This is a genomic window from Pseudomonas sp. Sample_23 (assembly GCF_004307595.1).
In the GTDB taxonomy this organism is placed as follows: Bacteria; Pseudomonadota; Gammaproteobacteria; order Pseudomonadales; family Pseudomonadaceae; genus Aquipseudomonas; species Aquipseudomonas atacamensis.
On record NZ_RCNX01000048.1, the window covers coordinates 119,400 to 234,742 of the forward strand.

Here is a 115,343-nt window from a genome sequence, read left to right on the forward strand (position 1 = left end):
AGCAAATACAAGGAAACCGCCCGCGGCGGCCTGGCGGTCAACATTATCGAATGCTAATTAGCCCCCTCTCCCTGCGGGAGAGGATTGGTATGAATCAAGGAGTCCCGCATGACCACCGAACACCTGTCGAAAACCCCGCTGCACGCACTGCACCTCGAACTCGGCGCGCGCATGGTGCCGTTCGCCGGCTACGACATGCCCGTGCAATACCCGCTCGGCGTGATGAAAGAACACCAGCACACCCGTGAGCAAGCCGGGTTGTTCGACGTCTCGCACATGGGCCAGATTCGCCTGACCGGCGCCAATGCGGCCAAAGCCCTGGAAACCCTGGTGCCGGTGGACATCGTCGACCTGCCGGTGGGCATGCAGCGTTATGCGATGTTCACCAACGAAAGCGGTGGCATCCTCGACGACCTGATGGTCGCGAATCTGGGCAATGACGAGCTGTTCCTGGTGGTCAACGCCGCGTGCAAGGATCAGGATCTCGCGCATCTGCAAAAACATATGGGCGATCAGTGCACCATTACGGCGCTGTTCGAAGAGCGCGCACTGCTCGCCTTGCAAGGTCCGGCAGCCGTCACGGTGCTGGCGCGTCTTGCGCCGGACGTGGCGAAGATGACGTTCATGCAGTTCAACCGTGTGTCGTTGCTGGGCGTTGAGTGCTTTGTCAGCCGTTCGGGCTACACCGGTGAAGACGGTTTCGAAATCTCGGTACCGGCCGCTGAAGCGGAGAAACTCGCCCGCGCCCTGCTCGCCGAACCAGAGGTCCAGGCCATCGGCCTTGGCGCCCGCGACTCGCTGCGTCTGGAAGCCGGCCTGTGCCTGTACGGCCATGACATGAACACCGAGACCACACCGATCGAAGCCAGCCTGCTCTGGGCGATCTCCAAGCCCCGCCGCGCCGATGGAGCGCGGGCCGGCGGTTTCCCGGGCGCCGAGCAGATCTTCGCGCAGCAACAGAACGGCGTCGCACGCAAACGTGTCGGCCTGCTGCCACAGGAGCGTACCCCGGTGCGTGAAGGCGCAGAGATCGTCAACGAGGCCGGCGAGATCATCGGCAGCGTCTGCAGCGGTGGCTTTGGTCCGACCTTGGGCGGGCCATTGGCGATGGGTTACCTCGACAGCGCTTACGTCGCACTCGATACACCCGTGTGGGCCATCGTCCGTGGGAAAAAGGTGCAAATGCTTGTAAGCAAAATGCCATTTGTTCCACAACGCTACTATCGCGGTTGATCGACTGTTTCTATAAGTAACGCGATTGCGTTATACGTGCACTAATGTGTAACGCAATCGCCATAAAACAGTGCGTTTTTTTAACATCCGTTTCGAATATGAACGTTGCTTATAACGTTTGCTGAAAATAGAACCAGACAATCGTCCAAGACGGAACTAGTTTGCTGACGAACTGCCATGAAGAGCAATAAAACCGGGGCCTTCGCAGGGCTTGTTTTTTCTCCCGTAGTTGGCGTAGAGTTTGTCCACTGTGTTTGCATGGGTCAGCTTGGAATCGTGACCTGGGCAGTAGCCTACAAGTTAGCTACATCCCGCTCGACGTCTTCTTACTCCTTGCAACCAGCTCCAGTACTCTTTCATGTGAAAGGGGCTGTCATCAATTTATGCGTCAAAGGAAATAAGAAATGTCCACACGTCAGAGCGGTACCGTCAAGTGGTTTAACGACGAGAAAGGTTTTGGTTTTATCACTCCAGAAAGCGGTCCGGATCTGTTCGTACATTTCCGCGCCATTCAGGGCAACGGCTTCAAAAGCCTGAAAGAAGGCCAGAAAGTGACTTTCGTTGCTGTGCAAGGCCAGAAAGGCATGCAGGCTGACGAAGTACAAGCAGAAGCCTGATCTTCTGATACGAAAAAGCCCCTGATATTGATATCAGGGGCTTTTTTGTGCGCGCTAATCCGTAAAATGGCGCTTCCATTCGCGTTCCGAGGCTGCCATGTCGAAACACCTGCTCACGCCGCAAGGGGACTTTCCTCCCGTTGCTCTCGGTCGTCGTCTGGCGGCGATGTTCTACGACTTCCTGCTGTGCACCGCCCTGATGATCGTCACCGGATTCATCTACAAGCTGATCCAGGCCGCAATCATTGGCGAAGAACGTTTGCGGGTGATGACCGATGCCGGCCAGCTCGATGGTGATCCACTGTATTCCACGGTGCTGCTGTTGGTATTGTTCGGCTTCTTCGCCAAGTTCTGGACCCATGGCGGGCAGACACTGGGCATGCAGGTGTGGGGCATCCGCGTGCAGAACGCCAACGGCACAGCGATCAGCCTGTGGCAGGCGCTGCTGCGCTTTATGGTGGCGATCGCGTCGTGGCTGTGTGTCGGGCTGGGTTTCTTCTGGTCGCTGTTCGACAAGCAGAAGCGCACCTGGCATGACATCTATTCGGATACCCGTGTGGTGCGAATCCCGAAGAAGAGCAAATAATTTCCATACTCAGGAGTCCCCCCTGTGGGGAGGGGATTTATCCCCGTCCGGCTGCGTAGCAGCCGTAAAGGAGCCCACGCGGTATCCCTGATATGCCGCGGTGTTTGATTTAGGGCGGCTTCGCCACCCAACGGGGATAAATCCCCTCACCACAGGGCTCACTCCTACAAGGGGTTCAATCAGGCGTTACCGGCCAGCTTCATCCGCGCTGCCTGAGTGAAGTCGAGCATGCGCTTCAACGGGCGAATCGCCTGGGGAATCAGCGCCGGATCGACAAAGATCTCGTTGGTGCCTTCCTTCAAGCTCTTGAGCGTGCGCTCAAGGGTATTCATGGCCATCCACGGGCAATGTGCGCAACTGCGGCAAGCCGCGCCGTTACCGGCGGTAGGCGCTTCGATGAAGACCTTGTCCGGGCACAGCTGCTGCATCTTGTAGAAGATGCCACGGTCGGTGGCGACGATCAGGGTCTTGTTTGGCAGGCTTTGCGCGGCGGCGATCAACTGGCTGGTGGAACCGACGGCGTCCGCCAGCTCGATCACCGAAGTCGGCGACTCGGGATGCACCAGAATCGCTGCGTCCGGGTACAGCGCCTTCATGTCTTCGAGCTGCTTGGACTTGAACTCTTCGTGAACGATGCAGGCACCATCCCAAAGCAGCATGTCGGCGCCGGTCTTGCGCTGAATGTAAGTGCCCAAGTGCTTGTCCGGGCCCCAGATGATCGTCTCGCCGTTGTCCATCAGGCTTTCGACGATTTCCAGTGCGCAGCTCGAAGTCACCACCCAGTCAGCCCGAGCCTTCACGGCGGCGGAAGTGTTGGCATACACCACCACGGTACGTTCCGGGTGCTGATCGCAGAACGCCGAGAACTCGTCGACCGGGCAGCCCAGGTCCAGCGAGCAGGTCGCCTCCAGAGTCGGCATCAGCACGCGTTTTTCCGGATTAAGAATTTTTGCCGTCTCGCCCATGAACTTGACGCCGGCGACCACCACGGTCTTGGCCGGATGGGCGTTGCCGAAGCGGGCCATTTCCAGGGAGTCGGAAACACAGCCGCCGGTTTCTTCGGCCAGGGCCTGAATCACCGGATCGCAATAAAAGTGGGCCACGAGCACCGCGTCCTGAGCCTTGAGCTCGGCGGCGATGGCGGAACGGTAATAAGCCTCCTCTTCTGCCGTCAGCGGTTTCGGCTGTTTGGCGTCGAGGTGGGCTTGAACCAGAAGGCGTTCGGAAATCTGCGTCATGTTCGCAAGACCTGCAGGCGCATTCGCGCGAAAGTCGAGTATACACCCGGCTCCGGACCACTAGAGGGTACCGCCGGGAGAGTGAGTATCATCAGGCACGGGACAGCGTTGAAGCTGCGCAAGGCTACAGAATATCCCGTTGATACAAAAGATGATTCTGACCTGCGTCAGGTGTGGCCGCGCTGAAACATCGAACGCCCGAATTGCAGGCAAAAAAAAACCCGGAAATCCTCACTTTCGTGGGCCTTCCGGATTTTCTAAACCGCCAAATATGGTGGGTCGTGTGGGATTCGAACCTACGACCAATTGGTTAAAAGCCAACTGCTCTACCAACTGAGCTAACGACCCGCTGTGTGGTGGCGCGTATAATACTGATTTTTAAGGACTATTCAACACCTTTTTTGAAAAAATCAAAAATAAGGGGTTGGATCGTCCACACCAGCCGCCGCGAAGCCTTCTGCACGCAGGCGGCAGCTGTCGCATTTGCCGCAGGCGCGGCCGTCATCGTCTGCCTGATAGCAGGAAACCGTCAGACCGTAATCAACGCCAAGCTTCACGCCGGCCTGAACGATCTGCGCTTTGCTCAGGTTCTGCAGCGGCGCCTGGATGCGGAAGCCGTTGCCTTCCACGCCGGCCTTGGTCGCCAGATTGGCCATGCGCTCGAACGACTCGATGAACTCGGGACGGCAGTCCGGGTAGCCGGAATAATCCACTGCATTGACGCCGATGAAGATGTCGCGGGCGCCGAGCACTTCGGCCCAACCCAATGCCAACGACAGGAAAACCGTGTTGCGCGCCGGCACGTAAGTCACCGGAATGCCTTCGCCCAGCTCTTCCGGAATGTCGATGCTGGTGTCGGTCAGCGCCGAGCCGCCCATGCCATTGAGGTTCAGTCCGATGACCTTGTGCTCGACCACACCCAAATCGCGAGCAACGCGGGCGGCGGCATGCAATTCGGCATGCGAGCGCTGACCGTAATCGAAACTCATGGTGTAGCAGGCGTAGCCTTCGGCGCGTGCCATCGCCACGACGGTGGCCGAGTCGAGGCCGCCGGACAGCAAAATGACTGCACGTTTTTCAGTGGTGTTCAGTTGTTCAGTCATCTCAGCGCCCCGGCTCGTCGTTCCAAAGATATTTATGCAGCTGCAATTGCAGGCGTACCGGCAGGTTGTCCGCCACTACCCAGTCCGCCAGTTCCCGAGCATTCAGGTCGTGGTGACTCGGCGAAAACAGTACTTCGCCGGCGCGCTGGTCGAGACCGTACTGGATCAGCTTGGAGACCGCCCAGTCGTAGTCTTCCCGCGAGCAGATGACAAACTTCACCTGATCGTTGCGGGTCAGCAGTTCGATGTTCTCGTAACGGTTGCGATGGGCTTCTTTCGAGCCCGGTGTTTTCAGATCGACGACGCGACTGACACGCGGATCGACAGCGGATACGTCAAGGGCGCCGCTGGTTTCCAGCGACACCTCGTAGCCGGTATCACACAACCGCTCAAGCAAAGGAATGGCGTTCGGCTGAGCCAACGGCTCACCGCCGGTGACACAAACGTAGCGCGGACGATATCCGGCCACTTGCTCAAGGATGTCGTCGAGGGTGCGGACGGTGCCGCCGCTGAACGCGTAAGCGCTATCGCAGTACTGGCAACGCAACGGGCAACCGGTCAGGCGCACGAAAACCGTGGGCAGCCCGGCAGTCCGAGTTTCACCCTGCAACGAGTAGAAAACTTCGGTGATTCTCAATGTGTCTTGCATAGTCGCCACGGGCGTAACAGCTAAACAGGCTGTCCGCCTCCGTCAGGCACTTCAGGCAATCCCGCCAACGCGTAGACCACAAGAAGCGTGTTTCAGAAAAAGGGCGTGAATTCTAACGAAAAAACCCGCGACAAGCGCGGGTTTCTTCAAAACACGGATGAACAGGCTTACATGCGCTGTAAATCACGCTGGGCCAGCTGCGCGGCGGAAGTGCCCGGATATTGGGACACCACCTGCTGCAGAATGCCTTTGACCTTGTCGGTGTGACCGAGGCGGCGCTCTACGTCAGCCAGCTTGTACAGCGAGTCCGGCACTTTGTTGTGCTTGGGATACAGCTGCGAAACCTTGGCAAAGGCCTGACCTGCACCTTGCAGATCACCCTTGGCCAGGTTCACTTCGCCCAACCAGTACTGGGCGTTGCCCGCGTATTGGCTGTTGGGGTATTTGCGCAGGAAAGCGGCGAAGGCCTGGCTGGCCTTGTCGAAATCTTTGGCTTTGATCAGGTCGAAAGCGGCATCGTAATACAGCTTTTCCTTGGCCGGATCAGCCGGTTCGCTACCCGCGGCAGGTGCCTGGGCTGCCGCAGCAGCACCCGCGCCTGCGGCAGCACCGGCGGCAGCACTTGCATCGCCACCGGCAGAAGAATTCTCGGGAGTCGCGGCTGGTGCAACGCCGGATCCTATGCGCCGATCAAGATCCTGGTATCGCTCCAGGGATTCCTGCTTCATGCGCGAAACCTGATTCTGCAGTTCTTCGATCACGCCCTGTTGGCGCGAGATCTGATCCTGCATCTGTTGCAATTGGTTGAACAGCATGCCTTGTGCCGAGGCAGGGGCCGAAGCCGCTCCCCCGGCATAGGCGCCGTTCGTACCGTAACCCGCAGGCGGATAACTGCTCCCGCTATTGTTATAACCGGAGTTGTCATCGACCACAGGAACCGCAGCCCACGCCGCAAGCGGCGCGAGGCTGAGAGCCAGAACAGTTACAGCACGACGGCACGTTCGCATATCGAATTACTTACGCAGTTCGACGCGACGGTTCTGGGCCCAGGACTGCTCGTCGTTGCCGGTAGCAACTGGACGCTCTTCGCCGTAGGAAACCAGTTCCAGCTGAGCTGGGGAAACACCTTGCAGTACCAGGTAGCGCTGAACGGCTTTCGCACGACGCTCGCCCAGTGCCATGTTGTACTCACGAGTACCACGTTCGTCGGTGTTGCCTTCCAGAACAACGCGAGCGCCGTTTGCTTTCAGGTCTTTGGCGTGAACGTCCAGAGCGCGCATGGCTTCTGGCTTCAGGTCCGAGCTGTCGTATTCGAAGTAGAAGGTGGTGATTGCGCGCAGAGCAGCTTCTTCGCTCAGGGAACCGTCAACGGCACCAGTGTTTGCGCCGTAACCAGCGTTTGGATCAACAGCGCCTTCACCGGCGTTGTCGCCGCCTTTGGACGAGCAACCTACAGCTACAGCCATGGCCAGAGCCAGCGCAGCAAATTTACCAAACTTCAGCATTTCCATCGTGAAACTCCTAATGAACCCCAGTGTGTTAAGTAAAACGTGTAGCGCCCGCTCACTTCAGGTAAGGGGACCAGGACGGTTCTCTGACTTCGCCTTGAGCGGTAGGAAGCGGGAGCCTCACGCGCCCATTAATGGACACGAGCATCAAGACTCCCCGGCCCTGTTGGCGGGTGGCGTAGATTACCATGGTGCCGTTGGGCGCAACAGTAGGTGACTCGTCCAGAGTGCTATCAGTGAGGATCTTTACACTACCGCGCTGCAGATCCTGAGCTGCCACCTTGAAATTGGTGAAGCCATCCTGACGATGGATCATCACCAAAGTCTTTTCATCAGCCGAAAGTTTCGGGTTGGCGTTGTAGTTGCCCACGAACGTCACACGCTCGGCACCACCGCCACCGACGCTGGTTTTATAGATTTGCGGCTTGCCGCCACGGTCCGAGGTGAAATAGATGGTCGAGCCATCCTTGCCCCAGAACGGTTCGGTATTGATGCCCTGGCCATTGGTTACGCGGCTGATCTGACGCGAACCGAGGTTCATTACGTAGATGTCCGGGTTACCGTCTTTCGACAGCACGAACGCCAGGCGATTGCCGTCCGGCGACCAGGCTGGCGCGCCGTTGAGGCCTTCGAAGTTGGTGATCTGCTCACGGCGACCGGTGTCGATGTTCTGCATGAAGATACGCGGACGCTTCTGCTCGAACGACACGTAGGCGATACGCTTGCCGTCTGGTGCAAAACGCGGCGACAGGATCGGCTCGCGCGATTGCAGCAGAGTCACTGCGCGGGCACCGTCATAGTCGGAGCGTTGCAGGGTGTAACGGGTGTTCTTCTCGGAAAAACGCTCGGCCGTCACGTACAGCAGGCGCGTCGAGAAGGCACCTTCAATGCCGGTCAGCTTCTGGAACGACTGATCGGAGATGAAGTGCGCCATGTCACGGATCTGGTCGGTCGTACCGGAAACACTGCCGTCCGCCACTTTCTGCTCGGTGGCGACGTTGAACAGTGCCCACTGCACCTGCAGGCGACCGCCCGCTGGAGCGATGCTGCCGACCATCATGTACTGAGCACCCACCGCCTTCCAGTCACGGAAGATGATTTCGCTCGGCTGGCTTGGCTGGCTGATCATGTTGGCTTTCGGAATCGGCGAGTAATAGCCCGAGTTGCGCAAATCGTTGCCAATGATTTCAGCCATGTCATCCGGCAGCACGGCGCCGCCCTGCATGCCGAACGGTACGACGGCGATCGGAGTAGCCCGATCGCTGCCGCTGGTGACCAGAATGTTCTTTTCATCTGCCGCCGCGATCCCTGCCATGCAGCAGATCACGACCAGCATTCCTCGAAGAAGGTTTCTCACAAGGCTAGATCCTCAGGTGTGAATGTCATCTTGAATGAACGATACGGAGCGAAATCGCTCGGCTTCATTCCCTGCATTTCTGTCAAACGTCCAATATTCTTCACTGCCGCGACTGCCGAAGCATCGAACGGACCGTCACCGCTGGACTTGGCCACGCTGACCGAGGTCACCGTACCGTCCGGCAACATGCCAATTTGCAGCACGACCGTCATGCCTTTGCGCGCCGAAGGAGGACGAGCCCAGCCTTCTGCTGCGCGAGCGCGAATCAGGTCATCGAAACTACCGGCAACCTCGTCACCCTGCTCATCGGCCAGGGCCTGCTGACGCTGCGGCGTGTCGGAAAGCAGATCTGCCAGGGCCTGGGCCTTTTTGTCTTCGGCAGATTTGCGTGCCGCTTCCTGCGCTTTCTTCTTCGCAGCATCGGCAGCAGCTTTCTTCTTCGCGTCTTCGGCGACTTTCTTCTTCGCCTCTTCAGCTTCAGCTTTCTTCTTGGCGTCTTCGGCGGCTTTCTTCTTCGCGTCTTCGACGATCTTCTTCTTGGCTTCTTCGGCAGCGGCTTTCTTCGCCTCTTCCTCAGCAGCCTTCTTCGCTTCGTCTTCGGCCTTCTTCTTGGCTATATCAGCCAATTGTTTCTCTTCGGCCTTTTTCGCTTCGGCTTTTTTCGCGTCGTCGGCTTTCTTGGCTTCATCAGCCTTTTTCGCTTCGTCCGCTTTCTTCGCCTCGTCGGCCTTCTTGGCTTCCTCGGCCTTTTGAGCCGCTTCCTCTTTCTTTTGTTCCGCCGCCTTCACCGCTTCCTGCTCGATCTTTTTCTGTTCCATCTGTTCGACTTCGGTTTGGCGCGCGGCGGATTTCTTCGCCTCACCCGCAATCTTCTGATTGGTCTGGGTGGTCGCCTGACTTTTCGATTTCAGCTGGTACAGAGTCGCCTGGACGATCGGCTTGGCCGGCGGCAGTTCGGGCGTGAAGGCAAAACTGACGAACAGCATGCCGAACACCAGCACGTGCAGGACAATCGCCAGAACACTAGGCCAGAAGTAGCTTTCCGAGGCGGACGGCTCTCGCTGTTGCTGCATCAGGGGGCCTCGGTAATCAGACCAACGTTACCGACCCCGGCTTTCTGCAACCCGCCCATGGCACCCATGACGGCGCCGTAGTCGACAGTCTTGTCACCACGAATGAATACCTGGGTGCGTTTGCCGCCCTCGGTGCCGGCGCGGATGATCTTAGTCACCGCGTCAGTCATCTGTGGCAGGGTCATGGCCCTGTCCTGTTGCTTCTCGGTGTCGACTTCGCTGCCAAGGTTCCAGTAGTAGGTCTTGTCAGCCTTGATCGAAATGGTCAGGACCTGGGTGTTGTTGTCCTGCGGCAAGGCTTCGCTGGAAACCTTGGGCAGATCAACTTTCACGCCCTGATTGAGCATCGGCGCGGTCACCATGAAGATGACCAGCAGCACCAACATCACGTCGATGTAGGGCACTACGTTCATCTCGGCGACCGGCTTGCGCTTTTTGCGAGCTCGAGCGATTAAAGCCATCGGGAAATACCTGCTTATTCTTCGCTGGTGTGCACTTTGCGGTGCAGGATCGCCTGGAATTCATCGGCGAAGGTGTAGTAGCGGCCCAGCAAGGTTTCGCTGCGAGCAGCAAAACGGTTGTAAGCGATGACCGCCGGGATCGCAGCGAACAGGCCGATCGCGGTGGCGATCAGGGCTTCGGCGATACCCGGAGCAACGGTGGCGAGGGTCGCTTGCTGAGCGCTGGCCAGACCGCGGAAGGAGTTCATGATCCCCCACACGGTACCGAACAGACCGATGTACGGGCTGACCGAACCAACAGTGGCGAGGAACGGCAGGCTCTGCTCGAGTTTCTCTTCTTCGCGCGAGATGGCCACGCGCATGGCACGGGCGACACCTTCCATCACGGCTTCAGGATCGACACCTGGCTGCTGCCGCAGACGGGAGAATTCCTTGAAGCCGGCACGGAAGATCTGCTCCACACCCGAATCCGGATCAGGGTTGCTGCCAGCCTGACGGTACAGTTTGGACAGGTCGATACCGGACCAGAAGCGCTCTTCGAAGCTCTCCAGGGCGCGTCGACCGGCACGCAGCAAATTGCTGCGCTGAAAGATCATGATCCATGAGGTCACCGATGCGGCCACCAGGGTCAACATTACCAACTGCACCACGATGCTGGCATTGCTGACCAGGCTCCACATGGAGGAATGGTCGACGACGTTAGCTTCCACGCTTTATCTCCTGCTTTGAGTGTGTACCCGGGCCGACCGCGTCGGCGAAGGCCGCACGCAGGTCTTCGGGAAGGGCCCGGGGTTTCAAACTGTCGGTGCGCACGCAGGCCACCAAAAACTGCCCTTCGCAGAGCAGCACATTATCCGTGGCCCGCCTGACCTGCTGTTTGAAGCGCAGGCTGGCACGGTTCAATTCGATTACATCAGCGCTTACCAGCAATTCGTCGTCCAGTCGCGCCGGCGCGTGGTAGCGCGCTTCGCTGGAATGCACGACGAACAACAGGTCCTCTCCGGCAAGCACAGATTGGGCAAAGCCCAGTTTCCGTAGCCGCTCGGTTCGAGCCCGTTCCATAAACTTGAGGTAATTAACGTAATACACGATGCCGCCCGCATCGGTGTCCTCGTAATAAACGCGACAACGATGTGCGAACGGCTCAAGCCCGTTTTGCGCGCGCATACTCTAGTGCTTACTCCTCAGGTTGCCAATCCGGCCAGACAACTGTTTTTCGTGGTTTCAAAGCTTTAACGCAAAAGTACCGTCGTCTGACAGTACAAACCCTGAATAAATCACCAACAAATGTGTATCAATCGTCGACGGCGTCGAGAAACTCGTCTGCCACGGGCATCTCGCCCATGCGTGACGGAACATTCAAACCGAAATGCAAATAGGCATGCCGCGTCACCACCCTGCCCCGTGGCGTGCGCATGATGTAGCCCTGCTGGATCAGATACGGTTCGAGCACGTCTTCAATGGTGTGGCGTTCTTCACTGATCGCCGCCGCCAGACTGTCGATACCGACCGGGCCGCCGTCGAACTTCTCGATCATGGTCAGCAGCAGGCGTCGATCCTGATGATCGAAACCGTGCTCGTCGACATCCAGCAGGTTCAGCGCCAGATCCGCCACCGCTTTGGTGATGTGACCCTTGGCGCGGACTTCGGCAAAGTCGCGCACCCGTCGCAGCAGACGGTTGGCAATTCGCGGCGTGCCACGGGCGCGACGGGCGATCTCGAACGAACCTTCCGGGTCCAGCGGCAGACCGAGAATCGCCGCCGAACGACTGACGATGGTTGCCAGATCCGCCGTGCTGTAGAACTCCAGGCGCTGGACGATACCGAAGCGGTCTCGCAACGGGTTGGTCAGCATGCCGGCGCGGGTGGTGGCGCCGACCAGAGTGAACGGCGGCAGATCCAGTTTGATCGAACGCGCCGCCGGCCCCTCGCCAATCATGATGTCGAGCTGGAAATCTTCCATCGCCGGGTACAGCACTTCTTCAACGATCGGCGACAGACGATGGATTTCGTCGATGAACAACACGTCGTGCGGCTCAAGATTGGTCAGCAACGCGGCCAGATCACCCGGGCGTTCCAGCACTGGCCCGGAGGTGCTCTTGATCGACACACCCATTTCCTGGGCAATGATGTTGGCCAGCGTGGTCTTGCCCAGCCCCGGTGGGCCGAAGATCAGGGTGTGATCGAGGGATTCACTGCGGCCACGCGCAGCCTGGATGAACAGCTCCATCTGCTCGCGCACGGTCGGCTGGCCAATGTAGTCGGCCAGACTGACCGGGCGGATGGCCCGATCCTGGACTTCTTCGCGCTCGCGCGGGCTGTGCGCGGCGGCGATCAGACGATCAGCTTCAATCACTTAAATCATTCCCTTCAGAGCGCGGCGGATCAGGTCTTCGCTGCTCAGGTTCTTGTCTTTGATCGCGGAAATCGCCTTGCTCGCTTCCTGCGGCTTGTAGCCCAACGAGATCAACGCGCTGACCGCATCGGTCTCGGCGCTGTTGACCGGCGCCGGGCCGTCCGGCTGATTCGGCACCAGCGCGAACATCGCCGGCGAGGTTTCCCAGGCCTTGAAGCGATCTTTCAATTCCACCAGCAGACGCTCGGCGGTCTTCTTGCCAACCCCCGGGACCTTGGTCAACGCCGAAGTGTCCTGAGACTGCACGCAGCGCACCAGCTCATCGACTTCCAGGCTCGACATCAACGCCAGCGCCAGCTTCGGTCCGACCCCGTTGAGACGGATCAGCTCGCGAAAGAAGTCTCGCTCACGCTTGCCGGCAAAACCATAGAGCAATTGCGCATCTTCGCGTACGACCAAATGGGTGTGCAGGGTCAGTGGTTCACCGACCGACGGCAAACGATAAAGGGTGGTCATGGGCACTTCCACTTCATAGCCGAGGCCATTGACATCGAGAATCAGGTGCGGCGGCTGTTTCTCAGCCAGGGTGCCGCGCAAGCGTCCAATCACGTTTTGAATCCTTGAGCGCTGGCCAGCCGTGGGCTGGCGACGATTGAAGGTGGCTTGCGCGCCGGCAACACAGGCACCGCAAAGCCACTTTCAGGAAAATTGATGCTGATGCTATCAGAGACGCAGGCGCCCGCCACGACTGCGTGCGGTTCCCAGCCCGTGCGGCAGCAGGCTGGAGCGCGTGTGCGCATGGCAAATGGCAATCGCGAGGGCGTCGGAGGCGTCGATCTGCGGCTTGCTGGTCAGCTTAAGCATGTGCATGACCATCATCTGCACCTGCTCCTTATTGGCCGCACCAGTCCCGACGACGGCCTGTTTGACTTGCGTGGCGGTGTACTCGGCGATCTCCAGACACTCTTCGGCGCCGGCGACAATCGCAGCGCCCCGTGCCTGTCCGAGCTTCAGCGCCGAGTCGGCGTTTTTCGCCATGAACACTTTTTCAATACCCATGGTCACCGGGCCGTAGGTCTTGATGATTTCGCGCACGCCGCGATAGACGATTTGCAGACGCTCATGCAGCTCGCCGGAGCCGGTGCGAATGCAGCCCGAGGCCACATAGATGCAGCCACCCCGCCCGGTATCGCGAACGATCCCGTAACCGGTGATGCGCGAACCGGGGTCGATACCAAGGATTAGAGTCATAAAGCCTGCAGATTCATAAAAACGATTTACCTGACAGCCAATAGCAAATGTGGGAGCGAGCCTGCTCGCGAAGGCGGTATGTCAGCAGATACAGGTGCTGAATGACACACCGCTTTCGCGAGCAGGCTCGCTCCCACAGGGAAGACTAGTCGCTTATCAGCCAAGCTGAGCGGCGACGTCTTCCGGGATATCCGCGTTGGAGTAGACGTTCTGCACGTCATCCAGATCCTCAAGCATATCGATCAGCTTGAGCACCTTCTCCGCACCTTCCAGATCCAGCTCGGCACTGGTGGTCGGCTGCATGACGATTTCCGCGTCGTCACCCTTGAACCCGGCCGCTTCCAGCGCGTTACGCACCGCATAGAAGCTGGTGAACGAGGTGAACACGTCGATCGAACCATCTTCGTGGGTGACCACGTCATCAGCGTCGGCTTCAAGCGCCGCTTCGGTCAGTGCGTCTTCATCGACGCCCGGGGCGAAGCTGATCTGGCCCTTGCGCTCGAACAGATACGCCACCGAACCGTCGGTGCCGAGGTTGCCGCCACACTTGCTGAACGCGTGACGCACCGCTGCGGCGGTACGGTTGCGGTTGTCAGTCATGCACTCGACCATCACCGCCACACCGCCAGGGCCGTAGCCTTCATAGGTCAGCTCTTCAACGTTGTCCGCTTCAGTGGCGCCGGCACCGCGCGCGACGGCACGGTCAATGATGTCGCGACTCATGTTGGCGCTCAACGCCTTGTCCAGAGCCAGACGCAGACGCGGGTTGGAACCCGGATCACCGCCACCCTGACGGGCCGCAACGGTCAGTTCACGGATCCACTTGGTGAAGATCTTGCCCCTCTTGGCATCCTGACGTTCTTTGCGGTGCTTGATGTTTGCCCACTTGGAATGACCTGCCATAACTTGCTCCGAATGCTCTTTGAAACCTTGCCCGCCCCGCCAAGGCAGCGGCCGGCAATTGAAAAATTCGACCTGAGAAAGAAAAAAGGCGCATCCGAAGATGCGCCTTCAGGCCCGTCTTACTCAGCCTTTGGCGTTTCGCGCAGGCGAATGTGCAGCTCGCGCAGTGCCTTGGCATCCACTACGCCCGGAGCCTGCGTCATCACGTCGGCAGCACTCTGGGTTTTCGGGAAGGCGATCACTTCACGGATCGACTGGGCGCCGGTCATCAGCATCACCAGACGGTCCAGACCGAAGGCCAGACCACCGTGCGGCGGTGCACCGTACTTCAGCGCGTCGAGCAGGAAGCCGAACTTCTCTTCCTGTTCCGCTTCGTTGATGCCCAGCAGGCGGAATACCGCTTGCTGCATTTCCTTGCGGTGGATACGGATCGAACCGCCGCCCAGCTCGGTGCCGTTCAAGACCATGTCGTACGCACGGGACAGTGCGCCGGCCGGGTTGGCTTCGAGCTCCTGCGGGGTGCACTTCGGTGCAGTGAACGGGTGGTGCAACGCCGAGAAGCTGCCGTCGTCGTTCTCTTCGAACATCGGGAAGTCGACGACCCACATTGGTGCCCACTCGCAGGTCAGCAGCTTGAGGTCGTGACCGAGCTTGATGCGCAGCGCGCCCAGGGCTTCGCTGACGATCTTGGCCTTGTCGGCACCGAAGAACACGATGTCGCCATCGACTGCGCCAACGCGATCGAGGATCACGTTGAGCTTGTCTTCCGGGATGTTCTTCACGATCGGCGATTGCAGACCTTCAACACCGGCGGCACGCTCGTTGACCTTGATGTACGCCAGGCCCTTGGCACCGTAGATGCCGACGAACTTGGTGTAGTCGTCGATCTGCTTGCGCGGCATGCTCGCCCCGCCTGGAACACGCAGTGCGGCGATGCGGCACTTCGGATCGTTGGCCGGGCCGCTGAACACCTTGAATTCAACTTCCTTGAGCTGGTCGGCAACGTCGACCAGTTCCAGCGGAATACGCAGGTCCGGCTTGTCCGAACCGTAGCGGCGCATGGCTTCTTCGAAGGTCATGTGCGGGAATTCGCCGAATTCCAGATCCAGCACTTCCTTGAACAGGTTGCGGATCATCTGCTCGGTCAGGCCCATGATCTCTTTTTCATCGAGGAAGCTGGTCTCGATGTCGATCTGGGTGAATTCCGGCTGGCGGTCGGCACGCAGGTCTTCGTCACGGAAGCACTTGGCGATCTGGTAGTAACGGTCGAAGCCGGCCACCATCAGCAGTTGCTTGAACAGCTGCGGCGATTGCGGCAGGGCGAAGAACGAACCGGCGTGGGTACGGCTCGGCACCAGATAGTCACGCGCGCCTTCCGGAGTGGCCCGGGTCAGGATCGGCGTTTCGACGTCGAGGAAGCCGTTCTCGTCGAGGAAGCGACGGATGCTGGTGGTCATGCGCGAACGCAGACGCAGCTTCTCGGCCATTTCCGGACGACGCAGATCGAGGAAGCGATAGCGCAGGCGGGTTTCTTCGCCGACGTCGGAGAACTCGTTGAGCGGGAACGGCGGGGTTTCCGACTCGTTCAGCACTTCCAGTTCATAACCGAGCACTTCGATCATGCCCGAGGCCATGTTGGCGTTGGTCGCGCCGGCCGGACGCAGACGCACCTTGCCGGTGATCTTCACGACGTATTCGCTGCGCACGCGATCGGCGGCGGCGAAGCTCTCGGCGCGATCCGGGTCGAACACCACCTGGGCCAGACCATCACGATCACGGATGTCGAGGAAAATCACCCCGCCGTGGTCGCGGCGACGGTGAACCCATCCGCAAAGGGTAATTTCCTGGCCTTCCAGGCTTTCGTTCAGTTGGCCGCAATAGTGGCTGCGCATCATGGTGTGGTTCGCTTCTCGTAATTCGAAATTCGGTGGAGATCCCGCCGCCATCAAGCAAGGCGGAAACTCACGCGTGTCGTTCGTTCAGGGTTGGAACCCTAGTCAGCTTTGTCGCCACCGGCCAGATTCTTCTTGGCTCCGGTCTTGAAGTCGGTCTCGTACCAACCGTTGCCGCTGAGGCGAAAACCCGGCATGGACAGCTGCTTCTTCAGTTCGGGCGCCTGGCAGGCAGGGCAATCGACCAACGGTGCGTCGCTGATCTTCTGAATGGCTTCCAACTGATGACCACAGGAAGCACATTGGTAATCGTACATTGGCATGGAGGTGTCTCGGCGATCAGATTGCTGCCGCGCGCAGGGCTTTGCGGCGAAAGCGCGGGATTATATCGATTAAATGCAGGCTGTGCAGCCGTAACGCTGCACAGCCTGCAACCTCGTTGCAACCGCCGTTTCAGCGCGAAACGGCGGGTGCGAGATCTTTGATCCCGTTCATGACACAAACCACCCGTACCAGCGCACTGAAATTCTTCACCCCGCCGTAACGCAGATGCACCTCGCGATCGACGTGGGATAACAGTGTGCTGACCGAACAATGATTGTCCTCGGCCATGCCGCCGAGAATATTCCAGTAGACCTGCTCGAGGCGCAGGCAGGTCGCAAAACCGTTGAGGCGAATCGATCGCGACAACGGCCGGATCAGATTCATGTCGAACTCGCTGACAAACGGGTCGACTTTAATTACGTGCCGCGAAGCCGACATCCTGTCGCTTCGCCTGTCTCCTTCTACCATAGCGTTGACACTCCTTTGCCATGACTGCTGATTTATAAGGCAACATCCTGCGCCTTCATAAAAACCCAGTGACAAAGTTAGCGCCATACGACTTGTTGACCAGCCTCGTAGGATAAGCCAACGACAACGGTAAGAGTCTGGAGAGCATGCGGACGACCTCACGCCGTCCGCAGCGTCTGGATCATTCCTCGAGCAGTGCGCGCAGCATCCACGCAGTTTTCTCGTGCACTTGCATGCGCTGGGTCAGCAGGTCAGCAGTCGGCTCATCGCTGACCTTGTCCAGCAGCGGGAAAATGCCGCGCGCGGTACGGGTCACCGCTTCCTGGCCTTCGACCAATTGCTTGATCATGTCTTCGGCGCTCGGTACACCGACTTCTTCTTTAATAGAAGAAAGACGCGCGTAGGTCGCGTAGGCACCCGGCGCCGGGAAGCCCAACGCACGGATACGCTCGGCGATCGAATCGACAGCCAGCGCCAGCTCGTTGTATTGCTCTTCGAACATCAGGTGCAGCGTGCGAAACATCGGGCCGGTGACGTTCCAGTGGAAGTTATGGGTTTTCAGATACAGCACATAGGTGTCCGACAGCAGCCGCGACAGCCCTTCGACGATGGATTTGCGGTCTTCTTCACTGATACCGATATCAATTGCCATGCTTACCCCCTAACAGTGATTGAATTCATCCAGCAGGTTCAGCCCCACTTTAGCAAGGCAAGCGCCCGCTCGCAGCTATCAATCCGTGATCTGACTGCGACAAATCGACCGTTTCTCTGCCGCTGGCCGGGCTGATTTGAGTAGCCGCAGGCTTTGCTGTTAAATAGGCAGTGTGTCGCCATGCCCTATTTTCCGGGGCGTTGCGCATAGGCTGATGCCGTGTACGTGTCCACCGCCTCTTATTTTGTCCTGAAGCGAACCGTGCGCCTTCAGCTCTTCCTTGTGAGCCGTCATAACGTGAGCCAATCAAAATGTTGAAAATCGTCCACCTGCTAATGGGCGCAGCAGCCTTGCTGCTGTCGTTCATACCCAGCCTGAAAGCCGAAGCCGTTCCTTACCTGCAACAGCCCGATGCACTTTACCTGGCCTTTTTCGGCCTGCTGAACCTGGTCATCGCTCCAGTGATTCCCTACTGGAACAAAGGCCCGCGCCAGCATCTGCAAAATCTGGTCAGCGCCCTTCTGGTACTGACTGTCGTCCTGCAGACTTTGACCCTGATCGCGCCGATGCCGGTCATCGCTGGCCAGCCGGCGGTGTTGTTCAGCCTGGTGATCGCCCTGGTTGCCGTGCTGCTGCATTTGGCTGTCAGCTTCTACAAATCGTCACCGGCCGCTGCGCCGACTACCTATGACATGAGCAATCGCGATACCGGCACCGTGAAGTGGTTCAACACTTCCAAGGGTTTCGGGTTTATCTCCCGGGATTCCGGCGATGATATTTTCGTGCACTTTCGCGCCATTCGTGGCGAAGGCCACCGTGTTCTGGTCGAAGGCCAGCGCGTCGAGTTCTCGGTGATGAACCGCGACAAGGGCCTGCAAGCCGAGGACGTGATCGCCGCTCTGCCGCGTCGCTGATCCAAAGCAAAAAAAAACCGCGAACAGCCTGGCTGTTCGCGGTTTTTTTATGCCTGGCGAATGGCTCAATAATGCGGCGGCGGTGCGTCTTCTTCGAAAGCACCGAACTGCCCGACCATTTCTTCGTGACGCTTGATCAGCGCCTCCATCTGCAATTGCAGGCGCTCGATGACTCTCTGCTGGGCCACCAGCACATCGTTCAAAGCCTGAATGGTGTCATCCTGAAAGGCCAGACGGCTTTCCAGATCGGTAACGCGTTCTTCAAGGCTCATGACTCAGCCCTCCACAAAGGTGAATTCTTCGGTCAGCACCAGACGCAAGCGCTCGCGAATGGCTGCTACCTGTTCCGCGCTGTACGGCTTGGCCGGGTGCCTGCCCCAGACCGGCGCCGGCCAAGCGGCGTCGTCGCGTTTACGCACAATGACATGCATGTGCAACTGACTGACAACGTTACCCAGGGTTGCCACGTTCAGCTTGTCAGCATCGAAGGAATCCTTGAGCAATTCGGCAAGGGTGGTGGTTTCCCGCCATAGCTGTTGCTGATCGGCGACATCCAACTGAAACAACTCGCTTATATCCTCGCGACGAGGTACCAGGATGAACCAAGGGTAATTGCTGTCGTTGGACAGCAACAGCCGGCACAACGGAAAGTCGCCGATGACCAGGGCGTCCTGTTGAAGTCGTGAATCCAAAGCAAACACTGTGAGCACTCCCGCTGATCCTATGACTCAGCTTAGCGGCGGCGCCGTGAAAGCAGCGCGCCAAGCGACAGAACGGCAGCATACCTGCGAATGCAGCGGGCTTCACGCTTCCCTCCGACAGTAATTCAGTAAGCGCGCCGACATAAGACATTTATCTCGCCGACGCACCAATACAGCCCCGGACATGAGCCTTGACGTGAAGATCCGCATGAAAACCCCTGATCTGTCGACCCTCGAATCGGGCGGCGCCAGTTTTACTCGGGCCCGATTGTGATTTTTTTGCACCAAAACTGCACAACACGTCTACGCTCAGTGGGCCGGGCATCCGCCAAATACTCAATGCGGGGTGAACCGGTAACGTTTTTGGTTGTCCTGCGCGGCTTTGGTGCGTTGCAACACCATTGGGGGATCGTCGTCAAGCCCGTAACAAAACAGCCCCGAGGCCCCGTTTTCACAAGGTTTTCACATCTGAGAGCTGCACACAGAAAAATAACCGCAGCGTTTTTGCGGTTTGTGCACGCTTGTTGCATTCGTAAAGGTATGGACTATAAGCGCACCACTGGAAGTGGTCGCCTGAAGCCAATAAAAACAGTGGCAGGGTTGCCCGATGGAGATTCAAGTGTTTTGCCAGGGACTCTTTTTTAGCGATGCAAAAAGGCCCGGAAACAGCGATAAAGTTGTCAGCCCGGTTGCATCGGTACTGTGGATTTGCGACATCCAGCGCTCCTTCTGCGACAACGCCGTAAAGAAGCTGAAAGGTTGATTTCGCAAGTATCGCCAACAATGTCGGCGTGATATAAGTTTGCGCCGACACAAAAAGAAAGAGCCGCCCAGATAATAAAACAGGTGGGACGGCAGTACTCTTCTAAAAACCAAAGGAGCAAATCACGATGCGCGTGATGAAGTGGAGCATGATCGCCCTGGCTGTTGCAGCAGGCACCTCGCAGTTCGCAATGGCGTCTTCGCAGGATGAAGCCAAAGGTTTCCTGGAAGATCAGAGCCTGAACCTGAAAACCCGCCTTCAATACATGAACCGCGACTTCCGTAATGGCGCTGGTAATATTCCGAAAGAGGGTGGGGGCTTTAAAAGCGGCTACCGTCAGGACACCGGTATCAGCCAGCTGCTGAGCTACGAGTCTGGCTTCACTCAAGGCACTATCGGCTTTGGCCTTGACGCAATGGCGATGGGCGCTGTCAAACTGGACGGCGGTTCGGGTCGTGCGGGCAATAATAAATTCGCTGTCGATAGCGACGGGAACCCAGAGCAAGCACAAGGCAAGACGGGTGCTGCGGTGAAGTTTCGCCTCTCCGACACCACTCTGAAGTATGGTCGTCAATTCGTTGCCAGCCCGGTCTTCGCTACCGATGACAGCCGTATGCTGCCAGAAGTTGCGGAAGGCACCTTGCTTACCAGCAAAGAGATCAAAGGCCTGGAACTGACCGCAGGTCGTTTCACCGCACTGAGTTCCCAAACCGGCATGGGCAAGGATAGCATCAACGGCAAGTCTACCCCGGGTCTGACCAGCGCCAACATCGCTGGCGCAACCTACCAGTTCACCGATAACTTCGTTGCCGGTGTTGCTGCGTCGGACGTTGATGACTACTTCAAAAAGCAATACATCAACGCCAACTACACCTTCCCGATCAATGACGAGCAGTCGCTGAACTTCGACTTCAACGGCTACCGCACCAAGGATCAGGGCCAAGCGCTGTATGGTAAACAGGACAACAAACTGTGGAGCCTTGCTGCTGCCTACAGCATCGGTGCACACAAATTCACCCTTGCTCACCAGCGCTCCACCGGTGACACAAACTACCTGTACGGCGTGGACGGTAACAGCACGATTTTCGTAGCCAACTCCATTCAGATCTCTGACTTCATCGGGCAAGACGAACGCTCTTGGCAAGCTCGCTACGACCTGAACATGAAGAATTACGGCGTTCCGGGCCTGAGCTTCATGGCTCGTTACGTACGAGGCGACAACATCACGACCTCCTCCGACACCGAAGGTAAAGAAAACGAGTTCAACTTCGAAACCAAATACGTGATGCAGGAAGGTCCGGCCAAGGATTTGTCTTTCCGTCTGCGTAGCGCGATTTATCGTGCCAATGACGCGTATAACACTGACTACGCTGCAGACAACAACGATGTACGTATCATCGTTGAGTACCCTCTGAGCATCTTGTAATCTTGATGTAAATTGGCGTCACTCTAGAGCGTTGCTCTAACAAAAACCGCTCACCTGACTCAGGTGAGCGGTTTTTTTACGAGTGAAACTTCACACAAACTTCAAGCATTAGCCAGCTATCTATTAGCCTGCAATCTTTCGCGTTAGCCTAAAACCCAAAGGTATTAACACCCCTTTGAGTTTGCGTTAATTAACTGTTCGCAAGGCAATTATCATTGGTTTTGCTGAACAGCGCTTTCCTGAACCACACGTATAACCCGCTGCGGAAATGGAATATCAATACCAGCACTCTTCAAACGATCACGCGCCTGCTCATTGAACATGAACATCACATCCCAATAATCCGCAGTTTTAACCCATACGCGCAGGGAAACAGTGATCGAACTGTCGCCCAATGTCGAAATCACTGCCTGTGGCTCCGGGTCCTGCATGACGCGGGGATCCTTGGCCAGATCCAGCAATACCTGACGGGCCTTCTGCAGATCCGCTTCGTAATCCACGCCCACATCGAACACGACTTTGCGGGTTGGCTGGCGGTTGGTGTTGGTGATGATGCCGTTCGACAGGTTGCCGTTGGGCAGGATGATGGTCTTGTTGTCGCCGGTACGCAGCACGGTATGGAAAATCTGGATGCTGTCGACGGTACCCGCTACACCTTGGGCTTCGATCCAGTCACCGATGCGGAACGGGCGGAACAGCAGAATCAGCACGCCGCCAGCGAAGTTGGCCAGGCTGCCCTGCAAGGCCAAGCCAATCGCCAGACCGGCAGCACCGATGGCCGCGACGAACGAGGTGGTTTCGACGCCGATCATCGACGCGACGCTGACAATCAGCAACACCTTGAGAATGATATTGGCCAGGCTGCTGATAAAGCCTTGCAGCGCCAGATCGGCATTGCGCAGAGCGAGCAGACCGCCGAGTTTTTGCGTGACCTTGTTGATCAGCCACCAGCCGATCGCCAGGGTAATCACTGCCAGCAGTACGCGGCTGCCGTATTCCATGATCATCGGGATCCACGCCTGGGACGCCTTGACCAGGTGGTCCACTTCCGCATTCAAATCCATGTTCTATCTCCTGATTTCCGGCTTCCCGGGGTGTATTCAAAACAACTGTGGGAGCGAGCCTGCTCGCGAATGCGGCGTGTCAGTCAACTTTTCGCTGAATGAAACACCGCATTCGCGAGCAGGCTCGCTCCCACATAGCCTTCAGACCAAGCTTAGTCGCGGAAGTTGTTGAACTGCAGCGGCATGCCGAATTCCTTGGCACGCAGGGCCGCGATCGCTTCCTGCAGGTCGTCGCGCTTCTTGCCGGTGACACGCACCTGCTCGCCCTGAATGGCGGCCTGGACCTTGAGCTTGGCTTCCTTGATGTGGCCGACGATCTTCTTCGCCAGCTCTTTGTCGATGCCCTCCTTGAGGATGGCGTCCTGCTTCATCAGCTTGCCCGAAGCGTAGGCGTCCTTGACCTCGAGGCATTGCACGTCGATCTTGCGCTTGGTCAGCGCCAGCTTGAGGATTTCGATCATCGCTTCGAGCTGGAAAGCGGCTTCGGCGGTGAGGCTGACGGTCAGGTCTTTTTCCTTGAACTCGAAGCTGCCTTTGCCTTTCAGGTCATAACGACGATCGAGTTCCTTCACGGCGTTCTCGACCGCGTTGGTGAGTTCGTGTTTGTCCAGTTCGGATACCACGTCGAACGACGGCATGTAATCTCTCCAATAAAAAGGCGCGCTCGATGTGGATGGAGCGCGCTTGGCTTGCGGTTAAAATCGGGCTCATTATAACGGGTCTTTTCCTACCGATACGGCGAGCCGCACATGCCTGCAAGCAATCGAGCAAAAAACTGATGTCGACCACCTGGCACGTACTCGGCGCCGGCAGCCTCGGCACACTCTGGGCGACACGTCTGGCTCGCGCCGGCTTGCCGGTGCGCCTGATCCTGCGTGATGCGGCGCGCTTGCAAAGCTACGAGGCAGTGGGCGGATTGACCCTGGTAGAAAACGGACAAGCTCATACCTATGCAGTTCCCGGCGAAACCCCGGACAGCCCCGAGCCGATTCGCCGATTGCTGGTTGCGTGCAAGGCCTATGACGCCGAAGAGGCCGTCGCCCGCCTCGCTTCCCGCCTCGCGCCGGACGCCGAACTGATCCTCCTGCAAAACGGCCTCGGCAGTCAGGACGCCGTCGCCGCGCGGGTGCCACAGGCGCGCTGCATCAGCGCCTCCAGCACCGAGGGCGCGTTCCGTGATGGCGATTGGCGCGTGGTGTTCGCCGGTCACGGGTTCAACTGGCTGGGCGATGGCGCAAATCCGCTGGCGCCGGTCTGGCTGGACGATCTGCAAGCGGCGAACATTCCCCATGAATGGAGCGCCGACATCCTTACTCGCCTGTGGCGCAAACTGGCGCTGAACTGCGCGATCAACCCGCTGACCGTGTTGCACAACTGCCGTAACGGCGGGCTGAGCGAGCATCACTGCGAAGTCGCCACGCTCTGCGCCGAACTGGCGGAACTGCTCCAACATTGCGGCCAGCCGGCTGCGGCGGACAATCTGCAAGCGGAAGTCGAACGAGTGATCCACGCCACCGCCGCCAATTACTCTTCGATGTATCAGGACGTCGCCAACCAGCGCCGCACCGAGATCAGCTATCTGTTGGGACACGCCTGCAAAGTTGCCGAGCGCCATCAGTTGCATCTGCCGCATCTGCAGCAGTTGCAGCAACGTTTGGTGGCGCATCTGCGCAAGCGTGGATTGCCCAGCGACTGAGCAGCCGCTAGGCTGACGACTTGTTCCCCTGCTGCGATAAACCTGATGCCATTGCGCCAGCGCCTTGAAAACCTGCCGGTCGGCCAGAAACTGCTGGCCGCCCTGCTGGTGTTGTTGACCACGGTTCTGCTGGTCGCCAACCTGACCTTTATCAGCGCCGCCTACTACATTTCTCAGGAAAGCATGGCGCCTCAGGCCCTGCAGACCATCGGCCGGCTGATCGCCAATCCGAGTCTGGTCAGCGATGCGCTGGAGTCGCCGCGCAGCGCCGAGCGCCTGCTCAAGGAGCTCGACAGTTATTCACCGCTGCGCGCCGCCGCCCTGTACGACGGCAAGGGCGAACGCCTGGCGCAAGTGCAGCGCGGCGAGAAACTCAGTCTCCCCGAGCGCTACCGCCACGTCGAAGCCTGGCAACTCACCGAGTTTCGCAGCAACCAACTGATCACCCTGCCCCGCCCCGGTGCCGCGCCGGGGCATCTGTTGCTGGTCGCCAGCAGCGAACTGCCGATGGCGTTCTACACCGGCACTCTGACCGCCAGCCTCGGCATCCTGATCTTCAGCGTACTGCTGTGGCTGGTGATTGCCCGGCAGATCAAACGTCTGATTACCCGGCCGATTCATCAGCTGGAGGAATTGTCCCGCCAGGTCACCCGCGAAGAGAACTACGCCCTGCGCGCTGCACGCGGCAACCATGACGAAATCGGCAGCCTGGCCGAGGCGTTCAACACCATGCTTTCGCGCATCGAAGCCCGCGAGCAGCAGCTCAAACGCGCACGCGACGACTCACAGGCCGCCTACGATCAGGCGCAGGGGCTGGCCGAGGAAACCCGCCACACCAACCGCAAACTGGAGCTGGAAGTCCAGGTGCGCAGCAAGATCGAGAAGAAGCTCACCGGCTTCCAGAATTACCTCAACAGCATCATCGACTCGATGCCCTCGGCGCTCATCGCTCTCGATGAGCAGCTTTACGTCACTCAATGGAATCAGGAAGCCAGCGCCCTCTCCGGCACGCGCCTGGATGAGGCTTTGAACCAACCGATCTTCCTCGCCTTCGAACCGCTGAAACCGTTTTTGCCGCAGCTCAAGGCCACCGTCGAACAGCACACCGTGGCCAAAGTCGACCGGGTGACCTGGTTCAAGGACGATGAACCCAAGCATTACGCGCTGACGTTTTACCCACTGATGGGCGGTGCCGGGCGTGGCGTGGTGATCCGTATCGACGACATCACTCAGCGTCTGTCGCTGGAAGAAATGATGGTGCAGTCGGAGAAGATGCTCTCGGTCGGTGGCCTTGCGGCCGGCATGGCCCATGAAATCAACAACCCGCTCGGCGCGATCCTGCACAACGTGCAAAACATTCGCCGGCGTCTGTCGGCGGATCTGCCGAAGAACATCGAGACTGCCGAACAACTGGGCATTGAACTGGACACGGTGAACCGCTACCTGCAAGGCCGCGAAGTCCCGCAACTGCTCGACGGCATTCAGCAGGCCGGCGCCCGCGCGGCGAAAATCGTCACGCACATGCTCAGCTTCAGCCGCCGCAGCACCCGGCAAATGGCGCCGTGCGATCTGCCGGCGCTGATCGATCAAGCCGTTGAGATCGCCGGCAACGATTTCGATCTGGCCATCGGCTTCGACTTCAAGGGCCAGGCGATCATTCGTCAGTTCGACCCTGCCCTCGGTCCGGTGCCGGGCACCGCCAACGAGCTGGAACAGGTGTTGCTCAATCTGCTGAAAAACGCCGCGCAGGCGATCCACCAGCGCGAAGACGACAGCGAGCCGGGCCGGATCATTCTGCGCACCCGGCTCAATCCGCCGTGGGCCGAGATCCAGGTCGAAGACAACGGCATCGGCATGAGCGAGAACGTGCGCAAGCGTACCTTCGAGCCGTTCTTCACCACCAAGGAAATCGGCCAGGGCACGGGGCTTGGTCTGTCGGTGTCGTACTTCATCATCACCAACAATCACAAGGGCCAGATGGAAGTGCAGTCGGCGCCCGGCCAGGGCACTTGCTTCACCCTGCGTCTGCCGCTGGCGCAACCTGCGCCGCTGACCACCGAAACCAATCCACTACCGAGGTAACCCATGGGCTTTCGCTTGTCGAAGATCTACACCCGCACCGGCGACAAAGGCGAAACAGGCCTCGGTGACGGCCGTCGCGTCCCCAAGGATCACCCGCGCATCGAGGCGATCGGCGAGGTCGATACGCTGAACAGTCAGGTCGGCGTGCTGCTCGCCGGTTTGCTCGCCGAGCGCGCAGTGCATCCGGGGCTGAATGAAATCATCGAAGTGCTGGCGCCGTGTCAGCATCGCCTGTTCGACCTCGGCGGTGAACTGGCGATGCCGGAATATCAGGCGTTGAACGAGGCTGAAATCGAGCGGCTGGAAGCGGCGATCGATGCGTGGAATGAAGAGCTGGGGCCGCTGGAAAACTTCATCTTGCCGGGTGGTTCAATGTTGATTGCGCAGGCGCATGTCTGCCGCAGTCTGGCGCGCAGTGCCGAGCGGCGCTGTCAGCATTTGAACTCGGTTGAGCCATTGACCGGGGTTGGCCTGGCGTATATCAATCGGTTGTCGGATTTGCTGTTTGTTGTGGCGCGGTTGATTGCGCGGCGGCAAGGGGTGGCGGAGATTTTGTGGCAGCCGGCTGCGAAACCTGAAGGAAAGTAGCGCCTGTCAGGCCTCTTCGCGAGCAGGCTCGCCCCCACATTTGACTGCGTTCTGAATGAGAGATGCAATCCACTGTGGGAGCGAGCCTGCTCGCGAAGAGGCCGCTAGCCTCAATCGAGAATCAAGCTTCTGGCCAGAACGCCCGAATCCCCGCCACACCCTGAGCCCCAACACCCCAAGCCTTCTCGCGTTCCGCCGGCCCTACTCCACCGAGCAGAAACACCGGTTTACTGAAATCGTCGATCAACGCCTGCGCCTGCTCCCACCCCAACGGCTGTGCATCCGGGTGCGTCAGCGTCGGCTGCACCGGGGACAGGGTGACAAAGTCGACGCCCATCTGCTCGGCCAGCGCCAGCTCTTCAGCGTTATGGCACGACGCCGCGAGCCAGCGCTCGGCTGGCAACGGACGTCCTGCCGCTGCGTATTTACGCAGTTGGGCAGCGGTGATGTGCCAACCGGCAGACGGGAAATCGCCCAGCCATTCGAACGGCCCTTTGATCATCAACTGCGCCTTGCCGGCGCACAGGCCCACCGCATCCACCGCCAGATCACGGTATTTCGGGTCGTAGCCGCTGGGTGCGCGCAGCTGGATCAATTTGATGCCGCCGGCAATCGCCTTCTGGATGCCGCGCAACAGTGCCGGGCCTTCCACATCTTCCGGTGTGATCAGGTATTCGGCAGGCAAGCGCGCTGCCGCGACGATTGGCTGGTTGGCCGCCGGGAACTCGTAGTTGATCAATTCCCTGGCAGTGACCCAAGCCAGTGGCTGGCCTTCCGCGCCGTGGGGTTCGCCGCTGAACGCCGAGACTTCCCAGACATCCAGCAACACCTGTTTGTCCGGGTAATCGTGGCGAACTTTGATCAGCGGCCGCGCAGCATCAACGATGACGCCCAGCTCTTCGTGCAGCTCGCGAGCCAGTGCCGATTCGACCGATTCGTCAGCCTCGACCTTGCCACCGGGAAACTCCCACAAGCCGCCCTGATGCTGGGTGTCGGCACGGCGGGCGATAAGAATTTTGCCGGCACCGTCACGGATGACGGCAGCGGCGACGTGGACGCGTTTCACGGATTCAATTCCTCCAGTCCAGCCTTTTGCCACGCTTTGAAGGCGGGCCATTGGTAGACGGTTTCAACATAGGCTTCGTCGACCGCCGGCAGCTTCACCTGATAGGTGCGCAAGCGCACGGCGATCGGCGCGAAAAAGGCATCGGCAAGGCTGACACGACCGAACAGGTACGGCCCCTCTTCCGTCGCTGCCGCGCGGCATTCGGCCCACAGCGCGAGCATGCGTTCGATATCGACCTTCACTTCTGGCGGCACCGGGTTCAGCGGTGCGTCCTGGCTCAGGTTGAACGGCATGTGGTTACGCATGGCGAAGAAGCCGCTGTGCATTTGTGCGCAGGCCGAGCGGGCCTGGGCGCGGGCGAAGGTATCGCTCGGCCAGAGTTGCTCGGACGGAAACTGTTCGGCGAGATATTCAGCAATGGCCAGCGAATCGGCGATGGTGCCACGGGTGGTTTGCAGCAGCGGCACCTTGCCGGTCGGCGAATGCTTGAGCAGGCGCTCGCGGGTGTCGGGCTTGCCGAGCTTGATCAGCTCTTCGCTGTAGGGTGCGCCGGTCAGTTCCAGCGCCAGTGCCGCACGCAGGGACCAGGAGGAAAGCAGTTTGTCGCCGATGATCAGGTGCAGGGACATGGTGTGGCGCCTTTTCGTCAGAGGAATGCTTCTGAATGGGTTGTGTCCGGATCGCCGCTTTCGCGAGCAGGCTCGCTCCCACAGAGAACCGAGCTGCAGCGAGAATACCCTGTGGGAGCGAGCCTGCTCGCGAATGGAGCGGCTCGGTCCCGGATCAGGTCAAGTACGGTATTCAGCGTTGATCTTCACGTACTCATGCGACAGGTCGGTGGTCCAGATGGTTTCGCTGCAATCGCCGCGCCCCAGTTCGATGCGAATGGTGATTTCTTCCTGCTGCATCACCGCCGAGCCCTGGGCTTCAGTGTAGGTCGCGGCGCGAGCGCCACGGCTGGCGATGCACACGTCGCCGAGGAACACGTCGATCTTGCTCACGTCCAGATCCGGCACGCCGGCACGACCCACGGCAGCGAGGATACGGCCCCAGTTCGGATCAGAGGCGAACAGCGCGGTCTTGATCAGCGGCGAGTGGGCCACGGTGTAACCGACGTCCAGGCATTCCTGGTGGTTGCCGCCGCCGTTCACTTCAACGGTGACGAACTTGGTCGCGCCTTCGCCGTCACGCACGATGGCCTGGGCGACGTCCATGCACACTTCGAATACCGCCTGTTTCAGCTTGGCGAACAGCTCGCCTTCAGCGCGGGTGATCTCAGGCAGCGCGGCCTTGCCAGTGGCGATCAGCATGCAGCAGTCGTTGGTCGAGGTGTCGCCGTCGATGGTGATGCGGTTGAACGACTTGTTGGCGCCGTCGAGCATCAGGTTGTGCAGCACCTCGCGGGAGACTTTGGCGTCGGTGGCGATGTAACCCAGCATGGTCGCCATGTTCGGGCGAATCATGCCGGCACCTTTGCTGATGCCGGTGACAGTGATGGTCACGCCGTCATGCTCGAACTGGCGGCTGGCGCCCTTGGGCAGCGTGTCAGTGGTCATGATGCCGGTGGCGGCGGCTTCCCAGTTGTTCTCCGACAGATCATCCAGCGCAGCTTGCAGCGCGCCTTCGATCTTCTCGACCGGCAGCGGCTCGCCGATCACGCCAGTGGAGTACGGCAGAATCTGGCTGGCATCGACGCCGGTCAGCTCGGCCAACTTAGCGGTGGTGCGCTCGGCAGCCGCCAAGCCAGGCTCGCCGGTGCCGGCGTTGGCATTGCCGGTGTTGGTCAGCAAGTAACGCACAGCATTGTGCACGCGCTTTTTCGCGAGGATCACCGGCGCGGCGCAGAACGCGTTCAGGGTGAACACGCCAGCCACGGTCGAACCTTCAGCACAGCGCATCACCACTACATCCTTGCGCCCCGGGCGCTTGATGCCGGCCGAGGCGATACCGAGTTCAAAACCGGCAACCGGGTGCAACGTTGGCAAAGGACCAAGACCAACAGCCATGAATGCGCTCCTTACTCAATGATGTCAGCACCGCCACGGGAAAGGACGGTGGGATAAATGGCAAAACGCCGCGACGGCAGGAGCCGGTCGCGGCGCGGGGTGTTCAGCGATTGAAACGGGTTTTACTGGATCTGCCCGTGGCAATGCTTGTATTTCTTGCCCGAACCGCAGTAGCACAGTTCGTTGCGGCCCAGCTTCTGCTCGTTGCGAACCGGGGCAGCGGCGGTGGCCAGTGCCACATCGACCTCTTCACCCAGCGCTTCCGGCTGATCCAGCCCAGGCGCTTCGGCGTGTTCGAACTGCATGCGCGCCGCCAGTGCTTCGGCTTCCTGACGCAGGCGTTGCTCTTCGGCTTCCGGATCTTCGCGGCGGACCTGAACGTGCGACAGCACGCGGATCGAGTCGCGTTTGATCGAGTCGAGCAGCTCGGAGAACAGCGTGAACGACTCGCGCTTGTATTCCTGCTTCGGGTTCTTCTGCGCATAGCCACGCAGGTGAATGCCGTGACGCAGGTGATCCATGGTCGACAGGTGGTCTTTCCACAGGTCGTCGAGTACGCGCAGGACGATCTGCTTCTCGAACGAGCGCAGCGCCTCGGCACCGGCCTGATCTTCTTTCTCGTTGTACGCCGCCATCAGCTCGGTCATGAGCTTCTCGCGCAGGGTTTCTTCGTACAGGTGATCGTCTTCGTCGAGCCATTGCTGGATCGGCAGTTTCACGCCGAAATCGCTTTCGATCGACGCTTCCAGACCGGCCACGTCCCACTGCTCTGGCAGCGATTGCGGCGGAATGTGGGCGCTGACGGTAGCGTTGAGCACGTCCTGACGGAAGTCGGCGATGGTTTCGCCGATGTTGTCAGCGGCCAGCAACGTGTTACGCATGTGATAGATCACTTTACGCTGCTCGTTGTTGACGTCGTCGAACTCGAGCAGTTGCTTGCGGATGTCGAAGTTGCGGCCTTCAACCTTGCGCTGCGCCTTCTCGATCGCGTTGGTCACCATGCGGTGCTCGATCGCTTCGCCCGGCTGCATGCCCAGGGCTTTCATGAAGTTCTTCACCCGGTCGGAGGCGAAGATGCGCATCAGGCTGTCTTCCAGCGACAGGTAGAAGCGGCTCGAACCGGCATCGCCCTGACGGCCGGCACGGCCACGCAGCTGGTTGTCGATACGGCGCGATTCGTGACGCTCGGAAGCAATTACCTGCAAGCCGCCGGACTCCAGCACTTGCTGGTGACGCTTCTGCCAGTCGGCCTTGATCTGCGCGATCTGCTCGGGAGTCGGGTTTTCCAGCGAAGCGACTTCCACTTCCCAGTTGCCGCCCAACAGGATGTCGGTACCACGACCGGCCATGTTGGTGGCGATGGTCAGCGCACCCGGACGACCGGCCTGAGCAATGATTTCAGCTTCTTTTTCGTGGAACTTGGCGTTGAGAACCTTGTGTTCGATGCCTTCTTTGACGAGCAACTCGGACATGTGCTCGGAGGTCTCGATGGTCGCGGTACCCACCAGCACCGGACGACCGGCGGCCATGCTTTCCTTGATGTCCGCGACGATCGCCGCATATTTCTCTTCGGCGGTGAGGAACACCAGGTCGTTGTAGTCTTTACGCGCCAACGGTTTGTTCGGCGGGATGACCATGACTTCCAGACCATAGATCTGGTGGAATTCGAACGCTTCGGTGTCGGCGGTACCGGTCATGCCGGACAGCTTGGTGTACAGACGGAAGTAGTTCTGGAAGGTGGTCGAGGCCAGGGTCTGGCTCTCGGCCTGAATGTTCAGACCTTCCTTGGCTTCGATAGCCTGGTGCAGGCCTTCGGACAGACGACGACCCGGCATGGTACGACCGGTGTGTTCGTCGACCAGCACGACCTGACCGTCCTGGACGATGTATTCGATGTTGCGGTTGAACAGCTTGTGCGCACGCAGACCGGCGTAGACGTGGGTCAGCAGGCCAAGGTTGTGCGCCGAGTACAGGCTCTCGCCTTCGGCCAGCAGGCCGACGCGGGTGAGCATTTCTTCGATGAACTGGTGACCGGCTTCGTTGAGTTCGACCTGACGGGTCTTTTCGTCAACGGTGTAGTGACCGGCCTTGGTGACCTGGCCTTCAACTTCTTCGACGTGCAGTTCCAGCTGCGGGATCAGCTTGTTGATCTCCATGTACAGCTTGGAGCTGTCCTCGGCCTGACCGGAAATGATCAGCGGAGTACGCGCTTCGTCGATGAGGATGGAGTCGACTTCGTCGATCACGGCAAAGTTGAGTTCGCGCTGGAATTTTTCATCCATGCTGAACGCCATGTTGTCGCGCAGGTAGTCGAAACCGAATTCGTTGTTGGTGCCGTAGGTGATGTCGGCGGCGTAGGCGGCGCGCTTCTCTTCCGGCGGCTGGAACGGCGTTACGACGCCGACGGTCAGGCCGAGGAATTCATACAGCGGGCGCATCCAGTTGGCGTCACGGCGGGCCAGGTAGTCGTTCACGGTCACAACGTGCACGCCCTTGCCGGACAGTGCGTTGAGGTAAACACCCAAGGTGGCCACGAGGGTCTTGCCCTCACCGGTGCGCATTTCGGCAATCTTGCCTTCGTGCAGAGTCATGCCGCCGACGAGTTGCACGTCGAAGTGGCGCATGCCCATCACGCGCTTGCCAGCCTCGCGGGCGACGGCGAAGGCTTCCGGCAACAGCTTGTCGAGGGTTTCCCCTTTGGCGATACGGGCCTTGAACTCGGCGGTCTTGGCGCGCAATTGATCGTCCGAAAGGGCCACCATTTGCTCTTCGAAGGCATTGACGAGCTGCACCGTCTTGAGCATGCGTTTGACTTCACGCTCGTTCTTGCTTCCAAAAAGTTTCTTTAACAAAGGCGCAAACATATCGGCAGGATCTTCCACACTAAAGGGATGGAGGGCGGCCCCGTGAGTCGCCCGTGCAGCCCTCATGGCCGCATGCGAACGAGCATTCTACCCGGAAACGGTGGTGAGGAAAGTGGCGATGTTCCACGATGCTGGCACTGCGCTTTGACGGGGCTCACTTAAAATAGGGGCGTTTTGCTCAACTTCAACCCGTCGGGGGAAAGAAGTCAGGCGTTGATTTAATGAGCAAATCAGGGACAAAAGCAATGGCCCAGAGGTTCCGCAGCTTTCTGCTACCATGGCGCCTCTGTTCCTTCAGGTGTTCGATCATGGCGTTTCGCCCTCTCACGGCCAGAGCACCCGCCGTTCTGTTACGCGAAGCCAAACCGCTGAAAGCCATCCTCGGCCATGCCCAGCGTCTGGAGCATTTGCAGCGCCTGCTCGAAAGCCAACTGCAACCGGCCGCCCGCGAGCATTGCCGGGTAGCCAAGTGGCGCGAAGGCGAGCTGTCGCTGGTGGTCACTGACGGCCATTGGGCGACGCGACTGCGCTATCAGCAGAAACGTCTGCAGCGACAACTGCAATTGTTCGAAGAGTTCGCCAACCTGACGCGGATCAAATTCAGCGTGCGCCCGCCGATCATCCAGCACCGGGCGGTTGGACACACCGTGGATTTGTCCAGCAGTGCGGCGGAGACGATTCAGTCGACGGCCGACGGGATCAGCGATCCGGGATTGCGCGCGGCGCTGGAGCGGTTGGCGGCGCATGCCAAAAGCAAAACCTGACCGTGCACACCATTGCCATGTGGGAGCGAGCCTGCTCGCGAAGAGGCCATGTCAGACGACATTGATGTTGAACGACACAGCGCTTTCGCGAGCAGGCTCGCTCCCACAGTTTTGATCTCCGATTCTCCTCAGTTCAGCGGCGCTTGCTGCCGCCCAATAAAGACCCCATCAACCCCCGCACCAACTGCTTGCCAAGGTTATTAGCCGCCTGGCGCATCGCTGATTTCAGCGCCTGGCCTGCCGCCGTGCCGAGGAATTCGCCCGCACGATCAGCCAGGCTCGGCTCTTCGGCCGCCGCTTTGCCCGCTGGTGTTTCAGCCTCGGGCGCCAGCCCTTTGCGGCCCATCAAAATCTCGTAGGCCGACTCGCGATCGATCGGCTTGTCATAACGGCCCTTGAACGGCGAGCCGGCGATCAGCACGGTGCGCTCGGTTTCGGTCAGCGGGCCGATCCGCGACTGCGGCGGTGCCACCAGCACGCGCTGGACCATTTCCGGGGTGCCCTTCTCGGTCAGCGTGCCGACCAGCGCCTCACCAATACCTAACTCAGTCAGCACCGACAGACTGTCGAACGCCGGATTCGGCCGAAAGCCATCCGCAACCGCACGCAGGGACTTCTGCTCTTTGGCGGTGAACGCACGCAGGCCGTGTTGAATACGCAAGCCCAACTGCGCCAGCACGTCATCCGGCAGATCCGCTGGCGACTGGGTGACGAAATACACGCCAACACCTTTGGAACGAATCAAACGCACCACTTGCTCCAGGCGTTCCTGCAAAGCCTTGGGCGTGTCGCCGAACAACAAGTGCGCCTCATCGAAGAACAGCGCCAGCAGCGGCTTGTCAGCATCGCCGCGCTCGGGCAGTTGCTCGAACAACTCGGCCAGCAGCCACAGCAGGAACGTTGCGTAAACCTTCGGCGCCTCGTGCACCAGACGGCTGGCGTCGAGCAGATGGATGCGTCCCCGGCCATCGGCGCCCGGTTGCAGGATGTCTTCAAGTTGCAGCGCCGGCTCGCCGAACAGGGCTTCGGCGCCCTGCTGTTCCAGCGTCGCCAAACGGCGCAGCAGCGCCTGGCTGGAACCGGTGGTCATCAGCGCCGCGTCTTCGCCGAGCAACTGCGGGTTGTCCTTGAGGTGGTTGAGCAGCGCTTTCAGATCCTTGAGATCCAGCAGCAACAACCCTTCGCGATCCGCCACCTTGAAGGCAGCGTACAGCGCCGACTGCTGACTGTCGGTCAGCTCGAGCAGGCTGCCGATCAGTAGCGGACCCATTTCGCTCAGGGTGGTGCGCAGCGGGTGTCCGGATTCGCCGTGGATGTCCCACAGCGTGACGGGATAAGCCTGCGGCGTGTGACCGAGCCAGGGCATGCCGGCGATGCGCTCGGCCACTTTGCCCTGCGGGTTGCCAGCGGCGCCGAGCCCGCAGAGGTCGCCCTTGATGTCGGCGGCGAACACCGCCACACCGGCGTCGCTGAACGCTTCGGCCAGACGCTGCAATGTCACGGTTTTACCGGTGCCGGTGGCGCCAGCGATCAGCCCGTGGCGGTTGGCCAGGCGCATGGCCTGAGCGATGGGTTGCGCGGCCGGATCAGCGCCGATAACGAGTTGCGAAGAGTCAGGCATTTTCTCACCCAATGGTTAATCTTTGATGACACATGGCCGATACATAAATTGGATAGACCCATCAGAAAATCGGGTCGGACATTTCCCTAAGGAGAGCCGGAAATATCAGTTTTTCAACCTTGCCCATAGTGCGCGTCTCTATCAAAGCACGCCCAGGACATTAAGACCTTAGCGGAACCCCAAGCCATGAACAAAAACCTGCGCTTCAGCCATAAGATTTTGCTTGCCGCCGCTCTCATCGTCATTGCCGCTTTCGCCTCGTTCACGTTGTACAACGACTGGCTGCAACGCAATGCGATCCGCGATGACCTGAACAACTACCTCAATGAAATGGGCGAGGTCACCGCCGGCAATATCCAGACCTGGCTCAGCGGGCGCATCCTGCTGATCGAGAACGCCGCGCAGAACATCGCCATCAACCCGGAACCTGCCACGGTCGCCAGCCTGCTGGAACAGAAAAGCCTGACCTCGACGTTCATGGCCACCTACCTGGGCGATGCCACTGGCCACTTCACCATCCGCCCGGACGTGAAGATGCCGGACGGTTTCGATCCGCGCGTACGCCCTTGGTATAAAGGTGCCGAAAGCAGCAGCACCTCGACCCTGACCGAACCCTACATCGATGCGGCCACCGGCCAGTTGATCATTTCCATCGCCACCGCGTCGAAAAAGGCCGGGCAGAGCGTTGGCGTGGTCGGTGGTGACCTGAGCCTGCAATCGCTGGTCGACACCCTCGCCGCGCGGGATTTCGACGGCATGGGTTATGCGTTTCTGATCAGCGCCGACGGCAAGATCCTCGTCCACCCGGACAAGGCACTGGTAATGAAGTCGCTCAAAGAAGCCTACCCGCAGGACACGCCGCGCATCAGCAGCGATTTCAGCGAAGTGAGCGTCGACGGCAAAACCCGCATCGTCACCTTCGCCCCGATCAAAGGCCTGCCGTCGGTGAACTGGTACATCGGCCTGTCGATCGACAAGGATCAGGCCTACTCGATGCTCAGCGAATTCCGTACCTCAGCGGTAATCGCAACCATTATTGCCGTGGCAATCATCATCGCCCTGCTCGGCATGCTCATCCGCCTGCTGATCCAGCCGCTGCACGTGATGACCCGCGCTATGGAAGACATCGCCGACGGCGAGGGCGACCTGACCAAACGCCTGAACATCGTCAATAACGATGAATTCGGCATCCTCGGTACCGCGTTCAACCGCTTCGTCGAGCGTATTCACGGTTCGATCCGCGAAGTGTCCTCGGCCACCGGCCAGGTCAACGAAGTCGCGCTGCGCGTGGTCGCTGCGTCGAATTCGTCGATGTACAACTCCGACCAGCAGGCCTCGCGCACTAGCAGCGTTGCCGCCGCGATCAATCAGCTCGGCGCCGCCGCCCAGGAAATTGCCCGCAACGCCGCGCAAGCGTCGAATCAGGCCAGCGATGCCAGGGGTCTGGCCGAAGATGGCCAGCAGGTGGTCGAGCGCAGCATCAAGGCGATGAACCAGTTGTCGAGCATGCTCAGCGCGTCCAGCACCAACATCGAGTCGCTGAACAGCAAGACCGTCAACATCGGCCAGATTCTCGAGGTGATCACCAGCATTTCCCAGCAGACCAACCTGTTGGCGCTGAACGCGGCGATCGAAGCGGCGCGCGCCGGTGAGGCCGGTCGTGGTTTCGCCGTGGTGGCCGACGAAGTGCGCAACCTCGCGCACCGCACGCAGGAATCGGCACAACAGGTGCAGACCATGATCGAGGAGCTGCAAGTCGGCGCCCGGGAATCGGTGAGCACCATGAGCGACAGCCAGCGCCACAGCCAGGACAGCGTCGAGATCGCCAACCTCGCCGGCGAACGCCTGAACAGCGTGACCCTGCGCATTGGCGAGATCGACGGGATGAACCAGTCGGTGGCGACGGCGACCGAGGAGCAGACTGCGGTGGTTGAGTCGATCAACGTCGATATCACCGAGATCAACACGCTGAACCAGGAAGGCGTGGAAAACCTGCAAGCGACCTTGCGCGCTTGTTCGGATCTGGAGCAGCAGGCTTCGCGTCTCAAGCAACTGGTGGGCAGCTTCAGGATTTAAGCTGCGGCGACTGGCCACTTCGCGAGCAGGCTCGCTCCCACAGGGAAAATGCATTCCATTGTGGGAGCGAGCCTGCTCGCGAATATCTACCTTTCAACGAAACCCGACTGACACCCCACCGCGCAATCCCGACCGAACATCTATTCTGGATAAAGGTCAATCAAGGGAGAACGACACAGCGGAGGGTTGCTCACCGTGCATATCGCCGACATCACCATGTTCTACGCCCCGGCCAGCGGTGGCGTGCGTACTTACCTGGATGCCAAACACCGTCGCCTTGGCGAGCGCAACGCCATTCGCCACAGCCTGCTGATCCCCGGCGCGAGGCTGGGTGAACACGACGGCATTTACACGGTTCCGGCGCCCGCCCTGCCCTTCGGCAAAGGTTATCGCTTCCCCTTGCGGCTGGCGCCATGGCGAAACGTCCTGCAGGATTTGCAGCCGGATCTGATCGAAGTCGGCGATCCCTACCTCACCGCATGGGCAGCGCTGGATGCGCGGCGGCAGCTGGATGTGCCGGTGATCGGCTTTTATCACTCGGATCTGCCGCTGCTGGCGGGCAATCGCATGGGCCATTGGGTCACGCCGAATGTCGAGGCTTACGTGACTCGTCTGTACGGCAATTTTGATCGTGTGCTCGCGCCGAGCCAGGTCATGGCCGACAAGCTCATCGGGCTCGGGGTGCGCAATGTTCATGTGCAGCCGCTGGGCGTCGATCTGCACACTTTCCATCCTGACACCCGCGCCCCCGGCCTGCGTGCCGAGCTGGGAATCGCTGAAGACACCCGCCTGCTGATCTTTGCCGGGCGCGGTTCCAAGGAGAAAAACCTGCCGGTGCTGCTCAAGTGCATGCAGCGCCTTGGTCCGCGTTATCACTTGTTGTTGGTCGGCTCGTCGATGCCTGCGGCGGTGCCGGACAACGTCAGCGTCATCGACGAATTCTGCCCGGCGCCGAAAGTCGCGCGGCTGATGGCCAGCGCCGATGCGCTGCTGCATGCCGGCGACCAGGAAACCTTCGGCCTGGTCATCCTTGAGGCCATGGCATGCGGCATTCCCGTGGTAGCTGTGGCGGCCGGGGCGTTTGAAGAAATCGTCAACGATTCCTGCGGCCTGCTCTGCGCGCCGAACAATCCCCAGGCCATGGCCAACGCCGTGCGTGAGCTGTTCAGTCGCGGCTGCGCCCGCCTCGGTCAACAGGCGCGCCAGCACGTCGAACGGTATTACGCCTGGGACACCGTGGTCGACAGTCTGCTCAGCCACTATCACGCGGTGCTCGGCCATACGCTGCCACGGGTGGCCAATGGTTGAAGAAATGAAAGCTGTTTGCCTGGTGTTGCATGATGTGGCGCCCTCGACTTGGGCGGATTACCAGCCCTTCGTCGAGGCCGTCGATGCCTTGGGTGATGTGCCGATGACGTGGCTGGTGGTGCCGGATTTCCATCGCCACGATGCGCTTGACGCCAACCCGGCGTTTCGCCGAGTGCTCGATGCCAGGGTCGCCCGAGGCGATGAACTGGCGCTGCACGGCTACTACCACGACGATCAGGAACCCCTGCCGAACAACCCGCGCGACTGGTTCATGCGCCGGGTCTACACCCATGAAGGTGAGTTCTATCGCTTGTCCCGCGAAGCAGCCTTGGCCCGCCTGCATGCGGGTCTGGAGATGTTTCAGCGCTACGACTGGCCGGTGCAGGGTTTCGTCGCTCCGGCCTGGCTGATGAGCGACGGCACCCGCCAGGCCTTGCGTGAATTGCCGCTCAGCTACACCAGCGATCCGCAGCACCTTTATCGCTTGCCCGACTTCAGCGCTATCGCTGCACCGGGGCTGGTGTGGAGCGCGCGCAGTGCCTGGCGGCGCGGCTTGTCGAAAATCCTCAGCGACCAGCGTGAACAGCGCTGGCGCGAGGCATCGGTGATTCGCCTGGGGCTGCATCCGGTGGACATGCGTCACCGTTTTTCTCGCGATTACTGGTTGCACACGCTGCAACGCCTGCTGGCGGAGGGACGCGTGCCGCTGACCAAAATCGACTGGCTGGCCCGACAGCGCGGACAACTGGAACGCGCAGCATGAAGCGCAGCCTGTTGTTGCTGATCGGCCTGCTCGCGGCGGTGCTGATTCCGGTGCTGCTCGGCGGCGGCGAAACCTGGGCGCGCCTGCGCAGTTTTCCGCTGAACTGGCTGTTGATCATGTTCGGCATGATTCTGCTCTGCTGGGGCATCAATACGTTGCGCCTGCGTTTGTTGCTCGGCGACCAGCGTGAAAAGGTCGCGCCATTGAAAAGCCTTGGCGTGGTGATGGCCGCCGAGTTCGCGTACTGCGCCACGCCGGGTGGCAGCGGCGGGCCGCTGACGATCATGGCCCTGCTCGCCCGTTGCGGCGTGCGTCCGGCGCGGGGCAGCGCGGTGTTTGCCATGGATCAGCTCAGCGATCTGCTGTTCTTTCTCTGCGCCCTGAGCGGGATTCTGATTTACGCGCTGTTCCAGCACCTGAGCGATCGTCTCGAGTGGCTGCTGACCGTCAGCGCCGTTTCGCTGTTTGGCGGTTTGTTCAGTTGCGTGTTGATCGCGCGTTATCACCGAGCGTTGATTCGCCTGAGCGGGCGGCTGTTGGCGGGGATGAACATTACGGCACGCACTCGCCGTCGCTGGGCGCGCAAGTTGCTGCACTTCCTCGCGGCATTTACCGACACCTTGAAACTGCCTTGGCAAACGCTGGTTCAGGTTTTTGCTCTGACCTGCGTGCACTGGCTGCTGCGCTACAGCGTGCTGTATCTGGCCTTGCGCGGGCTCGGCGCGGATTTGCAGTGGGCATGGAGTTTTCTGGTGCAGATGCTTTCGCTCGGCGCCGGTCAATTCAGCCTGTTACCTGGCGGCGCGGGAGCCGCAGAATTGACCTCCGCCGCGCTGCTCGCACCCATGGTGGGCAAGTCCACCGCAGCGGCGGCGATCCTGATCTGGCGCGTGGTGACGTATTACTTCTATCTGCTGGTGGGCGGGCCGGTGTTCGTATTGATGCTGGGCAAGCCGTTGCTGAAGAAGCTGATGAACGTCAGGCAGGCTTCTTAGGTTCGTCCTGCTCTTGCTGGAGTCGCTCCCAAAGTTCGGCGGCGCCGGGGAATTCGGTGCCGTCGTCCGGGCTCATGTCATCCGGGTCGTAACGACTCAGGCAACCTTCACCAAGGGTGGCGGGGGCTTTGGAAGTGGCTTTGTCCAGTGGATCGCTCATGGCTTTTCCTCGGGCTCAAATGACAAGGGCCTGAGCGATTCAACGCCCAGGCCCCTGGTTTTTCAAGCGTGTCGTGCTCGATCAGAACACAACCGTCTTGTTGCCGTGCACCAGCACGCGGTCTTCCAGGTGATAACGCAGACCACGGGCCAGCACCATCTTCTCGACGTCACGGCCGAAACGCACCATGTCTTCGATGCTGTCGCTGTGGCTGACACGCACCACGTCCTGCTCGATGATCGGGCCGGCGTCCAGCTCTTCAGTGACATAGTGGCAGGTCGCGCCGATCAGTTTCACACCACGCAGGGATGCCTGGTGATACGGCTTGGCGCCGACGAACGATGGCAGGAAGCTGTGGTGGATGTTGATGACTTTGTGCGCGTATTCGCGGCACATGTCCGGCGGCAGGATCTGCATGTAGCGCGCCAGCACCACCACTTCGGCGTCGTGCTGTTTGACCAGCCGCGACACTTCGTCGAATGCCGGCTGCTTGTCCTGCGGATTGACCGGCACGTGGTAGTAAGGGATGCCGTGCCACTCGACCATGCTGCGCAAGTCGTCGTGGTTGGAGATCACGCAGGAGATTTCGCAATCCAGTTCATCGCTGTGCCAGCGGTGCAGCAGGTCGGCCAGGCAGTGGGATTCGCGGCTGGCCATCAGCACCACGCGTTTTTTCTGCTCGGTATCGGTGATGCGCCAGTCCATCGAGAACTCTTCGGCGATCGGCGCGAACTTCTCGCGCAACTCTTCAATACCGAACGGCAGCGAATCGGCACGGATTTCGTGACGCATGAAGAACCAGCCCACTTGATTGTCAGAGTGGTGGCTCGCTTCGGTGATCCAGCCATTATGAGAGGCCAGAAAATTACTGACTTTGGCAACGATGCCAACGCGGTCCGGGCAAGAGATCACCAGCCGAAAAGTGCGCATGAGGGGGAAACTCCAGAACTTCACAAAGGCCGCCATTCTAGCGACTGCGCAGGAAAACTGCAGTACGCATACGCGCCGGGTGGGACAAAGCATGGCGAAACGGCTTTCTGACGCAGGTCTTACGTCAAGACCGTGACGCTTTAGTGGGGCTTTTGTCAGACAACTGTAAATATCTGTGCTGACTGCATCACATTATTTAACTGAACATTCAAAGCGCGGCTAATCCCTGTAACTCATTTAAATAAAAAGCCGATCTAAATGTTTACTTGATGAAACAGCCTGACTATTATTGCGGCACTGTCCCCTGTCATTCAGCATTCTACAAAAGGTAGTACTCATGTCCTTGATCAACGAATATCGCGCCACCGAAGAAGCCATCAAAGAGCTGCAAGCCCGTCTGAAGAACCTGTCCGAAGACGACAAACTGCAAGCCGAACTGGAATTCGAAGGCAAACTGCGCACGCTGATGGGTGAATACTCCAAGTCGCTGCGTGACATCATCGCGCTGCTGGATCCAGAAGCAAAATCCAAGGCTCCACGTGGCGGCGCAGTAAAAACTACCGGCACCAAGCGTGCACGCAAAGTTAAGCAATACAAAAACCCGCACAACGGTGAAGTCATCGAAACCAAAGGTGGCAACCACAAGACTCTGAAAGAGTGGAAAGCCAAGTGGGGCGGCGACGTGGTTGAAGGCTGGGCGACCCTGCTGGGCTAAGCCGCAACGCCTTCGCAGAGCGATCCGCGAACAAAAGAACGCCAGCCAGCGCTGGCGTTTTTTTATGCCCGTAATTTATTGTCCGGGCATGTTCGATTTCACAGATTCAAACGTTTGCGTAATGCCTGGACATAATTCTGCCAGTCATTGAGCACCTCTCGCTGCATCGGTGACGCACTAAGCGACCATTGCTCGGCGGCCTCGATAAATGACTGCACGGTATTCGGCGCACCTGCCTCGGGTTGCGTCAGGCGCTGCTGACAGAATAATTTCCAGCGCTCTTGCTCGGCCACATCCAGGGTGTCCGGAAAGTTGCGTGCTCGATATCGAAAAAGTAATTCAGGCAAACGTTCATCATCGAAAGGCCAGTGCTCTTGCGCCAATTGCGCAGGGTCGGCCGTTCGAACTTGTTCGCATAAACGACGATCACGATCACCGATAAATCCATCGTACAACTGCTGCTCGGGATCTTCGCTGGGAGTGAAATCTTCGCTGGCATAAATCGCCGCGACTTTATCTTTCCAGACTTGTTGTGCGTCAGTTAGTCGCACTGTCCGCTCCTGATAAAGCGCCATGTCCAGCCCAAGGCGCTGCTGGTCTTGTGCGCGCAATACCGCCAGCGGCGCTACAACCGGGCATCGATTGATGTGAATCAGCTTGAGCGGCACCGGCAGTTCACCTTCGGCCAACTCATCGCGACGGGTATAAAGACGCTGACGCAAGGCTTGCGCATCGAGGTCCAGCAATCCCTGCGGATCAAGATGCAGATCACAGACGATCAGGGCGTTGCGATTCTTCGGGTGCCAGGCCAGCGGCAGCACCACGCCGACATAACTGCGCGCCGCCGAGAAACGCCCGGACACATGCACCAGTGGCTGCAACAGGCGGATCTGATCCATCACCTTCTGTTTGCTGCGCAACTGGAACAGCCACTCGTAGAGCTTGGGTTGTTTCTCGCGAATCAGCCGCGCCAACGCGATGGTGGCGCGCACATCCGACAGGGCTTCGTGAGCGTGCCCGTGATCGATATTGTTGGCCGCTGTCAGGCGTTCGAGCTTGAGGGTCACGCGGCCTTCATCATCGGTCGGCCAGACCAGACCGTCCGGGCGCAATGCGTAAGCGGCGCGCACCACATCAATGAGATCCCAGCGACTGTTGCCACCCTGCCATTCACGGGCATAGGGGTCGAAGAAATTGCGATACAGGCTGTAGCGGGTCATCTCATCGTCGAAACGCAAGGTGTTGTAACCGGCGCCACAGGTGCCCGGTGCGGCCAGTTGCGCATGCACGCGAGTCATGAAATCGGCTTCGCTCAGGCCTTTTTCAGCGAGCTGGCCGGGGGTGATGCCGGTGATCGCGCACGCCGCCGGGTGCGGCAGGATGTCTTCGCTGGGCTGGCAATAGAGGTTGACCGGCTCGTCGATCTCGTTGAGCGCATGGTCGGTGCGAATCCCGGCCACCTGCAGCGGTCGGTCGTTGCGCGGATTGATGCCAGTGGTTTCGTAGTCGTACCAGAAGATTGAAGTCACGGGCGAATCCTGAACAGAAGATCGGCGAAGTCTAGGCGTTTCAGGGCTGCCACGGCCAGCCTGGTCGCCCTCGAACAGCAATTTCTCCAGATTCCTACAACTGGAATGCATTTCCCTCGTGGGAGCGAGCCTGCCCGCGAAGGCTTTCTGTCAGTTGCCCACAGGCTGACTGACCCACCACATTCGCGAGCAGGCTCGCTCCCACACCCGAGAGGCTGCTAGCATCAGGCGCACTTGCACCCCGAACAGGCGAACATCAGGTAGCCCATGCTCGAGCCCACAGCACCGCGAAGGAAAGCACCGCTGGATACGCGCCATCAGGTCGAAACGCCGGAAGGCATCGACCTGCCGTTGCGCCCCGCCGGGTTGATGGTGCGCGCGGTGGCGTTTGCCATCGATCTGGGCATTCGCGGCTTGATCCTCGGCGTGCTGTTCATCGCGCTGGCATTTCTAGGCAAGCTCGGCATGGGCCTCGGTTCCTTGCTGCTGTTTGCCATCAGTTGGTGGTACATGGTGCTGTTCGAGGTGCTGCGTCAGGGCCGCTCGCCGGGCAAACAATGGATGGGTTTGCGCGTGGCGCACGACGACGGCACGCCGATCGGCTGGTCGGCCTCGCTATTGCGCAACCTGCTGCGCTTTGTCGATCTACTGCCCTTCGGCTATTTCCTCGGTGCGCTCAGTTGCCTGCAACACCCGACCTTCAAACGCCTCGGCGACATAGCCGCTGGCACGTTGGTGGTTTACAGCGAACGGCCGCTGAGCCGACCGCAATTGCCTGATGCCGAACCTCGTCGCTGCCCCGTTCCGCTGACCTTGAGCGAACAACGCGCGGTACTCGGTTTCGCCGAGCGTCAGGCCGAACTCTCTCCCGCACGGGTCAACGAGCTGGCGGCATTGCTGGCGCAGCCGTTGCACATCTCTGCGCCCAAGGCCGTGTCTGAACTCAACGGCATCGCGCGCGGTTTGTTGGGGCCGACCCCATGAAGCAGAGCCTGTTCGAAAGTCGCCACAAGGCCGAATGGGAGCGCTTCGCCGTGGCGCTTGAACGCCTCGAACGCGGCAAGGATACGGCGCAAGTCAGCGATTTTCCCAAGGCCTATCGACGTCTCTGCCAACATCTGGCTCTGGCCCAGGCGCGTGGCTACAGCAGTTTTCTGATCGATTCATTGCAACAGCAAGTGCTGCGCGGCCATCAACAGCTCTATCGGCATCGCAGTCGCCTCGGGGCGCTCATCATCAGCTTTATCCTCGCGGACTTCCCGCGACTCGTGCGCGAACAGTGGCGCTTCGTTGCGGCCGCCAGCCTGTTGTTCTTCGGCAGCCTGATCGGTTTCGGCGTGCTGGTTTATCTGAACCCGGAACTGATCTACAACCTGATCCCGGCCGAACAGGTGCGCGAGATGCAGGGCATGTACGACCCCGTTGCCGGCCACCTCGGACGCTCGGCCGAACGGGCGGCCAGCGAAGACTGGGTGATGTTCGGCTATTACGTCATGCACAACACGGGCATCGCCTTTCAGACATTCGCCAGCGGTTTGCTGATGGGCGTGGGCAGCGGATTCTTCCTGCTATACAACGGCATGATCATCGGCGCGGTGGCCGGGCATCTCAGCGAGATCGGTTTCGGCCAGACCTTCTGGTCGTTCGTGATTGGTCACGGCGCGTTCGAACTGAGCGCAATCGCCCTCGCCGGAGCGGCGGGCCTGAAGGTGGGCTGGGCGCTGATCGCCCCCGGACGCCTGACATGGGGCGAGGCGCTGCGCCTGGCCGCGCGCAAAAGCGTGTTGCTGGTGTGTGGGGCCATGCTGTTCCTGTTGATCGCAGCCTTTATCGAGGCTTATTGGTCGTCGAAAACCAGCGTAACGCCGCTGACCAAATACGCCGTCGGCGCCGCGCTGTGGCTGGCCGTCGCGGTGTATCTGCTGTTTGCCGGAAGGACCCGCCATGCGCCTGAGTGACGCCAGCGCAGTGATCCGCCCGCGCACGACCTGGGAAGCCATGGACCTGGGCGTGTTGATGAGCCAGCAGCATCGGCGGTTGTTGATGACCAGTTGGGCGATCGTCACCCTGCCGCTGTTCGCCCTGCTCAGCCTGTTGCTGTGGGATTCGCCATCGCTGGCGGTGTTCATTTTCTGGTGGCTGAAACCGGCCTACGAACGCCTGCCGCTGTACATCCTCTCCAAAGCGCTGTTCGGCGAAACCCCGACGCTCAAGCAAGCCTTGCGTGAATGGCCACGCCTGCTCAGGCCGCAACTGTTGGCGAGTCTGACCTGGCGCCGGCTGAGCCTGAGTCGCAGCTTTGTGCTGCCGGTGACGCAACTCGAAGGTCTCGACGGCGAGGCCAGACAACAACGTCTGCAGGTGCTGCTGCAACGCAACGGCGGCGCCGCGCAATGGTTGACGATCATCGGAGTGCATCTGGAAACCGCACTGTGGATCGGCTTGATGCTGCTGTTCTACATGCTCTTGCCGCAGCAGATCGAGACCGACTGGGACTGGCAATCGCTACTACTAGCCGCCGATCAGGACTGGCGCTGGCTGGAGCACCTGACCAACGTTTTTTACGCGCTGATCCTGGTGGCCTGGGGACCGGTGTATGTCGCCTGCGGTTTCAGCCTGTACCTGAACCGCCGCACACAACTGGAAGCCTGGGACATCGAGCTGGTCTTCCGCCGTTTACGCCAGCGCTTGAACAACGGCGTGCTCGGCGTGTTGCTGGGGGCGTGTCTGCTGCTGCCGAATCTGCAACCGGTATGGGCCAGCGATGCGCCGGATGCTCCACGGTTGCTCAATCAGCCGCTGACCAGTCAGGCCTCGCGCGACAGCATTCAGTCGCTGCTCGAACAACCGCCGTTCAAGAACAAGGAAAGCGTCACCCGTTACCGCTTTGGCGACGACCCGGCAAAACCCACCGAGAACGCGCAAGCGGGTGAAGTTCCGCAATGGCTGAAAACCCTGCTCGGCTGGCTCGACGGTCGGCACCTCGATACCCTCGCCGGCGTGATTGAGGTGCTGTTGTGGGGCGCGCTGATTGCCGCGCTGGGCTGGCTGGCCTGGCGTTATCGCGAATTCCTCGGGGCTTTCGTCAGCCGCCGCCCGAACCTGCCAGCGCGCAGCAAACCGCAGGCGTCGCCACAAGTCTTCGGCCTCGATCTGAACCGTGAAACCCTGCCGGATGACATTGCCAGCAGCGCCGAACAATTGTGGCTGAGCGAACCTCGCGCCGCGCTGGGTCTGCTTTATCGCGGCTTGCTTAGTCATCTGTTGCATGATTTCGACCTGACGCTGAAAGCCGCCGACACCGAGAGCCAGATCCTCAACCGCATTGAGCAATTGCAACGCCCGGACCTGCTCGCCTACAGCCGCAACCTCACTGTTCACTGGCAGAACATGGCCTACGGGCATCGACTTCCAGCTGCGCACCTGCAAGCAGAGCTGTGCAACGGCTGGCGTGAATTGTTCGGCAAAGGATCCGGGCATTGAACCGGCGCATCGGCTGGTCGTTGGCTGCGCTGGCGCTTGTGCTGCTTGGCGGCTTGAGCCTGTTCCTCTACCTCAAGGCCCGGCCCTATCAGGAAACCGTCGATCACGGCCCCTCGCCTGCCGCGCAAGCCAATCCTTATCTGGCGGCGGAAATGTTCCTGCGCGAGCGCGGCCTCGCGGTCAGTCACGCCGAGACCTTGGCGGTGCTGCCGCAGATTGATCCGCACAGCCACACCTTGTTGTTGTTCGGCGAGCGCGCGCGGATGACGCCGCGTGAAGTCGATCAGGTGTTGAACTGGACTCGCGCCGGCGGACGCTTGGTATTTGTCGCTGAATCGCTGTGGGATGCGCAAACCGGGCAAAGCAATGATCTGCTGCTCGATAAGGTGCAACTGCACCAATCGCTGAGCAAGGAATTGAAAGATCCACCAGTGGACGTGGAAAAGGACCGCTTCCCGAAACTGACCAAACTGTACCTGGAAGACGAAGACGCGCCGGCCTACGCCGGTTTCGACACCGACTTCCACCTCGACGACCCGAATAATGTCGCGCAAGCCTGGGCCAACAGCGCCAAAGCCACGCACATGATGCAACGGGTGTACGGCCTCGGCACGATCACCGTGGTCACCGATGCCGAGCTGTGGAAAACCGGCGCTATCGGCAAATACGACAACGCCTGGCTGCTCTGGTATCTGAGCGCCGACACCGACGTCACGCTGATTTACAACACCGCGCACGATGGCTTGTGGACCTTGCTCTGGCGCTACTTCCCGCAGGCCATCGTCGCCCTGCTCGCCTTGATCGGCTTGTGGTTGTGGCAGGCCGGCGTGCGTCACGGCCCGGTGCAAATGCCAGCGCCAGCAGGTCGCCGCCAACTGCTGGAGCACCTGCGTGCCAGTGCCGACTTCCTGCTGCGCCACAACGGCCAGCAGGCGCTGCTGCAAGCCTTGCAACAAGACATCCTGCGCCGCGCCCGCCGCCGCCATCCCGGTTTCGATCAATTGAATGTGGCCGAGCAATGGCTGGCGTTATCGCGCCTGACCCGGCAACCCACCCGCGCCATCAGCCAGGCCCTGAGCCCACGTCAGAAGCAGCGTTTGTCCAGCGCCGAATTCAGCCGTCAGGTCGCTCATCTGCAAACCTTGAGGAACGCGTTATGACTGAACAGATCGAGCCCGGCAGCGCGACGCACGCCGCCCAGCAGCGCCAGCGTGCCAGCCAGTTGGCGCAGGCAGTGCGCAATGAATTGAACAAGGCGCTGATCGGCCAGGATGCGGTGGTCGACGATGTCCTGACCGCGCTGATTGCCGGCGGCCATGTGCTGCTCGAAGGCGTGCCCGGGCTGGGCAAGACCTTGCTGGTGCGTGCACTGGCGCGATGCTTCGGCGGCGAGTTCGCGCGCATCCAGTTCACCCCGGATCTGATGCCCAGCGACGTTACCGGCCACGCCGTGTATGACCTGCAGACCGAGCAGTTCAAGCTGCGCAAAGGCCCGCTGTTCACCAACCTGCTGCTGGCGGACGAGATCAACCGCGCCCCGGCAAAAACCCAGGCGGCATTGCTCGAAGCCATGCAGGAACGCCAGGTGACACTCGAAGGTCGCCCCCTGCCCATCGCGCAACCGTTCATGGTTTTGGCGACGCAGAACCCGATCGAACAGGAAGGCACCTATCCGCTGCCGGAAGCCGAGCTCGACCGTTTCATGCTCAAGGTGCGCATGGATTATCCCGACGCCGATCAGGAGCTGAACATGGTCCGTCAGGTCTGTCGTTCGACCCGCGCCGACATGCTCGATGTGCAACCGCTACGCACAGTGTTGCAAGCCAAAGACGTGCAGGCGTTGCAGCGTATTGCCAGCGATCTGCCGCTGGATGATCAGGTCCTCGATTACGCCGTGCGTCTGGCGCGCAGCACGCGCACCTGGCCGGGCCTGACCCTCGGCGCCGGACCACGCGCCTCGATTGCACTGGTGCGTTGCGCCCGTGCCCGCGCCTTGTTGCGCGGCGGCGAGTTCGTGATTCCGGATGACATCAAAGGCTGCGCACTCGCTGTGCTGCGCCATCGCGTGCGCATCGCACCGGAGCTAGACATCGAAGGCCTGCAGGTCGATCAGGTGCTCGCGCAATTGCTCGATCAAGTGCCGGCGCCGCGCCTGTGAAACCCTCGCGTTTGCTGCTGATCTGGCTGGCGCTGCTGCTGGGCGTCAGCATCGTGCTTGGCGCCTTTCAGGCACTCGGCAGAGAGCTCCCGTCGAGCCTGATTTCGATCAACTGGGGGTTGCTCCTGGCGCTGTTGGCCTTGGCGGTTATCGACGCCGTACGCCTCAGACGCCTGCCCTCGCCGCGCATCAAACGACAGATGCCCGGCAGCCTGGCGCTCGGGCGCTGGGGAGAGGTGAAGCTGGAGGTCGCCCATGAGTTTGCCGAGCCACTGAACATCAATTTCTTCGACCACGTACCCGACGGCCTCGCGTTTGAATATCTGCCAACAGTTGTCGAGCTTCAACCCGGCCATGTCAGTCAGCTCACCTACCGTCTGCGACCTCTCGAACGCGGGCATTTCTGCTTCGAACAGTGCGAAGTCAACCTGCCCAGCCCCTTGGGATTATGGTCCGGCAAACGCCTGCTCAGCGTCCGCGACGAGACCCGTGTCTACCCGGACTTCGCCCGGCTTTACGGCGGTGAGTTGCGCGCCGTCGACAACTGGCTGAGCCAGCTCGGCATACGTCAGCGGCAACGTCGCGGTCAGGGTCAGGAATTCCATCAGTTGCGCGAATTTCGCGAGGGCGACAGCCTGCGCCAGATCGACTGGAAAGCCACCGCCCGTCAGCGCACACCGATTGCCCGCGAGTACGAAGATGAGCGCGATCAACAGATCATCTTCCTGCTCGATTGCGGCCGGCAGATGCGCAGTCACGATGGTGAGCTGTCGCACTTCGATCACGCGCTCAATGCCTGCCTGCTGCTTAGCTATGTGGCGTTGCGCCAAGGGGATGCGGTGGGCATGAGTACCTTTGCCGGTGATGAGCCGCGCCATGTCGCGCCTGTCAAAGGCAGCGGCCAACTGAACGTCCTGCTCAACGCTGTTTATGACCTCGGGAGCACCCAGCTCCCTGCTGATTACCAGGCTGCTGCCAACCAGTTGTTGGCCCGCCAAAAGCGGCGGGCGCTGGTAGTGCTGGTGACCAATCTGCGCGATGACGATGATCAAGTGCTGGGCGCGGTCAGACGGTTGAGCGCGCAACATCGGGTGCTGGTGGCGAGCCTGCGCGAGGAAGCGCTGGATAGGTTACGCCAGACGCCAGTGCAAACACTGCCCGAAGCATTAGCCTACTGCGGCACCATCGATTTTCTCAATGACCGCTCGCAACTCCATGAGCGGCTGACTGCCCATGGCGTTGCAGTGATGGATGTTCGGCCCGCCGAGCTGGGGGCCGGACTGGTGACAAGCTACATGAGCTGGAAAAAGACCGCTGCGATCTGACAGATTCGATCAGTTGGTGACTGCAACATGCACAGCGCCGCTGTCCGAAGTGCCGTCGCTGTTTTCTACTTTGACGACCAGTGAAATCTGATCCGTAAGGCTCATCGGCCGCCAGTGAGCCTGGTATCGCCCGCTGTGATCGGTAAACGACTCAGTGAACGGTGCTCCATTAGTGGAGACAAGGATTTTCCGTCTGGGCATGGGCTCTCGCCCCTCCTTGGCCACAATCAGCGCGGTCATGGAGACGTAGGTCTGCAAGGGGACCGGATTAGGCGACGCAACAACGGATTCCACCGCTGCTGCACGCTCAGTGACGGTCAACCAGAGCGTTTTTACCACCCAGCCAGCCAAACCACCCTTTACCGACGCCCGCAACGCAGCCTCGCCTGCTCCTTCCAAGACAATGCGCGCCGTTGCCTTGCCTTCGGCATCCGTCAGGGTTGTCGGCAGCGAGGTGCGGTCGTACTCCCACATCACTTCGACATTGGCCAAGGGTTGCGCGGTACTCGCTGACACTACCAGGACTTGCGCGGTCATCTGTTGCCCCGGATACCCGCTCGGATAATCGCTGACCAGTTCCTTGATCTCCCGGGGCTCGTGCAGCAAAAACGCTAAGGAAATCGACTCCGAATACAGCGCATCGCCCACCGTGGCGGTCAGTTGCGCCGCACCCGGTGTTGTCGGCACGAACCGTATCCGCGCTTCACCGTAGAAGTTGGTAGTGGTGGTCACCTCACCAAGGTCCGGACTGCGCCAGACAACCTTCATCCCTACCATCGGTCTGCCACTGATGCCCGACACAATGGTGATCCGCTCAGATACAGCCTCGCCCCAAAACAGCGTCTGACTGCTGCGCGAACGATCCGCAATTTTTACCACCTGCGCGCCTTGCCCCAGCGACATCGCAATAACTGGAGAAAGCCTGGCCAACCGCGCCGAGGCAAAGCGCAGGCCGAAACTCCCGTCCTTGAGGTCGCCCGCGTTGAACCGATAGGTCATTCCAGCTTCCGAAAAAAACCTGGGATCACCCAGACGTGGTTCCTCGAAGCGCAAGCCCAATTCCGCCGGCCCGGTGCCGGTCATGCCCAGTGTCAGATATTGGTCATGCAGCGCACTGCCAGGCGGAGCACTCACGCGCAATTGGTGCTGCCCCTTGCGCCGGGGGAATTCAGCGCTTTCACCCAGTGCCTGAAACGGTCGGGAGTCGAAACTGTATTCGAATCCGTCCCACGGATCCCGTTCCAGCGCTAGAACCTGCATGGAGCGGCGCCCTTCAAAACGGTCATAAGGGCTGATAACCGCCGCTGTCACCACATGCTCACCTGCCGTGGTTGGCGCAAAGGGAAAACCACTCCAGCCGTCGGCCCCCGTCCCGTGCACTTCGGTGCTGCCGTCGGCTGTCCATTGAACAGCCACTTGCTCCAGAGGGAGGTCGGGACGATAAGGGGAGCGTACCTTCAGCCACATCCACGCAGGATCCTGCCCAATGACCGGATCCACCGCAGATGCACGGACGTCTTCGATCGTGATTTTATTGTGGGCCAGGGTCATCGTATTGATGTCGCTCACGCCAAAGAAACTGATAATGAACTGAAGTTTGAAAACCCCGGGTTTGGTACTTTTTGAACAGTCCAGCGTCCAGGTAAACCCGCTGTCGTCCACAACATTTTCGCTATTGGGGGGTGGGCTCAACTCGATTCCGAGCTCTGCCGCCGAGCTTCCCCTCCACAGCAAATCCATGGGGATACCCACTAAAGGACTCAGCGCATTGGTGCGGAAGATATAGCGATGTATAGCGCCAATACACGGAAAGAGCGGCTGCCCCCTGAGATCGGTCATCTGATCCAGGACCACGGTCATTTCTTCATGGAGGTCAGGTGATAACAGTCGGCAAGAAAAATCCTTGTTCGTGAGAGTGTCGGTGAGCAAACTTACCTCGAAAATACTGCTGGTACTTTCGATACGATCAGAGCTGAACAACCAACTCAGATCTTCCCCTTCGCGCAATATTCTCGGCATATCAAGGTCGCTCACCGCAAGCCCGATCTCTGGCTTTGCGTTGCGCCAACCGAGCGTAATTGCCTCGCCAATCAGCGGGCTATTCTCATATGCACGGACCGTCAGGATGTGCGTCTTGCCTCGCTTGCAAGCGATTCCGTCACTGGAAATTTGAAAGCCATCAAACGTGATCCTGACCTTGTCCTTCCACTCGTCTCGTGCAAACGCCGTGACCGAAAACGTGTGTCCATCTGCCGGCCCGCCTTCGTAGGCTCTCACACTGGCGGTAATCGTCTCGTTGCTCAAAGCCTTCAACGGCCAGTAATACAGGCTGGCCCAGCCACCACTGCCAGTACGAGACCTGACAATACCCTCGGGGGTTTGCCAGTCGACGAACGCATCAATTACTGGCTCACCGGCACCTTTGTCAGTGACATGCACCACCTGCACTCGCATCAAGGTCTTTTCGTAGTTCTCGACAACCGGCGAAATATTCGGGCCGCGCGTGTCAGCGATCCTGACCTTGTTGCGCGCCAGCGACATGGGTTTACGCGGCGATGGCAGTAACAACTTCGAGCAGACCAATGACAGTTCGAAGCGACCATCCAGCCAGTCCTCGCAGGCCAGCGTCCAGAGACTATCGTCGCCGTTGAAAGCGACCGGTTGCTGGAGTGGCGGGTTGACCGTGACCTTCAACTCTTCATGCCCGACGCCGCTCCAGTGCAGCGATAGATCAGTCGCCAGCAAAGGGCTGTCGGCGGGCAAGCGCACGATGAAGGGGTAATCAGTGCCGCGATTGGGATAACCGGTCGCGTCCCACAGGGTTACCTGCTCTTCGACAACGCAACGCAAGTCCCGCCAGGGGTCGGTCGCCAGCACCGTGACTGGAAATTCGTGAGTCACCTCGCCATTGCCGTAATAAGCGCTGTCGACCGACGCTGTGATGACAAAATCGCCGGCTTGCTCAGGGACGAAATCGAAGTAAGCCAGGCCCTGTTCATCAGTGACTGCGGTGCCCTGCACGCCCTGCCCGATACTCGTCCACCTGACCTCTCGACCATCAAGCGAACGGCCGGTGTAGAACGAAAGGACCTGCACGCCCAACCGGACGCTTTGTGCATACTCGAGGACGGGGTAATACGCCGCGGTCTGCACTTCGCGAAGCGCCAATCGATGATGCCCCAGCGACACGTCAATCGCATAAGGCTCGGTGTTGTACTGGTTCACCAGGTTTATTGTGAAGTCATGACTTTTCTCTTCTCCCATATCCGGGCAGTCGAGCGACCACTGCGACAGCAGCGGTTGATCGACTCCCCAGTCAGGGGTTGCCTTGACTGCTTCCAATGGGTTGCCCTGAATGATCAGTGCGATATCCGTACCCAGCCAGACGCTGCCGTCTACAGGGGTAAAAGACAGACGATGCGCAATGTACAAAGAGCCGTCCGGGTCATCGCCAAGGGAAGCGCCCAGGCAAAGGTGTAACGTCTGGCCTGGTGGCAAAACTTCGTCATCCAGTCGCACCGTCTGCAGTTGCAACGGTTCAAGCTTCAGTTGCAGGTCGATTCGAGTGATGCAGATTGTCGAACTACGGTCGCCCGCGTTGCGCGGGACACCGCTGACCTCGAAGCTCAATTCGTCATCTTCGACGAACGCCAATTGGTCCAGTGATCTTTGATACACCCGCGGCTTGAATTCCAGCGGCTGCTCCGCCCCCAGTCCGGCGTCTTCGTGCACCTGTTTCCGGCCTTCTTCTGCCGTGAGTTCGATGCTCATTAACACATCGCCGCTCTTGCGGATGTGCAACCAGCCCGATTCGCCCGACCATGAAACTCCGGGCCGCAGTTCGCATAGAAACGTCAGTTCGTAACCCGCGCGGGCGCCGGGGGTCTTGGGTGCCTTGATTACCTGTGTAGCCGAAGCCCCGACACCGACCTCCATGAAATTGACTAACTCGTCAGCATAGAATTCTCTCGCCAGGCCAATCATCCCGCTGGGGCGCCACTCTTTGAGCCGATCGTTGAAGTCACCATTGAGCACCAGATTCTGATTGTTTTGCACGACGGGATCATTCATGGTCGCCTGCTCCTTCGACTGGCATCTTCAAACTGGCGTTTTCAGCCTTGGTAACCAGGTCTGTGACTTTTTGGGCGAACGTCGGCTCGCCGGCTTTGGCGCTGTAGCGCACGCGGATAATGATATCGGTCAAGGATTTGAGCATTGCAGCTTGTGGCTGTTTTAGCGGTCGAGGAAAACTCAGTCGCCAGTGGGAAACCGCACCCGTGCATTCAAACGGGTTGAGTAAACCTTCATCAGGTTTCTGGTGGGTCAGGCCACTGTCGGAAAGCCCTACCGATAAAACGATCTGCTGAGCGCTGCGCAGGTTGAACACCAGATCGCCAGGTACCCCTGAGGTCGGCGTATGCAGGTACTGCACAGACTGTGTGGTGGGCCGGGTCGCCGTCACGCTACTGATCTGCAGCAAGGTTGCCCGGACATCCTCGTAAGGACCGGTCAGAACAGGCAGATCCACCTCCACTGAACTGATCTGCCTGCAGAAATGGCCGGGGTAATCCCGGTCGAACAGCAACTGGGTCAGTCTGAACTCCAATACACCTGTTGCCATCAATTGCTGGTGTGCATCTGCCCAACTGCTCACGCCCTCTTGAGGCTCGATGCCGTCGTCGCACAACTGCCGCAAGGAAACTGTTTTGACCAGCTCCAGCCGCCGCTCGTAGCTTTGCAAGCGCCTGCGTTCCTGGTCCAGCAGATACATGTGCAACTGTTCGCCAGAGCCCAGACCATAACGGTGATCGAGCCAGGCCTGAGGCAAAGGGACCGGTGCATCATAATCGCCGGTTTCAGCAGCCAGCGAAGCCTGCGCACTGAGGCACAGACTGACGACCGCGTCGTACGCCTGGTAGTGCAGGGCTTTTAGCTGGCCAAGCATCCAGCCGAACAACTCGGCATTGCTCGCGCGTTTTTTGAGGAAGTTGAACATGGTCAACGCTTGACTGTTGGCCCGAAGCGTCTGTTCAAGGCTGGATCTTGCTGCGTTGACCGCATGGCTTTGCGCTTCGATCTGCGCATTGATTGCGCCCACCTCCGCCAGCGCCTGATCGCGTTGCAGCGCCCATTCAGTGCGGCGGCGACGATAGCCTTCGGTCGTGGCTTGTCGGTCGGCGTCGATTTGCAGCAGTGACGAAGAGACGTCAAAACCGAAAGCCATTGCATCGAATGCGTGTTCGGGCTTGAAGCCACCGTTGGAAGTACCATAGATTTTCGGCAACGCCGCGATGACGCCCCCTGCCACTCTGACGGCTTTGGCCTGCAGGGCTGATGTTTTCGACTGCTGCAGGCTGGCCATGACCTGGTACTCGATCGGCGAAACGTTCTCGTTGTAACGCGTTGCATAGGCATCGGCCCGCTCCTGCGCCATTGCCCGGCTTTGCTGAAGCGCTGTTACATTCGCCTCCAGTTGGGCGATGGATTGTTCCTGCACCGTTTCGGCGTAACGGCCCAACTCCAGCAGATGGTTCTGCTGCAGTTCTTCTTGTTCGGCACGGTCGCGTTGTTCAAGCAGTCGCAGCACCAGACTGCCGAAATCCCGCAGACTCTGTACCCCACGCAGTGCGACTTCGAACGTGACACGCCAACGGTAGGCATTGACCACCAGCCGCCCCCCCATCGGTCTGGGTCCGGCCGCGCTGCCAGCGGCCAGATCGCGGAGCAATTGCCTGGGATCCGTCATCGGGCTGAACAGCAATATATCCAGCGGTTTGCCATCGATGGTGAGATTGTCGCGCAGGTAACCAAGCCGTTGCTGCGGCCTTGCAAACAGGTCGAGCAGCGATTGATTGATCGGAATTTCAAAAGGTTTGCTTGCCACCAATCCCAGCATCGGCGGGGTATCGGAAGCGATCGGGTAATCCGCCAGGTTGAAATCCTGCGTATTTTCAAGCGCTTCAAGAGGCGGTCGTGAATCACTCTGGGCCAGAAGGTTTTCAACGGTGGCGGTCTGCCAACGAGTCGCTGTGTCGGCGGTGGGCGCCTTGCCCATCAGAAACCCGGCCTGGACGTAGCAAAGCTTGGCGGCCACCAGACTGTCACGGGTCAATTGGCGGTAATACCAATCGCCCCACGCCATCAGGTTTTCCACATAGTCAGTGAACATCAGGATCTGAAAATGCGCGGGTGCGGCATAGCCAATGGCATCCGGATCAGAGGGATTCAGGATTTCCCACCCCGGATTACTTCCCGCCCCCTCTATATCCAGGGGCCGGCAACGCCAGTACGCCGGTTTCGGGTTCATGATCGGGACCGGCGGATCTTTCCGATCCTGGGTTGCCTGTGGATCGAACACGTAATGCAGCCAGTCCTGCGCTTCCTGGAAGCGCTCTTCATCACGCAACCGGGTGGCAATCAAATGCGGCAGGTGAAAAAACAATTCCCAGAAATTCAGACCGTTGGCACCGTTGAAGGGACCATTGAGTTCAACAAATTCTGCGCCGGTCGGCGACGGTTCGAGAATGAACTGGTTGGACCAGTCCAGCACGGCGTCCACGGAAATATTCGAACGCCTTACCAGTTCCGAACCGAATAATGAATTGAGCCGAACGTATTTCAACGCCAGTCCAGCTTGATTGAATGACAGGAACTGTGCCGTGCCTGCACTGCTCCTGTGCAGAGTTGGCGGGACGAAGTCCATGAGATCGACAATCGTCAGGTCGAACTCTTTCTGTCCTGTAGGGGAACTGGGAGAGGCGAATAAGACCGTGACTGGCGTAGCCCATGTGCCTTTCGCCCGCCGGGAAGTCCACGCTTGAGTTGTCCAGCCACCGCTTGCATCCTGGAGTTCACTAATCGGCGGCGGATCGATATCAGACGATCCCGTCACTTGCAGCACCATATTCAACATAGCGCTTTCAAGTCCCGTGGGACTGCAGAAACCCTGCACCGTCAGCACATCGTTGTCATCGACGCGCGTTGCCATAACGTTCAGACCAAGATAGGGGGTCAGAGAACCATGGTTCGTTATGCGAGGGACAGCAGTAACCTGAATGTCGAGCGGGTGCTGAACCGTATCGCTGCTGACGAATCGCTCCTTGAGTGCCAGATCCAGCCACGCGCCACCGTCCAGAAGGGGGCGCATCAGCACGTCGTAAATCGCATGCACTTCCAGATCCGTTTCAGCAGAATCTTCCGGTGGAGAATCTGCGGGTGACCTCTTAGAGAACTTGCCACTTAACAGAATCCCCAACTTGCCCTTCGGATTAAGGTAATCAGCATGCACAGTCGCAATCAGTCGGGGGGGGCTCGCCAAAAGCTTGTCCTTGCACTCTGAACTGTGCACACACAACGGCGCCGACCACTGCCCGTTCTGTGTCATGAATGCCAGATTGATCACCAATTTGCTCGGGCTGAAAGCCTCCGCTGCGCTGCCGACGACCGCGTCACGCCATTCGGCCCAGACCACACATAACCGGCCATTCCAGAACACCGGGCGGATATCCAGCACTTGATCGGCGGTCGGGATTTCCACGGCTTGCCATTCACTCCAGACCGCCGGATTGACCGCTACGCTGGTTACGCCCAGTTCGATCTCGGCCTTGCGCCAGAAATACTGAAACGGCTGCACCCGCTGCCGCCCCAGGAAGTAGTAATCGGCTTTGGCCGGTGTCATGCCATCCATGAAACAGCTGATCACATCGAGATCGCAGATTTTTTCGAATGCCTGTAGATACTCCTGCAGCGCAGCCTGCACGGTATCGTTGTTCAAACGGGCCTGGTTAAGGTTGTTTTCCAGATTTCTGAACAGACTGGTTTTGCGCAGTCGCACTGATGGAATGATGAAATTTTCCGGATAGCATGGAATTTTTTGCATCGCCGCCCAATCGGAATAATTGCTGTAAAAAATCCATTCGTGCAGATGACGCTTGTCGAACTCATGATCTCCAAAGCCTGGCTCCAGCTTTCGATACACCGCATGAATGTACTGCTGCACACAGCTTGTCGCTTCGGCAACTCTGGAACTCTTCACCTGATAGGTGTCAAGCGGGTCGATGCGCAGCAATTCAAACAGATCGTCAGGCGTTTTCAGAAACGGGTATCGGGTATTGGCCACTTGACCAATGCAGTATTCGAGCAGGGCCGAGCGACGTTTTTCCAGCAGCCCGCCAATGTTACTCAGTGCCATGATCTCGCTCCTTGGAATATGGCCCGGGGACAAACGTTCGCCAGGCAGTACGCAACGTCCTGCCACTAGCTCCGGGCGAACGTGATGGCATTGGTGAATATTCTTTCGCTTTCCCCAGACTGAGTGCGAACACTGAACACGAATGTGCCGCCCGTCCTGCTTGAAACAAAAACCCGTGTAAGCCCCTGCTGATCAGTAAAACCCTGCGCCGGCCGAATAGTGACGGCATCCCTCTTCTCGGGCGCTTCGATTGTCCAGAACCACTCCACCAGCGAGTTCTGTCCGCGGTTTCCGTAGGCGTCTTCCAGCACCGCATAAAGTTCTACTTCATGGCCGTATTCCACTGTATCCAGAGGCGTAGGTGAAAGTTCCTCAAGCGGGAAAAACAGCGTAGCGAAATCGGCCGTGATCTCGATGGAAGGGGCATATTGCGGCTCGAACAAATCCAGCCAGAGCAATGGCGTGTCGTGACCCATGACATTGCCGGGAATAAACTCGGCCACAAGCGTCCCGTCGATCAGGGTGGTGTCGTCCTTAATGGTGCCCAAAGTGGCGCGCCAATGGACGGTGACGCCACTCAGCGGCTCCCCGTTGGCGTCTTTGAGGGTCACCTTGTAAGTGACTTTTTCGCCTGGCTTATTGGCCACAACGGTGCTGTTATCCACCACTTCGCACGTCATCGTGACCAGCCCTGTGACGTCGCCCGGTGCATGCACAATTGGCGCCTGCGCACTGGACTCGCCGAGCAGGGCATGTTCAGCGGCCTTGGCGTAGGAACTTTTGTCGACCGTCTCGGGCAGATTACCGATCAGAAAAATCGTTAACGCATCCATACCGGTCGCGGTGGACAGCGTCAGCACGCGCATCAACAAATCGAGCTGGCTGAGGTTCTTCAGAATCCCGTCGGCATCGATGCGGCTGACACATTCGCGCACTTCCTGCACGCTCCAGCCAAAAAAATTCGCCAGCTTGATGGCAGACGCCTGTTGCGCAAGCCTTTTCGCATCACCGCTGACTGCCGGCAATGCGTTGACCTGACGCAGGTAATCCAAAAGCTTCTGTGGCGATTGGCCGCTCGCGGCTGAGGCGAGGGCAAAAGCGCGAGTGAGCGTCGTCAGGTAATAAAGAGTGCGCACCGTCAACGTATGTTTGTCGGCCTGAACAAGCCAGTCCGTGTAGCCGCTATCCAGATATTCCTGCAACAGCGCGGCGCTTAACCCAAGTGTCGACACCACCTCACTGCGCCGACGAATTTCAGCCAGCAGATCAAATGATGCGCTTGCGGCTCGGTCGCGTGTACGGCCGGACGTCTCGGCTTGCATATCGGTTCGCTCCAATACATGCAGGAGTAATTGATGCACCGTGACGCCTGCCCAATCCAGGACCAGCAACGCTTGATCCACACCCACGCCGGCGTATGCCGCCAGCGTCTCCCTTACCAGCGAAGTCTGAGCATCGCGCATCTGTAGAAAAGCACTGACCATGCTGGTGATGATGTTCTGCCGCAATGCTGGCTCGATCTCACCCAAGGCGCTATTGACCGCCCATGAGATTTTTTGAAGGACGAAGGCCGGATACGTCTCAGCGCCTTGCTCATAGGGCAGGATCAGACCATACAAATCGGTTATCGGCCCCAGGCTGTCGGCGGACGTCGCGAGGAATTCGATCCAGTCAGTAGCACCGGCGGTCGGTACGCCAGCCATGAGGAAAGTGCTATTGGACAGCTGTGCCGTCGGCAGCAAATTGCGAATCTGCTCGAAAAACTGCTCATCCTGTTCGGACAGTTCCTGTACCGGTGGCGCGTCGACCGCATGCTGCAACATCCACGACACCGGCAGATTGTTTTGCGCGCACCACTGCACGCAACTTTGCATAGCCTCGATCAGTTCCAGCGCATCCGGTAAACCGTCCGGAACATCGTGAATGACAGGGACACCGGCGAAGCGGTTGATCCACTCATCGCCGCCCAGCATCGACAGCATCAGTACACCTTCAACCGGTGTGATGTTCAACAGCCGGGGCAGCGACACCAAACGATAAAAACTTGAGATGGTCGCTGCATTGCGATTCAGTGTTTCGGTCAAGCCATAAGCCTTGGCCACTGTTTTCGCCAGAACGTAATAAGTCTGCGGATCAATCGCCAGGCCACTGCAGAGCTGGCTGATCGTCAGATCCACCATGCCAGGCACAGGTGTTACCGCAAACGCACCGTTGTCGAGCTTGAAAGGTTCGCGATAGCCTGATTCGAAATTGAACAACTGATCGAACTGCGAAAGCGCTTCGCCGCGGCCATAAACCGACATCTCACCGATAAAAACCGCGAAGTCCGCGGCAGTGCATTGGTAGCGCTCGCGCAACTTTTGAAACAAGCCAAGTGCATGCACGACGCCATTGGTTATTTCCATTTTGTCTGAAGAGTCTTCAGGCCGATTGCCGAGCGCTGTCGCCCTCATGGCAGCTGCCAACACTACGTCTACCTGATCGAACGGCAATCCGGTCCAGCTCGCCAGGCGCACCATCCGATTCAGTCGGTCATAACGATTGAACCCGATGGACTCGTCGGGATTTGCCGTCAATCGATGCCGAAGCTCGCTTGCATTATCGATACGCACCGCCGGCGCAGTGTTGTCATTGATATAGATTGACCCCGAGCGCTCGCTTTCCGGATGCTCGGGCTTGTCATCTATATAGGTGACATTGCTCGAGCGCACCGGAGCAAAGTCGCCAATCGACAGCAGGGCTTCGATCTGCCGACTGTCGAGCTTGGTGCGCTCACCCAGGAACACCACCTGATTGAGGAACAGGTATTCGTCGAGCTTGCTGGTACCAAAGTTTTGCGCAAAGAAACTTTCGCGATCTTCGAAATCCGCCCGGGTTTCTGTCAGCAACAGGCGCTGATAAGGGCCAAGCCGCGAAGCATGGGCGAAACCCTTTGCAGTATTGGCACCCCGACCATTGGTTTGCAGAAAATACGGATAAGAGAGGTCGACCCGGTGCTCAAAGTCGCCCACCGACAGATCATGAACCTGCGCGATACCATCAATCGTGACCCAATGCTGGTAATAAGGCAGGCCGTTGGGGTAGCGAGCTGCGATCAGCGCGTCTTCGATCGAATCGACATCCGTATTCGCCGCAATGAATTTCTCCAGCACCTCGACGATGATGTCCACAGACGAGATCGACTGATAAACCGCATTGAAGTCGACGCTCAGTGCCAGCAAATCCGTGCGCCGGTTATGCAGCGAATATTTTTCTTCCTTGTTGATGCCCTCCAGACGGTCACGAACCCAGCGCAACAAGTCGATCAGATAGGCTACTGGCGACCAGATGGACTCCAGCGCATCTGGCGGGCACAGTGCAGCAAAATCGGTACCGATCAGAGCGTGATAATTGGGACCGTCCACGATCGATAGCAAACCGCTGGAGCTGCGCTTTGGCGCGTCCCTGTTCCCCCTCAGCGTCCTCTCGATAAACTGGCGCCGCTGAGACGTGGCTATGCTGTTGGCGCCGCGCCAGAATTGTTGCGCTTGCTCAAAGCTGAGTTGCGGGTGCTCCTGGAGCATGCCTTGAACACCCTTTTCAACCAGTGAATAAATTGATCCACCGTTTTCCAGGTAAGTCTCGAGGTTCTGCAGTCCGACGTCCTGTGCTCGTTGTTTCTCGCTGAACAACTGGTCGAACAGTTGCAGGGCGGGACGGCGCGAATCAACCATGATCAGATTCCTTTAGGCGACAACTGGCCCGCACAGCCCGACATCCTTCGTCGGGCTGCACATTCAGTAAGTACGATTTAGCGCTGCGAAAGCCGTTCAGTCCACTGTCATTTATGACAGGTTTTATAACCGTTCGTCGGAAGTCAGGCTTGAGGAATTGTTGTGAAAAGCCGCGCGGCTTCGACTTCAAAACGCGCACTGTCCGCCCAATCGGACATCGTCGCGTCATCCGCTGCGTCAGTCAGCGTCTGCCGGAATCGGTACCAGTTACCCGCCAGCGGCAGTGCCCGCGTCGCCTCCCCGCGCCAGTGCTCATCGACCACAGGTGCCTGAGCCAGCCACTGCACGTCCGGGTTGTACCAACTCACGACGGCGCCCACGCCCGGACGGCCCTTGCCGCTGAACTGCACTGGCTGAGTGACCCAGCGTCCCGCCGCCGGCTCGTCGAGGACAGGCACAAAAGTACCCAACATGACCGAGCGCAGGGTTTCAAACGATTCGAAACCGTCCCGGGATGCAAATGCCTCCAGCCGGTAAAGCCCCCCGACCAGCGAACTTGCATCGAGCATCGCTGACCAGGTGCGATTTTCCTGCACGATTCCACTTGCCGGCTCTGAGCGCGTGGCACCGACCAGCGTCACCGTAACCGTATCGCCCGGCACGCCAAAACCGCACACCACCACCTGCTGCCCGATGGCATCGTCCTCGATCGGGGTTTCAATGAAGGGGGCGGCCGGCACGACGTCAAAGTGCAGCGGCTCGCTGTCTTTCGACTCCTGCTGTGTGCCGCTTTCATCCGTGAATCTTTGCCGGGCCCAGATTGTTTTGCTGCCCACCGGCAACGTCACTTCGGCTTGCCAAATACCCTGCCAGTCGACACCGACATTACTGAGCAGAGGTTCGGTGAGCCCTAGCAGACAGACTTCGACAACCCCGCCCCTCATGCCGGTACCCTTGAGCAATGCAGTTCGTGGCAACTTGCCGTTTGGTATCGGCTGGAGAAATTCTGGCGGCAGCAACACCACCGTCAATTCATGCTCGTCACTGTACAGCGACGGTCGACCGTCCAGTGTCTGCTGTGCGTCGAAGGTGTAGAGCCTGAATTCCAGAAGGCTCAGGTCAATCGACCAGTCGCCGTCCTGGCTCAATACTTTCGGCTCTCCCAACGGACGGCCAAAACGTTTGTCACGCAGTTGCAAGGTAGCACCCACCATTCCCATCGTGCCCTCGACCGTTACGACACGGCCGACTTCCGAGCCGTCCGGCGGCTGAGTAATCACTGGCGTGACCATCGGCCTCCTAACAATAAAGGTTCTGGACGCCGGCTCCGAAGTTTGCTGCGCGGCGAGCTGGGTTACCGTGACGGTATGGGAAATATCCGGGGCAAATTCTTTGTCGCGCCTGAACTGCCACGTGCCAGCACTGACGATGCCCTTGTGCACAATGCCGGTTTCGTCGCTGTACTCAATGTTCACGGTTGCACCCGGCCAGCACGTGCCGCTGAACCTGGGCGAAAGTCCGTCATCTTCAGGGTCGTTCAGGCCTGGGGCTTGCGGCGCGATGGTGACTTTCAGCACAAACCAGTTTGGCGACTGATGACCGTCGAGAAATTGCTTTATGTGTACCTCACGCTCGAACGACGGTCCCCAGACCGTTGAAGCCTTGGTAGACCATCGCCCGCCGTCGACCTCAGCTTCAGGCGCTTCGAGGTATCCGCTATTGGGCCTGTTTGGATGCACCATGGCTCCGTTGAAGCCTTTGCCGCTGAAGGTCGGTTGGTAGTCCTTGGTGAATTGCACTTCACTGACATCGGGGAGGATGTTTTTGACTTCGAAGGTCAGCGGCAGCGAGTCGATCCAGCCGCCGGCGTTGTCTCTGATCTTCTGGACGGCGTTGATCTCATAGGTGCCAAGTTTCCAGCCCGTTACGGCGGTGCTCCAAGTGCCGTTGCGCTGTACTTGTGCGTTGGGAGGCGCGACCGGCATTGGGCCGGCTGGACTTTCGAGGATAGTGAACTCGATTTCGGTTCTGAGCTTCTCGTCGAAATGTCCGGTGCCGGAAAATGTGATCGTTTCATTGGCTTGCGTGTATGTGACCGTGGGCTTGCCCGTGCGTACCCGTATGCCGAAGGGTTGGCTGGTCAGCGATGTCACTCCCAAATAGGTATGCGTGCCGACAATTGAATGCGGACCAGGTGTCAGCGTGAAAGATGCAGACCATGCGCCTGTGGCGGCATCGGTTGGGATGCTGATTTGAGCTTGGGTGTTTTCCGAACGCACAGCAACAGCACTGGAGATCCCGGCGACGACAGTGCCTGTGAACGTCGATGTCATGTCCACCGTCTGCGTCAATCCAGGAGACGTTATTCGGGGGGGGTCAATGACATAAAAATTTCGTTGGACTGACGGCACAGATGTTGCGCCATCGTATCTTTGACTGGCGACTAGAGAATAATTTTCGCCGAACGCAAACGTATAAGTGCTGGTACCACCCCATGACCCATCAATTTCGATCTTTGCGTCGGCCAATACTTTGATCGATGTGCCTTTGATGTAAACATCCACTCTCGTCATCGCTTGGTGCAGACCGCCTGTACCCGCAAATTGCGGCGTTTGTGTATTTATAACCTGCGGCAACGGCGTGAGCGTTACAGGCTTGAGTACGGTCAGTGACGCTTTCCCCGCGTAGCGCCCCTGCGTACTTCCATACTCCTCACGGATGATGAAATCCTGTAAACCCTGGGGGACATTATCAAGGAGGGTGACAGTCCAATTTCCGTAGCCATTGGTAATGGTCGTTGTGCTCAGTACAGTGCCTGAATTGGGACGCACAAGCGTGATTTTGCTGCCTTTACCGGCGAGGCCTGGAACCGTTGTAGTCACAGTACGATTGCTAGCAATGCGAGCAGCCTTTCTGACCAGCAAAGTCCGCGGTGTCCACCTTGACCATTGATCAACGTAATGCCATCTTCCATCAACTCTGACTTGCAGGTCACTCTCGGGAAGATCTTCGACTCGAATACTGTGCCAGACGCCCCCCAACCATGCACTTTCAGTGATACGCCGGTAGTAATTATCGGCTCCGTGAAAATCCAGATGAACTTTGTGATAGCGGCCATCGTTTACCGGTATACGAAACTTGAAGTCCATCGTGGTATCTACTAACAGTGACCCCGAGCCGGCCTCATACTCCAAATCCGCGACCAAGATTCCCGGCTCTTCGGAAATCGGATCATCGGATTTTTGGGAAGGGCGATGGTCCTCAGGAAACGGGCCATCTTCTGGAGAATTGGAGCCTGGGTTCTCATGGTCGGACATGGTTGAGCTTCCTTATACCGTCGGTATCTGGGTGCCTCATTGAAGAACCGTAAGCACGAAATGACACCTGTAAAACCTGACAGTCCCGACCAGCGGTAACTATTCCCACGCTGCAACATGCTGACGTCCTTCAGCCGTTAACACGCGGCTACATCAGGTTGCGCCGTTGCCTACACATCACTCAGAATCCGCCGGCTTGTGCGCTTTGAAGCTGCCCCGTAACGTGATCCGTGCCGCTGCCAATCAGTGGTCGGGTTTAGTCGCCCGGTAGGCATATGAAGGTGCATAAGCGTCATCCAGTCGGGTAATCCCTATCCCCGCACTTGATGGTGGCTGTGCGCAGGGCGCCTTCGGGCGCGCCGGTAATTCGTATGCCTCCCGGTCGACTAACCTGCGTTCAGCCGCCACCCTTTTCGTTTAGTCGCGAACAGGTATTGGCCCTCATCGAGGCAATACGACAATGATCAAACCAACACCCAATCCCCCTGAAAGCGAAGACTCGACCTCCCCCTACGCTTCCCCCGATTCCACCAGACTCCACGAGGCCGCTGAAAAAGCCCTCGATCACTACCTGAAAAAACCCGGCGCTGCGCCGTCGTGCAATTCCGTCGATCGCGGCATGCAGATGTTCATGGTCGCGCCCGACATCAACCCCGAAGCGATGGCCATTCAAACCTACGAGACCTTTTCTTCGGTCAGCATTCTGCTGCTCGACCTGGCGGACAGCCTCGAGGACAAGCCGCGACATCTGGCGATGGCGATCTATCAGTTGAGCGAGATGGGGTTATTGCTGGCGGAGAAGGCGCTGGATCAGGAGCGGGCGATCGCGGTGGCGTGATGTCAAGATCAAAAGATCGCAGCCTGCGGCAGCTCCTACATCTGGAATGCGTTCCCCTGTAGGAGCTGCCGAAGGCTGCGATCTTTTGTTGTTCAGGCAGAAGCCGGCAACGGCTGAAAACTGAAGTACTGCTTCAGCGCCAGCACCAGCTCGCCGAACTCCGCCGGCGCACGCCGCAGGATGAAACCAGCGTCGTAATGCAGCGGTGTGGCGTCTTCATGGCACCACACGCAGCAGGCGCTGAAATCGATGACTTGCTGGCTGCCATCGCGGGCCGGGACTTTGAGGCGTAACTGGAAATCTGCGCCGATCATCATCGGCAACTGGCTGATCAGCATCAGCCCGTCCGCAGACACGTTGCCGAGAAAGCCGACGGGTTTGTCGGTGATGCTATTGAACACTCTGAGGTAATACGGCAACTGGTGCCGTTCGATCCGGCGGTCGGTAAACATGATGTGCTGTACGCCATGCAGGGCTCCGCCAGGGAGCCGCACCTGTGCTTCGGAACGAGCCTGTAGGCAGGCCCGCTCTCCCCGCTTCCGGTGTGACGGTCGCGACAATCGCCGTCACTTTTACCACTGCCAGTCGCAGGTGTTGCGCCGCCATCGAGACAAGCCTCGCAAGCGGTTTCCTTGACTATAGCGGAGCTTGTACAGACGGCCAGATTTTGTACGACAGTACCGTCAGAAGCGTGTCGGCCGCACCACCGCAGCGGCGCTGCGTGTCGGGTAATGGCCCAGGCTCTGCAAGGTTTCCAGACGCGCGCGGGCGCGGTAGGCGTATTCGCTGTTGGGGTACGAAGCGATGATGAACTGGTAGGTTTGCACCGCGTCGATGTACAGCTTCTGCCGTTCCAGGCACTGGCCGCGCATCATCGACACTTCCGGCCACACGTACGGGCGGGCGCGGCTGGCACGTTCTACTTTGGACAGTTCAAGCATGACCTGCTCGCAATTGCCACGTTCATAGGCGCTGTAGGCGTTGTTCAAATGATGGTTCATCGACCAACGGGTGCAGCCCGTCGCGGCGAGGACGCTGAGGGCAAGGACGGCAATGGGCAACAATCGCATGGGGGTTCTCCTGTCTTGTGCTCTGTATCGACCCCTGGTCGAAAATCTTCAGGCGCGTTTGTCCCGAAGTTGCCACGTTCAATAAAGAAAACGATAAGTAGTGCATTCGAACAATGACTACACCCTTCGAGCATAGTAGCCTCTGCCTGCGCTTGAACTCAGGAGTCTTTGCATGTCCGTCCGTCGTACCAAAATCGTCGCTACCCTTGGCCCGGCCAGTAACTCGCCGGAAGTTCTCGAACAGCTGATTCTGGCTGGTCTGGACGTTGCCCGTCTGAACTTCTCCCACGGCACCCCCGACGAGCACAAGGCTCGCGCGAAACTGGTGCGTGACCTCGCTGCCAAGCACGGCCGCTTCGTCGCCCTGCTCGGCGACCTGCAAGGCCCCAAAATCCGTATCGCCAAATTCGCCAACAAGAAGATCGAGCTGAAGATCGGTGACAAGTTCACCTTCTCCACGAGCCATCCGTTGACCGAAGGCAACCAGCAAGTGGTCGGCATCGACTATCCGGATCTGGTCAAGGACTGCGGCGTGGGCGACGAGCTGCTGCTCGACGATGGCCGCGTGGTGATGCGTGTTGAAACCGCCACTGCCACCGAGCTGCATTGCGTGGTGACCATCGGCGGCCCGCTGTCCGACCACAAAGGCATCAACCGTCGCGGTGGTGGTCTGACCGCGCCGGCCCTGACTGAAAAAGACAAGGCCGACATCAAGCTCGCCGCCGAAATGGAAGTCGATTACCTCGCAGTGTCCTTCCCGCGTGACGCCGCCGACATGGAATACGCCCGTCAACTGCGTGACGAAGCCGGCGGCACTGCCTGGCTGGTGGCGAAGATCGAACGCGCCGAAGCCGTGGCCGACGACGAAACCCTCGATGGCCTGATCAAGGCTTCCGACGCAGTGATGGTTGCCCGTGGCGACCTCGGCGTGGAAATCGGCGACGCCGAGCTGGTGGGCATTCAGAAGAAAATCATCCTGCACGCACGCCGCCACAACAAAGCGGTGATCGTCGCGACGCAGATGATGGAGTCGATGATCCAGAACCCGATGCCGACCCGCGCCGAAGTGTCCGACGTGGCCAACGCCGTGCTCGACTACACCGACGCTGTGATGCTCTCGGCAGAATCCGCCGCTGGTCTTTACCCGCTGGAAGCCGTGCAGGCGATGGCGCGCATCTGCGTCGGCGCCGAGAAGCACCCGACCGGCAAGACGTCCAGCCACCGCATCGGCAAGGAATTCAGCCGTTGCGACGAAAGCATCGCGCTGGCGACCATGTACACCGCCAACCACTTCCCGGGCGTCAAAGCGATCATCGCGCTGACTGAAAGCGGCTTCACCCCGCTGATCATGTCGCGTATCCGCTCCTCGGTGCCGATCTACGCGTTCACCCCGCACCGCGAAGCCCAGGCCCGCGCGGCGATGTTCCGTGGCGTCTACACCATCCCGTTCGACCCGGCCTCGCTGGAACCGCACGAAGTCAGCCAGAAAGCCATCGACGAACTGACCAAGCGCGGCGTTGTGGAAAAAGGCGACTGGGTCATCCTGACCAAGGGCGACAGCTACCACACCACTGGCGGCACCAACGGCATGAAGATCCTGCATGTCGGTGATCCGCAGGTCTGAGTGACCGGCCGCTGAAACGCAAAAGCCCCGCCATGTGAATGGCGGGGCTTTTTGTTGTCTGCATGTCGCTGAAAACCAGTTTTCACAGAACGTCAACTGTCAGTTCTGTCAGTTGTTGCAAGAGCCATTCTTGACTAGCGTGCTACCTCACCACCCAACCACTCAAGACTGGACACGAGTCGTGATCAAGGAGGATTGAAGATGGACGTTGCGGCAAACATCTCGCCAGGTAAATTCGACCCAACGTTTGGCAATCAGGGCGTTGCCACTCCGAAAAAACCTCCCGATTTTTCCGGAAACCTTGTCCTGCGGGGGGTGATGGTCGACAAATCAGGGCGCACCTATATCGCGGGAAGCGTAGGCCAATCGAACGGTGATGCCTACTACTTGATCAGACTGGATAGCAATGGCGTACACGACACTCAATTTGGCCAAAGTGGCTACGTAACCGGTCAATTTGAGGACGGAGAAGGATCGCATTCCTTCGCTAACGAAATAGTGGAACAGGCCGACGGCAAACTGCTGCTCATCGGCAGTTTCTTTCAGGCTAACCTCAAGCGTGCCATAGGAGTCGTGCGTCTCGACGTCGCTGGCAACCTTGATCCGGCATTCAACGAAACCGGCAAAGTCGCTGTTTACCTCACGGATGACGACACGGCACATCAGAAGCACCAGCAACTACCCAACGCAGCGAACTCAAAAACCGCTAGCCAGCGGTCGACCGTTCTGCCTGACGGCAAGATCGTATTGCATACCACCGTAGATCGGGATGGAAACAAAGTGGCGACAGCCGTCATTCGACTCTTGCCTGACGGCACACGGGATATTGAATTTAACGAGGGAGAAATCGCCTATGTTCTCCACCCGAATTTCACTCACACGGAGCTATACGATCTATTGGCAAAACAGGATGGGACCTACGTGCTCGCGGGCTGTGTACGTGGCAATGATCCTTACCGGGCAGTACTCAACCGCTTGACTGCTACCGGGAAAATTGATGACTCGTTCGCCGTTGATGGCTTTGAAGTGATGGATCCGATAGAGAACTCGCTGAGCGTCAATGTCTTGAAAGTTATCGGGCAGACGAATAAGCGGCTGTTATCCGTTGGGTATACCGAGCCTGCACACCATGGCGTATTGATCAGCCGGGAATCCGACGGCAAACCCAACATCCAGTTCAACGCAGGCAAACCACTTCTGAGCAGACTGCAAGGCATTGACACCTTATGGCTTGACGCGTCCATCCAGAGCAGCGGACACATACTTGTTGCCGGGCTGAGTCAAGTGTCCTCTGGTTTTAACCATGTTATTGCCAGATTCACCGATGACGGCAAATTGGACACGGATTTTGCGGATGGCAAAGGCTGGCGAGTGTTCGACCTGGAGAGGGGGATCTGGACTGGGGTTGCAATCGGTGAAGGTAAAATGACGTTCCTCGGCCAAAGGCAAGTCGACGGGCAACGGGTTCAATGCGTCGGCCGTGGATTGATCGAGTGACCTGGCGACGAGTTTACCGGCTGCCCCTGATTGAGAGTTTTATGGTCTGGTCAACCCCTTTCGCGAGCAGGCTCGCTCCCAACTTTGAAATGCGTTCCCCCGTGGGAGCGAGCCTGCTCGCGAAGGCGTCTTGACCGTCACCGAAAAAACCTGCTCAACGCCGCAAACGCCTCCGGCGAACAATGGCGCTCTCATCCAAAACCATCGATCACGGACCATACAATGAACATACAAACATCAAACAGTGCAGGGACCCTGGATTTTGATTTTGGCGAAAATGGGGTCGCGATGATTACCGTGCCGCCATACCCGTCAGCAAGCATCCACGGAGTGGAGATCGGCCCGGATAAAAAAATTTACTTCGTAGCAGCTCAACCTGTGCCATTCCCGACCCAATACATACTCGGCCGGCTATTGAGTGACGGTAAAGTGGACACCGATTTTGGTGAGTCCGGGTTGGTCATAGGTAATTTTCCGGGTTTTGCACTAAGCACGAATGGAGTGCAGTCCTTAACCATCCAGCCTGACGGAAAAATAATTGTGCATTGTATTGTTAAAGGTTCTGCAGGCCAGAACGCCGCGGCTTTTTGCCGCTACGACGCTCAAGGTCAGCCGGATACGGATTTCGGTACAAACGGCCAAACCGTACTGGATATAATTTTATCGCCACCGGCCGTAGCCCCCTCTACAGTCAAGCCTCAATCCTTCGAGGGGAACGCCGCCACACCGCTCAGTGTAGAAGTTTTGCCCAACGGCAAACTACTTGCGTCCCATTATTACAGTTTCGACTGGCAGCAGAGCCATGGCCTGATTATCCGACTCAACGAAAACGGAACGCTGGATACGGATTTCAATCAGATTGGCTACATCGCGGTAATTCATCCCCGATATTTGCTTGGTAACACCGTTCTGCTCAATCTAATGGTACAGGCTGATGGCAAATATCTTGGATGCGGCAATGTCGGGGAACTTTCAGATCCATTCAGTTCGGCCATGTTTGTGCGTTACGACACCTCGGGTAAGCTCGATAGGACATTTGGTGAGGGTGGTTTCGTTACTATCGCCAGCGATGCGCATTCACTTCTGATTCGCAGCATGGTATTGCAACCCAACCAGCACATTCTGGGTGTAGGTTATACAACAGGCGAACCCGCCGTACTGATCAGCATCAAGGCCAATGGTGAGCCGGACGGTGAATTCAATGGCGGCAAGCCCCTCTTTACCAAACTTGAGGAAAGCGCTTTCACCACTTGGCTAGTCGGACGTATTCAAGCGGACGGAAAAGCTGTAGTTGCCGGGGGAGTCAGAAGTGACAATGAAGGATATATTGTCATCGCGCGATTTATCGATGAGCAATTCGACCCATCGTTCAATTATCCGCACGGCTGGGTTCGCACTGAGTTGGGAAGCGGTTTGCACGTAGCAACTGGTTTGACATTACAGGAAGACGGCAAGATTTTGATTTGTGCTCGCCTGCCTGACGGAAAAATCGGACTGTTGCGCTACCACGCCTGATAGGTGGGAGTCCCGCTGTATAAACGGCGGGACGCTTTGTCAGGTGATCCAGAAGGTGGGGTGACTTATCGAAAGCGATTGGCCCAACGACGCTCTCAATGCCGTTGGACAAATCCGATCAGCGCCGCCACCGCCTCCGGCGAACGCAGGCGCTGGGTGAACAACGCACCCTCCTCCTCGATCACCTTGCGTAGCAGATCCCGATCCGGCGCTCGCATCAATTGCTTGCTGATGCGCACCGCTTCGGCCGGCAATTCATCAAACCGCAGCGCCACTTCTCGCGCCTTGCTCAACGCCGCTTCACCGCTGTCCAGCGCTTCGGTGGCGATCCCCCACTGCGCAGCCTGTTCGCCGTTAAAGCCTTCCCCAAGCAGCAATAACTCAGCCGCTTTCGCCTGCCCGAGCAAACGCGGCAGGATCAGGCTGGAACCGAATTCGGGACACAATCCGAGATTGACGAACGGCATGCGCAGCCTGGCGTCGCGGCTGACATAGACCAGATCGCAGTGCAGCAACATCGTCGTGCCGATGCCTACCGCTGCACCAGCGACGGCGGCGATCACTGGTTTGCGGCATTCGAGCAGGTTAAGCATGAAGTGGAACACCGGGCTGTCGAGGTCGCTCGGCGGTTGCTCGATAAAGTCGGCGATGTCGTTGCCGGCGGTGAAGCACTCGGCACTGCCAGTGATCAGCACGGCGTTGATTGCCGGGTCACCGTCGGCCTGTTTCAGTGCTTCGGCGAGGCGGCTGTACATGGCGCGGGTCAGGGCGTTTTTCTTGCCCGGGCGGTTGAGGCGCAGGGTCAGCAAACCGCGTTCGCGTTCCAGCAGGATGGCTTCGGTCATGGCGTGTCTCGCGTCTGAAAATCAGCGCTCAACCACGGCTCACAAACACGTCGGCCAGCAGTTGATTGCGCGGCAATCCGGCCAGGTACAGACGCTTGGCGAAGGCGTCGACACTGGCCGTCGAGCCGCAGACTAAGGCCAGGGTCTGCCGGGAAACAAGGCGCAGTTGCGCCAAAGCGGCGGCCGACTCGGCCGCGGTCCACAGCTCGACACTGAGGTTTTCCCGCTGCGCAGCCAGTGCGGCAAGGGGTTTGGCCAGATAGTGCTCACGTTCGTCATGGGCCAGGTGAATGACGCGGATGGCGCCTTGGTGATCCTGACGCAAGGCTTCGCGCAGCACACCGAACAACGGACCTAAACCGCTACCGGCGGCCAGCAGCCACAGCGGGCGCGTATGCCAGTCCGGGTCATAGTGCAAAGCACCACCGCGCAGCTCGCCGAGGCGGATCGAGTCGCCGATCTGCAGCTTGCGGGCGGCATCGACGAATTCGCCGGGCTGGCGGCAATCGAGGTGAAACTCCAGAAAGCGGTCTTCTTGCGGCAGGCTCGCCAGCGAGTACGGGCGGGCGATGTGGCCGATCCACAGCACCAGATGCTGACCGGCGCTGTAACGCAGCGGCCGCTGCGGGGTCAGGCGCAGGCGCAGAACGCTGTCGCTGAGCCAGTCCAGCGCTTCGACCAAGGCCGGCAGACCGTCAGTAATCGGGTCGAAGGTATGCACCTGCAAGTCTTCGACCACTTGGCATTGGCAGGCCAGGCGCCAACCGTCCTGACGTTGCTCGGCACTCAAGGCATCCGGGCGGTTGTCGCTGGGCACACCTCGGATGCATTGCACCAGACAGGCGTGGCAACTGCCGGCGCGACAGCTGTAGGGCACGGCGACGCCGTTGTGGTTGAGGGCATCGAGCAGATTGCTCCCAGCCTCAACCGTCCACTGCCGATCACCGACACGCAATTCAGGCATCGACGTTCTCCCACGCGGCGGCACAGCGATTGCGCCCGTCACGCTTGGCCCGGTACAGCGCCTGATCGGCACGCTGCAACGCCTCATCCAGATCATCGCCAACGGACAGCAGGGTCATGCCCGCCGACAGGCTCAGGTTGCGCACTTGCAGGCCCATCAATTCCACCTCGCTGAAGGCGATGCGCAAACGCTCGCAACAAGCAGTCAGGCGTTCGGCATCGCAGTCGGGCACCAGCACCACGAATTCCTCGCCACCATAGCGCGCCAGCACGTCACCGTCGCGCAGGCAGGCTTGCGCCACACCGGCAAACGCCTGCAATACCTGATCGCCGGCGGCGTGGCCGTGCAGATCGTTGATGCGTTTGAAGTGGTCCAGATCGATCAGCGCCAGCCCGTGCATTACGTCGCTGTCCAACGCGTTGAGCTCGCGCGAGGCGATGCGCAGGAAATGCCGGCGATTGAACAGCCCGGTCAGTTCGTCGGTGGCGACCAGGTCTTCAAGCTGGCGCATCATCCCGCGCAGGGTGTCCTGATGCGCCTGCAAGGCAAACCGGCGCTGACGCTGACGTTGCCGCGAGACCTGGACAAAGCGTGCGTAAAGCACCAGCCACGCCAAAACCATCGCCAGAATGCACACTTGCAACGCCGCGAGCGCAGGCTCGGCCAAGCGGAAGTGGTAAGCGTCCCACAGGGTAATCGCGGAGAAACTGAAGAACACCAGCAGCGCGCAGCGGATGAACACCCGTCGGGTGAGATGGAACAGGCCGAACAGCAGGATCAGCACATAAAACACCAGAAAAGCGCCGCGTGCCTCGTCGACATGGGCGATCAGCCACGTCTGCCAGCCCAGTCCCATCAGCACTTGCGCTTCGGTCAGGCTGGGGTCGGCGAAGCGCTGGTTGCGCCCGCTCCAGAACATGGCGAAAAGGCTCGCCTGACTGATGACCACCAGAGCGCTGCCGATGGCCACGCCACTCAGAGATTGCTGGTAATGCCCGGTGAAAAACGCCAGCCACAGCAGCAGCAAAGCCAATCCGTAGGTGGCCGCAGCGAGGGCGAAGCGTTTGAGCAAAAGGCGTTGAATGGCGTTATGGGTCAATCGTTGACTCACCGTGCGATAGGAGGCTGACCGAGTGTCCTACTCTACAGACCGGATGCCACTTTAGAGGGCCGGTCGCTAAATGACCACCGATTTTCGGGCTCGAAAATTGACGTCAAATGCATGACCTGATTGAGCTGCATTGATGCCCGCACCAGGTCCCTGTGGTGAGGGGATTTATCTTCGATGGGCTGCGAAGTGGCCCCTTGCAACCGGTCAATCACACTGAGCTCACAGGTTTTACGACTGCTGCGCAGCCGAGCGGGGATAAATCCCCTCGCCACAGGGTCATCCGACCAAAAGCCAATGTGCCCCCACCACCGAGGCGCGGTATACTGCCGCGCCTTTTTAGCGTCGCGCCACAAAGGGACAGCCATAAGCCGCAAGCCTCAAGCGGCAAGCTCAAGCTGTCCGCGTAATGCTTTAACTTGCCGCTCGAAGCTAGAAGCCTGTAGCTTCCCCACCGTTTTCAGAGGAGCGCGACTCATGACCGTGATCAAGCAAGATGACCTGATTCAGAGCGTTGCCGACGCCCTGCAGTTCATTTCCTATTACCACCCCGTGGATTTCATCCAGGCGATGCACGAAGCCTACCTGCGCGAAGAGTCGCCAGCGGCCCGTGATTCGATGGCGCAGATCCTGATCAACTCGCGCATGTGCGCCACCGGCCATCGCCCGATCTGCCAGGACACCGGTATCGTCACCGTGTTCGTCCGTGTCGGCATGGACGTGCGCTGGGATGGCGCCACCATGGGCCTGGACGACATGATCAACGAAGGCGTGCGTCGCGCTTACAACCTGCCGGAAAACGTCCTGCGGGCATCGATCCTTGCCGACCCGGCAGGCGCTCGCAAGAACACCAAGGACAACACCCCGGCCGTAATTCACTACTCCATCGTCCCGGGTAACACCGTGGAAGTGGACGTGGCGGCCAAGGGCGGCGGTTCCGAGAACAAGTCGAAAATGGCCATGCTCAACCCGTCCGACTCGATCGTCGACTGGGTATTGAAGACCGTGCCGACCATGGGCGCCGGCTGGTGCCCACCGGGCATGCTGGGTATCGGTATCGGCGGCACCGCCGAGAAGGCCGCAGTGATGGCCAAGGAAGTGTTGATGGAGTCCATCGACATCCACGAGCTGAAGGCCCGTGGTCCGCAGAACCGCATCGAAGAAATGCGTCTGGAGCTGTTCGAGAAGGTCAACCAGTTGGGCATCGGCGCCCAGGGCCTAGGTGGCCTGACCACCGTGCTCGACGTGAAGATCATGGATTACCCGACTCACGCCGCCTCGCTGCCGGTGTGCATGATCCCCAACTGCGCCGCCACCCGTCACGCGCACTTCGTGCTCGACGGTTCCGGTCCAGCCTCGCTGGAAGCGCCACCGCTGGACGCCTACCCGGAAATCGTCTGGGAAGCCGGCCCGTCGGCCCGTCGCGTCAACCTCGACACCCTGACCCCGGAAGAGGTGCAGAGCTGGAAGCCGGGCGAAACCGTGCTGCTCAACGGCAAGATGCTCACCGGTCGCGACGCCGCGCACAAGCGCATGGTCGAGATGCTCAACAAGGGCGAAACCCTGCCGGTGGATCTGAAAGGTCGCTTCATTTATTACGTCGGCCCGGTTGATCCGGTCGGTGACGAAGTGGTTGGCCCGGCCGGCCCGACCACCGCAACGCGGATGGACAAGTTCACCCGCCAGATCCTCGAGCAGACCGGCCTGCTGGGCATGATCGGCAAATCCGAGCGCGGCCCGACCGCGATCGAAGCGATCAAGGACAACAAGGCCGTGTACCTGATGGCTGTCGGCGGCGCCGCTTACCTGGTTGCGCAAGCGATCAAGAAGTCCAAGGTGTTGGCATTTGCCGAGCTGGGCATGGAAGCGATCTACGAGTTCGAGGTCAAGGACATGCCGGTCACCGTAGCGGTGGACAGCAAAGGTGAGTCGGTACACATCACTGGCCCGGCGATCTGGCAGCAGAAGATCAGCGAGAGCCTAGCGGTAGAAGTGCAGTAAGCTTCTGGTGTCATGAAAACGGCCGGTGCATCCGCGAAGATGCCCCGGCCGTTTTTGTGTGTTCAAACCAATTGCGATAAAAGAATCGCCCAAGCACAGAAAACGATCTTGCGCACCTGTCAGATCTGACAGGTCCATTAGCGGCCCACTCCTGTTAGCGTCTATCCATACGCCCTATGTAGCGCGAATGGATTCGACCATGGCCGATCAAGACCTCAGCATCACAGCTCCTTCCATCGCCAGAAGCTCATCGATCGCCACCATCGGCAAAAGCTGGAGCGCCGTTGGGCCGACCGCCTCGGCTGGATGCGAATTGCTGATCCCGCTATCGAGCGGTCGTGGCTACGGTCCGCAAATACCCTTGGCAATCAACAGCCAGAGCGGTAACGGTTCGTTTGGCCTTGGTTGCCACCTGGGCCTGAGCCAGATCAGCCGCCGCACCAACAAAGGTGTTCCACGTTATACCGAGCACGATGAAATCATCGGGCATGACGGCGAGGTGTGGATGCCAGAGCTCGATGATGCCGGAAACCTGAAGTCGCGCACGGAACACAGCTACAGAGACCGCCCCATTGCCGAACACAACGTCGTGACTTACCGGGCGCGGATCGAAAGTGATTTTTCCCTGCGCGAATGCTGGCATCCGGCTGACGGCGGAGCCCCTTTCTGGCTGATCCACGGCGCCGACGGTACGTTGCATGTCTACGGCAAAACCACCGCCTCACGCCGTGCCGACCCCGACGACCCATCACGCATCAGCAGCTGGCTATTGTGTGAAAGCATGAACGCCCATGGCGAACACATCTGCTACGAGTACAAGGCCGACGATCAGCCTGACGAGCAAGACCCGATTCACGACTACCGCGCCCAGCGCTATCTGCGACGAGTGTGTTACGGCAATGCCACGGCGAGCGATCACCTTTACAGCTGGGACACTGACCGACCGACGGATCTGCCATGGCATTTTCAACTGGTGTTCGATTACGGCGAACGCAGCAATTCGCTGACAGAGATTCCGAGCTACGAGGAAGTGAACCACTGGCGGCTGCGACCTGATCCATTTTCCACCTATGGCCAGGGTTTTGAGCTGAGCACCCGCAGGCTCTGCCAGCAAGTGTTGATGTTTCATCACTTCCCCGGGGGCCTGGCGACAGAGGCAAAACTTGCACGTCGCCTGCTGCTGGAATATCGACCGATCCAGAACACTGCGCAGTGGGCCTACAGCCAGATCAGCGCGGCGCACTATCAGGCCTTCGATGCGCAAGGCAATGTCGAGCACTCACCGCCGCTAGAGTTCGAATACTCGCCCTTCGAGATCAACAAGGCACCTGCACGCCTGTTGGAAAACGAGACTCAACCGGGCATCGAAGACGGCGGGTTCTATCAATGCGTTGATCTGTATGGCGAGGGCGTGCCGGGCTTTCTCTGCCGCTACGACAACGCCTGGTATTACCGAGAACCGCTACGCGCGGCGCCTGGTACCGAACTGATCGGTTACGGCCCATGGGTTTTGCTGGACAGGATCCCGGTGGCAGATCGCAACCGCGCCGTGGCGCAACTGCTTGATCTGACCGGCGACGGCCGCCTGGACCTGATCATCGCCCGGTTGGGTTACTGCGGGTTTCATGCGCTGAATGCGCAGCGGCAATTCGAACTGTTCAGCGCGTTCGACAAGTTTCCCCGGGAACACCAGGATCTGACTTTGACCATGGGGGATTTCAGCGGCGACGGGCTGATGTCAGCGGCCAGCATCAGCCCCGACCGCGTGCGCCTCTATGCCAGCCTGCGCGAAAAAGGCTTCGCCGCCGCACAGGAAATACCCCATGAATACGCAGACGACCGTCTGCCGGTGTTCAGCAACTCGCGAACCGAACTGGTGCTTCTGGGCAACCTGCTCGGCAGCGACATGCCCGAGCTGTGCCGCATCCGCCATGACGAGGTCCGCTGCTGGCCGAATCTTGGTCATGGCAAATTCGGTCAAGGTCGCAAGATCAGCGCCCTGCCCTTCACCCATGAAGAATTCGACGCCTCGCGGGTACGTCTGGCCGATCTCGATGGCTCCGGCGCGCCGGCATTGATCTATCTCAAATCCGAAGGGTTCGACATTTACCTGAACCGGGGCGGCAACGGCCTGGAGCAGATTCCCGTCAGCGTGCCGTGGCCTGAAGGCGTGCGCTATGACCGTTTGTGCCAGGTCAGTTTCGCCGACCTGCAAGGCCTCGGTTGCGCCAGCCTGATTCTGACGGTGCCGCATATCCAGCCGCGGCATTGGCGCTACGATTTTGTTGCAGCCAAGCCCTACCTGCTGGTCAACAGTAACAACAACATGGGCTGTTCCAGCAGCGTGACTTATCGCAGCTCGGCTCAGGAATGGCTGGATGAAAAGGAGCGGCTGCTGGCACTTGAGCGTGCACCGGTATGTCACCTGCCCTTTCCGCTGGCCGTGGTGAAGAAGCAGGAGCAGCACGACGAGATCACCGGCAACCGGTTGACCCAGTCGTTCACTTGGCGCGAAGGGTTCTACGACGGCAGGGAGAGGGAATTTCGCGGGTTCGGCTACTTGCAGCAACTTGACTGCGAGGTTGGAACCGATCCTTCAGAGCCTGGCTTCAGCGAGCCGGTGCAAACATGCACCTGGTTTCACAACGGTCAGGAAATCAATCGCTCCCGCGACGATTATTTCAGCGCGGATGTGGACGCCTGCCCGTTGGGCGAAACCCTGTTCAGTCGTTACCACCCCAAAGGTGAAATCGATGAGCCCGTCACTCCGGAGGAGTCCGACAGTCGCTATCGGATTGCGCAGGCACTGGTTGGCTCGGTCGCTCGAACAGAAATTTTTCCCTACCGCGCCGATGCGCAGGCGCCCGGTGCAGCCGCACTGTACTCGGTAGAAGAGAAGCGCTATCTGGTTCGCGAGGTGCGGCCACAGGGGCCATATGCCGCAGCCGTTCTGCTGCCCCTTCAGGTCGAAGCCATCAGCTATCAGTACGACGGTTTTATCAACGACCCGCTGTGCCGCCACGATGTCACCCTGCGCTGGAACGCTTATGGCGCCGCGACCCACGCACTTACGGTGAGCTATGCGCGCAGGTTGACCGCCCAGAGCCCGCCCCCCTTCACCGAAGACCATCTGAATCAATGGTGGTCCGACGCTCACGACGAGGCGCAGCAATACTTTTACATCAGTGAAACCCGTGCACGTCTGATCAATCTGCCAGAGCCACAGCAATGGCGATTGGGCTTGCCGTATCTGGAACGGGGCGATGCGCTGAAATTGGCCAAAGGTACGCTCCCCGGGGAGTTGAACCCGGCACGGGTGTCTTTCGAATCACTGAGAGAGCTGCAGGATACGCAAGAATGGGCCATGGAAAGGGTACTGACTTCGCAATCCATACAGCGTTATGTGGACGTAGAGGGTATTGAACTGGATGACGGCGTCGCCGGATTCGAAGCGCTGTCGCACTCTCTGGAGCTTGCCCTGCTGGATAAAACCGCGCTGGACGCTTACAGCATTGTGCCGGACCTGAATATCCGCGAGGCCCTCGCGGCAATTGGTTACTCACCCATGGCGCTGCTGTTCGAAGCACCGCCCAGCGAGGAACCAAACCTCTGGTCGTCGCGGTTCAATCTGGCCCGGTACGGCGACTTGCAGGCGTTCTACAACGTGCTCGATTTCAATGAAACGCCAAGCCATGGCGTGACCAAAGCCGAATACGATCAACACCATCTGACAGTCATGCGCATGGAGTTGCCCGACGGTTGTGCCGTCCAGGTCGCGGAGTTCGATTATCACGCCCTGAAACCCAAGCGAATCACCGACGCCAATGACAACACTGAAGAAGTCATCTACGAGCCTTCCGGTCAGCCACTGATCATCAGCTTTCACGGTACCGAGAACGGCAAACCTGCCGGATTCGACAAGCTGACCGATGACTGGACCTTGCCGGATCCCAGTCCGGAATACGCCATTCAGTTTCCGGAAGATACCGTAGGACACGCAGCGAGCACTCTGCACAAAAACCTTTTCAGCTGGATGGGCCTGATACCCGCCTCCACACTTCAAAGCCGCGCGATCAAGCAAGGTGACCTGTTGCCCGGCGGGCATATCCGTGCCAGCGCACGTCGCCGGCTTGCGCGAAATCCCGGCCCGACGCCTGAAGACCAGCAATTGCTCATGGCCATTGAACTGGCTTACCGAGAACCGGTTCACACCGTAGTGCTCAGCGCCGACCGCTATCCCTACGACGCCATAAAGGCGCAGATCCAGATCGTCAAAACCTGCGTCGACGGCTTTGGTCGGGTACTGCAAACCCAGCAGAAGGTCGATCCGGGGTTGGCTTATGTGGTGGGTGAGGATGGTCAATTGCTGATCGAAGAAGGTGAGCAACCGACGCAGACACGCTGGCGCATCAGTGAACGCGTCGAATACAACAACAAAGGTCTGCCGCAGCGCCAATACCGGCCGTTTTTCGCCAACACCCACCGCTACGTCAATGATCAATCGCTGCGCCAACTCGGGTTGTTCGATCAGCTGTTCTATGACGCAACGGGGCGTCCGATCAAGCTGATCAACGCCAAGGGCGACTTTTCCCGCGAGACTTATCATCCTTGGTATCACGCCAGTGAGGACTTCAACGACACCGCTGAAGAGCTGGTGTCTACGCGTGGGTCAGGCTCATGACCGCCTCCGCGCATTGGCGCACGCCTTCGCTGACCGTCAGCGACGGGCGTGGCCTGCCAGTCCGTCAGGTCGCTTATTTGCGTACCGTGGCGGGTGACACGCCGAAAGCTCTCGTGACTCGCCAGCGCCACGATGTCGCCGGGCGTCTGGTCGCGCAACAGGATCCGCGCCTGCCGACAGCAAACACAACCAGCGTGTTTGCGCTGAACGATATCGCCGTGTTTACCAACAGCCGGGATAGCGGCTGGCGCCTGCTGCTGCCGGGCAGGGCCGGGGAGCCCGGACACCGTTGGGATGAGCGCGGCCACGTCTGGCAGTCGACCTTCGACGAGCAATTGCGCGTGGTGCAGCTCGAAGTTTCGGGAAACGGCGAAAATCAGCTCGATACCTTCACGTACGCCCCAGGCTCTGCCGAAGCAGACTCCAACCTGCGCGGCCGGTTGATCCGGCAGACAGATCCGTCAGGTTCGCTGGACATCACCGGCTATGCCCTCACCGGACAGGCACTGGTGGAAAAGCGCACTTTTCACGATAACGAAGCGTTCACCAGCCATCAGGTGTTCAGTCCGCTTGGCGCCGTGCTTGAACAGACCGATGCCGGCGGCCATCACAGAGCATCGCGCTATGGTCTTGCCGGGCAGCTCAGGCAAATGGAGCTGCAAGTCGAGACGAAAGTCACGCAGGTCTTGCTGGATGCGCAATACAACGCCAACAATCAGATCACCTCGCAACTGGCCGGTAACGGTGTCCTGAGTCAGTGGACGTATGACCCGGCCGACGGACGCCTGCATACGCGCACCAGTCAGAAAACTGCTCACCCCAGATTGCAGGATCTGCAATATTTCTACGATCGCATCGGCAATATCATCCGCATCGAAGACCACGCCTTCGAGCCCGTCTGGTTCGCCAATCAACGGGTCGACGGCCACCGCGAATTCAGCTACGACTCCCTGTACCGGTTGATCCGCGCGACCGGTCATGACGACGCGCTGCCCCCGGACATTCCCGGCCTGCCGCGACCGCCCGACGAGAAAAACCGCCTCAATTACACGCAGACGTATAGCTACGACGATGGCGGCAATCTGACCGAATTGCGTCATCAGCGCGACGGCAACAGTCGTACCCGCACGATGTACATCGACCAGAAAAGCAATCGCGGGGTGCGCTGGCAAACAGGCGACGAGCCGCCGGACTTCTGCACCTGGTTCGACCCGCACGGCAATCAACGCAAGCTGCGCCACGGTCCGTCATTGCAATGGAGCAGGCGTGATGAGCTGGAGCGCGTGGATCTGGTTATCCGTCAGGACGGCGATAACGATGCCGAGTATTACCAGTACAGCGCCGGCCAGCGGGTCCTCAAATGTCATGAATGGTTTACCGACAAGGTCCGCCACTTCCACCAGGTGCGCTACTTGCCGGGGCTGGAAATTCGCAGCAAGGACAACGGCGAGGAGCTGCACATCATCAGCCTCGGTAACGCGCGCTGCCTGCATTGGGCGCAACGTTCAGTGCCGATAGACGACCAGATGCGCTACACCCTCGAAGACCACCTCGGCTCTTGCGTAATGGAGCTCAATGAAAACGCTGTGGTCACCAGCGCAGAAGGCTATTACCCGTTCGGCGAAACCGCGTGGATGGCGCCGGAATCGGAAATCGAATACCGCTTCATCCGATATTCCGGCAAGGAAATGGATGTCAGCGGTTTGTACTACTACGGCGCCCGCTATTACGCACCGTGGTTGCAGCGTTGGGTCAGTACTGACGCCGAGCAGGCGGACGGCCTGAATTTATATGCATTCGTGGGAAATAACCCGATCCGTTTCATCGATCCGGACGGCAACAAGCGTGCAGAAGGCGTGATCATGCTGTATTCGGCGTTCGCATCCGCCGTGGAAGGGCATTCCGAAGAAGTACTGGGACAGCTGCACAACATCATTCATCAGGATGTTGCACTGAGCATGGCAATGAATCTGGCGGGAGAAACCCTCAGAGGCGTTATCGGTTATGAGGGTGGATCAATCGGTGGTACGCAATTTGACACCATGATCCCCGCTCTTGAAGTAAAGCCGAATGTGTTGAAACCCTCAGGCTTGATCGGCGGCAACATCGGTGGAGATGTCGCCGCAGCTATTGGCGAACCACTGGCTGACCATGTCAGGCTTCGCGTCGGTCCTTTGATACCGCAGACCTCGCAGATGTCCGTCAGCGCGATTGATCAAAGTCTGGGAATTCAGGAATCGGTCAGGGAGATCAACTCCTGGAAAGACTTCAGGAGGGAGCTGCTCCATCCAGCACTCAATGCGATCACCAACCCAGTGTTTTTGATGAACAGAGTATTCGGATCGGTAATCGCCATCATTCCCGGCGCACTGAATATGGGAAGTCGGGCGCAGGAAGCACAGGACATCAAGAACCGCCTCGACCCGGTGAAAATCGAAAAGATCGAGAAAATGCTCAGCGACTGGAAAGCAGCCATCGAAGAACGGTCTGCATGGGCAGAGAATGCCTTTGATGCACTGGGCGTTGACAGTGTTTCGCCCGCCAATGTGCTGCCGAATGCGAACAGCAACACGTCCAGCGAAACGTTGGCGGTCATCACGCGTTCCGGCCTGCAGCAAAGGAACCGGGCTGTACTTGCGAACATCGCGCAAGCGCAGGCCGGCCTCGCGCATTACAAAGAGATGGGGTCGACGGACAACCAGTATTTGGCAAGGCAGCGACATCTGGCATCGAAAAAAACTGGCAGTCCACTGGTTGCCAAGTTTAAAAATGGACGATGAAACCATGCACTTGCGCACGCCGTCCTTATCGGCCACTGACGGTCGAGGCTTTACTGTCCGGCAGGTCGATTACCTGCGCAACCTGGCCGGCGCCTCCCCCAAAGCCCTCGTGACTCGCCAGCAATACAATTTGGCCGGCCGTCTGGCACTGCAGCAGGATCCGCGTCTGGCCGTTGCCAACGTCAGCACCGTTTACGCGCTGAACGGCGATGCGCTGTACACCGCCAGCGTTGACAGCGGCCAGCGTTTGATGCTGCCCGGGTTGGCCGGCGAGCCAGTGCAGCGATGGGACGGCCGCCACCAGCATTGGCAGTCGTCGTTCGACGAGCAACTGCGCGTGGTGAAGCTCGAGATGACCGGCAACGACAAGACACAGCTCGATACCTTCACCTATGCCGACGGTTCTGCCGATACAGGTAGCAACCTCCGTGGCCAGTTGATCCAACGGACAGATGCCTCCGGTTCGTTCGAAGTTGCCAGCTACGCTCTCACCGGCCAACCACTGCAAGAGACCCGCCTGTTTCACGACGGCGCATCTTTCGCCAGCCATCAGGTATTCAGCCCGCTCGGTACCATGCTCGAGCAAACCGACGCCGGCGGGCATTGCCGGCAATCGCGCTACGGAGTCGCAGGACAGCTTAAAACAGTGGATCTGCTGATCGGAGGCACAGAACGGCACCACGTATTGCTGGCTGCGCACTACAACGCCAATGGCCAGATCATCGAGCAACAGGACGGCAACCTGGTGCTCAGCCAATGGACCTACGATCCAGCCGACGGACACTTGCGCACCCGGATCAGCCATAAGCCCGGCCAACCCGCATTGCAGGATCTGCAATATTTCTACGATCGCGTCGGTAACATCACTCGCATCGAAGACCACGCCTTCGAGCCCGTCTGGTTCGCCAATCAACGGGTCGACGGCCACCGCGAATTCAGCTACGACTCCCTGTACCGGTTGATCCGCGCGACCGGTCATGACGACGCGCTGCCCCCGGACATTCCCGGCCTGCCGCGACCGCCCGACGAGAAAAACCGCCTCAATTACACGCAGACGTATAGCTACGACGATGGCGGCAATCTGACCGAATTGCGTCATCAGCGCGACGGCAACAGTCGTACCCGCACGATGTACATCGACCAGAAAAGCAATCGCGGGGTGCGCTGGCAAACAGGCGACGAGCCGCCGGACTTCTGCACCTGGTTCGACCCGCACGGCAATCAACGCAAGCTGCGCCACGGTCCGTCATTGCAATGGAGCAGGCGTGATGAGCTGGAGCGCGTGGATCTGGTTATCCGTCAGGACGGCGATAACGATGCCGAGTATTACCAGTACAGCGCCGGCCAGCGGGTCCTCAAATGTCATGAATGGTTTACCGACAAGGTCCGCCACTTCCACCAGGTGCGCTACTTGCCGGGGCTGGAAATTCGCAGCAAGGACAACGGCGAGGAGCTGCACATCATCAGCCTCGGTAACGCGCGCTGCCTGCATTGGGCGCAACGTTCAGTGCCGATAGACGACCAGATGCGCTACACCCTCGAAGACCACCTCGGCTCTTGCGTAATGGAGCTCAATGAAAACGCTGTGGTCACCAGCGCAGAAGGCTATTACCCGTTCGGCGAAACCGCGTGGATGGCGCCGGAATCGGAAATCGAATACCGCTTCATCCGATATTCCGGCAAGGAAATGGATGTCAGCGGTTTGTACTACTACGGCGCCCGGTATTACGCGCCGTGGTTGCAGCGTTGGGTCAGTGCCGATCCGGCGGGGGATGTGGATGGGTTGAATCTGTATGGATTCGTCGGTAACAACCCGATCATTCATGTCGACCAGACCGGTGCCTTCAAAGTGGTGTTTGACCTGATCAGAAAAGCGGTGGGTATTTTTGATCAAGCGCAAACTGCGGCGGAGCAATTGCACAACCTGACCACCGAGTTCGATGGCCTGATTCCTGAAGGCCAGAACATCGAGGAGGTGCGCAAAAGCATGACGTTCGGCAAATTCATCACCTCCCGGGCCGGCATCAAATCGCTCTTTTACGGTATCGGCAAAGGCATCGCCATCGGCAGTGTCATCGGCACCGTGGTACCCGGAATCGGCAACGCCATCGGTTCCGGCGCAGGGGCAATCGCGGGGGCAATAGTGTTTCCGGTATTGCGTTACCACTTCTTCAAGAAAGGTTTGAAAGCAGCGCAGACACTGCAGACCCAAGAGCTCAAGGACGGGCTGAAAACGCTGGGCGACGGCGCTGCAAAAGCCGTCGACGGCGCGGGGGCTCTTCTTGATGGAGGTGCTGCGCTTATCGACAGCATCAAGACCTTCACGGATAACCTCAACAGCTACTCCGAGCACATCCAGAAGATGTTTTATGCCCAACTGGACGCACTGGATGCAGAAAAACAGCGTCAGGTCATGAAGCTGTCCAGGAATGGTGTAGACCCGTTCGAAGCCATCGACAAGGTCATGCAAACCGCACAGGTAATCATCGAAGCGCCGAGCGAGGCGCAAGGCGTGACTGAACGCCTGCAGCAACTGGAGCGCTCGCTCGCTGCCGAACCTCAGGCAAGACCGGTGCCGAAGCCGAGGTTGAATCTTGTGCATCGACGTCAGGTACAGGAGACAGCTGTTTAGCAGACACGGCCGGCGCGAACAGCGCGCCCGGCCATCTCGGCCCATGCTATCGTGCCCGCCCGTCCTGCCGACCTTTGATCCAGCATGCTGCCGACTTCCCGTACCCTGCGTCTGTCGTTGTATTCCCTGCTGATCATTGCCGGCACGGTCATTGCCGCGACGCTCGCCATGCGCCACGCGGAACGTCAGGCGCTGGAAGAAGACGCGGCCCGCGCCAATCAGCAACTGGGGTTGTACGCCAACTCCTTGCACACCCTGATCGACCGCTATCGCGCCCTGCCCGCCGTACTGGCGCTGGACCCGCAATTGCGTTCGGCCCTGGCCGGACCGGTCGATGCTGCGCAGCAAGCGGCATTGAATGTGAAGCTGGAAAAGATCAACGGTGCGGCGCAGTCCTCGACCCTGGAATTGCTGGATCGCACAGGGCTGGCGGTGGCGGCGAGCAACTGGCGGCTGCCGAGCAGTTATGTCGGCCACAACTATGGTTTTCGCCCGTACTTCAGCCAGACCCGCACCCAAGGCACCGGGCGTTTCTACGCAGTGGGCGTGACCAGCGGCATTCCCGGGTATTTCCTTTCCAGCGCGGTACTCGGTGACCACGACGAGTTTCTCGGCGCGATGGTGGTCAAGCTGGAATTTCCCGAACTGGAACGCGAATGGAGCCAGGGCAGCGACACGCTGCTGGTCAGCGATGCGCGCGGGATCATCTTTATCGCCAATCAGCCGGGTTGGCGTTATCGCGCCTTGCGGCCGTTGAGCGCCGATGATCTGGCCGAGATCAAAACCACGCGTCAGTACGACAAGCAATCGCTGCTGCCGCTGACCCATTTGCCGCTACGGCGCTTCGATGACAACAGCGATCTGCGCCGGGTCGAAGGTCCGCAGGGCACGGCGGACTATTTATGGGAATCGCTGCCGCTGACGACCGAAGGCTGGACCCTGCACCTGTTGCGCCGTCCGCAAGTGGCCTTCGAAGATTTGCGCAACGCCGCACTGGCCGCCGCTGGCGTTTGGCTGGCGCTGGTGTTCTTGTTGCTGTTTCTCAATCAGCGCTGGCGGCTGGCCAAGGTCCGTCAGCGCAATCGCGAAGAACTCGAGCGTCTGGTCGAGGAGCGCACCCGCGACTTGCGCACCGCGCAGGAAGGTCTGGTGCAATCGGCCAAACTCGCCGCGCTGGGGCAGATGTCCGCCGCACTGGCCCACGAAATCAATCAACCGCTGACCGCCCAGCGCATGCAACTGGCGACTCTGCGCCTGCTGCTCGAACATGGCCGCGTCGATGACGCCTACAAGGCGCTGAAACCGGTGGACGATATGCTCACGCGCATGGCCGCCCTCACCGGCCACCTCAAGACTTTCGCCCGCAAGAGTCCGAGCGGTTTGCGCGAACGTCTGGATCTGGCGACGGTGGTCGATCAATCGCTGCAACTGCTCGATGCGCGCCTGCGTGACGAACAAGTCAGCCTTGTGTTGCACCTGACCCGCCCGGCGTGGGTGCGCGGTGATGCGATTCGTCTGGAACAGGTGTTGATCAATTTGCTGCGCAACGCGCTGGATGCGATGCAGGGTAAAGCCTGCAAGCGCCTGGAAATCCGTCTGGAGGCCGATGAACAATTGTGGCGGCTCAGCGTCAGCGACAACGGCGGCGGGATTGCCGAGGAACATCTGGGCCAAGTGTTCGATCCGTTCTTTACCACCAAACCGGTGGGCGATGGTCTCGGCCTGGGGCTGGCAGTATCCTTCGCCATCGTGCATGAATCCGGCGGGCGCCTGAGCGTCGAGAATGGCGACCACGGCGCGGTGTTCAGCCTGACCCTGCCAATCGATCTGGAGGCACACATCTGATGCTCAATTCGGTGATGGTGGTCGACGACGAAAGCAGCATTCGCGACGCCGTTGAACAGTGGCTGAGCCTGTCGGGGTTTCAGGTGCAGTTGTTCAGCCGTGCCGAAGAATGCCTCGCCGCGCTCCCGGAACATTTTGCCGGGGTGATCCTCAGCGACGTGCGCATGCCCGGCATGGACGGCTTGCAATTGCTCGCCGAAGTGCAAAAGCGCGACAGCGATCTGCCGGTGATTCTGCTTACCGGCCATGGCGATGTGCCGATGGCGGTCGAAGCCATGCGCGATGGCGCCTACGACTTTCTGGAAAAACCGTTCAGCCCGGAAACCCTGCTCGGCAGCCTGCGCCGGGCGCTGGACAAACGCCGCCTGGTCCTGGAAAACCGCGCCCTGCACGAACTGGCCGACAACCGCGCAAAGCTCGATGCGACGCTGCTCGGCGTGTCCCGCGGTTTGCAGACATTGCGTCGGCAAGTGCTGGATCTGGCGACGTTGCCGGTCAACGTGCTGATCCGTGGTGAAACCGGCAGCGGCAAGGAACTGGTCGCGCGTTGCCTGCATGATTTCGGCCCGCGCGCCGGTAAGCCCTTTGTAGCGCTCAATTGCGCGGCGATCCCGGAGCAACTGTTCGAGGCCGAGCTGTTCGGCCATGAGAGCGGCGCGTTTACCGGCGCCTCGGGCAAGCGCATCGGCAAGCTGGAATACGCCGATGGCGGCACGCTGTTTCTCGACGAGATCGAAAGCATGCCGCTGGCCCAGCAGGTGAAATTGCTGCGGGTCTTGCAGGAACAAAAGCTCGAACGGCTGGGTTCGAACCAGAGCATTCGCGTTGATTTGCGTATCGTCGCGGCGACCAAACCGGACCTGCTCGACGAAGCTCGCGCCGGGCGTTTTCGTGAGGACCTGGCGTATCGCCTCAACGTCGCCGAACTGCGCTTGCCGCCGCTGCGTGATCGCCGCGAAGACATTCCATTACTGTTTGAAACCTTTGCCCAGAACGCCGCCCAGCGTCTGGGCCGGACCTTTCCGCCGTTGACCGGTGCGCAGCTCAGTCACTTGCTCAGCCATGACTGGCCGGGCAACGTCCGCGAACTGGCCAACGTTGCCGAGCGTCAGGTACTGGGGCTTGATGAACCGGTCGCCGGAATCGACCCGGGGCAATCGCTGGCGGCGCAGCAGGAAGCGTTCGAAGCGCAATGCCTGCGCGCGGCGCTGACCCGGCACAAGGGTGATGTCAAAGCCGTGCTCGAAGAACTGCAACTGCCGCGCCGCACGTTCAATGAAAAGATGCAGCGGCATGGGTTGAGTCGGGAGATGTTTCTGGCGGAGTGAGGCAGAGATTTGTGGTGTAGCTGAAATCCATCCCCCTCACCCCAGCCCTCTCCCCCAGGGGGCGAGGGGGAAGGGAGCCGATCTCCATGCTTTCCCGAATCTGTATTCGACTCGATATTGCAGGTCGATGTAACCCACAAGAACACCTCGGTCAGTCCCCTCTCCCTCTGGGAGAGGGCTAGGGTGAGGGGCTTTTGATCTTCACGCGATAAGCGGAAATCCGCTCACGCAGCCCAATCAGTCGGCACAAAACCGCTCACTCCTCCCCGCCACCCCCTCTAGTCCGGCGCTCCGCCCCTTGGCACACCTCCTGCTATAGCCCTGGCAGGCTGCGTTCCGACGCGCTCCACAAAAACAATTAAACGAAGGATCCTTCAATGGATAACTCCAACGCCCTGCCCCTTGGGTCGGCTGCCGTGCCGGCCAAACCGAGAACCACCGCCAGCCGGATCAAATCGATCTTCAGCGGCTCTGTCGGCAACATGGTCGAGTGGTACGACTGGTACGTGTACGCCGCCTTCTCCCTGTACTTCGCGAAAACCTTTTTCCCCGCCGGTTCCACCACCGCGCAACTGATGAACACCGCAGCGATCTTCGCCGTGGGCTTCCTGATGCGTCCGATCGGTGGCTGGCTGATGGGCATGTACGCCGACAAGGTCGGGCGCAAGAAAGCGCTGATGGCCTCGGTATACCTCATGTGCTTCGGCTCGCTGCTGATCGCCCTGAGCCCGAACTATGAAACCATCGGCATCGGCGCGCCGATCCTCTTGGTATTCGCCCGCCTGCTGCAAGGCCTGTCGGTCGGTGGCGAGTACGGCACCTCGGCGACTTACCTGTCCGAGATGGCGACCAAGGAACGTCGCGGCTTCTTCTCCAGCTTCCAGTACGTGACCCTGATCTCCGGCCAGCTCATCGCCCTCGGCGTCTTGATCGTGCTGCAAAACATGCTGACCACCGAACAGCTCTACGCGTGGGGCTGGCGTATTCCGTTCGCCATCGGCGCGCTCTGCGCAGTGGTAGCGCTGTACCTGCGTCGCGGCATGGAAGAAACCGAGTCGTTCACCAAGAAAGAAAAATCCAAGGAAAGCGCCATGCGCACCTTGATGCGCCACCCGAAAGAGCTGTTGACCGTGGTCGGCCTGACCATGGGCGGCACCCTGGCGTTCTACACCTACACCACCTACATGCAGAAGTATCTGGTGAACACGGTCGGCATGAGCATCTCCGACTCGACCACCATTTCCGCCGCCACGCTGTTCCTGTTCATGTGCCTGCAACCGATCATCGGTGGCCTGTCGGACAAGATCGGTCGTCGCCCGATCCTGATCGCGTTCGGCGTGCTCGGTACGATCTTCACCGTGCCGATCCTGATGACCCTGCACACCATCCAGACCTGGTGGGGCGCGTTCTTCCTGATCATGGCGGCGCTGATCATTGTCAGCGGCTACACCTCGATCAATGCGGTGGTCAAAGCCGAATTGTTCCCGACCGAAATCCGCGCCCTGGGCGTCGGCCTGCCGTACGCGCTGACCGTGTCGATCTTCGGCGGCACTGCCGAATACATCGCGCTGTGGTTCAAGAGCATCGGCATGGAAACCGGTTACTACTGGTACGTCACCGCGTGCATTGCCGTGTCGCTGCTGGTGTACATCACCATGAAAGACACCCAGAAGCATTCGCGGATCGTCACTGACTGATCGCACCGCATCGCTGGCAGGCCACAAAATCTGTGTCCTGCCACGAACCCTACGGGGTCTTGCGTCTGGCTGGAAATATGCGCTGGGTCCTTGCACTATGGCTGCATCCGAATGCAGCTCAGGAATCCGCTCCCCATGCCCGATGACATCCACTTCTACGAACCCGCCAACGGCCACGGCCTGCCTCACGATCCGTTCAACGCCATCGTCGGCCCGCGGCCCATCGGCTGGATTTCCTCGCAGGATGCCGAAGGCCGGCTCAATCTCGCGCCGTACAGTTTCTTCAACGCGTTCAACTACGTGCCGCCGATCATTGGTTTTTCCAGTGTCGGGCGCAAAGACAGTCTGAACAACATCGAGCAGACCGGGGAGTTCGTCTGGAACCTCGCCACGCGCCCGTTGGCCGAGCAGATGAACCAGAGCTGCGCGATGGTCGCGCCTGAGGTCAACGAGTTTGAACTGGCAGGGCTGACGACCGTGGCGTCAAAGCTGATTTCGGTGCCTCGGGTCGCCGAAAGCCCGGTGTCCTTCGAGTGCAAGGTCACGCAGATCATCCAGCTGCAACGCGCCGATGGCGAAACCGTACCGAGCTGGCTGATCCTCGGTGAGGTGGTTGCAGTGCACATCGCCAAATGGCTGCTGAAGGACGGCATCTACGACACCGCCGCCGCACAACCGATTTTGCGCGGCGGCGGGCCGGCGGATTATTTCCAGCTGGGGCCTGAGGCTCTGTTCAAGATGTGGCGCCCGGGCGCACAGAAGTAATTACCAGATCAGCTCGGCGTCATCGGTGACGCCCTTGAGCTTGTCCAGCTCGTTGATGGCTGCGTCATCGGCAGCAATGGCGCCGGGGAACACCTGCTCATCGAGCAACTTGTGAAAGCGTGGGGCGCCGCCATCGACCAGGGCCTTGACCGCGATCGCCGCGTAATAACCCTTGTTGCCGCCCAGCTCGACGGGGACGACTGCGGAGACTGCTTCGAAGCGTTCAAACTCTTTACGTGCCATGTCGCGGATCCTGGCTCAATCAAATAAGCCGGACATTAAACCCTCAACCGGCGAGTTTGTGTATCGGCGCGACGCATTGACCGAGGGCCTGCGCGGCGGAAACGTCCCTGAAGGTGTGGAAGTCGAGGCTGTTGACCACCAGGTCCTGGACCAGCTCGGCGAAGACTTCCATCGACGGACTGTTGAAATAAGTCGTCATCATTTGCTGACTGCTCCAGTAGCCGCTGACCAGCCACAGGTCGGCGTCGCACTGCGATTGTTGCAGGGAAAAACTCAGGCAGCCGGGCGCCGCGCGCGAGACCTCGATCAACGCGCTCAGGCGCACGCCGAGTTCCGCCGAACGCCCGGCCTGGGCACGAACGAAGGCCATATGACTGACAGGCATTTGCTTGGACATGATCAACCCTCCATGAAATCGCGTGGCAGCCGGGGGACGGGCTGCGACTGAAGCAAAGATTAAGGGCCGGGGCCGCCGCGCCGTTAGTCGATTCCTGCCTTCGCGTTGCACAATCCTGCGAGACTGCGCAGACGACCTGTAACAACCTGTAAACCCGCGCAACACGTCTGTCATACGGGTTTTGTGTAGGCGCTGCCGAAGGCTGCGATCTTTTGCTTTTGCCTTGAAGATCAACGGATCGCAGCCTTCGGCAGCTCCTACGGAATCGTCTGGCGGGAGACCTGCGTGCACCTGCGGGCAGAATCAGGCAAGCATTTGGCAGAATGTGTCTACCGCTGCTGCTTGCACAAACATATGCTCTGCTGCATTCCCCCCTCACTTGCCGAGGATGCCGTGCATGACGTCATTCGATCGTTTTCAAGCCGAACCCAGCGCCGACATGGAAAAGCAGCGCGCGGAGCTGGCGGCGATCATCCGCCGCAACACCAGCGACGATGGCAGCTACCAGACCGCGATCGGTTCGCTGGTGATGTCGCGCCACACCCAGTCCCATGACTTTGCCCCGGTACTCGCGCAGCCGGCGCTGTGCATCATGGCGCAGGGGCGCAAAGAGGTCCGCCTGGCCGATGAGTTCTTCAACTACGACCCGCTGAATTATCTGGTGGTGTCGGTTTCGATGCCGCTCAGCGGCCGGGTGGTCAATGTCTCGCCGGAAGAACCGATCCTCGCCGTGCGCCTCGACATTGACCCGACCGAAATCACCGCGCTGATCGCCGACGCCGGCCCGATGGGCGTGCCGACCCGGCCGACCGGACGTGGTCTGTACGTGGAAAAAATCGACAGCGCCATGCTCGATGCGGTGCTGCGTCTGGCCCGGCTGCTCGACGCGCCGAAAGACATCGCCATGCTCGCGCCGCTGATTCGCCGGGAGATTCTCTATCGCCTGCTGCGTAGTCCGCAGGGTCATCGTTTGTATGAGATTGCGATTGCCAACAGTCAGAGCCATCGCATCAGCCAGGCCATCAAATGGCTCAACGGCAACTTCGAGCAGCCGCTGCGCATCGATGATCTGGCGCGGGAAGTGAACCTCAGCGTGTCGACGTTGCATCACCGTTTCAAGGCGATGACCGCGATGAGTCCGTTGCAGTACCAGAAGCAATTGCGCCTGCAAGAGGCGCGGCGGCTGATGTTGACCGAAGGCCTGGAAGCCTCGGCGGCGGGGTATCGGGTGGGCTATGAAAGTCCGTCGCAGTTCAGCCGCGAATACAGCCGCCTGTTTGGCGCGCCGCCGTTGCGGGATCTGGCGCGGTTGCGGCTTTCGGTGTGACTCCATAGAAGCCCCTCACCCTAGCCCTCTCCCAGAGGGAGAGGGAACCGATTGTGGGATATTGGAGAGGTTCATCGACTTGCGATATCGGTGCTGAATCCGGAATCAGCCAAGCCAGGCCAACCCGCCGTTGGATTGATGACCTTCAAATCCATAATCGACTCGGTTTTTCAGGTCGACGGAGAACGCAAGACACCTCGGTCAGCTCCCTCTCCCCCTGGGAGAGGGCTGGGGTGAGGGCAGGCTTCTACACCGCTCGCACGACGTGCTTGATCTCCAAAAACGCCGCCAACCCCCAAGGCCCCAGTTCGCGGCCGACACTGCTCTGCTTGTACCCACCCCATGCCGTCTGCGGGAAGATCACCTGCGGAGCATTGATCCACACCAGCCCTGCCTGCAAGGCATTGGCCACGCGATCCGCCGTTGCAGCATCGCGCGTCACCACACTCGCGACCAGGCCGAACTGCGTGTCGTTGGCCAACGCAATCGCCTCGCTCTCACTGGCGAAACCGCGCACACACACCACCGGCCCGAAAATCTCTTCACGCCATAACGCGCTGTCCAGCGGCACGTCGGTGAACACCGTCGGTTGCAGAAAATAACCGCGCGGCAAATGCGCCGGACGATTGCCGCCGCACACCAACCTCGCCCCGGCGCTCAAACCGCGATCAATATGCCCAAGCACCCGCTGGTACTGCGCCTGATTGACCAGCGCGCCCATCTCCACATCCGCATCAAACGGATCAGCGACTCGGATCGCCTCCGCACGTTTTTGCAGGCGCTGAAGAAATTCATCCATCAATGCCTCGGCAACCAGCACCCGACTGGTGGCCGAGCACATCTGCCCGGCATTGAAAAACGCCCCACCACACGCCAGTTCCACCGCCAGATCCAAATCGGCATCCGCCAGCACCAGCAAGGAAGATTTGCCACCCAGCTCCAGGCTGACACCCTTCACGGTTTCAGCAGCGCGTTGCATCACCTGCACACCAACAGCGTTGCTGCCGGTAAAGGAGATCTTGGCAATGCGTGAATCGGCCGACAACGGCGCGCCCACCGCCAGACCAGTGCCGCAGACCAGATTGAACACGCCGTCGGGCAAACCGGATTCAGCGATGATCGCGGCCAGTTCCAGCTCCGGCAGCGGCGTCACTTCAGAAGGTTTCAGCACCACGCAGCAACCGGCGGCGAGCGCTGGCGCCAGTTTCCATGCGGTGGTGACCATGGGGAAATTCCACGGCACGATCAGCCCGACCACACCGCATGGCTCACGACGCAGGCGTGCGCTGAAGTCATCGCTGGGCAGCGGCACGTTGCTGTCCTGCCCGGCGTCGAAGCCTTCGGCGAGTCCGGCGTAATAGTCGAACGTGGCGATCACGTCATCGACATCGATGGCCGCTTCGAACTGCGGTTTACCGTTGTTGCTCGACTGCAGGTTCATCAAGTGATCGCGACCGTTGCGCACGCCGTTGGCAATGTTGCGCAGGATCGCAGCGCGTTCGGCGCCGGTGGTTTTCGACCAGTGTTCGAACGCCTCGGTCGCCGCGCTGATCGCCTGGTCGACGGCGTGTTCGTCACCGCCATTGACGGTGGTCAGCAGCGCTTCGGTAGCGGGGTTGATCACCCGTAGATGTTCGCGGCCCGACGACCATTGACCGTTGACGTAGAGCCCGTCGAGTGTGGTTGGAAAACTGATCATTGGGCCACCGCCTGCATCCACTGGTTCTGGTCGATTTCAATCAGCGTCGGGCCTTGCCGGTCCGTCGCTTTACGCAGCGCTGCGCGCAATTCGTCGATGCTGCTGATGGCTTGCGCGGCGCAACCGAGGCCCTTGGCCACGGCGACGAAATCCGGGGTGTAGATGTCCACGCCGACCGGTTCGATGGCGCGGTTGACCATGTACTTTTTGATCTCCTCGTACCCCTGGTTATTCCACAGCAGCACGATCACCGGCACCCGTGCTTCAACGGCGCTGGCCAGTTCCGGCAGGGTGAACTGCAAGCCGCCGTCGCCGATCAGGCACACCACTGGCGGGCGCGCGCCGTTATCGAGTTGGCCGCCGAGCCACGCACCAATCGCCGCCGGCAACGCATAGCCGAGGGTGCCGTAACCGGTGGATGCGTTGAACCAGCGACGCGGACGCTCGGGGTTGAACGTGAGGTTGCCGGTGTACACCGGTTGCGTGGAATCGCCGACGAACACCGCTTCGGGCAATTCGTGCAGCACGGTTTCGAGCAAACGCGTCTGCGCCAGCGTTGGTGCATCCCAGCTCGCCGCCAATTCATTACGCAGACGCGCGGCGCGGACCTGGCCCCAATCATTGCGGCGCTCGGCCAGCGGTTGGTGCGACAAGGCGCTGAGCAATGCTTGCGCGGCGTTGCGCGAATCAGCGACCAGTGCGATGTGCGGCGGGTAGTTGCGCACGGTCTGATCGGCATCGATGTCGATGCGCAGCAGCTTGCCGGGAATCTCGAAGCCGCCGGCGAAGGTCACGTCGTAATCGGTCTCGGCCAGCTCGGTGCCGATCGCCAGCACCACGTCGGCTTCAGCGACCAGTGCGCGGGTGGCGACCAGGCTCTGCGTCGAACCGATCAACAACGGATGACTGGTCGGCAGCATGCCTTTGGCGTTGATGGTCAGCGCCACTGGAGCGTCGAGCAGTTCGGCGAGTGGGGTCAGCTGGGGCGCTGCGTCGATAGCACCGCCGCCGGCGAGAATCAGTGGACGTTGCGCCGTGGCGAGCAGTTCGCTCATGCGGGCCACGGCAGCCGGTGCGGCGCCGGCGCGATCGATATTCACCGGCAGGCTGGCGAGCAACTCATCGGCCTCTTCCACCAGCACGTCCAACGGAATTTCGATGTGCACCGGACGCGGTCGCCCGGCCTGGAACAGCGCGAAAGCGCGAGCAAGCACCACCGGCAGTTCGGCAGCGGACATCAGCGTGTGCGAGAACGCTGCGACGCCGCCGACCAGTGCGCTCTGGTTCGGCAGCTCATGCAACTTGCCGCGCCCACCGCCCAACTGACTGCGCGACTGCACGCTGGAAATCACCAGCATCGGAATCGAATCGGCGTAAGCCTGGCCCATGGCCGTGGTGATATTGGTCATGCCCGGGCCGGTGATGATGAAACACACACCGGGTTTGCCGCTGGTACGCGCGTAGCCGTCAGCCATGAACCCGGCGCCCTGTTCGTGACGAGGCGTGACGTGGTTGATGCTTGAACGCGCGAGGCCTCGGTACAGCTCAACGGTGTGCACACCGGGAATGCCGAACACCTGCTCGACCGCGTAATTCTCCAACAGCTTGACCAGTACTTCGCCGCACGTTGCCATGTTGATTGCCCTTTCATTCACTGAACACTCCCTGTGGGAGCGAGCCTGCTCGCGAATAAGCGGTCCAGCCAACATCCGTGTCGAACCTTGAACCGTCTTCGCGAGCAGGCTCGCTCCCACAGGGTCCGTGGAGTGCCCATTGGAACGGTGCGCAACTGGCAGCAACAATCGATTAAAAGTCATACTAGCCATGTCGCCACGTCATACCTCGGATCGCCATGAAACGCCTGCCACCCCTGCCCGCTCTGCATACGTTCTGGATCACCGCGCAATGCTGCAACTTCACTCGCGCCGCCGAGCAGTTGCACATCACTCAGGGCGCGGTGAGTCGGCAGATCGCGGGGCTGGAAGAACAGCTCGGTTATCCGCTGTTCATCCGTCTGGCCCGAGGTCTGGCGCTGACGGCCGAAGGCCGCGAATGGCTGCCGCAAGTGGAAAAGGTCTTCGGGCTGATCAGTGAAGCGACCGAGCAGATCGGTCAGACGCGGCAAACCTTGCAACTCAAGGCACCGAGCTGCGTGATGCGCTGGCTGCTGCCGCGTCTGCTGCAATGGCAGAAGGAACGCCCGGACGTGCCGGTCAAATTGACGGCGTCGCTGCAACACGGCGTGGATTTTCAGCGCGAGCAATTCGACGCCGCGGTGATCTACGGCCCGCCGCCGGACCATTCGCCAGGCGCGCTGCATCTGTTCGACGAGCAACTGACACCGGTCTGCTCGCCGCAATTGCTCAAAGGCTCGCCGGCGCTGAATTCACCGCAGGATTTGCAAGAGCATCTGTTATTGCACCCGACCCACGACATTCAGGACTGGTCGGTATGGCTCGATGCAGCGGGATTGCGCCTGAGCAACCTTGGCAGCGGGCAGCATTTCGAAACGCTGGATCAGGCGATGTCGATGGCCTCCCATGGCACGGGTGTGGCGATCGGGGACTGGTCGCTGATTGGCGATGATCTGAACGCCGGACGGCTGGTGATGCCGTTTGCGTTGAAGGTGAAGACGGGGTTGGCGTATTACGTGGTGGTGCCTGCCGCAGCCGAACCCTCGCCGCAACTTGAGGAGCTGATGCTCTGGCTGGTTGAGCAGGCTCATTTGCGCTGAAGCCTCTCCCCTCACCCTAGCCCTCTCCCCAGGGAGAGGGAACTGATTGGGGATACTCAAGAAATTCATCGACCTGACACAGCCACGCCGAATCCACAATCGACACGGTCGTTCAGGTCAATGCGTGACCCAAGACAACTCGGTCGGCTCCCTCTCCCCCGGGAGAGGGAACTGATTGGGGATACTCAAGAAACTCATCGACCTGACACAGCCACGCCGAATCCACAATCGACACGGTCGTTCAGGTCAATGCGTGACCCAAGACAACTCGGTCGGCTCCCTCTCCCCCGGGAGAGGGCTGGGGTGAGGGGAAAAGGCTTGACTCAATACCCGACCGTATAGCGCTGCCGCAAATGCTTCGGCGTTTCCACTTCGTCAATCAGCGCAATCGCGTAATCGGCAAAGGTGATCCAGCTACGCCCTTCGGCACTGACCAACAGGTGATTCTTGCCGACGCGATACTGGCCGCTGCGTTCACCCTCGACAAACTCCGCCGACGGCGACAGGAAAGTCCAGTCCAGTTCCTGCTCCTGACGCAACGCATCAAGAAACGCCGCCCCCGCGCTCGCCTCGGCTTTGTATTCGGCCGGGAAACCGGCACTGTCGATCACCCGCGTGTCATCCGGCAGCAACAGCGAGCCGGCGCCGCCGACTACCAGCAAGCGCTTCACGCCCGCCTGTTTTACCGGTCCGACAATCGCCGAGGCCGGGACGGTGGCGAAATGCGCTGCGCTGATCACTGCGTCGTGACCGGCCACCGCCGCTTGCAGCGCCGCCGAATCCAGCACGTCGAGGCTCTTGCTGACGACACCGGCGCGATCACCGACCTTTGAGGTATCGCGGGCAATGGCGGTGACGCTGTGGCCGCGACGCAGGGCTTCTTCCAGCAGTTGGCTACCGGCACGGCCGGTGGCACCAATGATTGCAATCTTGCTCATGACATTCTCCAGTTGGCTTGAAAATGCTGCGTGTTCAGGTTCGGCTTACCACTGCATCTCGCCCTTGGCGACTTTCGCGCTGAGCTCCAGCGAGCTTTCCTCGCCGAGTTGCGGGTAGCGTTTTTTCATCGCTGCGATCAGTGCAGCAGAGTCTTTGGCCTTGGCGGTTTCGGCATCGAAGGCCTTGATGTAATCGGCGGTGAATTTCACGCTGGCCAGCGAGCGGCTGCTGTCGCCCAGAAAATGGCCGGGTACTACGGTTTGCGGTTTCAGGCTTTCGATGGCGTGCAGGGTGTGCAGCCAGTCGGCGTGGGATTGCGCGGTCTGGGTGTCGGCCATCCACACATGAATGTTCTCGGCGACCACTACGCCACCGACCACTGCTTTGAGCGACGGGATCCATACGAAGCTGCGATCCGGTTGCTTGCCGTCGAGGCCGATCACCTGCAATTGCTTGCCTTCGAGGGTCAGGCTGTCGCCCTTGAGCACGTCCGGGACGATGGTTTTCGCCGGCACGTCGGCGCCCATTTTCGGTCCCCAGTAGGCCAGTTTGCCGTCGACGGTGTGCTTGATGTGATCGACGGTCGGCTGCGAAGCCAGGACTTTCGCTTGCGGGAATGCTTTGGTCAGTGTGTCGAGGCCGAAGTAGTAATCCGGGTCGCCATGGCTGATGTAGATGGTGGTCAATTGCTTGCCGCTGGCGCGGATCTTTTCCACCACCTGTTCGGCCTGGGATTTGCCGAATTGCGCATCGACCAGAATTGCTTCTTTCTCACCGCTGACCAGCACCGAGCTGACCGGGAAAATCGCCTCGGTGCCCGGGTTGTAGACATCGAGGCTCAGCTCGGCGGCGGATGCCTGGGCGGCAAAGCCGAAAAATGCTGCGGCGAGCAGAACGCGTTTGAAGGGGGTGAAGCCGATCATTTGTTGCTCCGGATTACGAATGCCAGTCTGGCGATGCAACAGAGCTTAGTTGCCAGACTCAGTACAAAAAATGCGATGCTTGGACATAGTTTGTTTCTGAAAGCGGGCAAATCATGGATCGGCTTCAAGCAATGCGGGTATTCGTCACGGTGGTGGACCTCGGCAGCCAGTCGGCGGCGGCCGACCACCTCGACCTGTCGCGGCCAGTAGTGTCGCGCTATCTGGCGGAGCTGGAAGACTGGGTCGGCGCGCGGCTGATGCACCGCACCACGCGCAAATTGAGCCTGACCGCCGCTGGCAGTGAAATCCTCCCGCGCTGCCGGCAGATGCTCGACTTGTCGCAGGACATGCAGGCCGCCGTCAGCGAACCCGATGACGCGCCGCGCGGACTGCTGCGGATCAGCGTCAGCACCTCGTTTGGCCAGGCGCAACTGGCCGATGCGGTCGCGGCGTACGTCAGGCTTTACCCCGGCGTGAGTATCGATCTGCAAATGCTCGACCGCACGGTGAATCTGGTCGATGAACGCATCGATCTGGCGATTCGCACCAGCAATGATCTTGATCCGAATCTGATCGCCCGGCGCCTGACCGTGTGCCGCTCGGTGGTCTGCGCAGCGCCGGCTTATCTGCTTGAGCATCCGGCGCCGCACACGGTTGAGGATTTGAGCCGACATAACTGCCTGACCCATTCCTATTTCGGCAAAAGCCTGTGGCATTTCGAGGAGGATGGCGAACCGGTTTCGGTACCGGTGCAGGGCAATATCAGCGCCAACGAGGCCAGCACCCTTCTGCGCGCAACCCTGGCCGGCGCGGGCGTGGCGATGCTGCCGACCTACCAGGCTGGCGTGCATATTCACAACGGCGAGCTGCTGCGTTTGCTGCCACACGCAGAACCGCGCCAGATGAATATCTACGCGGTGTACGCCTCTCGCAAACACATGCCGGCGGCACTGCGCAGCATGCTCGACTTCCTCGTGCAGCGCTTTCCCGAGGCCCCGGCCTGGGATGCCGACCTGTAAACCCGATCCCTTGTGGGAGCGAGCCTGCTCGCGAAGAGGCCAGTACTTTCAACATTGATGTCGCTTGCACCACCGCCTTCGCGAGCAGGCTCGCTCCCACATGGGCATCAATTCGCTGAATGGCCGGCTAAATCCTCAAGCGCACTCGCTGGCAAGTGCGCGCCGCTGACCTATGCTCAAAGTAATACCGCAAGGTAGACGTTCAGAGGTCGAACACCATGAACATCAAAACAAAAAGATACGCCGCCATTTTCATCACCTGCGCCGCCACGCTGGCGCTGTACGGCACCGCTGCCTGGCGGGTCGAGCAGTTGCGCCAGTTGCCGCGCGAGTATGCGAGCTGCAACTATGAGCGGTGTATTCCGCACAATGCCACGCTGAACGCATTGCGCTGACAAGACTGACCTGGAATGCATCCCTTGTGGGAGCGAGCCTGCTCGCGAAAGCGGTGTGTCAGTCAACCAGGATGCTGGATGAAAGACCGTATTCGCGAGCAGGCTCGCTCCCACAGGGCTCATCAGCGCTTTCAGGATTGTTGCTCGGCCTTCAAGCGGTCGCGGAATGCCTTTGGCGAAATCCCCACCCGGCGACGGAACAGGCGCGTGAAGTTGGTCGGATCGGAAAAACCCAACAACTCCGACATCTCGTAAATCGTCATGCTGGTGTAGGTCAGCAGGCGCTTGGCTTCCAGCAACTGACGCTCGTGCATGATCTGCAACGCCGGTTGCCCGGCCAGTTCACGGCAGGTGCCGTTGAGGTGCGACACGGAGATGCCCAGGCGATGGGCGAGGTCTTCGACCTTGACGTGCTGGCGGTAAGTCTCTTCCACCAACTGAATGAAACCGTTGAGGTATTCGCGTTGGCGCTGCGGGCGCTGGCTGGCCTTGTGCCGGACGATCGCCTGGCGGCTGACCCAGACCATGATCACACTGACCAGCGAATGCATGAGCATTTCCCGCGCCGGTTGATGGCCGTTGTACTCGGCCTGCAACGCTGAAAACAGGCTGTTGAGATAATCGCCATCCTTGCCGGCCGGGTAGTTTTCCGCCCGGGCCAGCGCGTGTACCGAATCGCCCAGTTGCGCCTGCAAATGGTTGATCAGCGGCGTGGCCAAGGTGACGATGAAGCCTTCAACATCCTCGGAAAAACGAAACCCGTGCACCGACAACGGTGGTAGCACCTGTATCGCCGGCGTCTCGAGTTGCGTGCGCTGGCCTTCGATTTCGAGCTCTGCCTGACCTTTGAAAACGAACAGCAGCTGGCACAGATCCGCGTGGCGGTGAGGTTTGATTTCCCATTGATGTTCGCGACTGCGCGAGGAAATGGTTTCACAGTGCAGCAAGTCCGGGGTCGGCCAGTCCAGGCTTTCACCATAGAGCTTGAACACCGGAATAGAAGGCAGGGCAGGCTTGTTCATACTTCAATCCAGGCCTCTGGTTTTTGGGCGATAATCGCACCGATTGGCAGAATGTACAGGTATCGGCTCAGTTTTCACCTTCAATTGACAGACCCGCAAGGGAAAAATGCAAGCACTCGATCCATAAAATCATTCACCGGCTGTTGCTGCGTGAAGCTTGCGAGTCATAAAAACAATGAAAACCCTGAAAACCCAAGTCGCCATTATCGGCGCCGGTCCTTCCGGACTGCTCCTCGGCCAGTTGCTGCACAACGCTGGCATCGACACCCTGATCCTCGAACGCCAGACGCCCGATTACATTCTTGGGCGCATCCGTGCCGGTGTGCTTGAACAAGGCATGGTAGAGCTGCTGCGTGAGGCCGGGGTCGGTCAGCGAATGGATGCCGAAGGTCTGGTTCATGGCGGCTTTGGTCTGGCGCTGGACGGGCGTCAGGTGCACATCGACCTGCACGCGCTGACCGGCGGCAAAACAGTAATGGTCTACGGCCAGACCGAGGTCACCCGCGACCTGATGGCCGCTCGTCGGGAGGCCGGCGCGCCAACAATTTATCAAGCGAGCAATGTCGTTCCCCATGGCATGAAAAGCGACGAAGCTTTTGTCACCTTCGAAAAGGACGGTGAAAGCTGGCGCGTTGATTGCGATTACATCGCCGGTTGCGATGGTTTCCATGGCGTCGCGCGGCAGTCGATTCCGGCCGATTGCCTGAAGATTTTCGAGCGGGTCTACCCGTTCGGCTGGCTGGGCATTCTCGCCGACACACCGCCGGTCCACGATGAATTGGTCTACGCCCGCCACGAACGCGGCTTCGCCTTGTGCAGCATGCGTTCGGCCACGCGTACCCGCTATTACCTGCAAGTGCCGGCGGATGAAAACGTCGATGACTGGAGCGATCAGCGTTTCTGGGATGAGCTGAAAAAACGCCTGCCGGATGCCCTCGCGGAAAAACTGGTGACCGGTCCTTCGATCGAAAAAAGCATCGCGCCGCTGCGCAGTTTTGTCGTCGAGCCAATGCAGTACGGGCGCATGTTTCTCGTCGGCGACGCTGCCCATATCGTCCCGCCCACTGGCGCCAAGGGCTTGAACCTGGCCGCCAGTGATGTCAGCACGTTGTTCAATATTCTGCTGAAGGTGTATCGCGAAAATCGCACTGATTTGCTGGAAAAATACTCGGAGATCTGCCTGCGCCGAGTATGGAAAGCCGAACGGTTTTCCTGGTGGATGACGTCGATGCTGCATCGCTTCGACGATCACGATGAGTTTAGCCAGCGCATCAGCGCGTCGGAACTGGACTACTTTGTCAGCTCGCAAGCCGGGCAAAAAACCATTGCAGAAAATTACGTCGGGCTTCCGTACGAGGCTATCGAATAGCCTGCTATCGACTTACACTGGCGAGCACTTACCCGCTCGCCTTGTCCATGCGGGTCAATCACTGCCCGCAGGTTTTCCGTGACCACTCTCAATCAGCCTGAAACGCCCAAACCGGCCATTCGCAGCGTGCTGGTCGCCTTGATGATGGCGATCTTCCTCGGTGCGCTGGACCAGACCATCGTCGCCGTGTCGATGCCGGCGATCTCCGCGCAATTCAAGGACGTCAGCCTGCTGGCCTGGGTGATTTCCGGCTACATGGTGGCGATGACCGTGGCGGTGCCGATCTACGGCAAGCTCGGCGACCTGTACGGGCGGCGCAAACTGATGCTGTTCGGTATGGGCCTGTTCACCCTCGCCTCGCTGTTCTGCGGCATGGCGCAGAGCATGGAACAACTGGTGCTGGCGCGGATCCTTCAGGGCATCGGCGCCGGCGGCATGATCTCGGTGAGTCAGGCGATCATCGGCGACATCGTCCCGCCGCGTGAACGCGGGCGCTATCAGGGTTACTTCAGCAGCATGTACGCCGTGGCCAGCGTCGCCGGTCCGGTGCTCGGCGGCTACATGACCGAATACCTGTCGTGGCGCTGGGTATTTCTGATCAACCTGCCGCTGGGGCTTGGCGCCTGGTGGGTGGCACGGCGCAACCTGCGCGGCTTGCCGATTCCGCAGCGTAAACCGGTGATCGATTACCTCGGCACGGTGCTGATGATCATTGGTCTCACGGCGTTGTTGCTCGGCATCACCGAAGTCGGCCAGGGTCATTCATGGCGCAGCAGCGAAGTGCTCGGCCTGTTCGCTTGTGCCGTGGTGGTATTGGCGCTGTTCGTCTGGCATGAACGCCGGGCGCGGGAGCCGTTGCTGCCGATGCACCTGTTCGCCAATCGTAATGCCCTGCTGTGCTGGTGCACGATTTTCTTCACCAGTTTCCAGGCCATCTCGCTGATCGTGCTGATGCCGCTGCGTTTCCAAAGCGTCACCGGCGCGGGTGCCGACAGCGCCGCGTTGCACTTGCTGCCTCTGGCGATGGGCTTGCCGATCGGTGCCTATTTCGCCGGCCGCCGCACCTCGATCACCGGACGCTACAAACCGCAGATTCTCACTGGGGCGATCCTCATGCCGATCGCGATTCTCGGCATGGCCTTCAGTCCGCCACAAGCGACGCTGCTCAGCGGTTTGTTCATGTTGCTCAGCGGCATCGCTGGCGGCATGCAGTTCCCGACCTCGCTGGTCGGCACACAAAACTCGGTGGAACAACGCGACATCGGCGTCGCCACCAGCACCACCAATCTGTTCCGCTCACTGGGCGGTGCGGTGGGCGTGGCGTTGATGTCGGCGCTGCTGCTGGCGTTGCTGCACGACTCCAGCTTCGCCCATCTGGCGAACAGTTCGCTGATCAGCGAGGGGCATTCGGGCAACGTCCTGCTCGATGGCCTGAACGCAGCACCCGGCGAAGCGCAGAACGCTTTGCGCGCGGAGCTGCTGGTGACCTTCCGCCACTTGCTCTGGGTCAGCACGGCAGTGTCGTTGCTCGGGCTGGCGGCGGCGATTGCCATGCCGAACAACCTGCTGCGCGGGCGGGAGCACGGCGCGAAATGAGCCTTTTGCGCTGATCGTTCCCACGCTCTGCATGGGAATGCCTCAACGGACGCTCTGCGTTCGGCCTTGGATGGGACGCAGAGCGTCCCGGGCTGCATTCCCACGCGGAGCGTGGGAACGATCATCGCGCGCTCAAGGGCTGTAGTAGCCCACCGCGACGAGGAAATGCCCGACCTTTTTCAGGTACGCATGCTTGTCCTCGATCTTGCCGGTTACCGGATTTTTCCAGCGGTATTCGTATTCGCCTTCATCCTGCTTGCCGATCAGCGCCAGAATCGGCTCGCCCACCGGTTTGCCTTCCGGATCCTTGACCTTGCCAAAATCAGTGTTGATCAAACGCAGATTGGTGCCGTGGGCGACATAACGCTGGTTGTTCAGATCGACCACGAAGACATACAGGTCATCCTGCAAGTAACCGCCCTTGAGTGAGTTGATCGCGGTCAGCGTGCCTTTCTCGTCCTTGCTCAGATCTGTCGCGGCTTTGTCCAGCAAGGCCCTGGCCTGCTCAGCCGAAGCCCGTGGCAGGTAGTAACCCACCGCGAGAATGCGCTGCCCGACGCGCTGATAGAACACATGCTTGCGCTCGACCTTACCGTCGGCCCAGTTCTGCCAGCGGTATTCGGCCTGCTGGATGCCATTGCCTTCCGGCACTTTCAGCGCATCCTTGAACGCCTTCTGCAGATCCGGCCCGAGCACTTCGCTGACATCACGGCCGATCAGCGCCGATGACGGCCCGCCACTGGCAAGCATGACGCCTTTGGTGTCGAGGACGAACACGTAGCGATCCTTGTCGACGAACTCACCCTGGCGGCTGAAGGCGGCGAAGGCCTTGTCACCATTGTCGTGGTAGTAGGCCAAGGCTTTTTCCAGCAGGGCGATAGCGGCCTGACTGTCCTCCTTGGCGGCGGTGGCGGCGCTGGCCTGGCCGAAACCGGCCAACAGCATCAGGCCGAGCCAGACCACTTTATGCAAAAACCCCATAGCGCATCCCTCGTTCTTTTTGGTGTCTCAAGAGCGTAGACGGCTTGGGCTGATGTACGAGTATTCAGAATGATGCAGGGGATTACAGGTCCCTGTGGTAAAGGGACAAAGCCTCCCGGGCAACAGATCAGTCGCTACGGGCGGGAATTGATCTGCTGCTGGAGATTCTGGATCTGCGCCTGCAAGGTATTCAGGTTGCGGGTCATCTGCGCGCGGAACGCATCGAACTCGGCAGTATTGCCGCCACCCTGTGGCGCTGCCGGGCGGTTGTCCTGCTGACTTTTCAGTACCACGATGTCCTGCTCCAGACGATCGATCGCCGCGCTCGGGTTGCCCTGTTTCTTCAGCGCGGCGATATCGGCGCCGAGGCTTTTGAACTGGGCGTCGAAAGCTTTCAACTGCGCATCGACCTTGCTGGTATCGGCCGGGGTGCTTTTGATGGTCGCCAGCTCGGCACTCAAGGCTTTGACCTGAGCCTGCAACTGCGTATTGGCGTTCTGTTGTTCGGTGGTCTGCGCGGTCATCTGCGCCAGACGCTTGTCCAGTTCGCTGGCCTGCCCGGCCACGCCTTGCTGCTGCTTGCTCTGGTCGAGCAGCTTGCCTTCGAGTTGCTTGATTTGCAGCTTCAGCGCTTCGCTGTCGCTGCTGACGTTGCTCTGGCTGGCGACGACCTTGCCGGAAATATCCTGCAGGCGCCCTGCCGCTTCTTCGCTGATCCGCGCGAAGCTTTCCTGGGTGGCGACCAGTTGCTGCTCCATCAGCGAGATCTGCTGGAAGCTCCACCAGGCCAGACCGATGAAGGCAAAAAACAACGCGCCGACCAGCGCCCACAGCGGCCCGGTGCTGGCGGCCTTGACCTTGACCACTGGCGCGCTGCGCGAATGCACGGAAGTGCGGGGGCCGGGCGCGATGTCATCGTCATCGAACGGGTCGGCGCGCAGGCTTGGCACGTTGTCGAAATCGTCGTCGTGGGCATCGTTTCGCATGGACATTGAGGCAACCTTTGGCAAACGCGGTGATGGCTAAATGCTGCGAAGTATAACCGCCGCAGCCGCAGGCATTGACCCTCAACCCGCAAGGCGGTTCATTGCCGCCCGGCCGAATCGTTTCAACGGATGTCCTGGGCTTTCCACCATGCGCAGAACTCATCGAGGGCCGCCCACAGGCTGACTTTCGGATCGTAGTCGAGATAATGCCGGGCGCGGCTGATGTCGAGTGTGAAGTTTTTTTTCATGACCTGCATGCCCAGGCGCGACAGGGTCGGCTCAGGGCGTCCCGGCCAGAGCATGCACGCGCCTTCGTTGAGCGCCGCGACGCTGTAGGCCAGACCGTAGGAGCGATATTTGCGCACCTGATCGACGTCCATCCGCCGCATCACGTAATTGACCACGTCCCACAGCGGCACCGGCGTGCCGTTGCTGATGTTGTAGGCCTTGCCCAGCGCCGAACCTTGGGCCAACAGGCTGCTGAGCATGGCTTCGTTGAGATTTTGCACGCTGGTGAAATCGACCTTGTTCAAGCCGTCGCCGATGATCGCCAGCCGACCCTTGCGCTGCATCTTCAGCAGGCGCGGGAAGATGCTCATGTCGCCGGCACCGGTGACGAAACGCGGGCGCAGGGCGATGGTTTCCAGACCGAATTCCTGCGCGCCGAAGACCTTCTGCTCAGCCAGATATTTGGTCGCGGCGTAGGGATGCTTGAAGCGTTTGGGCACTTGCTCTTCGGTCAGACCGAGATGGTCGCGGCCATCGAAATAGATCGACGGCGACGACAGATGCACCAGCCGCCGCACCCGCTGCTTGAGGCACGCTTCGACGACGTTTTCGGTGACTTCGACGTTGCCCTGATGAAACTCCTGATAACGCCCCCACACGCCGACAGCACCGGCGCAATGCACCACGGCTTCGACATCGTTGCACAGGTCGTGCACCAGATCGGCGTCGGTCAGATCGCCCGGCACGAACTCGGCACCGCGGCGCACCAGATGCTCGACGCTCTCGGCCCGGCGACCGTTGACCCGCACTTCAAGGCCCTGCTCCAGGGCGAAACGCGCAAAGCGCCCGCCAATAAAGCCGCTGGCGCCGGTAACCAAAATCTTCATCAAAAACTCCAGGGAAGCAGCTGCAAGCTTCGAGCTTTCAGCTGCAAGTTGAAACGGTGCGTGTTCTTGCCGCTTGCAGCTTGACGCTTGTTGCTGCGTTCAAGCCACTAGCCATTGCTTTGAGGAGCGCAGCAGTTGTTCGGTCAGTAGATTGAGCAACTGGCCGCCATTGCGCCAATGATGCCAGTACAGCGGCACGTCGATCGGTTTATCTGGCAGCAATTCGCGCAGCACCCCGCGTTGCAATTGCTCGCGCACCTGCAGTTCCGGTACCAGGCCCCAACCCAGACCGGCCTCGGTCAGGCGGATGAAGCCTTCGGAGGACGGACATAAGTGATGTTCAAACGCGCCGTCGACGCCCAACAGCGCCAGATAGCGATGCTGAAGGAAATCGTCCGGACCGAACACCAGCGCCGGGGTGCGCGGCAATTGTTCGGCGCGCACGCCTTCGGGAAAATGCCGAGCGATGAAGGCCGGGCTGGCCAAGGCGCGATAACGCATGGCGCCGAGCAATACGCTGCGTGCGCCGGCCACCGGGCGCTCGCTGGCGCACAGGCACGCAGCCACTTCACCGGCACGCATGCGCTTGAGGCCGACGGTCTGGTCTTCGACGATCAGGTCGAGCAACAAATGCTGCTCGGCGCAGAAATCGCCGACGGCCGCGGCCCACCATGTGGCGAGGCTGTCGGCGTTGAGGGCGATGCGCAGGCGATCGGGCAGGCCTTCTTCGTCCAGCGCCGGCACAACTGATTGCAAATCGCGCTCAAGCAACCGCACCTGTTGCACATGGTTGAGCAAGCGCCGGCCAATTTCGGTCGGCGATGGCGGCGTTCCGCGCACCAGCACTGGCTGGCCGACCCGCGCTTCAAGCAATTTGATGCGCTGGGAGATCGCCGACTGCGACAGGCCGAGCACCTGGGCGGCGCGATCGAATCCGGCCTGCTCGACCACAGCGGCCAGCGCGGAAAGCAATTTATAGTCGAACATCAATTTTCCTAATGGGCGATCAGCACTATTGGTTTTTCTTATACAGCGTCACACCGGAGAATAGCCAGCAAGCACTCTCTTTCAAGGATCTCTCCCATGTGGCAAAGCTACGTAAACGGCCTGTTGGTGGCGTTCGGCCTGATCATGGCGATCGGCACGCAGAACGCTTTTGTCTTGGCGCAAAGCCTGCGCCGTGAACACCATTTGCCGGTGGCGGCATTGTGCGTGGTGTGTGACGCAATTCTGGTCGCGGCCGGGGTGTTCGGCCTGGCAACGATCCTGGCGCAGAACCCGACCCTGCTGGCGATCGCCCGTTGGGGCGGCGCGACGTTTCTGATCTGGTACGGCAGCCAGGCGCTGCGCCGGGCCTGCTCGAAACAGAGCCTTGAGCAAGGCGAAAACCAGACCGTGCGTTCGCTGCGCGCAGTGATGCTCAGCGCTCTGGCGGTGACCTTGCTCAACCCTCACGTTTATCTCGATACGGTATTGCTGATCGGCTCGCTGGGTGCGCAGCAATCGGTGCCGGGCGCTTATGTAGTCGGCGCGGCCAGTGCATCGTTGCTGTGGTTTTTCACCCTGGCCCTTGGCGCGGCGTGGCTGGCACCGTGGCTGGCCCGCCCGAGCACCTGGCGCATTCTCGATCTGGTGGTGGCATTGATGATGTTCGCCGTGGCCGCGCAGTTGATCATCGCCGGATGAATAATTGCCAAAGGCTCTGGAACCTCTATCCCACACAGTTGTTGCGTGGTTAAGGCGCGACCCCGGTGCTATGATCCGAACCCTGCGCCGCAAAGAGTAAAAACTCGCCGGTGCATTTCCGGCCGCCCGTGATCGGCCTTGCGCTCACCGCAACAGACCTGATTAGGAGAATCATCATGGCTTTCGAATTGCCGCCGCTGCCTTACGCACACGATGCCCTGCAGCCGCACATCTCCAAGGAAACCCTGGAGTTCCACCACGACAAGCACCACAACACCTACGTCGTGAACCTGAACAACCTGGTGCCAGGCACCGAGTTTGAAGGCAAGACCCTGGAAGAAATCGTCAAGACTTCTTCGGGCGGCATCTTCAACAACGCCGCTCAGGTCTGGAACCACACTTTCTACTGGAACTGCCTGGCGCCAAACGCCGGCGGTCAACCAACCGGCGCCCTGGCAGATGCCATCAACGCAGCGTTCGGTTCGTTCGACAAGTTCAAGGAAGAATTCAGCAAAACCTCGATCGGCACCTTCGGTTCCGGCTGGGGCTGGCTGGTGAAAAAAGCTGACGGTTCCCTGGCCCTGGCCAGCACCATCGGCGCCGGCAACCCGCTGACCAGCGGCGACACCCCGCTGCTGACCTGCGACGTCTGGGAACACGCTTACTACATCGACTACCGCAACCTGCGTCCGAAGTACGTTGAAGCGTTCTGGAACCTGGTCAACTGGAAGTTCGTGGCCGAGCAGTTCGAAGGCAAAACCTTCACCGCTTAAGCTGCGCGCCCGATGAAAAGCCCGGCTTCGGCCGGGTTTTTTTATGCCCGGCGCATGGCGTTTCTCGCACGGTAAAAGCAGCTTCACGCCGTTTGCCGCCAGCCCCCAGCCGTCTACCATCACAGAAAGGAAAAAATCTTTGGCCCAGTGCTCAAGTTGAAGGCAATTGCAACCGACACAGTTGATTCAGAGCTATTACTCAAATGACGACAATGCGGCCAGGATCACGGCGACTTTTCCCGTGCCTGATTGTCCCTTTGACTGCCAACCCGGGATTGCCAATACTCATGGCAACTTGACGCTACCCGCACGGAACAAGGAATAACCCTTTGAAGCTGGAACTCAAGAACAGCTTGTCGGTGAAGTTGCTCCGGGTCGTGCTCCTGTCGGCATTGATCGTAGGCGTAGTCTTGAGCTGCGCGCAGATTGTCTTCGATGCCTACAAGACCCGTCAGGCGGTTGCCGGCGACGCCGAGCGCATCCTCGACATGTTCCGCGATCCATCGACCCAGGCCGTGTACAGCCTGGATCGGGAAATGGGCATGCAGGTGATCGAAGGGCTGTTCCAGGACGACGCCGTGCGTCAGGCCTCCATCGGCCACCCCAACGAAGCCATGCTGGCGCAGAAATCCCGCGAGCTGCAGCATTCCAACAGCCGTTGGCTGACCGACCTGATTCTCGGCCAGGAACGCACCTTCACCACGCAATTGGTCGGCCGCGGCCCCTACAGCGAATATTACGGTGACCTGAGCATCACCCTCGACACGGCCACTTATGGCGAAGGGTTCATCGTCAGCTCAGTGATCATTTTCATCTCCGGCGTACTGCGCGCACTGGCGTTGGGCCTGGTGCTGTACCTGGTCTATCACTGGCTGCTGACCAAACCGCTGTCGCGAATCATTGAGCACCTCACCGAGATCAACCCCGATCGTCCCAGCGAGCACAAGATTCCGCAGATCAAGGGCCACGAAAAAAACGAGCTGGGCCTGTGGATCAACACCGCCAACCAGTTGCTCGAGTCCATCGAACGCAACACCCACCTGCGCCACGAAGCGGAAAACAGCCTGCTGCGCATGGCCCAGTACGACTTCCTCACCGGCCTGCCGAACCGCCAGCAATTGCAGCAGCAACTGGACAAGATTCTCGTCGATGCCGGCAAATTGCAGCGCCGCGTCGCCGTGTTGTGCGTCGGCCTGGATGATTTCAAGGGCATCAACGAGCAATTCAGCTACCAGACCGGCGACCAATTGCTACTGGCCTTGGCCGATCGTTTACGTGCCCACAGCGGTCGTCTCGGCGCCCTCGCCCGCCTGGGCGGCGACCAGTTCGCGCTGGTGCAGGCCGACATTGAACAGCCTTACGAAGCAGCGGAACTGGCGCAGAGCATTCTCGATGACCTCGAAGCGCCGTTCGCCCTCGACGATCAGGAAATCCGCCTGCGCGCGACTATCGGCATCACCCTGTTTCCGGAGGACGGCGACAGCACCGAGAAGCTGTTGCAGAAAGCCGAACAGACCATGACCCTGGCCAAAACCCGCTCGCGCAATCGCTATCAGTTCTACATCGCCAGCGTCGACAGCGAGATGCGCCGTCGTCGCGAGCTGGAAAAAGATTTGCGCGATGCGCTGATCCGCGACCAGTTCTACCTCGTCTACCAACCGCAGATCAGTTATCGCGATCACCGCGTGGTCGGCGTCGAAGCGCTGATTCGCTGGCAACATCCGGAACACGGTCTGGTGCCGCCGGACCTGTTCATCCCGCTGGCCGAACAGAACGGCACGATCATCGCCATCGGCGAGTGGGTGCTCGATCAGGCCTGCAAGCAGTTGCGCGAGTGGCACGATCAGGGTTTTGTCGATCTGCGCATGGCGGTCAATCTGTCCACCGTGCAACTGCACCACGCCGAGCTGCCACGGGTGGTCAACAACCTGCTGCAAATGTACCGCTTGCCGCCGCGCAGTCTGGAACTGGAAGTCACCGAAACCGGCCTGATGGAAGACATCACCACCGCCGCCCAGCATCTGCTCAGCCTGCGCCGCTCCGGTGCGCTGATTGCGATCGACGACTTCGGCACCGGCTATTCGTCCCTCAGTTATCTGAAAAGCCTGCCGCTGGACAAGATCAAGATCGACAAGAGCTTCGTTCAGGATCTGCTCGATGACGACGATGACGCGACCATCGTTCGCGCGATCATTCAACTGGGCAAGAGCCTGGGCATGCAGGTGATTGCCGAAGGCGTGGAAACCGCCGAGCAGGAAACCTACATCATTTCCGAGGGTTGCCACGAAGGTCAGGGCTACCACTACAGCAAACCGCTGCCGGCGCGGGAGCTGGGTATTTACCTCAAGCAGGCGCAACGCAGCAACGCGGCCATTCTCTAAAAGCGCAAGATCGCGCCATCACACCTGCCTAAATAAGAAATATTTCCAAGCACGCCTTTACACATAATGCGAAAGATTTGCATTATGTCGCAGTTTTGCGCGCCACCGGCGCCAGTCCACTCAACTACCGAAGCAGGATGTTCGCCATGATTCGTATGCCTCTGGCTACCGCCAGTCTGCTGGCCATCGCTATTTCCCTCGCCGGTTGCGGCGAAGGCAAGGACAAAGAAAAAGCCTCCGAAATGACTCCGGCTTCCAGCAGTGCTGCTCCAGCCCCTGCCGCTGCACCTGCTCCTGCCGCCGGTAAAGTTGACGATGCCGCCGCCAAGGCTGTGGTCGCGCACTATGCCGACATGGTCTTCGCCGTTTACAGCGATGCCGAATCCACCGCGAAAACCCTGCAGAGCGCGGTCGACGCGTTCCTCGCCAAGCCGAACGCCGACACCCTCAAAGCCGCCAAGGCTGCCTGGGTCGCCGCACGCGTGCCGTATCTGCAGAGCGAAGTATTCCGCTTCGGCAACACCATCATCGACGACTGGGAAGGTCAGGTTAACGCCTGGCCGTTGGACGAGGGCTTGATCGACTACGTCGACAAATCCTACGAGCACGCACTGGGTAACCCGGGCGCCAGCGCCAACATCATCGCCAACACCGAAGTGCAGGTCGGCGAAGACAAAGT

General features: G+C 59.6%; 93 protein-coding genes and 1 tRNA gene (1 of these 94 only partly in view). 42 read left to right on the plus strand and 52 right to left on the minus strand.

Annotated elements, in window-relative coordinates; translation table 11 throughout:
* The first annotated feature begins 108 nt into the window (after positions 1 to 108).
* The 3 genes from gcvT to D8U82_RS13095 all read left to right on the plus strand — a co-directional run bounded on the left by gcvT (position 109) and on the right by D8U82_RS13095 (position 2,436).
* Positions 109 to 1,233, plus strand: coding sequence for a glycine cleavage system aminomethyltransferase GcvT (gene gcvT, locus D8U82_RS13085; RefSeq protein WP_130902310.1), 1,125 nt, complete (start codon positions 109 to 111; stop codon positions 1,231 to 1,233).
* A gap of 404 nt (positions 1,234 to 1,637) precedes the next feature.
* Positions 1,638 to 1,850 carry a cold-shock protein gene (locus D8U82_RS13090; protein ID WP_003227496.1) on the plus strand — a complete coding sequence of 71 codons (213 nt, stop codon included), beginning with the start codon at positions 1,638 to 1,640 and terminating at the stop codon, positions 1,848 to 1,850.
* Between the two features lie 97 nt (positions 1,851 to 1,947).
* Complete coding sequence (locus tag D8U82_RS13095) at positions 1,948 to 2,436, plus strand: RDD family protein (protein WP_130902311.1); 489 nt, start codon at positions 1,948 to 1,950, stop codon at positions 2,434 to 2,436.
* 179 nt (positions 2,437 to 2,615) lie between these two features.
* On the opposite strand, the gene nadA is transcribed toward D8U82_RS13095, so the two are convergent.
* The 19 genes from nadA to D8U82_RS13190 all read right to left on the minus strand — a co-directional run bounded on the left by nadA (position 2,616) and on the right by D8U82_RS13190 (position 17,671).
* Entirely contained in the window at positions 2,616 to 3,674 is a 1,059-nt protein-coding gene (gene nadA / locus D8U82_RS13100) for a quinolinate synthase NadA (protein ID WP_016773509.1), read from the minus strand.
* A gap of 272 nt (positions 3,675 to 3,946) precedes the next feature.
* A tRNA-Lys gene (locus D8U82_RS13105) sits at positions 3,947 to 4,022 on the minus strand.
* A gap of 62 nt (positions 4,023 to 4,084) precedes the next feature.
* Complete coding sequence (queC, locus tag D8U82_RS13110; protein ID WP_039758175.1) at positions 4,085 to 4,777, minus strand: 7-cyano-7-deazaguanine synthase QueC; 693 nt, start codon at positions 4,775 to 4,777, stop codon at positions 4,085 to 4,087.
* Between the two features lies 1 nt (position 4,778).
* On the minus strand, positions 4,779 to 5,426 hold the full coding sequence (queE, locus tag D8U82_RS13115) for a 7-carboxy-7-deazaguanine synthase QueE (protein WP_130902312.1): 648 nt from the start codon (positions 5,424 to 5,426) through the stop codon (positions 4,779 to 4,781).
* Between the two features lie 167 nt (positions 5,427 to 5,593).
* On the minus strand, positions 5,594 to 6,433 hold the full coding sequence (gene ybgF, locus D8U82_RS13120) for a tol-pal system protein YbgF (RefSeq protein WP_024014085.1): 840 nt from the start codon (positions 6,431 to 6,433) through the stop codon (positions 5,594 to 5,596).
* A gap of 6 nt (positions 6,434 to 6,439) precedes the next feature.
* Entirely contained in the window at positions 6,440 to 6,937 is a 498-nt protein-coding gene (gene pal / locus D8U82_RS13125) for a peptidoglycan-associated lipoprotein Pal (protein WP_003178634.1), read from the minus strand.
* A 52-nt stretch (positions 6,938 to 6,989) separates the two neighbouring features.
* Positions 6,990 to 8,270, minus strand: coding sequence for a Tol-Pal system beta propeller repeat protein TolB (tolB, locus tag D8U82_RS13130; RefSeq protein ID WP_016773506.1), 1,281 nt, complete (start codon positions 8,268 to 8,270; stop codon positions 6,990 to 6,992).
* 17 nt (positions 8,271 to 8,287) lie between these two features.
* A complete protein-coding gene (gene tolA / locus D8U82_RS13135; protein ID WP_016773505.1) occupies positions 8,288 to 9,364 on the minus strand; it encodes a cell envelope integrity protein TolA in 1,077 nt (358 codons plus the stop codon).
* Complete coding sequence (gene tolR / locus D8U82_RS13140) at positions 9,364 to 9,816, minus strand: protein TolR (RefSeq protein WP_160767866.1); 453 nt, start codon at positions 9,814 to 9,816, stop codon at positions 9,364 to 9,366. Before tolR ends, tolA begins: the two co-directional genes overlap by 1 nt.
* A 23-nt stretch (positions 9,817 to 9,839) precedes the next feature.
* Positions 9,840 to 10,535 (minus strand): protein TolQ, encoded by a 696-nt coding sequence (tolQ, locus tag D8U82_RS13145; protein ID WP_008080223.1) that lies wholly within the window; start codon positions 10,533 to 10,535, stop codon positions 9,840 to 9,842.
* Positions 10,525 to 10,992 carry a tol-pal system-associated acyl-CoA thioesterase gene (gene ybgC / locus D8U82_RS13150; RefSeq protein WP_016773503.1) on the minus strand — a complete coding sequence of 156 codons (468 nt, stop codon included), beginning with the start codon at positions 10,990 to 10,992 and terminating at the stop codon, positions 10,525 to 10,527. Before ybgC ends, tolQ begins: the two co-directional genes overlap by 11 nt.
* 127 nt (positions 10,993 to 11,119) lie before the next feature.
* Positions 11,120 to 12,181 carry a Holliday junction branch migration DNA helicase RuvB gene (gene ruvB, locus D8U82_RS13155; RefSeq protein WP_024014087.1) on the minus strand — a complete coding sequence of 354 codons (1,062 nt, stop codon included), beginning with the start codon at positions 12,179 to 12,181 and terminating at the stop codon, positions 11,120 to 11,122.
* Positions 12,182 to 12,790 carry a Holliday junction branch migration protein RuvA gene (gene ruvA / locus D8U82_RS13160; protein ID WP_024014088.1) on the minus strand — a complete coding sequence of 203 codons (609 nt, stop codon included), beginning with the start codon at positions 12,788 to 12,790 and terminating at the stop codon, positions 12,182 to 12,184.
* 114 nt (positions 12,791 to 12,904) lie between these two features.
* Complete coding sequence (gene ruvC, locus D8U82_RS13165) at positions 12,905 to 13,432, minus strand: crossover junction endodeoxyribonuclease RuvC (protein WP_016773501.1); 528 nt, start codon at positions 13,430 to 13,432, stop codon at positions 12,905 to 12,907.
* A gap of 156 nt (positions 13,433 to 13,588) precedes the next feature.
* Entirely contained in the window at positions 13,589 to 14,335 is a 747-nt protein-coding gene (locus D8U82_RS13170) for a YebC/PmpR family DNA-binding transcriptional regulator (protein ID WP_034153419.1), read from the minus strand.
* 119 nt (positions 14,336 to 14,454) lie between these two features.
* Positions 14,455 to 16,230: an aspartate--tRNA ligase gene (gene aspS, locus D8U82_RS13175; RefSeq protein WP_024014090.1), complete on the minus strand. Its 1,776-nt coding sequence runs from the start codon at positions 16,228 to 16,230 to the stop codon at positions 14,455 to 14,457.
* Positions 16,231 to 16,328: 98 nt separating this feature from the next.
* Complete coding sequence (locus D8U82_RS13180) at positions 16,329 to 16,550, minus strand: zinc ribbon domain-containing protein (RefSeq protein WP_016773499.1); 222 nt, start codon at positions 16,548 to 16,550, stop codon at positions 16,329 to 16,331.
* 130 nt (positions 16,551 to 16,680) lie between these two features.
* Positions 16,681 to 17,019 carry a ribbon-helix-helix domain-containing protein gene (locus tag D8U82_RS13185; protein ID WP_038861040.1) on the minus strand — a complete coding sequence of 113 codons (339 nt, stop codon included), beginning with the start codon at positions 17,017 to 17,019 and terminating at the stop codon, positions 16,681 to 16,683.
* Positions 17,020 to 17,200: 181 nt separating this feature from the next.
* Positions 17,201 to 17,671: a Dps family protein gene (locus D8U82_RS13190; protein ID WP_016773497.1), complete on the minus strand. Its 471-nt coding sequence runs from the start codon at positions 17,669 to 17,671 to the stop codon at positions 17,201 to 17,203.
* A 311-nt stretch (positions 17,672 to 17,982) separates the two neighbouring features.
* Between D8U82_RS13190 and D8U82_RS28600 the strand changes: the two genes are divergently transcribed.
* Positions 17,983 to 18,585, plus strand: coding sequence for a cold-shock protein (locus D8U82_RS28600; protein WP_016773496.1), 603 nt, complete (start codon positions 17,983 to 17,985; stop codon positions 18,583 to 18,585).
* 65 nt (positions 18,586 to 18,650) lie between these two features.
* Here the strand turns inward: D8U82_RS28600 and D8U82_RS13200 are convergent, their stop codons facing one another.
* The 3 genes from D8U82_RS13200 to D8U82_RS28105 form a co-directional block, all read right to left on the minus strand.
* Positions 18,651 to 18,857 (minus strand): SlyX family protein, encoded by a 207-nt coding sequence (locus D8U82_RS13200; RefSeq protein WP_016773495.1) that lies wholly within the window; start codon positions 18,855 to 18,857, stop codon positions 18,651 to 18,653.
* A gap of 3 nt (positions 18,858 to 18,860) precedes the next feature.
* Positions 18,861 to 19,286, minus strand: a complete 426-nt coding sequence (locus D8U82_RS13205) for an HIT domain-containing protein (RefSeq protein WP_016773494.1) — start codon at positions 19,284 to 19,286, stop codon at positions 18,861 to 18,863.
* Positions 19,287 to 19,737: 451 nt separating this feature from the next.
* Positions 19,738 to 20,100 carry a hypothetical protein gene (locus tag D8U82_RS28105; RefSeq protein ID WP_156045082.1) on the minus strand — a complete coding sequence of 121 codons (363 nt, stop codon included), beginning with the start codon at positions 20,098 to 20,100 and terminating at the stop codon, positions 19,738 to 19,740.
* A 76-nt stretch (positions 20,101 to 20,176) separates the two neighbouring features.
* Between D8U82_RS28105 and D8U82_RS13210 the strand changes: the two genes are divergently transcribed.
* The gene (locus tag D8U82_RS13210) at positions 20,177 to 21,475 is read left to right on the plus strand and encodes an OprD family porin (RefSeq protein WP_110602526.1); all 1,299 of its coding nucleotides are present in this window, start codon (positions 20,177 to 20,179) and stop codon (positions 21,473 to 21,475) included.
* A gap of 212 nt (positions 21,476 to 21,687) precedes the next feature.
* Here the strand turns inward: D8U82_RS13210 and D8U82_RS13215 are convergent, their stop codons facing one another.
* Both D8U82_RS13215 and D8U82_RS13220 read right to left on the minus strand, forming a co-directional pair.
* Entirely contained in the window at positions 21,688 to 22,539 is an 852-nt protein-coding gene (locus tag D8U82_RS13215; RefSeq protein ID WP_110602527.1) for a mechanosensitive ion channel family protein, read from the minus strand.
* A gap of 152 nt (positions 22,540 to 22,691) precedes the next feature.
* Positions 22,692 to 23,177 (minus strand): YajQ family cyclic di-GMP-binding protein, encoded by a 486-nt coding sequence (locus D8U82_RS13220; RefSeq protein ID WP_016773491.1) that lies wholly within the window; start codon positions 23,175 to 23,177, stop codon positions 22,692 to 22,694.
* Positions 23,178 to 23,317: 140 nt separating this feature from the next.
* On the opposite strand from D8U82_RS13220, the gene D8U82_RS13225 reads away from it, so the two are divergent.
* The 3 genes from D8U82_RS13225 to D8U82_RS13235 are packed head-to-tail and all read left to right on the plus strand — an operon-like array spanning position 23,318 to position 26,905.
* Positions 23,318 to 24,235: a putative 2-dehydropantoate 2-reductase gene (locus D8U82_RS13225; protein WP_130902313.1), complete on the plus strand. Its 918-nt coding sequence runs from the start codon at positions 23,318 to 23,320 to the stop codon at positions 24,233 to 24,235.
* Positions 24,236 to 24,280: 45 nt separating this feature from the next.
* Positions 24,281 to 26,317: a HAMP domain-containing sensor histidine kinase gene (locus tag D8U82_RS13230; RefSeq protein ID WP_016773489.1), complete on the plus strand. Its 2,037-nt coding sequence runs from the start codon at positions 24,281 to 24,283 to the stop codon at positions 26,315 to 26,317.
* A 3-nt stretch (positions 26,318 to 26,320) separates the two neighbouring features.
* On the plus strand, positions 26,321 to 26,905 hold the full coding sequence (locus D8U82_RS13235; RefSeq protein ID WP_130902314.1) for a cob(I)yrinic acid a,c-diamide adenosyltransferase: 585 nt from the start codon (positions 26,321 to 26,323) through the stop codon (positions 26,903 to 26,905).
* A gap of 121 nt (positions 26,906 to 27,026) precedes the next feature.
* Here the strand turns inward: D8U82_RS13235 and D8U82_RS13240 are convergent, their stop codons facing one another.
* From D8U82_RS13240 to secA, 4 genes are all read right to left on the minus strand, one after another.
* A complete protein-coding gene (locus D8U82_RS13240; RefSeq protein WP_130902315.1) occupies positions 27,027 to 27,971 on the minus strand; it encodes a Nudix family hydrolase in 945 nt (314 codons plus the stop codon).
* Positions 27,968 to 28,600: a glutathione S-transferase family protein gene (locus D8U82_RS13245; RefSeq protein ID WP_130888828.1), complete on the minus strand. Its 633-nt coding sequence runs from the start codon at positions 28,598 to 28,600 to the stop codon at positions 27,968 to 27,970. The genes D8U82_RS13240 and D8U82_RS13245 overlap by 4 nt, the downstream gene beginning before the upstream one ends.
* A 159-nt stretch (positions 28,601 to 28,759) precedes the next feature.
* Positions 28,760 to 29,977 (minus strand): bifunctional glutamate N-acetyltransferase/amino-acid acetyltransferase ArgJ, encoded by a 1,218-nt coding sequence (gene argJ / locus D8U82_RS13250; protein WP_041479803.1) that lies wholly within the window; start codon positions 29,975 to 29,977, stop codon positions 28,760 to 28,762.
* Between the two features lie 122 nt (positions 29,978 to 30,099).
* The gene (gene secA / locus D8U82_RS13255; RefSeq protein WP_038861039.1) at positions 30,100 to 32,841 is read right to left on the minus strand and encodes a preprotein translocase subunit SecA; all 2,742 of its coding nucleotides are present in this window, start codon (positions 32,839 to 32,841) and stop codon (positions 30,100 to 30,102) included.
* Positions 32,842 to 33,149: 308 nt separating this feature from the next.
* Between secA and D8U82_RS13260 the strand changes: the two genes are divergently transcribed.
* Positions 33,150 to 33,605 carry a DciA family protein gene (locus D8U82_RS13260; RefSeq protein ID WP_130902316.1) on the plus strand — a complete coding sequence of 152 codons (456 nt, stop codon included), beginning with the start codon at positions 33,150 to 33,152 and terminating at the stop codon, positions 33,603 to 33,605.
* 133 nt (positions 33,606 to 33,738) lie between these two features.
* Here the strand turns inward: D8U82_RS13260 and D8U82_RS13265 are convergent, their stop codons facing one another.
* A complete protein-coding gene (locus D8U82_RS13265; RefSeq protein ID WP_041480025.1) occupies positions 33,739 to 35,226 on the minus strand; it encodes a helicase HerA-like domain-containing protein in 1,488 nt (495 codons plus the stop codon).
* Between the two features lie 186 nt (positions 35,227 to 35,412).
* On the opposite strand from D8U82_RS13265, the gene D8U82_RS13270 reads away from it, so the two are divergent.
* The 4 genes from D8U82_RS13270 to D8U82_RS13285 all read left to right on the plus strand — a co-directional run bounded on the left by D8U82_RS13270 (position 35,413) and on the right by D8U82_RS13285 (position 40,368).
* Complete coding sequence (locus tag D8U82_RS13270) at positions 35,413 to 37,302, plus strand: methyl-accepting chemotaxis protein (protein WP_024014101.1); 1,890 nt, start codon at positions 35,413 to 35,415, stop codon at positions 37,300 to 37,302.
* 216 nt (positions 37,303 to 37,518) lie between these two features.
* Positions 37,519 to 38,610, plus strand: a complete 1,092-nt coding sequence (locus D8U82_RS13275) for a glycosyltransferase family 1 protein (protein WP_177434133.1) — start codon at positions 37,519 to 37,521, stop codon at positions 38,608 to 38,610.
* Positions 38,603 to 39,373 (plus strand): DUF2334 domain-containing protein, encoded by a 771-nt coding sequence (locus D8U82_RS13280; RefSeq protein WP_130902318.1) that lies wholly within the window; start codon positions 38,603 to 38,605, stop codon positions 39,371 to 39,373. The genes D8U82_RS13275 and D8U82_RS13280 overlap by 8 nt, the downstream gene beginning before the upstream one ends.
* Positions 39,370 to 40,368, plus strand: coding sequence for a lysylphosphatidylglycerol synthase transmembrane domain-containing protein (locus tag D8U82_RS13285; RefSeq protein WP_110602535.1), 999 nt, complete (start codon positions 39,370 to 39,372; stop codon positions 40,366 to 40,368). The genes D8U82_RS13280 and D8U82_RS13285 overlap by 4 nt, the downstream gene beginning before the upstream one ends.
* On the opposite strand, the gene D8U82_RS28110 is transcribed toward D8U82_RS13285, so the two are convergent.
* Both D8U82_RS28110 and purU read right to left on the minus strand, forming a co-directional pair.
* On the minus strand, positions 40,352 to 40,528 hold the full coding sequence (locus D8U82_RS28110; RefSeq protein WP_177433336.1) for a hypothetical protein: 177 nt from the start codon (positions 40,526 to 40,528) through the stop codon (positions 40,352 to 40,354). The two genes, D8U82_RS13285 and D8U82_RS28110, sit on opposite strands and share 17 nt — an antisense overlap.
* Positions 40,529 to 40,609: 81 nt before the next feature.
* A complete protein-coding gene (gene purU, locus D8U82_RS13290) occupies positions 40,610 to 41,458 on the minus strand; it encodes a formyltetrahydrofolate deformylase (RefSeq protein ID WP_016773477.1) in 849 nt (282 codons plus the stop codon).
* 337 nt (positions 41,459 to 41,795) lie between these two features.
* On the opposite strand from purU, the gene mvaT reads away from it, so the two are divergent.
* Positions 41,796 to 42,173: a histone-like nucleoid-structuring protein MvaT gene (gene mvaT, locus D8U82_RS13295; protein WP_016773476.1), complete on the plus strand. Its 378-nt coding sequence runs from the start codon at positions 41,796 to 41,798 to the stop codon at positions 42,171 to 42,173.
* Positions 42,174 to 42,271: 98 nt separating this feature from the next.
* On the opposite strand, the gene sbcB is transcribed toward mvaT, so the two are convergent.
* The gene (gene sbcB / locus D8U82_RS13300) at positions 42,272 to 43,702 is read right to left on the minus strand and encodes an exodeoxyribonuclease I (RefSeq protein ID WP_130902319.1); all 1,431 of its coding nucleotides are present in this window, start codon (positions 43,700 to 43,702) and stop codon (positions 42,272 to 42,274) included.
* A gap of 267 nt (positions 43,703 to 43,969) precedes the next feature.
* Here sbcB and D8U82_RS13305 point away from each other — a divergent pair, with 267 nt between their 5' ends.
* Genes D8U82_RS13305 through D8U82_RS13330 form a run of 6 tightly spaced genes read left to right on the plus strand, consistent with a single transcriptional unit; the run spans position 43,970 to position 50,668 of the window.
* Positions 43,970 to 44,686, plus strand: coding sequence for an RDD family protein (locus D8U82_RS13305; RefSeq protein WP_130887866.1), 717 nt, complete (start codon positions 43,970 to 43,972; stop codon positions 44,684 to 44,686).
* On the plus strand, positions 44,683 to 45,660 hold the full coding sequence (locus D8U82_RS13310; protein ID WP_130902320.1) for a stage II sporulation protein M: 978 nt from the start codon (positions 44,683 to 44,685) through the stop codon (positions 45,658 to 45,660). Before D8U82_RS13305 ends, D8U82_RS13310 begins: the two co-directional genes overlap by 4 nt.
* Positions 45,647 to 47,185, plus strand: a complete 1,539-nt coding sequence (locus D8U82_RS13315; RefSeq protein WP_130902321.1) for a DUF4129 domain-containing protein — start codon at positions 45,647 to 45,649, stop codon at positions 47,183 to 47,185. Before D8U82_RS13310 ends, D8U82_RS13315 begins: the two co-directional genes overlap by 14 nt.
* Complete coding sequence (locus D8U82_RS13320) at positions 47,182 to 48,345, plus strand: DUF4350 domain-containing protein (RefSeq protein ID WP_130902322.1); 1,164 nt, start codon at positions 47,182 to 47,184, stop codon at positions 48,343 to 48,345. The genes D8U82_RS13315 and D8U82_RS13320 overlap by 4 nt, the downstream gene beginning before the upstream one ends.
* The gene (locus tag D8U82_RS13325) at positions 48,342 to 49,343 is read left to right on the plus strand and encodes a MoxR family ATPase (protein WP_016773470.1); all 1,002 of its coding nucleotides are present in this window, start codon (positions 48,342 to 48,344) and stop codon (positions 49,341 to 49,343) included. Before D8U82_RS13320 ends, D8U82_RS13325 begins: the two co-directional genes overlap by 4 nt.
* On the plus strand, positions 49,340 to 50,668 hold the full coding sequence (locus D8U82_RS13330) for a DUF58 domain-containing protein (protein ID WP_016773469.1): 1,329 nt from the start codon (positions 49,340 to 49,342) through the stop codon (positions 50,666 to 50,668). The genes D8U82_RS13325 and D8U82_RS13330 overlap by 4 nt, the downstream gene beginning before the upstream one ends.
* A 9-nt stretch (positions 50,669 to 50,677) precedes the next feature.
* Here the strand turns inward: D8U82_RS13330 and D8U82_RS13335 are convergent, their stop codons facing one another.
* The 4 genes from D8U82_RS13335 to D8U82_RS13350 form a co-directional block, all read right to left on the minus strand.
* The gene (locus D8U82_RS13335; protein ID WP_130902323.1) at positions 50,678 to 54,739 is read right to left on the minus strand and encodes an Ig-like domain-containing protein; all 4,062 of its coding nucleotides are present in this window, start codon (positions 54,737 to 54,739) and stop codon (positions 50,678 to 50,680) included.
* Positions 54,732 to 58,859 carry a neuraminidase-like domain-containing protein gene (locus D8U82_RS13340; protein WP_130902324.1) on the minus strand — a complete coding sequence of 1,376 codons (4,128 nt, stop codon included), beginning with the start codon at positions 58,857 to 58,859 and terminating at the stop codon, positions 54,732 to 54,734. Before D8U82_RS13340 ends, D8U82_RS13335 begins: the two co-directional genes overlap by 8 nt.
* Before the next feature lie 65 nt (positions 58,860 to 58,924).
* Positions 58,925 to 62,572: a Tc toxin subunit A gene (locus D8U82_RS13345; protein ID WP_130902325.1), complete on the minus strand. Its 3,648-nt coding sequence runs from the start codon at positions 62,570 to 62,572 to the stop codon at positions 58,925 to 58,927.
* Between the two features lie 143 nt (positions 62,573 to 62,715).
* Positions 62,716 to 65,889 carry a hypothetical protein gene (locus D8U82_RS13350; protein ID WP_130902326.1) on the minus strand — a complete coding sequence of 1,058 codons (3,174 nt, stop codon included), beginning with the start codon at positions 65,887 to 65,889 and terminating at the stop codon, positions 62,716 to 62,718.
* A gap of 460 nt (positions 65,890 to 66,349) precedes the next feature.
* On the opposite strand from D8U82_RS13350, the gene D8U82_RS13355 reads away from it, so the two are divergent.
* The gene (locus D8U82_RS13355) at positions 66,350 to 66,727 is read left to right on the plus strand and encodes a DUF6124 family protein (protein ID WP_130902327.1); all 378 of its coding nucleotides are present in this window, start codon (positions 66,350 to 66,352) and stop codon (positions 66,725 to 66,727) included.
* Between the two features lie 92 nt (positions 66,728 to 66,819).
* Here the strand turns inward: D8U82_RS13355 and D8U82_RS13360 are convergent, their stop codons facing one another.
* Positions 66,820 to 67,179, minus strand: coding sequence for a PilZ domain-containing protein (locus D8U82_RS13360; RefSeq protein WP_125917092.1), 360 nt, complete (start codon positions 67,177 to 67,179; stop codon positions 66,820 to 66,822).
* A 231-nt stretch (positions 67,180 to 67,410) separates the two neighbouring features.
* The gene (locus D8U82_RS13365) at positions 67,411 to 67,797 is read right to left on the minus strand and encodes a tetratricopeptide repeat protein (protein WP_125917090.1); all 387 of its coding nucleotides are present in this window, start codon (positions 67,795 to 67,797) and stop codon (positions 67,411 to 67,413) included.
* Between the two features lie 172 nt (positions 67,798 to 67,969).
* Between D8U82_RS13365 and pyk the strand changes: the two genes are divergently transcribed.
* The 3 genes from pyk (at position 67,970) to D8U82_RS13380 (ending at position 72,433) form a co-directional block, all read left to right on the plus strand.
* Positions 67,970 to 69,421: a pyruvate kinase gene (gene pyk / locus D8U82_RS13370; RefSeq protein ID WP_024014116.1), complete on the plus strand. Its 1,452-nt coding sequence runs from the start codon at positions 67,970 to 67,972 to the stop codon at positions 69,419 to 69,421.
* A 201-nt stretch (positions 69,422 to 69,622) separates the two neighbouring features.
* Complete coding sequence (locus D8U82_RS13375; protein ID WP_130902328.1) at positions 69,623 to 70,918, plus strand: hypothetical protein; 1,296 nt, start codon at positions 69,623 to 69,625, stop codon at positions 70,916 to 70,918.
* A 222-nt stretch (positions 70,919 to 71,140) separates the two neighbouring features.
* Positions 71,141 to 72,433 carry a delta-60 repeat domain-containing protein gene (locus D8U82_RS13380; protein ID WP_130902329.1) on the plus strand — a complete coding sequence of 431 codons (1,293 nt, stop codon included), beginning with the start codon at positions 71,141 to 71,143 and terminating at the stop codon, positions 72,431 to 72,433.
* A gap of 95 nt (positions 72,434 to 72,528) precedes the next feature.
* Here D8U82_RS13380 and D8U82_RS13385 read toward each other — a convergent pair whose 3' ends face one another.
* From D8U82_RS13385 to D8U82_RS13395, 3 genes are read right to left on the minus strand one after another with little or no spacing between them, the layout of a single operon-like run.
* On the minus strand, positions 72,529 to 73,278 hold the full coding sequence (locus D8U82_RS13385; RefSeq protein ID WP_130888868.1) for an enoyl-CoA hydratase-related protein: 750 nt from the start codon (positions 73,276 to 73,278) through the stop codon (positions 72,529 to 72,531).
* 28 nt (positions 73,279 to 73,306) lie between these two features.
* Entirely contained in the window at positions 73,307 to 74,242 is a 936-nt protein-coding gene (locus tag D8U82_RS13390; protein WP_130902330.1) for an iron-sulfur-binding ferredoxin reductase, read from the minus strand.
* On the minus strand, positions 74,235 to 75,341 hold the full coding sequence (locus tag D8U82_RS13395) for a GGDEF domain-containing protein (RefSeq protein WP_073471934.1): 1,107 nt from the start codon (positions 75,339 to 75,341) through the stop codon (positions 74,235 to 74,237). Before D8U82_RS13395 ends, D8U82_RS13390 begins: the two co-directional genes overlap by 8 nt.
* A gap of 486 nt (positions 75,342 to 75,827) precedes the next feature.
* On the opposite strand from D8U82_RS13395, the gene D8U82_RS13400 reads away from it, so the two are divergent.
* The 8 genes from D8U82_RS13400 (at position 75,828) to D8U82_RS13435 (ending at position 93,079) form a co-directional block, all read left to right on the plus strand.
* Positions 75,828 to 77,351 carry a fumarate hydratase gene (locus D8U82_RS13400; protein ID WP_024014122.1) on the plus strand — a complete coding sequence of 508 codons (1,524 nt, stop codon included), beginning with the start codon at positions 75,828 to 75,830 and terminating at the stop codon, positions 77,349 to 77,351.
* Between the two features lie 199 nt (positions 77,352 to 77,550).
* The gene (locus D8U82_RS13405) at positions 77,551 to 82,032 is read left to right on the plus strand and encodes a SpvB/TcaC N-terminal domain-containing protein (protein WP_130902331.1); all 4,482 of its coding nucleotides are present in this window, start codon (positions 77,551 to 77,553) and stop codon (positions 82,030 to 82,032) included.
* An 86-nt stretch (positions 82,033 to 82,118) separates the two neighbouring features.
* Positions 82,119 to 84,812 (plus strand): RHS repeat-associated core domain-containing protein, encoded by a 2,694-nt coding sequence (locus D8U82_RS13410; RefSeq protein ID WP_241668060.1) that lies wholly within the window; start codon positions 82,119 to 82,121, stop codon positions 84,810 to 84,812.
* Positions 84,802 to 87,444 (plus strand): RHS repeat-associated core domain-containing protein, encoded by a 2,643-nt coding sequence (locus D8U82_RS13415; protein ID WP_241668059.1) that lies wholly within the window; start codon positions 84,802 to 84,804, stop codon positions 87,442 to 87,444. The genes D8U82_RS13410 and D8U82_RS13415 overlap by 11 nt, the downstream gene beginning before the upstream one ends.
* 84 nt (positions 87,445 to 87,528) lie before the next feature.
* Positions 87,529 to 89,289, plus strand: a complete 1,761-nt coding sequence (locus tag D8U82_RS13420) for an ATP-binding protein (RefSeq protein WP_125925621.1) — start codon at positions 87,529 to 87,531, stop codon at positions 89,287 to 89,289.
* Positions 89,289 to 90,617, plus strand: coding sequence for a sigma-54 dependent transcriptional regulator (locus D8U82_RS13425; RefSeq protein WP_016773449.1), 1,329 nt, complete (start codon positions 89,289 to 89,291; stop codon positions 90,615 to 90,617). Before D8U82_RS13420 ends, D8U82_RS13425 begins: the two co-directional genes overlap by 1 nt.
* 377 nt (positions 90,618 to 90,994) lie before the next feature.
* Positions 90,995 to 92,314: an MFS transporter gene (locus D8U82_RS13430; protein ID WP_024014128.1), complete on the plus strand. Its 1,320-nt coding sequence runs from the start codon at positions 90,995 to 90,997 to the stop codon at positions 92,312 to 92,314.
* Positions 92,315 to 92,449: 135 nt separating this feature from the next.
* Positions 92,450 to 93,079: a flavin reductase family protein gene (locus D8U82_RS13435; RefSeq protein WP_016773448.1), complete on the plus strand. Its 630-nt coding sequence runs from the start codon at positions 92,450 to 92,452 to the stop codon at positions 93,077 to 93,079.
* Here the strand turns inward: D8U82_RS13435 and D8U82_RS13440 are convergent, their stop codons facing one another.
* Together D8U82_RS13440 and D8U82_RS13445 are read right to left on the minus strand one after the other, a co-directional pair.
* On the minus strand, positions 93,080 to 93,322 hold the full coding sequence (locus D8U82_RS13440; protein ID WP_016773447.1) for a hypothetical protein: 243 nt from the start codon (positions 93,320 to 93,322) through the stop codon (positions 93,080 to 93,082).
* A 43-nt stretch (positions 93,323 to 93,365) separates the two neighbouring features.
* On the minus strand, positions 93,366 to 93,719 hold the full coding sequence (locus D8U82_RS13445) for an antibiotic biosynthesis monooxygenase family protein (protein ID WP_130888874.1): 354 nt from the start codon (positions 93,717 to 93,719) through the stop codon (positions 93,366 to 93,368).
* Positions 93,720 to 94,116: 397 nt separating this feature from the next.
* Between D8U82_RS13445 and D8U82_RS13450 the strand changes: the two genes are divergently transcribed.
* Positions 94,117 to 95,046 carry an AraC family transcriptional regulator gene (locus D8U82_RS13450; RefSeq protein WP_016773445.1) on the plus strand — a complete coding sequence of 310 codons (930 nt, stop codon included), beginning with the start codon at positions 94,117 to 94,119 and terminating at the stop codon, positions 95,044 to 95,046.
* Positions 95,047 to 95,293: 247 nt separating this feature from the next.
* On the opposite strand, the gene D8U82_RS13455 is transcribed toward D8U82_RS13450, so the two are convergent.
* Both D8U82_RS13455 and D8U82_RS13460 read right to left on the minus strand, forming a co-directional pair.
* The gene (locus D8U82_RS13455) at positions 95,294 to 96,745 is read right to left on the minus strand and encodes an aldehyde dehydrogenase family protein (protein ID WP_130902333.1); all 1,452 of its coding nucleotides are present in this window, start codon (positions 96,743 to 96,745) and stop codon (positions 95,294 to 95,296) included.
* On the minus strand, positions 96,742 to 98,379 hold the full coding sequence (locus tag D8U82_RS13460) for a 5-guanidino-2-oxopentanoate decarboxylase (RefSeq protein ID WP_130902369.1): 1,638 nt from the start codon (positions 98,377 to 98,379) through the stop codon (positions 96,742 to 96,744). Before D8U82_RS13460 ends, D8U82_RS13455 begins: the two co-directional genes overlap by 4 nt.
* A gap of 218 nt (positions 98,380 to 98,597) precedes the next feature.
* Here D8U82_RS13460 and D8U82_RS13465 point away from each other — a divergent pair, with 218 nt between their 5' ends.
* A complete protein-coding gene (locus D8U82_RS13465) occupies positions 98,598 to 99,479 on the plus strand; it encodes a LysR substrate-binding domain-containing protein (protein ID WP_130902334.1) in 882 nt (293 codons plus the stop codon).
* Between the two features lie 323 nt (positions 99,480 to 99,802).
* Here D8U82_RS13465 and D8U82_RS13470 read toward each other — a convergent pair whose 3' ends face one another.
* Positions 99,803 to 100,417, minus strand: a complete 615-nt coding sequence (locus D8U82_RS13470; RefSeq protein ID WP_130902335.1) for an NAD(P)-dependent oxidoreductase — start codon at positions 100,415 to 100,417, stop codon at positions 99,803 to 99,805.
* Positions 100,418 to 100,462: 45 nt separating this feature from the next.
* Positions 100,463 to 101,341, minus strand: coding sequence for an MBL fold metallo-hydrolase (locus D8U82_RS13475; RefSeq protein WP_130902336.1), 879 nt, complete (start codon positions 101,339 to 101,341; stop codon positions 100,463 to 100,465).
* A 113-nt stretch (positions 101,342 to 101,454) separates the two neighbouring features.
* Here D8U82_RS13475 and D8U82_RS13480 point away from each other — a divergent pair, with 113 nt between their 5' ends.
* Both D8U82_RS13480 and D8U82_RS28115 read left to right on the plus strand, forming a co-directional pair.
* Positions 101,455 to 102,360 (plus strand): LysR family transcriptional regulator, encoded by a 906-nt coding sequence (locus D8U82_RS13480; RefSeq protein WP_206663330.1) that lies wholly within the window; start codon positions 101,455 to 101,457, stop codon positions 102,358 to 102,360.
* Between the two features lie 218 nt (positions 102,361 to 102,578).
* Positions 102,579 to 102,755 (plus strand): hypothetical protein, encoded by a 177-nt coding sequence (locus D8U82_RS28115; protein ID WP_016773438.1) that lies wholly within the window; start codon positions 102,579 to 102,581, stop codon positions 102,753 to 102,755.
* A 131-nt stretch (positions 102,756 to 102,886) separates the two neighbouring features.
* Here D8U82_RS28115 and D8U82_RS13485 read toward each other — a convergent pair whose 3' ends face one another.
* Positions 102,887 to 103,777: a helix-turn-helix domain-containing protein gene (locus tag D8U82_RS13485; RefSeq protein ID WP_024014136.1), complete on the minus strand. Its 891-nt coding sequence runs from the start codon at positions 103,775 to 103,777 to the stop codon at positions 102,887 to 102,889.
* A gap of 175 nt (positions 103,778 to 103,952) precedes the next feature.
* On the opposite strand from D8U82_RS13485, the gene pobA reads away from it, so the two are divergent.
* Complete coding sequence (gene pobA, locus D8U82_RS13490; RefSeq protein ID WP_130902337.1) at positions 103,953 to 105,146, plus strand: 4-hydroxybenzoate 3-monooxygenase; 1,194 nt, start codon at positions 103,953 to 103,955, stop codon at positions 105,144 to 105,146.
* Between the two features lie 78 nt (positions 105,147 to 105,224).
* Positions 105,225 to 106,742, plus strand: coding sequence for an MDR family MFS transporter (locus tag D8U82_RS13495; protein WP_130888880.1), 1,518 nt, complete (start codon positions 105,225 to 105,227; stop codon positions 106,740 to 106,742).
* A gap of 132 nt (positions 106,743 to 106,874) precedes the next feature.
* On the opposite strand, the gene D8U82_RS13500 is transcribed toward D8U82_RS13495, so the two are convergent.
* The 4 genes from D8U82_RS13500 to D8U82_RS13515 all read right to left on the minus strand — a co-directional run bounded on the left by D8U82_RS13500 (position 106,875) and on the right by D8U82_RS13515 (position 110,811).
* Positions 106,875 to 107,723 carry a cache domain-containing protein gene (locus D8U82_RS13500; RefSeq protein WP_125925630.1) on the minus strand — a complete coding sequence of 283 codons (849 nt, stop codon included), beginning with the start codon at positions 107,721 to 107,723 and terminating at the stop codon, positions 106,875 to 106,877.
* Between the two features lie 134 nt (positions 107,724 to 107,857).
* Entirely contained in the window at positions 107,858 to 108,715 is an 858-nt protein-coding gene (locus D8U82_RS13505; protein ID WP_076563987.1) for an ATPase, read from the minus strand.
* 116 nt (positions 108,716 to 108,831) lie between these two features.
* Positions 108,832 to 109,824 carry an NAD-dependent epimerase/dehydratase family protein gene (locus tag D8U82_RS13510; RefSeq protein WP_130902338.1) on the minus strand — a complete coding sequence of 331 codons (993 nt, stop codon included), beginning with the start codon at positions 109,822 to 109,824 and terminating at the stop codon, positions 108,832 to 108,834.
* A 99-nt stretch (positions 109,825 to 109,923) separates the two neighbouring features.
* Entirely contained in the window at positions 109,924 to 110,811 is an 888-nt protein-coding gene (locus tag D8U82_RS13515) for a LysR family transcriptional regulator ArgP (RefSeq protein ID WP_130902339.1), read from the minus strand.
* A gap of 96 nt (positions 110,812 to 110,907) precedes the next feature.
* Between D8U82_RS13515 and D8U82_RS13520 the strand changes: the two genes are divergently transcribed.
* From D8U82_RS13520 to D8U82_RS13535, 4 genes are all read left to right on the plus strand, one after another.
* Entirely contained in the window at positions 110,908 to 111,510 is a 603-nt protein-coding gene (locus D8U82_RS13520; RefSeq protein WP_016773432.1) for a LysE/ArgO family amino acid transporter, read from the plus strand.
* A 176-nt stretch (positions 111,511 to 111,686) separates the two neighbouring features.
* Entirely contained in the window at positions 111,687 to 112,283 is a 597-nt protein-coding gene (locus tag D8U82_RS13525) for a Fe-Mn family superoxide dismutase (protein ID WP_016773431.1), read from the plus strand.
* A gap of 329 nt (positions 112,284 to 112,612) precedes the next feature.
* Positions 112,613 to 114,664 (plus strand): EAL domain-containing protein, encoded by a 2,052-nt coding sequence (locus D8U82_RS13530; protein ID WP_016773430.1) that lies wholly within the window; start codon positions 112,613 to 112,615, stop codon positions 114,662 to 114,664.
* 146 nt (positions 114,665 to 114,810) lie between these two features.
* Positions 114,811 to 115,343 carry the 5' end (the start) of an imelysin family protein gene (locus D8U82_RS13535; RefSeq protein ID WP_122507743.1) on the plus strand. The gene runs 820 nt beyond the window's last position, so 533 of the gene's 1,353 nt are visible here — the first part of the coding sequence; the start codon lies at positions 114,811 to 114,813; its stop codon lies beyond the right edge, outside the window.

Excerpts from the sequence above, each read along its gene's own strand:
- gcvT (WP_130902310.1), top strand. The coding sequence starts at position 109 with ATGACCACCGAACACCTGTCGAAAACCCCGCTGCACGCACTGCACCTC.
- D8U82_RS13090 (WP_003227496.1), top strand. The coding sequence starts at position 1,638 with ATGTCCACACGTCAGAGCGGTACCGTCAAGTGGTTTAACGACGAGAAA.
- D8U82_RS13095 (WP_130902311.1), top strand. The coding sequence starts at position 1,948 with ATGTCGAAACACCTGCTCACGCCGCAAGGGGACTTTCCTCCCGTTGCT.
- nadA (WP_016773509.1), bottom strand. The coding sequence starts at position 3,674 with ATGACGCAGATTTCCGAACGCCTTCTGGTTCAAGCCCACCTCGACGCC.
- queC (WP_039758175.1), bottom strand. The coding sequence starts at position 4,777 with ATGACTGAACAACTGAACACCACTGAAAAACGTGCAGTCATTTTGCTG.
- queE (WP_130902312.1), bottom strand. The coding sequence starts at position 5,426 with ATGCAAGACACATTGAGAATCACCGAAGTTTTCTACTCGTTGCAGGGT.
- ybgF (WP_024014085.1), bottom strand. The coding sequence starts at position 6,433 with ATGCGAACGTGCCGTCGTGCTGTAACTGTTCTGGCTCTCAGCCTCGCG.
- pal (WP_003178634.1), bottom strand. The coding sequence starts at position 6,937 with ATGGAAATGCTGAAGTTTGGTAAATTTGCTGCGCTGGCTCTGGCCATG.
- tolB (WP_016773506.1), bottom strand. The coding sequence starts at position 8,270 with ATGCTGGTCGTGATCTGCTGCATGGCAGGGATCGCGGCGGCAGATGAA.
- tolA (WP_016773505.1), bottom strand. The coding sequence starts at position 9,364 with ATGCAGCAACAGCGAGAGCCGTCCGCCTCGGAAAGCTACTTCTGGCCT.
- ybgC (WP_016773503.1), bottom strand. The coding sequence starts at position 10,992 with ATGCGCGCGCAAAACGGGCTTGAGCCGTTCGCACATCGTTGTCGCGTT.
- ruvC (WP_016773501.1), bottom strand. The coding sequence starts at position 13,432 with ATGACTCTAATCCTTGGTATCGACCCCGGTTCGCGCATCACCGGTTAC.
- D8U82_RS13170 (WP_034153419.1), bottom strand. The coding sequence starts at position 14,335 with ATGGCAGGTCATTCCAAGTGGGCAAACATCAAGCACCGCAAAGAACGT.
- aspS (WP_024014090.1), bottom strand. The coding sequence starts at position 16,230 with ATGATGCGCAGCCACTATTGCGGCCAACTGAACGAAAGCCTGGAAGGC.
- D8U82_RS13180 (WP_016773499.1), bottom strand. The coding sequence starts at position 16,550 with ATGCCAATGTACGATTACCAATGTGCTTCCTGTGGTCATCAGTTGGAA.
- D8U82_RS13185 (WP_038861040.1), bottom strand. The coding sequence starts at position 17,019 with ATGGTAGAAGGAGACAGGCGAAGCGACAGGATGTCGGCTTCGCGGCAC.
- D8U82_RS13190 (WP_016773497.1), bottom strand. The coding sequence starts at position 17,671 with ATGGCAATTGATATCGGTATCAGTGAAGAAGACCGCAAATCCATCGTC.
- D8U82_RS28600 (WP_016773496.1), top strand. The coding sequence starts at position 17,983 with ATGTTGAAAATCGTCCACCTGCTAATGGGCGCAGCAGCCTTGCTGCTG.
- D8U82_RS13200 (WP_016773495.1), bottom strand. The coding sequence starts at position 18,857 with ATGAGCCTTGAAGAACGCGTTACCGATCTGGAAAGCCGTCTGGCCTTT.
- D8U82_RS13210 (WP_110602526.1), top strand. The coding sequence starts at position 20,177 with ATGCGCGTGATGAAGTGGAGCATGATCGCCCTGGCTGTTGCAGCAGGC.
- D8U82_RS13215 (WP_110602527.1), bottom strand. The coding sequence starts at position 22,539 with ATGGATTTGAATGCGGAAGTGGACCACCTGGTCAAGGCGTCCCAGGCG.
- D8U82_RS13220 (WP_016773491.1), bottom strand. The coding sequence starts at position 23,177 with ATGCCGTCGTTCGACGTGGTATCCGAACTGGACAAACACGAACTCACC.
- D8U82_RS13225 (WP_130902313.1), top strand. The coding sequence starts at position 23,318 with ATGTCGACCACCTGGCACGTACTCGGCGCCGGCAGCCTCGGCACACTC.
- D8U82_RS13230 (WP_016773489.1), top strand. The coding sequence starts at position 24,281 with ATGCCATTGCGCCAGCGCCTTGAAAACCTGCCGGTCGGCCAGAAACTG.
- D8U82_RS13235 (WP_130902314.1), top strand. The coding sequence starts at position 26,321 with ATGGGCTTTCGCTTGTCGAAGATCTACACCCGCACCGGCGACAAAGGC.
- D8U82_RS13245 (WP_130888828.1), bottom strand. The coding sequence starts at position 28,600 with ATGTCCCTGCACCTGATCATCGGCGACAAACTGCTTTCCTCCTGGTCC.
- argJ (WP_041479803.1), bottom strand. The coding sequence starts at position 29,977 with ATGGCTGTTGGTCTTGGTCCTTTGCCAACGTTGCACCCGGTTGCCGGT.
- secA (WP_038861039.1), bottom strand. The coding sequence starts at position 32,841 with ATGTTTGCGCCTTTGTTAAAGAAACTTTTTGGAAGCAAGAACGAGCGT.
- D8U82_RS13260 (WP_130902316.1), top strand. The coding sequence starts at position 33,150 with ATGGCGTTTCGCCCTCTCACGGCCAGAGCACCCGCCGTTCTGTTACGC.
- D8U82_RS13265 (WP_041480025.1), bottom strand. The coding sequence starts at position 35,226 with ATGCCTGACTCTTCGCAACTCGTTATCGGCGCTGATCCGGCCGCGCAA.
- D8U82_RS13270 (WP_024014101.1), top strand. The coding sequence starts at position 35,413 with ATGAACAAAAACCTGCGCTTCAGCCATAAGATTTTGCTTGCCGCCGCT.
- D8U82_RS13275 (WP_177434133.1), top strand. The coding sequence starts at position 37,519 with ATGTTCTACGCCCCGGCCAGCGGTGGCGTGCGTACTTACCTGGATGCC.
- D8U82_RS13280 (WP_130902318.1), top strand. The coding sequence starts at position 38,603 with ATGGTTGAAGAAATGAAAGCTGTTTGCCTGGTGTTGCATGATGTGGCG.
- D8U82_RS13285 (WP_110602535.1), top strand. The coding sequence starts at position 39,370 with ATGAAGCGCAGCCTGTTGTTGCTGATCGGCCTGCTCGCGGCGGTGCTG.
- D8U82_RS28110 (WP_177433336.1), bottom strand. The coding sequence starts at position 40,528 with ATGAGCGATCCACTGGACAAAGCCACTTCCAAAGCCCCCGCCACCCTT.
- purU (WP_016773477.1), bottom strand. The coding sequence starts at position 41,458 with ATGCGCACTTTTCGGCTGGTGATCTCTTGCCCGGACCGCGTTGGCATC.
- mvaT (WP_016773476.1), top strand. The coding sequence starts at position 41,796 with ATGTCCTTGATCAACGAATATCGCGCCACCGAAGAAGCCATCAAAGAG.
- D8U82_RS13305 (WP_130887866.1), top strand. The coding sequence starts at position 43,970 with ATGCTCGAGCCCACAGCACCGCGAAGGAAAGCACCGCTGGATACGCGC.
- D8U82_RS13310 (WP_130902320.1), top strand. The coding sequence starts at position 44,683 with ATGAAGCAGAGCCTGTTCGAAAGTCGCCACAAGGCCGAATGGGAGCGC.
- D8U82_RS13315 (WP_130902321.1), top strand. The coding sequence starts at position 45,647 with ATGCGCCTGAGTGACGCCAGCGCAGTGATCCGCCCGCGCACGACCTGG.
- D8U82_RS13325 (WP_016773470.1), top strand. The coding sequence starts at position 48,342 with ATGACTGAACAGATCGAGCCCGGCAGCGCGACGCACGCCGCCCAGCAG.
- D8U82_RS13335 (WP_130902323.1), bottom strand. The coding sequence starts at position 54,739 with ATGAATGATCCCGTCGTGCAAAACAATCAGAATCTGGTGCTCAATGGT.
- D8U82_RS13340 (WP_130902324.1), bottom strand. The coding sequence starts at position 58,859 with ATGGCACTGAGTAACATTGGCGGGCTGCTGGAAAAACGTCGCTCGGCC.
- D8U82_RS13345 (WP_130902325.1), bottom strand. The coding sequence starts at position 62,572 with ATGGTTGATTCGCGCCGTCCCGCCCTGCAACTGTTCGACCAGTTGTTC.
- D8U82_RS13350 (WP_130902326.1), bottom strand. The coding sequence starts at position 65,889 with ATGTCCGACCATGAGAACCCAGGCTCCAATTCTCCAGAAGATGGCCCG.
- D8U82_RS13355 (WP_130902327.1), top strand. The coding sequence starts at position 66,350 with ATGATCAAACCAACACCCAATCCCCCTGAAAGCGAAGACTCGACCTCC.
- D8U82_RS13360 (WP_125917092.1), bottom strand. The coding sequence starts at position 67,179 with ATGTTTACCGACCGCCGGATCGAACGGCACCAGTTGCCGTATTACCTC.
- D8U82_RS13365 (WP_125917090.1), bottom strand. The coding sequence starts at position 67,797 with ATGCGATTGTTGCCCATTGCCGTCCTTGCCCTCAGCGTCCTCGCCGCG.
- pyk (WP_024014116.1), top strand. The coding sequence starts at position 67,970 with ATGTCCGTCCGTCGTACCAAAATCGTCGCTACCCTTGGCCCGGCCAGT.
- D8U82_RS13375 (WP_130902328.1), top strand. The coding sequence starts at position 69,623 with ATGGACGTTGCGGCAAACATCTCGCCAGGTAAATTCGACCCAACGTTT.
- D8U82_RS13380 (WP_130902329.1), top strand. The coding sequence starts at position 71,141 with ATGAACATACAAACATCAAACAGTGCAGGGACCCTGGATTTTGATTTT.
- D8U82_RS13385 (WP_130888868.1), bottom strand. The coding sequence starts at position 73,278 with ATGACCGAAGCCATCCTGCTGGAACGCGAACGCGGTTTGCTGACCCTG.
- D8U82_RS13390 (WP_130902330.1), bottom strand. The coding sequence starts at position 74,242 with ATGCCTGAATTGCGTGTCGGTGATCGGCAGTGGACGGTTGAGGCTGGG.
- D8U82_RS13400 (WP_024014122.1), top strand. The coding sequence starts at position 75,828 with ATGACCGTGATCAAGCAAGATGACCTGATTCAGAGCGTTGCCGACGCC.
- D8U82_RS13405 (WP_130902331.1), top strand. The coding sequence starts at position 77,551 with ATGGCCGATCAAGACCTCAGCATCACAGCTCCTTCCATCGCCAGAAGC.
- D8U82_RS13415 (WP_241668059.1), top strand. The coding sequence starts at position 84,802 with ATGGACGATGAAACCATGCACTTGCGCACGCCGTCCTTATCGGCCACT.
- D8U82_RS13420 (WP_125925621.1), top strand. The coding sequence starts at position 87,529 with ATGCTGCCGACTTCCCGTACCCTGCGTCTGTCGTTGTATTCCCTGCTG.
- D8U82_RS13425 (WP_016773449.1), top strand. The coding sequence starts at position 89,289 with ATGCTCAATTCGGTGATGGTGGTCGACGACGAAAGCAGCATTCGCGAC.
- D8U82_RS13430 (WP_024014128.1), top strand. The coding sequence starts at position 90,995 with ATGGATAACTCCAACGCCCTGCCCCTTGGGTCGGCTGCCGTGCCGGCC.
- D8U82_RS13435 (WP_016773448.1), top strand. The coding sequence starts at position 92,450 with ATGCCCGATGACATCCACTTCTACGAACCCGCCAACGGCCACGGCCTG.
- D8U82_RS13440 (WP_016773447.1), bottom strand. The coding sequence starts at position 93,322 with ATGGCACGTAAAGAGTTTGAACGCTTCGAAGCAGTCTCCGCAGTCGTC.
- D8U82_RS13445 (WP_130888874.1), bottom strand. The coding sequence starts at position 93,719 with ATGTCCAAGCAAATGCCTGTCAGTCATATGGCCTTCGTTCGTGCCCAG.
- D8U82_RS13450 (WP_016773445.1), top strand. The coding sequence starts at position 94,117 with ATGACGTCATTCGATCGTTTTCAAGCCGAACCCAGCGCCGACATGGAA.
- D8U82_RS13455 (WP_130902333.1), bottom strand. The coding sequence starts at position 96,745 with ATGATCAGTTTTCCAACCACACTCGACGGGCTCTACGTCAACGGTCAA.
- D8U82_RS13460 (WP_130902369.1), bottom strand. The coding sequence starts at position 98,379 with ATGGCAACGTGCGGCGAAGTACTGGTCAAGCTGTTGGAGAATTACGCG.
- D8U82_RS13465 (WP_130902334.1), top strand. The coding sequence starts at position 98,598 with ATGAAACGCCTGCCACCCCTGCCCGCTCTGCATACGTTCTGGATCACC.
- D8U82_RS13470 (WP_130902335.1), bottom strand. The coding sequence starts at position 100,417 with ATGAGCAAGATTGCAATCATTGGTGCCACCGGCCGTGCCGGTAGCCAA.
- D8U82_RS13475 (WP_130902336.1), bottom strand. The coding sequence starts at position 101,341 with ATGATCGGCTTCACCCCCTTCAAACGCGTTCTGCTCGCCGCAGCATTT.
- D8U82_RS13480 (WP_206663330.1), top strand. The coding sequence starts at position 101,455 with ATGGATCGGCTTCAAGCAATGCGGGTATTCGTCACGGTGGTGGACCTC.
- D8U82_RS28115 (WP_016773438.1), top strand. The coding sequence starts at position 102,579 with ATGAACATCAAAACAAAAAGATACGCCGCCATTTTCATCACCTGCGCC.
- D8U82_RS13485 (WP_024014136.1), bottom strand. The coding sequence starts at position 103,777 with ATGAACAAGCCTGCCCTGCCTTCTATTCCGGTGTTCAAGCTCTATGGT.
- pobA (WP_130902337.1), top strand. The coding sequence starts at position 103,953 with ATGAAAACCCTGAAAACCCAAGTCGCCATTATCGGCGCCGGTCCTTCC.
- D8U82_RS13500 (WP_125925630.1), bottom strand. The coding sequence starts at position 107,723 with ATGGGGTTTTTGCATAAAGTGGTCTGGCTCGGCCTGATGCTGTTGGCC.
- D8U82_RS13505 (WP_076563987.1), bottom strand. The coding sequence starts at position 108,715 with ATGTCCATGCGAAACGATGCCCACGACGACGATTTCGACAACGTGCCA.
- D8U82_RS13510 (WP_130902338.1), bottom strand. The coding sequence starts at position 109,824 with ATGAAGATTTTGGTTACCGGCGCCAGCGGCTTTATTGGCGGGCGCTTT.
- D8U82_RS13515 (WP_130902339.1), bottom strand. The coding sequence starts at position 110,811 with ATGTTCGACTATAAATTGCTTTCCGCGCTGGCCGCTGTGGTCGAGCAG.
- D8U82_RS13520 (WP_016773432.1), top strand. The coding sequence starts at position 110,908 with ATGTGGCAAAGCTACGTAAACGGCCTGTTGGTGGCGTTCGGCCTGATC.
- D8U82_RS13525 (WP_016773431.1), top strand. The coding sequence starts at position 111,687 with ATGGCTTTCGAATTGCCGCCGCTGCCTTACGCACACGATGCCCTGCAG.